This window comes from Streptomyces indicus (assembly GCF_900100315.1).
GTDB lineage: Bacteria > Actinomycetota > Actinomycetes > Streptomycetales > Streptomycetaceae > Streptomyces > Streptomyces indicus.
In genome coordinates, this window is the sequence record NZ_FNFF01000013.1 from 1 (window position 1) to 113469 (window position 113469).

A 113469-nucleotide genomic window follows, 5' to 3' on the forward strand; every position below is an offset into this window, starting at 1 on the left:
CGGGCAACCGCAGCACCATCCGGCGGGTCACGAAGAGCGACGGCCCCCGGACGTCATCTCACCCACGGGGTGCAGGGGCGGAGCCCCGCCGGGGTGCAGGGGCGGAGCCCCGGAGAGGAGGCTGGGGCGGAGCCCCGGAGAGGAGGCGGGGGCGTCAGCCCCCGCACCACCCCACCGTAGCGGAGCGGCGGAGCACCTCGCCCGTGCGGGCCGCGGCGCCCACAGCCACGTACCGGCGAAGGGCGCCCACAGTCACGTACAAGCGAACGGCGCCCACCACCCCGTACAAAGAACTACGCGCCGATCGCGTGCAGTCCCCCGTCCACGTGGACGATCTCGCCCGTCGTCTTCGGGAACCAGTCCGAGAGCAGGGCCACGACGCCGCGGCCGGCCGGCTCCGGGTCGTCCAGCTTCCACTCGAGCGGGGAGCGCGAGTCCCAGACCGCGGCCAGTTCGCCGAAGCCCGGGATGGACTTCGCGGCCATCGAGCCGAGCGGGCCGGCCGAGACCAGGTTGCAGCGGATGTCGTGCTTGCCCAGGTCACGCGCCATGTAGCGGCTCGTGGCCTCCAGGGCGGCCTTGGCCGGGCCCATCCAGTCGTACTGCGGCCAGGCGAACTTCGCGTCGAAGGTGAGGCCGACGACGGACCCGCCCTCGGTCATCAGCGGCATCAGCGCCATCGTCAGCGACTTCAGCGAGAAGGCCGAGACGTGCATGGCGGTCGAGACGGACTCGAACGGCGTGTTCAGGAAGTTGCCGCCGAGGGCGTCCTGCGGCGCGAAGCCGATGGAGTGCACGACACCGTCGAGACGGTCGCCGAGCACCTCACGGACCTGGCCCTCCAGACGCGCGAGGTGCTCGTCGTTGGACACGTCCAGCTCGAGGACCTTGACGTCCGGGTTGGGCAGCTTCTTCGCGATGCGCTCGGTCAGCGTCGGCCGCGGCCATGCGGTGAGGATGATCTCCGCGCCCTGCTCCTGGGCCAGCTTGGCCGTGTGGAAGGCGATGGAGGACTCCATCAGCACACCGGTGATGAGGATCTTCTTGCCCTCGAGGATTCCAGCCATGGTGATCAGTGACCCATTCCCAGTCCGCCGTCAACCGGGATGACGGCACCAGTGATGTACGAAGCGTTGTCGGACGCCAGGAACTGGACCGCCGCGGCGATCTCCTCCGGCTGCGCGTACCGGCCGAGCGGCACCTGCGAGACGATGCCCGCGCGCTGCTCGTCGGTGAGGACCTTGGTCATGTCGGTGTCGACGAAACCGGGCGCCACGACGTTGAAAGTGATGTTGCGCGAGCCGAGCTCACGGGCGAGGGAGCGCGCGAAGCCGACGAGGGCGGCCTTGGAGGCGGCGTAGTTGGCCTGGCCCGCGGAGCCGAGCAGGCCCACGACCGACGAGATCAGGACGACGCGGCCCTTCTTCGCGCGCAGCATGCCGCGGTTGGCGCGCTTGACCACGCGGAACGTGCCGGTGAGGTTGGTGTCGAGGACGGACGTGAAGTCCTCCTCGGACATCCGCATGAGGAGCTGGTCCTTGGTGACGCCGGCGTTGGCGACGAGCACCTCGACGGGACCGTGCTTCTCCTCGATCTCCTTGTAGGCCTGGTCCACCTGCTCGCTGTCGGTGATGTCGCACTTGACGGCGAGGAGACCCAGCTTCTCGAGCTCCGCGGGGTCGCCCGAGCGGTATGTGATCGCGACCTTGTCGCCTGCCTCCACGAAGGCCTGGGCGATGGCGAGGCCGATGCCCCGGTTTCCTCCGGTGACGAGAACCGAGCGGCTCAACGGATCACCCTTTCGATAGTGGTCGGATACCCGGAAACTTATCTGGCCCGCCTCGGTTACGGAGAATCGGTCACCCACAGTGGCTCGGAGCAGTCCCTGTCGGGTCCCTACAGAAAGCTGGTGCCGTAGTGCCGCAAGCACCTCACGCCCTCGACGCGACCTTTACCGCACTTCCGCTGCGCGCGCTCGCCGACGCCGCGCTGGCCCGGGCCCGTGCGCTCGGCGCGGAGCACGCCGACTTCCGCATGGAGCGGGTGCGCAGCGCGGCCTGGCGGCTGCGGGACGCGAAGCCGTCCGGTTCGTCGGACACCACAGATCTCGGCTATGCCGTACGAGTGGTGCACGGCGGGGCCTGGGGCTTCGCCTCCGGGGTCGATCTGACGATGGACGCCGCCGCGAAGGTGGCCTCGCAGGCCGTCGCCATGGCGAAGCTGTCGGCGCAGGTCATCGCGGCGGCGGGGTCGGATGAACGCGTGGAGCTGGCTGCGGAGCCCGTGCATGCCGACAAGGAGTGGGTCTCCTCGTACGAGATCAATCCCTTCGACGTGCCGGACACCGAGAAGACGGCGCTGCTCGCCGACTGGAGCGCGCGGCTGCTCCGCGCCGAGGGGGTCGCGCATGTGGACGCCTCGCTCCTGACGGTGCAGGAGAACAAGTTCTACGCGGACACGGCCGGCACCGTCACCACGCAGCAACGGGTGCGGCTGCACCCGGAGTTGACGGCCACGGCGGTGGACGAGCGGACCGGCGAGTTCGACTCGATGCGCACCATCGCGCCGCCGGTGGGCCGCGGCTGGGAGTACCTCGTCGGCGGAGCGGTGTGGGACTGGGACGCCGAGCTGGCGCAGATCCCGGAGTTCCTGGCCGAGAAGATGCGGGCGCCGAGTGTGGAGGCGGGGCGCTACGACCTCGTCGTGGATCCCTCGAATCTCTGGCTGACCATCCACGAGTCGATCGGGCACGCGACCGAGCTGGACCGTGCGCTCGGTTACGAGGCGGCGTACGCGGGCACGTCGTTCGCCACCTTCGACCAGCTCGGCAAGTTGAAGTACGGCTCCGAGATCATGAACGTGACCGGTGACCGCACCGCCGAGCACGGCCTCGCGACCGTCGGGTACGACGACGAGGGCGTCGAGGGCCAGTCCTGGGATCTGGTGAAGGACGGGACGCTGGTGGGCTACCAGCTGGACCGCCGGATCGCGAAGCTCACCGGCTTCGAGCGGTCCAACGGCTGTGCGTACGCGGACTCCCCCGGCCATGTCCCCGTGCAGCGGATGGCCAACGTGTCGTTGCAGCCCGCGCCCGCGGGGCCCACGACCGACGAGCTGATCGCGGGCGTCGAGCGCGGGATCTATGTGGTCGGCGACCGGTCCTGGTCCATCGACATGCAGCGCTACAACTTCCAGTTCACCGGTCAGCGCTTCTTCCGGATCGAGAACGGCCGGCTCGCGGGCCAGCTGCGCGATGTGGCGTACCAGGCGACGACCACCGACTTCTGGGGTTCGATGGCGGCGGTCGGCGGCCCGGACACGTATGTGCTCGGCGGCGCCTTCAACTGCGGCAAGGCGCAGCCCGGCCAGGTGGCGGCGGTGTCGCACGGCTGCCCCTCGGCCCTCTTCCAGAACGTGAACATCCTCAACACCACGCAGGAGGCGGGTCGATGAGCGTCAGCCACGGAATCGGCTGGGGGTCCGGGGGCCCGCGGCGGAGCCGCTGGTGTCACGCCCCGGGAAAGCACAGTCTCAACACGACGCAGGAGGCCGGTCGATGAGCGCGCGCAGGAACGGTGTGAGCAAGCCGCACGAGATCGTGGAGCGTGCCCTCGAACTCTCCACCGCGGACGGGTGCGTGGTCATCGCCGACGAGGAGTCCAGCGCGAATCTGCGCTGGGCGGGCAACGCGCTGACCACCAACGGTGTGACGCGCGGCCGCACCCTCACCGTCATCGCCACCGTCGACGGCAAGGAGGGCACCGCCTCCGGGGTCGTCTCACGCTCGGCCGTCACGGCGGCGGACCTGGAGGATCTCGTACGGTCCGCCGAGAAGGCCGCGCGGGACGGCGAACCGGCCGAGGACGCCCAGGAGTTGGTGTCCGGCACGCCCGCGTCGCCGCGGTTCACGGAGGCGCCGGCCGAGACCTCGTCGGCCGTCTTCGCGGAGTTCGCTCCCGCGCTCGGCGAGGCCTTCGCGCGTGCCCGCGCCGGCGACCGCGAGCTGTACGGCTTCGCGCACCACGAGATGACTTCGAGCTATGTCGGTACGTCGACAGGGCTGCGTCTGCGGCACGACCAGCCCAACGGCACCCTTGAGCTCAACGCCAAGTCCCCGGACCGTACGCGCTCGGCGTGGGGCGGGCGCGCGACGCGGGACTTCAAGGATGTGGACCCGGGCGCGCTCGACGCCGAGCTCGCGCAGCGCCTCGCCTGGGCCGAGCGGCGGATCGAGCTGCCGGCGGGCCGCTACGAGACGCTGCTCCCGCCGACGGCCGTGGCGGACCTGCTGATCTACCAGTACTGGTCCTCGGCGGGACGGGACGCGGCCGAGGGGCGCACGGTCTTCTCGAAGCCGGGCGGCGGCACGAAAATCGGCGAGCGGCTCAGCGCACTGCCCCTGACCTTGCGCAGCGACCCGGACGAGCCCGGCCTGGAGTCGGCGCCCTTCGTCATCGCCCACGCCTCGGGGGACACCTCGTCCGTGTTCGACAACGGGCTGCCCCTCGGGCCCACCGAGTGGATCCGCGAGGGCGAGCTCGCGCAGCTGCTCACCACCCGGCACAGCGCGGGGCTCACCGGGCTGCCGCTCGCCCCCGACATCGACAACCTGATCCTGGAGGGCGGCGAGGACCGCTCGCTGGAGGAGATGGTCGCGGGGACGGAGCGCGGGCTGCTGCTCACCTGCCTCTGGTACATCCGCGAGGTCGACCCCGCGTCGCTGCTCCTGACCGGTCTGACGCGGGACGGCGTGTACCTCGTCGAGCACGGCGAGGTGGTCGGCGAGGTGAACAACTTCCGCTTCAACGAGTCGCCGGTCGACCTGCTCGGGCGGGCCACGCAGGCGGGCCGCACGGAGAAGACGCTGCCGCGCGAGTGGGGCGACTACTTCACGCGCGCCGCGAGCCGCCGCTGCGGGTGCCGGACTTCAACATGAGTTCGGTGAGCCAGGGGGTGTGAGTCACGGGGGTGTGGGTCCGGGGCCGGCCGGGCGGTCTTGCCGATCGGAATGCGTTCGGCCGTCGTACCCCCGCCCCCATAGACTGGTGCAGCGCCCCGGCTAACCGCGGGCGCTTCACCACTCCCGAGGAGAACCAGGACCGTGACGGACATCGTCGACGAGCTGAAGTGGCGCGGCCTTTTCGCCCAGTCCACTGACGAAGACGCCCTGCGCAAGGCGCTCGCGGACGGCCCCGTCACGTATTACTGCGGCTTCGACCCGACCGCGGCGAGCCTGCACGTGGGCCACCTCGTCCAGGTCCTCACGCTGCGCCGGCTGCAGCAGGCCGGGCACAAGCCGCTCGCCCTGGTGGGCGGCGCGACCGGCCAGATCGGCGACCCGCGCCCGACGGCCGAGCGCACGCTGAACGACCCGGCGGTCATCGCCGAGTGGGTGCAGCGGCTGCGCGCGCAGATCGAGCCGTTCCTCGACTTCGAGGGCGAGAACGCGGCACAGATGGTGAACAACCTGGACTGGACCGCGGGCATGTCCGCGATCGAGTTCCTGCGCGACATCGGCAAGCACTTCCGCGTCAACAAGATGCTCACCAAGGACTCGGTGGCCCGCCGCCTGGAGTCCCAGGAGGGCATCAGCTACACGGAGTTCAGCTACCAGCTCCTTCAGGGCATGGACTTCCTGGAGCTGTACCGGCGCTACGGCTGTGTCATCCAGCAGGGCGGCTCGGACCAGTGGGGCAACCTGACGGCCGGCATCGACCTGATCCACCGGCTGCACCCCGAGGCGCAGGTGCACTGCTACTCGACGCCGCTGATGGTGAAGTCGGACGGCACCAAGTTCGGCAAGACCGAGGGCGGGGCCATCTGGCTCGACCCGGAGATGACCACGCCGTACGCGTTCTACCAGTTCTGGCTGAACACGGACGACCGGGACATCTCCACGTACATGCGCATCCTGTCCTTCAAGTCCCGCGAGGAGCTCGAAGAGCTGGAGAAGCAGACCGAGGAGCGCCCCCAGGCCCGCGCCGCGCAGCGCGCGCTGGCCGAGGAGCTCACCACGCTCGTGCACGGCGCCGACCAGTGCGCGGCCGTCATCAACGCCTCCAAGGCGCTGTTCGGCCAGGGCGAGCTCGCCGACCTGGACGAGGCCACGCTGGCCGCCGCCCTGTCCGAGCTGCCGCACGCCGAGGTCACCGAGCTCGGCCTGGTCACGGACCTGTTCGCCGAGGTCGGCCTGGTCGCGTCGAAGTCGGCCGCGCGCCGCACCGTGAAGGAGGGCGGCGCGTACGTGAACAACGTCAAGGTCGCCGCCGAGGACGCGGTCGCCACCCGGGACCAGCTGCTGCACGGCCGCTGGCTGGTGCTGCGGCGCGGCAAGAGGAACCTGGCGGCGATCGAGGTCGCCGCCGGCTGACCCGCCGTACGCCGGCGTACGCAGCGTCGTACGCACGGGGCCCGCGAGAAACCATCCGATCGTACGGGGCCCACGAGAAACCATCCGATCGTACGGGGCCCACGAGAAGCCGTCCGCACGAAGCGACAAGAAGAGGGGCCGGTCCACACGGACCGGCCCCTCTTCACGTGCGGGATGTCAGGTGACCTGTCTGCTGCTGCCGCCCTTGACCGCCTTGTAGATCATGTCGCCCAGGAAGACGAGCACGACCGCCGCCGCGATCTGCAGCGCGTGCCGGCCCCAGTCGATGCCCCGGGTCTCGTCGATGCCGAAACCGGCCGCGAGCGAGTTGCCGACCACACCGCCGATGATGCCGAGGATCGTCGTCATCCAGAGCGGCATGTGCTGCTTGCCGGGCAGGATCGCCTTCGCGAGCAGGCCCAGCACGAATCCCACAATGATCGCCCACAACCAGCCCATGACCGCCTCCTCATATGCGCACGGGTGAGCAGTACGGCCAGTCTCCGCCCCTGCGCCATACGGCGCATGTCGGGCAGACCCATACGCGGTACGGCGCAGGCCGTCCGCCCGGGCCGGAGCCAACCCGGTCTCGAATGCTGCGCAGGCCGGGCGTACCGTGGAGCCGTGTCCGGTCCGGGGAGAGTCCGGCGGTGTGAGCGGGTGGTGGAACGTGATGCGGAAGCAGCGCACGACGGGCGGAGCAGAGGTTTTCCGGATCACCGGGGCGCGCCAGTCGCTCGCGGACGACGTACGGGGACGGCAGCGGCGCTACGTCATCTCCATGTCGATCCGCACTCTTTCGGTGATTCTCGCGGCGGTCCTGTGGAACGTGGAGCGGCATGTCGCGATCGTGGCGCTCGCCGCGGGCATGCTGCTGCCCTACATCGCGGTCGTGATCGCCAACGCCGGGCGGGAGAACGCCCCTTCGCTGCCCTCGACCTTCGTCCCGGCCCCCGTGCGGCCGGTGCTGCCGCCACCCTCCGTGGCCGACCGTGCGGAATCCGTGCCGGAATCCGCGGCGCGGGAGGGACAGGAGGGTTCCGGCACCCGGAGCTGACCTGCACCGGTCCGCAAAGCTCAAGAAAAGCTCAGATCAATCATGTAGTTCCGGTGCACCGCACGGGGTCCCCCGTGACATACTTCGTACGCGCTCCGCATCCCCCGTCGGAGCGACGGACCGACGCCGGGCAGCTCCCCCCGTGGCTGCTCGGCGTCGCCTTTTCCGGAGCGTTTAGGGTTGAGGCGTGATCCTCCCCGAACCCTCCCTCGACACCCCTCAGTGCTCCGCCAAGGGCTGCCGGACCGACGCGGTCTGGGTGCTCGCCTGGAACAACCCGAAGGTGCACACGCCGGAGCGGCGCAAGACCTGGCTCGCCTGCGAGGAGCACCGCGAGCACCTGTCCCAGTTCCTGGGTGTGCGCGGGTTCTTGAAGGACGTGGTGCGGCTCGCCGACTGGGAGGCCGCACAGGAGTCGTGAGCCTGTACACCGCAGGGGCCGTACGGCACCTGGGTCAGACGCAGAGGGCCTCGCCGCACGATCGCGGCGAGGCCCTCTGCGTCTGACCGGGGCGGCTCAGCCGCCGATCGCCGACATGGGGCGGGAGGGCTGCAGGAACGTCGGGTCGTCAAGGCCGGAACCGGCCTTCTTGCCCCACATCGCCAGCTTCCACAGGCGGGCCACCTCTTCGTCCGAGGAGTCCTCGGCGCGCAGGGCCGCGCGCAGGTCGGTCTCCTCGGTGGCGAACAGGCAGGTGCGGACCTGGCCGTCGGCCGTCAGGCGCGTACGGTCGCAGGCGCGGCAGAACGGGCGGGTGACCGAGGCGATCACCCCGACCGTGTGCGGGCCGCCGTCGACGATCCAGCGCTCGGCCGGGGCGGAGCCGCGCTCCTCCTGGCCCTCCTCGGTGAGCGTGAAGCGGGTGCGCAGCGACTGGAGGATGTCGCCGGCGGTGATCATGCCTTCGCGCTTCCAGCCGTGCTGGGCGTCCAGGGGCATCTGCTCGATGAAGCGGAGCTCGTACTCGTTCTCCATCGCCCAGGCGAGGAGGTCCGGGGCCTCGTCGTCGTTGAGCCCCGGCATCAGGACCGCGTTGACCTTGACCGGGGTCAGGCCGGCCTCGCGGGCGGCGGCCATGCCGTCGAGCACGTCCTGGTGGCGGTCGCGGCGGGTGAGGGTCTTGAAGACGTCGGGGCGCAGGGTGTCCAGCGAGACGTTGACCCGGTCGAGGCCGGCGGCCTTCAGGGCCGTGGCGGTGCGCTTGAGGCCGATGCCGTTGGTCGTCAGGGACATCTTGGGGCGCGGCTCGAGGGCCGCGACGCGCTCGACGATGCCGACGATCCCGGGGCGCAGCAGCGGCTCGCCGCCGGTGAAGCGGACCTCTTCGATGCCGAGGTGGGTGACGGCGATACGGATCAGGCGGACGATCTCGTCATCGGTGAGCAGATCGGGCTTGGCCAGCCACTGCAGGCCCTCCTCGGGCATGCAGTACGTGCACCGCAGATTGCACCGGTCGGTCAGTGAGACCCGGAGATCGGTGGCCACGCGGCCGAACGTGTCGATGAGCACGTGGCCCCTCCCTCGCACATTCCGGTGAACGTCCTTCTGTGGAAAGCGTACGCGAGGGGGCTGACACGCATCAGGGTGCTGATCGCACAGCTACGGCCACGGCCGCGTCGTAGAGTCCTACGACGCGGCCGTGAGCAGGGCGTATGCCATATACAAAGCGCCTTGCGCCGTACAGCGACGGTCAGTGGGCGCCCGTGCCGGTGAGCGAGCGGACCTCGAGCTCCGCGTACTTGCCGGTGTCGGGCTCCTCCTTGGACAGGACCGTGCCGAGCCAGCCCATGAGGAAGCCGAACGGGATGGAGATGAGGCCGGGGTTCTTCAGCGGGAACCAGGCGAAGTCCACGTCCGGGAACATCGCCTTCGGGTCGCCGGAGACGACGGGCGAGAACAGCACCAGGCCGACGGCGACGATCAGACCGCCGTAGATCGACCACAGCGCGCCCTGGGTGGTGAACCGCTTCCAGAACAGGCTGTAGAGGATCGTCGGCAGGTTGGCCGAGGCGGCGACCGCGAACGCGAGGGCGACCAGACCGGCGACGTTGAGGTCGCGGGCCATGGCGCCGAGCAGGATGGAGACCGCGCCGATGCCGATGGTGGCGAGGCGGGCCGCGCGGATCTCCTCCTTCTCGGTGGCCTGCCCCTTCTTGATGACGTTGGCGTAGATGTCGTGCGCGAAGGAGGACGAGGAGGCCAGCGTCAGACCGGCGACCACGGCAAGGATCGTCGCGAACGCCACCGCGGAGATGGTGGCCAGCAGGATCGCGCCCCAGGCCGAGTCCACGCCGCCCAGGTGCAGGGCGAGCAGCGGGGCCGCGGTGTTGCCGGCCGGGTTGGAGGCGATGATCTCGTCCGGCTTGATCAGGGCCGCCGCGCCGAAGCCGAGCGCGATGGTCATCAGGTAGAAGCCGCCGATGATGCCGATCGCCCAGTTCACCGACTTACGGGCGGCCTTGGCGTTGGGCACCGTGTAGAAGCGGATCAGGATGTGCGGCAGTCCCGCGGTGCCGAGCACCAGGGCGATGCCGAGCGAGATGAAGTCCAGCTTCGAGGTGGCGTTCAGGCCGTACTGGAGGCCGGGCTCCAGGAAGGCCGCGCCCTTGCCGCTGTTCTCGGCGGCGGTGCCGAGCAGGTCGGAGATGTTGAAGTTGAACTTGAGCAGCACCAGGAAGGTGATGAGCAGGGTGCCGCCGATGAGCAGCACCGCCTTGACCATCTGGACCCAGGTGGTGCCCTTCATGCCGCCGATGGACACGTACACGATCATCAGGACGCCGACGAGGGCGACGATGCCGATCTTGCCCGCGTCCGAGGTGATGCCGAGCAGCAGCGAGACCAGGACACCCGCGCCCGCCATCTGCGCGAGCAGATAGAAGATCGAGACGACGATGGTCGAGGTGCCGGCGGCCGTACGGACGGGGCGCTGGCGCATGCGGTACGCGAGCACGTCGCCCATCGTGTAGCGGCCGGAGTTGCGCAGCGGCTCGGCGACGAGCAGGAGCGCCACCAGCCAGGCGACGAGGAAGCCGATCGAGTAGAGGAAGCCGTCGTACCCGAACAGGGCGATGGCGCCCGCGATGCCGAGGAACGAGGCGGCCGACATGTAGTCGCCGGAGACCGCGAGGCCGTTCTGGAAGGCGCTGAAGGAGCGGCCGCCCGCGTAGAAGTCGGCGGCGTCCTTCGTCTGGCGGCCGGCCCAGATGGTGATGAAGAGCGTGGCGACGACGAAGGCCGCGAACAGCGAGATGATCAGCGGCCGGTGTTCGCTGGCCTCGTTGGCCGCGAGCACGGTGTCGCCCGCGAGCAAGGTCATGGGGCTCATGCGCCGCCCTCCATACGGGACTTGATGGCCTCGGCCTTGGGGTCGAGCTTCGCGGCGGCGTGCCGCGAGTACCACCAGGCGATGAGGAACGTGGTGACGAACTGGAGGATGCCGAAGACGAAGGCGACGTTGATGTTGCCGAAGAGCTTGGCGCCCATGAAGCCGCCCGCGTAGTTCGAGAGCAGCACGTACAGCAGGTACCAGGTGATGAAGGCGACCGTGAGCGGGAACGCGAAGGAGCGGTAGGACCGGCGCAGTTCGCCGAACTCCGCGCTCTCCTGAACCTCGCGGAAGGCCTCGGTCGACGGTGTTTCGGGACCTGTTCCACCCTTCGAGGGTGGTGGTGCGTCGGTGGCCACGGAGACTCCTTGCGCAGAAGCGGTGGTTGGGGACATACGACCTCGCAGTGACGGGGATCACTCCGGGCCGGAGGGCGACTCTAGGCCTCCGCGGCGTGATCCAACAGGGGGCTGATGCTGGCTTCTCCCCCTGCCAACCGCACGGCGACGCGCGCGTTCCGGTTCAACGCCCCACCCGTTCTGTCGGAAACTTTTTCGCCCGCTCCCGTCGCCCCATTGCTGGGCCCTCGTCACGGGCTATAGCTTCGCGTTCGTTACGCGCGTCAACTGGCCGGACATCACCACCAGTTCGGGTGATTGCGCGTATCGGACAACCGTTCCCTCAACGGATGAAGTGGAGATCCCATGACTCATCTGCGTTCCAGACGGCGCCGCATCGCTGCGCCGCTGGGCCTGGTGCTCACCCTGGCCACGCTCGGCGTCGCCCCGGCCGCAGCCCAGGCCGCGACGTCGGCGGAGGTGCCGACGGCCACCACGCAGACCGGTCCGAAGCTTCCGTATGTGGTCAACACGCGGACGGACCACCGCACGATCTCCGCCGTGGAGAAGGCGATAGCCAAGGCCGGCGGTGAAGTCGTCATCACCTACCGGCAGATCGGCGTGATCGTCGTCCACTCGACGAACCCCTCGTTCGGCGAGCAGATACGCAAGGTGCGCGGCGTGCAGAGCGCGGGCGCGACTCGCACGGCGCCGCTCGCACCGGCCGGCATCACGCAGGAGGGCGGCACCGACCGGCTCTCCGCGGCCGAGGCCGCGAAGGTCAGCGGCGAGGCCGGCCCGGGCCAGGAGCCCCTCGAAGCGGACCAGTGGGATCTGCGGGCGATCGGCGCGGACAAGGCCGCGAAGATCAACCCCGGCAGCGGCAAGGTCACCGTCGGCGTGATCGACACCGGTGTGGACGACACCCACCCGGACCTCGCGCCCAACTTCTCGGCCTCGCAGTCCGCGAGTTGTGTGGGCGGCAAGCCCGACACCTCCCCCGGCGCCTGGCGGCCGACCGACCCCACGCACGACCACGGCACGCACGTGGCCGGCGAGATCGCCGCCGCGCGCAACGGTGTCGGTGTCGCGGGTGTCGCCCCCGGCGTCAAGGTCGCGGGCATCAAGGTGTCCGAGCCCGACACCCAGCTCTTCTTCCCGGAGAGCGTGGTCTGCGCCTTCGTCTTCGCCGCGGACAAGGGCATCGAGATCACCAACAACAGCTACTACGTGGACCCGTGGCTGTACAACTGCATGGACGACCCCGACCAGCGGGCGATCGTCGACGCGGTCAACCGCTCGCAGCTGTACGCCCAGCGCAAGGGCACGCTCAACGTGGCGGCCGCGGGCAACTCCAACCACGACCTCGACTCCGACGCGATCGTGGACGACTCGAGCCCGGACGACTCCACTCCGGTCGAGCGCACCATCGACCCGCACGAGTGCTTCGACATCCCGACGCAGCTGCCCGGTGTGGTCACGGTCAGCTCCACGGGCGTCAAGGGCGCCAAGTCGTACTTCTCCACGTACGGCAAGGGCGTCGTCGACGTCGCGGCGCCGGGCGGCGACAAGTACCAGATCCCCGACACCCCGTCGAAGAACGGCCGCATCCTGTCGACGCTCCCGGGCGGCGGCTGGGGCTTCAAGCAGGGCACCTCGATGGCGTCTCCGCACGCCGCCGGTGTGGCCGCGCTCCTCAAGAGCAAGTACCCGTGGGCGGGCCCGACGGCGCTCCAGTCCATGCTGAAGGCCCAGGCCGACAACCCGGGCTGCCCCACGGAGCCGTACGACGGCGACGGCGACGGCGTGGTGGACGCGTGGTGCAAGGAGGGCAAGCGCACCAACGGGTTCTACGGGGCCGGCATCGTCGACGCGCTGGACGCGGTGAACTGACCGCACGGTTGATGCACCGAGTTCGAGAACACTGAAGTACCGCACGGGCGCGCCCCTTTCGAGGGGCGGGCCCGTGCGCATGTGCGCAGCCCACCGCCCCGCCACTCCCCCGCCTCCGGAGGCCGCAGGTGAACGCGTCGCCGACCGCACTCCCCATCGACCCCCTGGTCCAGGATCTGGACAGCGAGACCGCCCGGCTGCGCGCGGCCGGACCGATCGTCCGTATCGATCTGCTCGGCGCCCCCGCCTGGACGGTCACCTCGCTCGGCGTGGCCCGCCGGCTGCTCACCGATCCGCGGCTGGTGAAGGACATCGGCGCGTGGGACCTGTTCGCCTCGGGCGCGGTGACGCGCGACTGGCCGCTGATCGGCATGGTCGACGTACCGCCGTCGATGTTCACCACGGACGGCGCGGAGCACCGGCGGCTGCGCACGAAGATCGCGCAGGCGCTGACCCCGCGCCGGGTGACGGAGCTGCGGCCGGTGATCGGTACGTATACCGAGCGGCTCCTGGACGCGATGGCGGAGCGGGCGCGCACGGCGCCGGGCGAAGCGGTCGACCTCAAGCCGGCGTTCGCCGGGCCGCTGCCGATGGCCGTGGTCTGTCACCTGATGGGGGTGGCGGAGTCCGAGATACCGCGGCAGATGCGCCTGTGGAAGGCGTTCTTCTCGATGCTCACACCCCAGGACGAGCGCCTCGCGGTGATGGCGGAGATCTACGGGATCTTCCTGGCCATGGTCGACGAGAAGCGGACCGCGCCCGGTGACGACCTGACGAGCGCGCTGATCCTCGCCGACCAGGGCGGTGCGCCGATGAGCCGCGAGGAGATCGCGGGCAACCTGCAGTCGATGATCGCCGCCGGGCACGAGACCACGATCGCGCTGCTGCTCAGTGCGGTACGCGGCCTGCTCACCCATCCCGACCAGCTGGCCCTGGTGCTGGCCGGCGAGGTGCCGTGGGAGGCGGTGATCGAGGAGGCGCTGCGCTGGGATCCGCCGGTGACGCATCTGCTCATGCGGTTCGCGACCGAGGACATCGTGGTGGCCGATGGGGGCGCCCCCGGCCCGAGCGGAGCCGGGAGCCCGGGGGACGACGGGTTCGTGATCGGCAAGGGCGAGGGCGTCGTGATGTCGTACCGCGCCATCGGCCGTGACACCGGAGCGTTCGGCGCGGACGCCGACTCCTTCGACATCACGCGGGCCGACGCCGGCCGTCATCTCGCGTTCGGGCACGGGCCGCACATCTGCCCGGGGGCCGCGCTCTCCCGTCTGGAGGCGGCCATCGCGCTGCCCGCCCTGTTCGCCCGCTTCCCGGGGCTGCGGCTCGCGGTGCCCGCCGAGGAACTGCGCAGGTCGCCGGTGCTGACGCAGAACGATCTGGAGGCGCTGCCGGTGGTGCTCGGCGACTGAGGTTGCGGGCCGATCGGCCCCGTCAACCATTGCGACAATCACATTGTTTCGGTCAAAATCGATCAATGACCGTGTCCCGCCCCTCCGTTGCGGCCGCCCCGGCCGAAGAAGCCGACGGCAGCAGGGGAGCTGACGCCCCGTCGGCCGCCGAGCGAAGATCCGCGCTGCGCCGCGGCGGCGCCGTGCTCGTCCTGCTGCTGCTCGCCGCGCTCGTCCCGCTGCTCGGACCCGACCTCGCGCTGTACGAGACGGGCGAGGCGGACGCGCCCGGCATCGGCCTGGTCACGCTCCTGCGGACGGTCATGTTCGGCGCCTTGTGCGTCCTCGCCGGACACGCAGCCGACGGCTGGCTGACCCGGCGTGTGCCGGGCGCCCCCGCGCCACGGCCCGCGAACTGGTCCCTGGCCGCCGCCGGCCTCGGCGCCGTGGCCGCCGTATGGCTCGCCCTGATCGTGGCCAACGGCAACATCCCGCCGGACTCCCTCGCCGAACTGCGTCCCGGCCGGCTGTGGCAGACCACGGACGGCCGGCTCGCGCTCCTGGAGGTCAACGCGTTCATCGCGGCCGGGTACTGCGCCCAGTCACGACGCCCCGGCAGCGCGTTCCTGCCGCTCGCGGTGATGGCCGCGGCGGAGGCACTGCGCGCCCACCCCGCCATCGGCCCCGAGGAGGACCCACTGGTCGGCAGCGCGCTGACCCTGGTCCACCTCACCTCCGCCGCGCTCTGGGCCGGCGGGCTCCTGTGGGTGCTGCGCACCCTGCGCCTGTGGCGCCCGTGGCCCGCGCAGTCGGCCGCGCTGCTCGGGCTCTACGCGCGGGTCGCGGCGGTGCTGTTCGCCGCGATCACGGCCTCGGGCATCTGCTCGACCCTGCGGAAGCTGCCGCTCGACTCGCTGTTCACCAGCGCGTACGGGCGGGTGCTCGTCGCCAAGCTGCTGCTCGTCCTCGTGATCGCGGGGCTCGCCGTGGCGGCCAGGGCACGGCTGCGGCGCGGGGCCTGGGCGGCGATCGCCCCGGCCCGCGCCGAAGTGGTCGTGCTCGGTCTTGCGGTCGCCGTCTCGGCGCTGCTCACCGCGGTGCCGGCGCCGATCTGGTGGGACACCCCGCTGTGGGGCTAGCCCGCGACGGCGCTGCGTCGCGGCCAGGGACTACGACGTGCCCGGCGCCCTCGGCACCTACGGCTTGACCAGCACCTTGAGCGCCGTCCGCGCGTCCATCGCCTTGTAGCCCTCCGGCACTTCCTCGAGGCCGACCGTCAGGTCGAAGACCGGGGACGGGTCGATGGTGCCGTCGAGCACGTCGGGCAGCAGCTCCGGGATGTACGTCCGTACCGGTGCGACACCGCCGCGCAGCGCGATGTTGCGGTCGAACATGACGCCCAGGTCGAGGCCCGTGCCGCTGCCGTGCGGGACGCCGACGAAGCCGATGGCGCCGCCGTCGCGGGTGATGTTCACGGCCGTGCTCATCGACTGCTCGGTGCCCACGGCCTCGACCACGCACATGGCGCCCTGGCCGCGGGTCAGGTTCCGTACCGCCTCGACGGCCTCCTCGCCACGCTCGGCGACCACGTCGGTGGCGCCGAACCGGCGGGCGATGTCCGTGCGCACCTGGTGGCGGCCGAGCGCGATGATCCGCTCGGCGCCGAGCCGCTTGGCGGCGAGCACCGCGCACAGGCCCACGGCGCCGTCGCCGACGACGGCCACGGTGGAGCCCTCGCGCACGCCCGCGCCGAGCGCCGCGTGGTGGCCGGTGCCCATGACGTCCGAGAGCGTGAGCAGCGCGGACAGCAGGTGGTCGTCGGAGGCGGCGTCGGCGGGCAGCTTCACCAGCGTGCCGTCGGCGTGCGGCACGCGGACGGCCTCGCCCTGGCCGCCGTCGTGCCCGACCGCGCCCCAGAAGCCGCCGTGCACGCAGGAGGTGGTGAGCCCCTCGGTGCAGTAGTCGCAGACGCCGTCGGACCACATGAACGGCGCGACGACGAGGTCGCCCGCCTGGAAGCCGCGCACGTCGGAGCCGGTCTCCTCGACGATGCCGAGGAACTCGTGCCCGATCCGCTGCCCCTTCTGGCGCGCGGCCTCGCCGCGGTAGGCCCACAGGTCGCTGCCGCAGATGCAGGCCCGCAGGACGCGGAGGACCGCGTCGGTGGGCTGCTCGACCTTGGGGTCCGGCACCTCCTCCACACGCATGTCGTACGGGGCGTGGATGGTGGTGGCGCGCATGGCGGGTCGTCCTTCGGCTCTACGGGGTGCTGCGGGCGCGTCCGGCCTCGGAGTCTCCGACGCCGGCGCGGCTCTCACCGTACGCCGTGGCCGGTGCGTTCTGCGCGCCGAGTCCGTCGAGCACGCCCTTGACCAGGAGCGCCTGGGCCGCCGCGTACGTGAGCATGATCCAGAAATCGGGGCGCGGCAGCTGCGGCCACTCGGCGAGGCCGGTGGCGATCAGGGTGTCCGAGAGCAGGAACAGCGCGCCGCCGACTCCGGCCACGAGGCCGATCCGTGCGGCCCTGAGCGCCATGGCGGTGAGCAGCAGGCTGTACGCGGCCACCGGCACCTGCAGGTCCCCCGGCAGGTCGCCCCACATCAGGGCGAGAGTCACGGCGAGGACAAGCCCGTAGGCCGCCGCCAGGAGGGCGGTGTACGGACGGGATGTCCCCTGCCGGGCGAAGAGCACCAGGTAGCAGACATGTCCGACCGCGAAGCCGCCCATGCCGGCGAGGAAGGCCGGGTCGGCGTCGAACATGAGCAGCACGTCGCCGGTCCAGCCGAAGAACAGGGCGGTGAGCAGCAGCCGCGGAGCGCCGCAGACGTACGCGTACGCCATGAGCAGCGGGACGAGCAGCGGCTTGCAGACCATGTGCCCGGGGTCCCAGTCCGCGAGCAGGGAGAGCAGGTCACCGGCGAGGGCGGCCCCGAACGCCCACAGCAGGACACGCTTCACGCGACACGCTCCGATGCGGCCGGTTCGGCCGGCGGCGCGGCCACCGGTGCCTGGGCGGGCTGGGGCGCCCAGCCGGGCCCGCGGAACACCCGCCCGGCCCGCTCCCGCCAACTCCGCGCCGCCTTCAGGTCCTTGGCGATCGAGACGTACTCGTGGGTGGCCACCTTGAACGGGTTGTAGGTCTCGATGTTCTTGGTGAGCCCGAAGACGCAGCGCTCGGTCTCGGGCACGAAGGAGCCGAACATCCGGTCCCAGACGATCAGGATCCCGCCGAAGTTCCGGTCCAGGTAGCCGCCTTGGGAGGCGTGGTGGACGCGGTGGTGGGAGGGGGTGTTGAAGACGAACTCGTACCAGCGCGGCAGCTTGTCGATCCGCTCGGTGTGGATCCAGAACTGGTAGACGAGGTTCGCCGAGGAGCAGAATGCGAGCGCGGCCGGGTGGACCCCGCAGGCGATCAGCGGCAGGTAGAACGGCCAGGACGTGACCGAGGTCCAGGGCTGGCGCAGCGCGGTCGAGAGGTTGAACTTCCGGCTGGAGTGGTGCACCACGTGGCAGGCCCACAGGATCCGGATGACGTGGTGGCCGCGGTGCGACCAGTAGTAGAAGAAGTCCTGCGCGAGCAGCATCAGCAGAACGGTCCACCACAGCACCGGCACGCGTGCGGGCGTGAGCTCGTACACGGCGGTGTAGATCGCGACGACCGGGATCTTCCACAGGAAGTCGAAGCCCAGACTGCCGAGCCCCATGGTGATGCTGGTGGCGGCGTCCTTCGTCTCGTAACCGGCGGCGTCCTCGTCGGGATGCAGCCGCACGCTCACGATCTCGATGACCGTGAGCAGGATGAACGCGGGGATGGACCACAGCACCACATCGGGCAGGTTCGGCATGGATGCACGGTAAGGGTGCTGGTCGGGCTGGGGCTAGAGGTTGTTACCGACAAGTATTACCTGCGGTACGCACCCGTTCTTGGCGATCTCCGCCAATGGCGCTCATCGGTGATACGTGCGCATGACCTCGCTGAGCGCCTCGTCGACGTCGACCGGATCGACGATCCCGGCGAGCACCTGGGTGGGGACGGCTGCGGGGTCGCGCAGGACCGCCAGGAAGATGTGCTCGACTCCCACGTAGTCGTGGCCGAGTCCGGCGGCGATCCGTTCGGCCTCGGCGAGCACCTGCTCGTAGCGCGGGGTGCGGATGAGGGGGCGGTCGGGAGTGCGGCGCGTGCGGTCGGCAGCCATACGAAGCAGGGTCCCCTCTTCCTCGCGACGGGGGAACACCCGTGCACGGCCTGCCCGCGCTCACACCCCCACCGCCCCCAACAACGACCCGGCCCCATACGTCACCGCCATCGCCAGCGCGCCGCCCAGGACGTTGCGCAGCACCGCGGGGCCCGTGGGGGCCGCGCCCAGGCGGGCGCTCCACCAGCCTGTGAGGCACAGCGCCGCCAGGACGGCGCCGACCGTGACGTAGAGCCGTACGGACGAAGGCGGCAGGACGATCGCGAGGAGCGGGAGCAGGGCGCCGACCGTGAAGGCAAGGAACGAAGCCCACGCCGCGTGCCAGGGGTTCATGAGCTCGTCCGGGTCGATGCCCAGTTCCACGCGGGCGTGGGCGCGCAGCGCGTCCTTCTGCGTGAGCTGTTCCGCCGCCTCGCGGGCCACGTCCGCGCTGAGGCCGCGCGCCTCCAACAGCTCGGTCAGCTCGTCGAGTTCGGCCGCCGGCTGCTCGCGCAGCTCGCGCTTCTCCTGGGCGAGCGCCGCCTTCTCGGAGGCGCGCTGGGTCGATACGGAGACGTACTCGCCGGCCGCCATGGACATGGAGCCGGCGAGCAGTCCCGCGAGGCCCGCCGTGAGCAGGGTGGAGCGCTCGCCCGTGGCGCCCGCGACGCCGACCACGAGGCCGGCGGTGGAGACGATGCCGTCGTTGGCGCCGAGTACGGCGGCCCGCAGCCAGTTGAGGCGGGTGGACATGCCCTGGTCGTGCGGCTCGTGAGGGGTGTCGACGTCGGTCATGCCGGGAGGTTCTCAGAACCTCCCGGCATGACGGGTCACCACACGCGGACCTTGCCCCCCGGGGCGAACACCGGCGAGGTCGCGTCCGCCGGCGGTTCCTTCAGGGGCTCGGCGATCTCCCCGACCGTCGGCCCGACCTTCGCGGCGATCGGGTCGAGGAAGTCCAGGTCGAAGCCGTAGACCCGGGCCGCGTTGCCGCCGACCATCGCCGCGACCTCCTCGCGCGGCAGCCCCGCGTACGCGATCCGCAGACCTTCCCTCGTATACGGGTAGGTGCCTTCGTCGTGCGGGTAGTCGCTGCCCCACATGATCTTGTCGAGGCCGATGCGCTCGCGCAGCGGGACCTCATGGGGGCGCATGAAGCTGGCCCCGACGAAGCAGTTCTCCGCCCAGACCTCGGAGGGGCCCTTGCCCATGGAGGCCGCGAGACCTTGGCCGAACTTGGACTCGGCCGTGTTGGCCTTCGGGCCTGCCGCCTTCGTCGCCGCCTTCACCAGGCGTGCGTGGTAGTAGTCCAGCATGTCCAGGACGCCGGGGATCCAGCCCGAGCCCTGTTCGGTGAGGACCAGCTTCAGGTCCGGGTGGCGGCGGAAGGCACCGCCGAAGATCAAGTGCCACAGAGCCCGGTGCGAGAACCAGGTGGTCTCCACCATGAACACGGCCCGGGCGGCAGGTTCGTCGCCGAGCGGCGGGGACGCCGAGCCCGCGTGGTGGTTCACCGGGATGCCGAGTTCGGCGCAGGTGGCCCAAATGGCGTCGTACTCCTGGGAGTAGAGCTCGGGCAGGCCCGAGCCCGGCGGCGTGCCGGGAAGGAGCAGACCGCCCGTGAGGCCGGCCCCGTGCGCCCAGCGGATCTCCTTGACCGCCTCGTCCACGTCGTTGAGCAGGATCTGGAAGACCCCCGCGCGGCGGCCGGGCGCGAGCGAACAGAAGTCCGCCAGCCACCGGTTGTGCGCGCGCAGCCCCGCCCAGCGCTGCTCGAACTCCTCGCGCGTGGGCGCCGGCGCCATGAGGGCGGCGGAGGGGAAGAACGGCGGGATGGTGTTGGGGAACACCACCTCGGCGACGATCCCGTCCTCCTCCAGCTCGGCCACGCGCCGGTCGGAGTTCCAGTTCTTGTCCGCGGTGTCGGCGAGCAGGTCCTCGTACGGATTGACGTACGTGGCCGCCCAGGCGTCGAAGGCCTCGTGGTGCTTGGACGCCAAGTAGGGCTTGTAGTCGAGGAGATCGGCGCCGGCGTGGCAGTCGGCGGAGATGACGGTGTAGCGGTCCTCGCTGCCGTTGGTCATGGCGCGGTCACCCCCATCGTCGGGAAGTCGTTGCCGGTGAGCCAGTGCCGGCCCACCTCGCGCGAGCGGGCCCAGGAGGCCTCGACGGCGGCCTGGTCCTCGGGCTGGCCCAGGTCGGCGGGGGTCGGGCCGATGCGGCGGGCGATCGACGCGAGCTTGTCGGTGTCGAAGCCGAAGACCTCGGCGGCGGCGAGGCCCAGCATCCGGCGGGTCTCGGCCACCGGGATGTCGTGGAAGGTGTTCTTGAGCCAGGTACGGGTGTTGGGCCAGGTGCCTTCCGGGTGCGGGAAGTCCGAGCCCCACAGGATGTTGTCCACGCCGATCTCGTACCGCTGGGCGAGCTCGCGCCGCTTGGTGTTGGTGGCGCAGATGAACACCTGGCGGTCGAGATACTCGCTCGGCGGCCGCTTCAGCGCCGAGAACGGCGAGAGCTTCTTGCCCCCGTGCGCACCGAGGTAGAGCCGGTCCATGAACCACAGAAGGTTCGGCAGCCACCAGCAACCCGACTCCGCCACACCGAACTTGAGGCCCGGGTGCCGCTCGAACACCCCCGACCAGATCAGGAAGTGCAGCGGCCGCGCCGGCCACCAGGTCACCTCGCTGACGTAGATCCCGAGGTGGTCGCCGTACTCGTGGCGCGGCGCCGCACCCGAGTGCGTGACCAGCGGCATCTGCGTCTCCGCGGCCGCCGCCCAGATCGGCTCGTAGCGCGGGTCGTGGTACGGCGGATGGTCCACCCACATCGAGGGGATCATCAGCGCGCCGAGCCCGGACTCCTTGGCCCGGTGGATCTCGGCGACGACCTTGTCCGGCTCCGCGGTGATGGGCAACAGGGCCACACCGCAGTGCCGTTCGGGGTTCTGGCTCACGAACTCCGCGAGCCAGCGGTTGTGCGCCTGCGCCCCCGCCATGCCCAGCTCGGGGTCCTGGTCTCCGGAGAGCCCGAGGCCCACGCCGAAGGGCGCGGCGGTCTGGGAGTCCACGGCGTCGGCGTCCGGGAAGACCACCTCGGCGGCCACCCCGTCGCTGTCCAGCTCCTTCAGGCGCTGGGCGACGTCCCAACCACCCCTCAGACCCTCCTCGTTGTCGCTGAACCACTTGTCGGCGAAGGCCTCGTTGCGGATGCCGAGGCGGGTCGCTTCCTCGCGGCGCCGGTCGCGGCCCGCGAGGAACTCGTCGAACTCCCGGTGAAAACGGGAGTCCAGATACGGCCGGTACTCCTCGGTCGGCAGCCCTGCGTGGCAGTCCGAGGAGATGATCAGGTACGGGTCCTGCGGATCGGTCACGACATGCACCTCTCAGTCCAGTCAGTCGAGGATGAAGCTCTCGAGATACGCGGGGTTCGCACGGTCGAGCATCGACTGGGACCGCGCCTTGATCTGGCGGTCGCTGTGCTCGCTGTCGGGCAGCATCCAGAACTGCCCGGCCTCGATGCACTCGGCGACGAAGTCGGCCACGTCCTCGACCGGCGTGAACTGCACTTCCTTGCCGGCCGCCTTCATCGCCGCCTCGTACTGGTCGAGGCTGCGGTACGGCGTCTTGCGCGGCCGCTCCTTGGCGTAGCGCTCGGGCCGGTTGCGGTGCGACTCCCACAGGCCGGTGCGGAGCATGTGGGGGCCCGGGAAGAGGACGGACGCGGCGATCCGGGCGCCCTCCGCCTTCAGGTGCGCGTACAGGGACTCGGTCATCGTCACGACCGCCGCCTTGGTCACGGCGTACACCGAGGCCGTCGGCAGCGGCGCGATACCGCCGTCGCCGGAGGAGGTATTGACGATGTGGCCCGGCTGCCCGCCCTCGATCATCCGGGGCACGAAGGCCTGGATGCCGTGGAAGACCCCCCAGACGTTCACGGAGAACGCCCATTTCCAGTCGTTGGGTTCGTGCTGCCACATGCGGCCCTCGGCGCCCGAGCCGACGCCCGCGTTGTTGCAGAGCACGTGCACGGCGCCGTACGTCTCGTACGCGGCGTCGGCCAGCGCGATCACGGAGTCGCGGTCGGAGACGTCGACCACCTGGGCGAGCACGTCCGCGCCGTCCTCGCGCAGGGCGGCGGCGGCCTTCTCCAGGGCGCCCTCCTCCACATCGGCGAGAACCACCTTGAGCCCGTCGGCCGCGAACCGCCGCGCCATCGCGAGTCCGATGCCGCTCGCCGCGCCCGTGACGACGGCGACCTGTCCGGCTTCCAGCTTCACGCGCCGGCCCCCTTCCCGTCGGCCTTCCCCACGGCCTTCTCGCTGCCCTCGGGAGGACCGTCGAGGATCTGCTGCGGGTCGTCGTAGCGCTGGTGGATGTAGGGCAACAGGGCCTGGGCGCTGACCCGTTCGACCACCTTGCCCTTCTGGTCGGTGGTCTTCTCGCCGATGGTGATCTCCACGACCGTACGTACGGGGAGATCCGCGACCGGGTCGAACATCGACTCCCGCAGCACCACGTCCCCGGTGATCCGCTCCAGCTTGCGCACCTTCTCGTTACGGGTGCAGTGCACGAGCACCGGATCGGCGTCGAAGCCCGAACCGTCCACGGCTGGCAGGAACTTGAAGTAGAAGTCGGTCTTCTGCGTGGGCTCGGGCACCGGCAGGTCACCGCTGACCGCTCCCCGTACCTCCACGAACGCGATGCCGTGCCGCGCCAGCTTGGCGTTGACCACCAGGCCGTCCCGGTCGACCGTCACCTCGCCGAGCTTCTTCGGCTCGCCGAACACCTCGCGCCCGCCGATCAGGGCCCGTTCGTGGGTCATCGGCATCACAAGCGGATACCAGCCCTCGACCCCGTTGTGCTCCGCGGCCACCGCCACCGAGCCGGCGCCGAGCGGGTAGCCCGGCAGGTCGACCTTGCTGATGTTCGCCCGGACCAGAGGCTTCTCGGTGGGCTTGAGCGGCGGCGGAAGCACCGCGGCCACCGCGTCCGGATCGCTCTCCCAGACGGCCACCACGCCGGTCGACCAGATGTCGGGGAGCTTGGAGCTCTTCTCACGCGCCGCCTGGATCTCGGCCTCGGTGCGCGCGCCGTACCGTACTCGTGCCATGGCGTACCGCCCTTCGATGGGGGTGTTCCAGCGAGTCTGTAACACTGTTACACCGCCCGCGATGAAGGGTAAAGAGCCGTGCGGGAAACGGAATTGGGGGCCCTATGAGCAGCCAGGCCAGCTCACCGGAGCGTGGGGCGGGCGGTTCGGCGCGACGCGAGGCGGACGGTTCGGCGCGGCGTGCGGCGGACGGTTCGGCCAAGCGCGCGCTGACCCGTGGCGACGTGCTCGACGCCGCCGCGGCGATCGTGAAGGAGCAGGGTCCGCGCGCCCTGACGATGCGCAAGCTGGCCGCCGAGCTCGGCACCGCGGTCACATCGATCTACTGGCATGTGGGCAATCGCGAGGAGCTCCTCGACGCCCTCGTGGAGCGCACGGTGGCCGACCTCGGCGAGATCCGCGCCCAGGGCCGCTCCCCCGCCACCCGCATCGTCTCGGTCACGCGCGCCCTGCGCGCCCAGCTGCGCGGGCATCCGCACCTGGTGGCGATGGTGCACGAACGCGGCCTGACGGAGCGGATGTTCCAGCCCGCGACGCAGGCGCTCGTGCACGAGGTGCACGCGGCGGGACTGCGCGGCACGCAGGCCGCCGAGGTCGTACGGTCGCTGCTCTTCCAGGTCGTCGGCTTCGTCCTCGTCGAGAGGAACCGCGAACGGGCGCCGGTGCAGTACCCCGGCGACGAGTCCCTGTGGGACGAGGCCACCGCCGAGCACGACCCGGCGCTGGCCAAGGGCCTTGCCGCGCCGCCCGATCCGGAACGGCTCTTCCTTCTCTCCGTACGGGCCATGGTGGAAGGGCTGTTGGGAACCCGGCCGCGCGCGTGACACCGTCTGTGCCCCGCTGTCCGGGTTGTCAGTGTCGGGCCTTATCCTCGGGGACCATGCTCGAAGACCGCACCAGCGCCGCACCGTGGCCGGCCGCCTACCCGTCGGGGTACGCGGTCGTCGACGTGGAGACCACCGGTCTCGCCCGGGACGACCGGATCATCTCCGCCGCCGTCTACCGGCTGGACGCACGCGGCGAGGTCGAGGACCACTGGTACACGGTGGTGAATCCCGAGCGCGATCCGGGACCGGTGTGGATCCACGGCCTGACGAGCGACGTGCTCGAAGGGGCGCCCCTTTTCCCGGAGATCGCCGAGGAGTTCTCGGCCCGCCTGGAAGGCCGCGTGCTCGTCGCGCACAACGCGGTCTTCGACTGGCAGATGATCGCCCGCGAGTATGCGCGGGCTTCGCTCACCCCTCCCGTACGGCAGCGGCTGTGCACCATCGCCCTGTCCAAGGAGCTGGCGCTCCCGCTGCCCAACCACAAACTGGAGTCGCTCGCCGCGCACTTCGGCGTCGTGCAGCAGCGCGCCCACCATGCGCTGGACGACGCGCGCGTACTCGCCGAGGCGTTCCGGCCGAGTCTGCTCGCGGCGGCGCAGGGCGCGGTCCGGCTGCCGCTGCACGAGTGCCGGCCGCTGACCGAGTGGAGCGCCGCGCCCTCGACGCCCGCGCGGGGCATCGGCCCGCAGTACCGGCCGCAGTCGAACTGGCGGCAGGCCCGCAAGCTGCCGCCGAGCCCGTATCCGAATCCCGGGCGGTACGAGGCGGGGCGGCCGCTGCGGCAGGGCATGCGCGTGGCGTTCTCGGGCGACACCTCCACCGAGCGCGAGCTGCTCGAGGACCGGGCGGTCGAGGCGGGTCTGCATGTGGCGACCAGCCTGTCCCGTCTGACGAGCCTGCTCGTCACGAATGATCCGGACTCGGGCACGTCGAAGGTCGTCAAGGCGAAGTCCTTCGGCACCCCGATCGTGGACGAGGCGGCGTTCGGCCAGCTGCTGCGGGATGTGGCACCGGCGGCGGAGAAGCGCTGACGCACCGGGTCGGCTGACGCACTTGGTCTCTGCCCCATCCGGGCTTCGGCTCCCCGGAGGCATCAGCGCCCCGGCTTCCCGGACCCGCCGGGAAGCTGTCCGGGTGATTATCAGCCCGCGTCCCGCATGCCTCGGCGGCACCCGGGACGCCGGGTCCCACTCTGTGGCGCATGGCACGTTGCGAAGTCTGCGGAAACGACTACTCCATGAGCTTCGAGGTCCACGCCCAGGGCGCGGTCCACGTCTTCGACTGCTTCTCCTGCGCCATCCACCGTATGGCGCCCATCTGCGAGCACTGCCGGTGCCGCATCATCGGCCAGGGCGTCGAGGTCGAGGGCCACTGGTACTGCGGGGCGCACTGCTCCCGCGCCGAGGGGAAGGCGGGCATCGTCGATCGCGTCTGACCCCGTCCCGCCCGGCTCCTTCCCGTCCCGTCACCCCATCCCCTCTGACCGTTTCGGCCCCCTACGGGACCCCTCCCGCAGGGGGCCTTCGCCTGCCGGGTAACGTCGTACGACGTGTACCGCTTCCTGTTGACCCGGCAGTGGGTGTTCGTCACCCTCCTCGCCCTCGTGCTCATCCCCGTGATGATCGAGCTGGGCTTCTGGCAGCTGCACCGGCACCAGGCGCGCGTCGCGCAGAACGCGCTGATCGCGAAGAGCCTCGACGCGAAGCCCGTACCGGTCGAGGAGCTGACCGCGCCGGGCGAGACCCTGCCGCGCTCCGACTACTGGCGCACGGTCACCGCGACCGGCCGTTTCGACACCGAGCACGAGGTCGTCGTCCGCCGCCGCACCAATGCCGACGACCGGGTCGGCTTCCACGTCCTGACCCCGTTCGTCCTCCGGGACGGCAAGGTCCTCCTGGTGAACCGCGGCTGGGTGCCCGCGGCCGCCGACCAGAAGGCGTTCCCGAAGGTGCCGCCGCCGCCCTCGGGCGAGCGCACGGTCAAGGGCCGCCTGATGGCCTCGCAGACCACCGACGCCAGCGGCATCAAGGACCTCAAGGGCCTGCCTGACCGCCAGGTCATGCTGATCAGCAGCGAGCAGCAGGCCCAGCTCCTGAACAAGGAAGTCCTCGGCGGCTACATCGAGCTGACCGATCCGGCGACCGAGTCCCCGGAGCAGATCGCCGCCCCCGACCACGACTCGATCGGCAACCATTTCGCGTACGCCGTCCAGTGGTGGCTGTTCACCGCGGCCGTGCCGGTCGGCTGGGTCTTCCTCGTACGCCGGGAAGTGCGCGAGCGGCGCGAGGCGCAGCAGGCGTCGGACGCGGACGAGGCGGCCGAACCGGTTCCGGCCTGACCCCAGGGTCCCCTCGCCGGGCCGCACGCGGCAGGATGGGACCATGGATCTTGGACTGAAGGACCGTGTGTACGTCGTCACCGGAGCCACCCGCGGGCTCGGGTACGCGAGTGCCGCCGCGCTCGTCGCGGACGGCGCGAAGGTCGTGATCACCGGACGTGAGGAGAAGGCCGCGGCCGAGGCCGCCGCCTCGCTCGGGGCCGACCACGCCGTGGGCGTCGGTGCCGACAACGCCGACCCGGCCGCCGCCCAGCGTCTGGTCGACACCGCCCGCGAGCGCTTCGGCCGCTTCGACGGCATCCTCGTCAGCGTCGGCGGGCCGGCCCCGGGTTCGGCGGCCTCCAACACCGATGAGCAGTGGCAGGCCGCGTTCGACTCGGTCTTCCTGGGTGCGGTCCGGCTCGCGCGCACCGCCGCCGCGGAGCTCGGCGAGGGCGGCGCGATCGCCTTCGTCCTGTCCGGTTCGGTGTACGAGCCGATCGGCGGCCTCACCATCTCCAACGGACTGCGCCCCGGCCTCGCGGGCTTCGCCAAGTCACTCGCGGACGAGGTGGGCCCGCGCGGGATCCGCGTCCTCGGCCTGCTGCCCGGCCGCATCGCCACGGACCGGATGCGCCAGCTCGACGGCCTCGCGCCCGACCCGGAGGCGGCCCGTAGCGCGAACGAGTCCCGCATTCCGCTGCGCCGCTACGGCACGCCGGAGGAGTTCGGCCGGGTGGCGGCCTTCGCGCTGTCCCCCGCGGCCTCGTATCTGACGGGCGTGATGCTGCCGGTGGACGGCGGGGCGCTGCGCGGGTTCTGAGCCTGCCGCTTGACGGGCCGGGGCGCCCTGCCCCGGCCCTCGCTCCTCAACTCACCCGGCGCGCCCGCCTCCTGGCCGCTCCCATCTCCACCTCCGCCGGAAGCCGGTCGAGGCCCGCGGAGTCCCGTGCCGTGGCCAGGGCCTCGTACGTCATCCGCTGGAGCGTCTCGCGCGGAGCCGCGTGCCCTTCCAGGACGAGGTGGACGCGTGCCTCGGGTGCGTTGCGCCGGCCGACCAGCAGCACGTCGGCGCGCTCGACGCCGTCCAACTCCTCGGCCGCACCGGCGAGTACGCCCGCCAGCGCCCGGGCGCGCAGCAGCGCACCCTGGCCGTCGCCGCTGTCGACGAGCACCTCGCTCAGCCGGTTGCGCCGCACCTGGGCGACGAGGGACCACACCATCAGCGCGAACAGCAGCCCAAGCGCCCCGAACACGGCCGGCCACCACCAGGTGTCCTCGCGGAACCGGTTGCGCGCGGTCTCGGTGAGCACCGCGTCGCTCGGCGCGCCGTAGCACCACCAGGAGGGCAGCGGTCCGCCGAGGCCGGCGATCAACGCGCTGCCGCCGAAGACGAGCAGCGCGAGTCCGGTCAGTCCGAGCAGGACGCGGTTGGCGATCCTCAGCATCGCTCACGCCCCCTTCCCGGACGGGCCAGGGCGGGCCACGGTCACCGACAGGGCCGGTCCCGCCACGAGGCCGAGGGAGCGGATGCCGTCGCCGAGCGCGGCGTCCAAGTCGGCCCGTACGTCGTCGAGTTCACGGAAGTGCGCAACCGCCCGCACGTCCACCTTCGAGCGGTACACCCGGACGCGGACCGACTGCACGCCCGCGACCTCCATCGCGCGGTCGCGCAGGACGAGGGCGGCCGCGGCGGAGTCCAGCCAGGCGCGGACCTCGGGACTGCCGCTGCGCAGCGGCAGGGCGGAACGGTGGCCCGGCGTGGCCGCCAGGACCAGGAGGCCGATCCCGGTCAGGGCGGCGAGCGCGGCACCTGCGAGCACCCAGCGGTCGTCCAGGGTGCGGCCGGCGAGCTGTCGGGCCAGTTCCTTGCGCCAGGCCATCGCGGACTGTTCGGCCCGTACGGCCGCGAGGTCGTAGATCAGGAGTGCGGCACCGACCGCCAGGAGCAGGGCGAGCGCCCCGGCCCAGATCCGGCGCACGGACCACAGCCGGCCGCCGTCCCCGTCCTCCTCGGGGGTGACCACGGGCGCGTAGCGCGCGGCGGACGACGCCTGGTCGAGCTCGCCCGCCGCCGCCCCGGCCGTCGCGGGTACGGGCGGGCCGCCTTCCGCCTTCTCCAGCACGGGCAGGCTCCGGGTCGTGGCCTCGCCGTCGGGGCCGGGCGGCTGCGCCCGGCCGTCGGGTCCTTCGCTCATCGTGTCCTCCCCACCGCCCGCACCGGATGCAGCCGCTCCACCTGGACGGCCACCTCGGGCACGGTCATCCCCGCCAACGCCTTTACCCGTTCGGCCACTTGACGACGCACGGCCGCGCACTGCGCGCCGATGTCGCACGGGTAGCCGAGTTCGAGCGTGATTCGCACCCGTACCGTGGCCTCCCGTACGCGCACCGCAGCCCCGGGCGGACCTCCGTCCGGCGGCACGCCCGGATGCAGCGCCTCCAGGGCCGCCCGTGCGGCGATCTTCTCCACGACCCGGTCGGCGATGACGGTCGCGCCCCGCTCGGCCGGCGCGATCGCGCGGACGCCCGGCCGGTCCGTACGAGCGGAGACCTCGGCCATCAGCGCCGCCGGTCGCCGCGCGACTCGCCGCGGCCGCGGAAGAGGTCCCCGAGGTCCAGGTCCCCGTCCGCGTACCGGCCGACGAGGAACCCGAGCGCGCCGAGGGCCGCCACGAGCAGGAACGCGCCGAACCCGCCGAAGTACGCGGCGAATCCGAGCGCCATTCCCGCCAGCAGCCCGATCGAAGCCCTGCTCATCGCCCGCCCTCCTCATGCCCGTTGCACACCGGGGCCGCCGGGGCCGCCTGGGTCACCAGGGTCACCAGGGTCACCAGGGTCACCAGGGTCACCAGGGTCACCAGGGACGGTCTCATTGGAGCCGCGTCTCGTCGTCGTCCTCCTCGTCGGGCAGCTTCACGTCGCCGACCGCGATGTTGACCTCGACGACCTCGAGTCCGGTCATCCGCTCCACGGCGGCGATCACGTTCTCGCGCACCGCGCGCGCCACGTCCGCGATCGAGACGCCGTAGTCCACGACGATCTCCAGGTCGAGCGCGGTCTGCACCTCACCGACCTCCGCCTTGACGCCCCGGGTCACGGACTTGGCGCCGGGCACACGGTCGCGCACCGCGCCGAAGCGCGACCCCGACCCCATCGCGTGCACGCCGAGCACATCGCGTGCGGCGAGGCCCGCGATCTTCTCCACCACGCCGTCGGAGATGGTGGTGCGCCCGCGCGTGGCGGGATCCCCGCCGCCGCGCTTCTTCACCGCGGCGGTCTGCTCGACGCCCTGCACCGTGACGTCCTTGCCGGTTCCGCCGCCCGGCGCCCCGCCGTACTCGCCGCCCGGTGCGGTGCTCTGCGGATTGCCCTGTCGTGCCGTCTCGGTCATCGCTTGTCCCCATCGCTGCCGACGCTGCCGATTGGACTTCCTCGCCCACGGTAAGTGCGGGTGCCCCGTCGGTCACCGGGCAAGCTGCAACCATGGACGGATTGGCAGGGGCAGTGCGTCAACAGCTGCGGCTGGGGCGCCTGTTGGCGCTCGGCGGGCCCGCGGACGGGGCGTGGATCGCGGAGTCGGCGGCGCGCGCGGTGCTCGGGCGCGCCGCCACGGCGGTACCGGGGATACGCGTCGATGCGCTCAGGATCGCGCTCGCCGCCCCGGCCGCGGCCGCCGAACCCGTGGTGCCCGGACCGCCCAGCGCGCTGCCCCCGGGGCCGCTCCGGGTGACGGCGCGGTGCGCGGCCACGGCGGACGAGCCGCTGCCGGCCGTGGCGCAGCGGCTGCGTTCGGTGCTCGCGCTCGCGGCGCACGGGCTCGGTCTGGTGGTGGAGGCGGTGGATGTACGGATCACCGAGATCGTCGAGGCCCTCGAGGTCGTCGAGGCCTCGGACCTCGCAACCGCCGGGCGGGACAAGGCGGTTCGCCCCCGCCAGGCCTCCGTGGAAGCCGTGGACGCTGTAGCCGCTGAGAAAGCCGCGGACGCCACGGAAGCCGTGGACGATCCCGCCGCCCGGGCCGCCCTCGGCGTACCGGGAGTGACCCGGCTGACGGGGGCGGCGGGCGGCGGCGTGCAGGTGTGGGAACGGCCGTCACCGGGCGCGCTGGCCGCGCGCCACCTCCGTATCGACGTGGCGACCGCCGCGCACGTCAACGCGCTGGAAGTCGCCCTCGCCGTCCGCCGGGCCGCATCGGGGGCACACCCCGACCGGCCGACGGTGGCGGTCCTGGTGACGGACGTCGACGGGCTGGGGTAGCGCCGGAAGCCGGTGCGCGCCGCGCAGACCGCAACCCGCGGCCGGGCTCAGCGCGCCGTCGGCTCGGGTTCAGTCCCCGAGCCCGGCCAGGTCCCGCAGCCGCCGCCCCTGCGCCGCGCGCTCGGCCACGCGCTGCTCCTCGTAGGAGCGCTCGACCGCGCCCTGGAGCAGCGCCTTGGTCTCGACGACGGCGTCGCGCGGCGCGGCGAGCAGGGCGCCCGCCAAGTCGCGTACGGCGGCGTCGAGTTCGGCACCGGGCACCACGAGGTTGGCGAGGCCGATGCGCTCGGCCTCGTCCGCGTGCACGTAGCGCCCGGTGACACAGATCTCGAGGGCGCGCGCGTAGCCGACCAGCGACACCAGCGGGTGGGTGCCGGTCAGATCGGGGACGAGGCCGAGGCTGGTCTCGCGCATGGCGAACTGGGCGTCCTCGGCCGCGACCCGCAGGTCGCAGGCGAGCGCCAGCTGGAACCCGGCACCGATCGCGTGCCCCTGGACAGCCGCGATGGTGAGCACATCACTGCGCCGCCACCACGTGAACGCCTCCTGGTACTCGGCGATGACGGCGTCGAGCGCCGCGTCATCACCGCGCGCCATGTCCAGGAACGAGGGCTCGCCCTCGAATCCTTCGGGCGTGAAGGCCTGCCGGTCGAGACCGGCGGAGAACGACTTGCCCTCCCCGCGCAGCACCACCACGCGCACGCTGCCCGGCAGGGCCCGGCCGGCCTCCGTCAACGCCCGCCAGAGTGCGGGACTTTGGGCGTTGCGCTTGGCCGCGTTGGCCAGGGTCACCGTGGCGAGCGTGCCGTCGATGGTGAGCCGCACGCCGTCCTTGTCGAGGACGACGGTGGACGTGCTGTCGTTCGAGGTCATGGGGCGTCTCCGAAGGGATGCAGTCAGGAACCGCTACTCAAGTGACTGCACAGTAACCACCCGGCCGGTCACCGGACCGACCGGGTGGCCACCGTCGAAGACCGAGGGAAGATCAGGAAACTGCCTTCTTGCCCCGCGTCGCCCCGCCGCGTCCCCGCAGCGTGACCCCGGACTCGCTGAGCATCCGGTGGACGAATCCGTAGGAGCGGCCGGTCTCCTCGGCCAGCGCCCGGATGCTCGCACCGGAGTCGTACTTCTTCTTCAGGTCTGCCGCGAGCTTGTCGCGCGCGGCGCCGGTCACCCGGCTGCCCTTCTTCAGAGTCTCGGCCACCCGTGCCTCCTCATGGGAAGTGCGCTCTGGACTTCTCATGATCACCCCTCCTGAGCGTCCTGGCCACCCATTCGGCAAGGTCCGTCCGGCCGGAATTGGCGCCTCGCAGCGGGTCCTCACTAACGGAGGGAATGATTCCGGTGACCTTGGTTCACGCGGTCGAACACGTCCATGAACGAACCGGCAGGTCAACGCGTACAAGGTCACGGTCAACCGCGCGCGGCCAGGCAAGCCCTTGATCCGGTGTACGACACACCGCGGTACTAGGCGATCTCACACAGACGAAGGATCACGCATCAGCAGAATGATCCAGATGAAGTGGATCAGGCTCGTCCGATCGTGTTCCGGACGAGCCCTCCCAAGGGTTCCGCGGCCCTGCGCCGGCGTCTCGACGGCCTTGCGCAAGCGCCTCGACGGCTTACGCGAGCGCCACCAGGTCCGCGTAGTCCGCGCCCCACAGGTCCTCGACGCCGTCGGGCAGCAGGATGATCCGCTCCGGCTGGAGCGCCTCGACCGCGCCCTCGTCGTGCGTGACGAGCACGACCGCGCCCTTGTACGTGCGCAGCGCGCCGAGGATCTCCTCGCGGCTGGCGGGGTCGAGGTTGTTGGTGGGCTCGTCGAGCAGCAGCACGTTGGCCGAGGAGACGACCAGGGTCGCGAGCGCGAGCCGGGTCTTCTCACCGCCGGACAGGACGCCGGCCGGCTTGTCCACGTCGTCGCCCGAGAACAGGAACGAGCCGAGCGTCTTGCGCACGTCGACGAGGTCGAGGTCCGGGGCCGCCGAGCGCATGTTCTCCAGAACGGTGCGGTCCGGGTCCAGGGTCTCGTGCTCCTGCGCGTAGTAGCCGAGCTTGAGCCCGTGGCCGGGCGTGACCGCGCCGGTGTCGGGCTGCTCGACGCCTGCCAGGAGCCTCAACAGGGTGGTCTTTCCCGCACCGTTGAGCCCGAGGATGACGACCCGGCTGCCCTTGTCGATCGCGAGGTCGACGTCGGTGAAGATCTCCAGCGAGCCGTACGACTTCGACAGGCCCTCCGCGGTGAGCGGGGTCTTGCCGCAGGGCGCGGGCTCGGGGAAGCGCAGCTTGGCGACCTTGTCGGACTGGCGCACCTCCTCCAGACCGGAGAGCAGCTTCTCGGCGCGGCGGGCCATGTTCTGCGCGGCGACCGTCTTGGTGGCCTTGGCGCGCATCTTGTCCGCCTGCGCGTTGAGCGCGGCGGCCTTCTTCTCGGCGTTCTGCCGCTCGCGCTTGCGGCGCTTCTCGTCGGCCTCGCGCTGCTGCTGGTACAGCTTCCAGCCCATGTTGTAGACGTCGATGTGCGAGCGGTTGGCGTCCAGGTAGAAGACCTTGTTGACCACCGTCTCGACCAGGTCGACGTCGTGGGAGATCACGATGAAGCCGCCGCGGTACGTCTTGAGGTACTCGCGCAGCCAGACGATCGAGTCGGCGTCGAGGTGGTTCGTGGGCTCGTCGAGCAGCAGCGTGTCGGCGTCCGAGAACAGGATGCGCGCGAGCTCGACGCGGCGGCGCTGACCACCGGAGAGCGTGTGCAGCGGCTGGCCGAGCACGCGGTCGGGCAGGCCGAGCGCGGCCGCGATGGTGGCGGCCTCGGCCTCGGCGGCGTAACCGCCCTTGGTGAGGAACTCGGTCTCCTGGCGCTCGTACTGCCGCAGCGCCTTCTCGCGCGTGGCGCCCTGGCCGTTCGCGATGCGCTCCTCGTTCTGGCGCATCTTCTTGATCAGGACGTCCAGGCCGCGCGCGGACAGGATGCGGTCGCGGGCGAGGATGTCGAGGTCGCCGGTGCGCGGGTCCTGCGGGAGATAGCCGACCTCGCCGGAGCGCGTGATGGTGCCGGCGGCCGGCTGGCCTTCGCCGGCAAGGCACTTGGTGAGGGTGGTCTTGCCGGCGCCATTGCGCCCGACCAGGCCGATGCGGTCGCCCTTGGCGACGCGGAAGGTGGCGTTCTCGATGAGGATGCGGGCGCCGGCGCGCAGCTCGATGCCGGTGGCGGTGATCACGGGACAGACTCCTGGGCAGGGTGAGGGACGGCGAGGACAGGGCTGAGGGACGTGTCGACGCCGCCTAATGCACGAGGAGAATGGCCATACGGCAATTCTAGCGGTGGGGGGCAACTGCTTTTGGGGCGCCGTTTCCGGGCCGCCGGAGGGGCGGGGCCGGGAGGTCTGACCGGCGCCTGACCTGCGTGGGGCCGTGTGCCCCGCCTCCGGGGCCGGTAGCGCTGCTCGACAAGCCGGCGGTGCGGGCGGTCAGCGCGCGGCGGCGCTCTCCGCGTCCTCGGTCGGCAGCGCGTTGCCCATGGGGCGGCGGTCCGGTGCGATGCGTCCGAGGTCGTCCACCGCGACGACCTGCTGCGTCCAGGCGGGCTCGGCCGCACCGTCCGCTCCCCGCGCGCAGGGCTGCGCGAGCACCCACACCCCTTGGTGCCGTACGCCGCGGGCCGGTGCGAAGGCGCAGCCGCGGCGGGCCGGCAGCACCCAGCGCAGATCGCCGTCCACGCTGCGGTACGCGGTGATCCGCTGCGGCGTGACCACGGCGACCATCCGCGCCTGCGGGTCGAGCGCCCGCAGCACCCCCTTGCCACCGGCCGCGCGCAGCCACCGCGCGCCGCCGGGGATGGCACGGTGCCAGCGCACCGCGCTGCCGTCCCGCAGGGTGTCGCTGACCAGGCCGTCGTCCCAGACCGTGACCGCGTGCCCGGGCGCGGGCAGCAGCGCGAGCGGCCGGCGCCCGTCGCGCGTGTGGGTCCATCGCGTGCGACCGGTCGCGGGGTCGTACGCGTGCACCGCGGCCCCTTCGATACGGAGCCGGGGCTCGCCCTTCCCCGAAGCGGTGTGCCGCACGAGCCGGTCGCCGAAGGGCGTGGGCCGTGCGTCGTGGGCGGCGGTGATCAGCGGGACGGCGGCGGCGAGCGCGAGGGCCAGCGGGAGCATCAGGCGCGAGGTGCGCCGCGGGGGGCGCCGGGGCCCGGTCGGCCGGGGCGGTGCGTAGGGCCCGCCGGCCGGGCGGCCGTCGGCGGCCTGTTCCCCTGCCAGGAGGGTCTCGGCCGGGGCCCCCGTCCGCATCGGTGCACCGCTCACGTATGCCCCCTTCGTCGCCGCCTCGGAACGGCGCAGAGCGTAGCGGCGGGGTCGGCGGAAGGCGGGCCGCGGGCCGTGCGACACGACGCCCCGGCCGCCGGGCGTCGCCCGTTCGGTCCTCTGCTGACGCCCCGGGCGAGCGGGCGTAACAGGATGAAGGGGCCGATGACTGACATTCGGCCTGAGGAGGGTGCGCCCGTGCAGTTCGACGACAACGCCAATCTGGACACCTCGGAAGTCAGGGACGTCCGCGGCAGCCGGATGAAGAGCAAGGCGGCCATCGGCGGCGGGTTCGCCGGCATCATCGCGCTGATCATGGGGCTCTTCTTCGGTGTCGGCCCGGACAACCTGGGCCTGACCTCGGGCAACGAGGACCCCTCGGACGCCGCGTCGAGCGCCGCCCAGGTGCAGCAGACCTGCCGTACCGGGCAGGACGCGAACACGAAGGACGACTGCCGGATGGTCGCAGTGGTCAACAGCCTCCAGGACTACTGGCGCCAGGAGTTCCCGCGCCGCAGCGCCCGCTACTCGGACGCGCAGACCGTGTTCTTCACGGGACGCGTCAACACCGCGTGCGGCGCGGCGACTTCGGCGGTCGGGCCCTTCTACTGCCCCGGTGACCGCAAGGTCTACCTGGACCTGGGCTTCTTCAACGAGCTGCGCACCAAGTTCGGCTCCAGCGGCGGTCCGTTCGCGCAGGCCTACGTGGTGGCGCACGAGTACGGACACCACGTGCAGAACCTGGCCGGCACGCTGCAGCGCGCCCAGGACGGCCGGACCGGCGCGAACAGCAACGCCGTACGGGTCGAGCTGCAGGCCGACTGCTACGCGGGGGTCTGGGCCAAGCACGCGACGAGCACCCCGGACGAGGCCACGGGCCGCCCGCTGATCACCTCGCTCACCGACGCCGACATCCGGGACGGTCTGAGCGCGGCCGCGGCGGTCGGCGACGACCGGATCCAGGAGCGGTTCCAGGGCCGCGTGACGCCGGAGAACTGGACGCACGGCTCGGCCGAGCAGCGCCAGCAGTGGTTCTACCAGGGCTTCCGCACCGGCGACATGGCGCAGTGCAACACCTTCCGGTGAGGTCTGCCGCGCCCGGGCCGCACCTGTTGCAGTGGCTGCGCGGGCCTGCTCGCGGCGGCCGTTGTCAGTGCCGGCTGCAAGACTGAGTCGCAGCTCGTATCCACGCGAGATCCGTGAGATCCGTCGAGGAGTGGATCCCCATGGCACAGTCACCCACGATCACCCCCACGTTGCAGTACGCGGACGCGAAGGCCGCGATCCGCCAGCTCACCGAGGCCTTCGGCTTCACCGAGACCGCGCTGTACGAGAGCGAGGGCGGCGTGGTCGAGCACGCCGAACTCGCCTTCGGCAACGGTGTGGTGATGGTGAGCTCCAAAGGCCGGGGCGGGGCCTTCGACCAGGCGATGAAGAATGCGGGACCGTTCGGCCTGTTCATCCACGTCGACGACGTGGACGGACACCACGGGCGGGCCGTGGAGCACGGCGTCGAGATCCTGATGCCGCCCACCGACCAGGACTACGGGGCACGCGACTACATGGCCCGTGACCTGGAGGGCAATGTCTGGAGCTTCGGCAGCTACAGCCCCCAGGCCGCCTCCTGAGACCCCGCCGGCGAGGGCCTCACACCCCGCCGGTGTGCACCTGGAAGGCCGCCCGCCGCACGGCCTTGGCGAGGGCCGGGTCGGGGTGGGCGGCCGCGAGCGCGACCAGGACCTGGACGGTCCGCGGGTGGCCGACCGCGCGCACCTCGTTCAGGAGGTGCGGGATGGTGGGCTGCACCGCGGCCTCCAAGTGCCGTACGAGCAGGGTCGCTTCACCGTGGTCGGCGACCGCGGCGGCCGTGTCCACCCAGAGCCAGGTCGACTCCTCGCGGGTGAGCACGGTGTGCACGTCCTCGGGGTCGTAGCCCTCCTGCTCGGCGAGCCAGATCAGCGCGTACGGGCGCAGCAGCAGCTCGTCCGAGGCGGCCCTGACCTCGGGCTCGGCGGGCGCGCCGACCACCCGCAGGGCCTCGAAGGCGAGGCCGCGGATCAGGGAGTCCTCGCCGCGGGCCGCGTCGAGGAGCTCGGTGACGGCGCTGCCCACGGGGCGGGCGGCGAGCCAGGCGCGGTATTCGGCCCGCGCGGCGTTCGGACGCAGGCGGGCGCAGCCGCGGAGCATGCCCTCGGCGGACTGCTCGATGTTCCCCGCGGGGCTCTGGGCGGCCACGATGATCTGCTCGAGCTTGACCCACACCGCCCAGCTGCCGAGCGGGGTCAGGGTGGCCTGGCCGGTGTCGAGGGTGAGCGCGCCGACGGCGGCGAGTCCGTCGAGGGCCCAGTCGAGCAGCGGGGCCAGGTCGGTCCCGGCGGGGACGGGCTCGGGCTGGGGGCCGTACGGGATCTCGCAGCGCTCGTCGCGCAGTTCGGTGACGCGCTGGTCGAGCAGGTCGAGCAGCTGGGGCAGGGGCATGGGCCCCTGGGAGAGCTGGAGGACGGAGAGCAACTGCGGTACGGCTTCGATGACTTCGGCCACGGCGGCGGGCGCGAGCTCCGCGGGTGCCGGATGCACCAGGGACCAGGCGTCGAAGAGCGCGACCCAGCCGCGCAGGACCGCCGAGTCGTCCCGGTCCCAGGCGCGCAGCCGCCAGCCGGCGCGGGCGCTCTCGCCGTGCACCTCGATCAGACCGGCCAGGCGTGCGGCGTCCCAGTCGGCCTGCACCTGCCGGGGCGTCAGCTCCAGCGCGGCGGCGGCCTGTTCGGCGACGTCCGGGGTGAGGGCGCCGCCGGGTGCGGTGCGCAGCACGTTCGTGTGCCCCCCGCTGCCGGTGTCACCGGCCCAGCGGGCGATCCGCGCGGCGGCGGCGAGCCACTGCCGGGCCATGCCGGCGAGCTCGGCCGGGGCGGGCGTGCCCTCCGGCGGGCGGGGCGCGGGCCGGCGCCTGGCCCGGGGCGGCGCTGCTGCGGAGACGGGCGCGAGGGGGCGCGGGCGGACGAGTCGGAGCCTGGAGTCGCGCGGGTTACGGGACGTCACGGGGAGCAGTCTTCCCGCTCGGCCCGCGAAAACCCAATCGGGGGTGCGGTGTGGGGTCTTCGCCGGGATCGGACCCCATCGGGGGACGGCGGCGCTGAGGACGCGCGGGGGCGGGGGCGCAGGTGCTACGAGGCGTGGTGCGGGTGCCGCGGTGCGAGGCGTGGGTGCCGTCGCCGGCGTCCGTACTGGCTCGGCCGCAGACGCACCAGCCGTGCGGAAACCGCTCCGACGCCCCGCCGACCGCAGCCGCCCCACCGAGACCGCACCCGCGCGGCAGGGGCCCCACCCGCGCTCTACAGCAACGGCGTCAGGAACCGCCGCATCGTCTCCTCGTAGCCGCGCGGGTCCGCGTTCCACATCGCGCCGTGCGGGGCGTCCCGCACGGTGTGGAGCGTGATCAGGTCCGGGCGCTGCGCGGCGAATGCGCGCGTCGCCTCCCAGGGCGCCACGGTGTCGTCGGGGCCGTGGAAGACGAGGACCGGCACGTCGATCGGGCCCGGCCGCGCCGCACCCGCGGTCCGGTCGCCGCTCAGGCCGGTCCGTCCCTGTGCGGCACGGACCGCGAGCGGCAGCAGCGGGCCCGGAGTGCGGCGGGCGGCGGCGAGGGCGCGGACCGTGCTCTCCCAGTCGAGGACGGGCGAGTCGAGGATCAGTCCGCTGATGCGGTCGCGCAGCGCGGAGTGGGTGAGGGCGAGCAGCGCCATCGTGGCGCCGGTGGACCAGCCGTGCACGACGATGTTGCGGGCGCCGTAGCGCACCGCGTAGCGCAGGGCGGCGTCCAGGTCGCGCCACTCGGTCTCGCCGAGGTGGGCGAGACCGTCGGGCGAGCGGGGTGCGCCGAGGTCGCCGCGGTAGGCGAGGTCGAGCACCGGGATGCGCAGTCCGTGCAGGAACTCCATGACGACCATGGGGTGTTCGCGGGTGGCGCCCAGGCCGTGCACGGTGATCACCCACGTGTCGCGTTCGGCGGGCACGAACCAGGCGGGCAGCCCGCCGAGTTCGCCGGGGATGTCGACATCGGCGTGGTCGAGGCCGAGTGCGGTGCGCGGGTTGCCGAGGTGCACCTGGGGGGTGAGCCACACCTTGGTGCCCACGTCGAGGGTGCCGTGGGTGATGCGGTCGAGGCGGCGTACGACGGTGTCGGCCGGGTGCGGGGCGTCCTCGACGACCGGCCCGACCACGGCGTGGCAGCCGCGTCCGGTCAGCCCGTAGACGCCGGGGCGCTGCGAGGCCAGGGCGCGGGTCAGGGCGACCTGGTGGGTGGCCGTCGCATGCACGGTGAGCGCCGTCTCGCTGGGCAGGGGTCTGCCGGGTGAGACCTTGAGGGCGGCATCGCTGGCGTGTCGGCCGGCCGCGACCACGGCCGCGCCGGCACCTATCAGGGCAGTGACGGCAGCAGCCGTCGCGGTGGCGGGGCGCACGGGTCCAGTGTCGGTGCGCGAGCGGGGCTCGGCCAGTGGGCGGGGGCCGGTGGGGTGCGCGCATCGTTCCCCGAGTGCGCGCACCCCACCGGCCCGGCGGACCGGACCGGCGCCTAACGCGCCCGGGCAAGCCCGCCCCGCAGGCGGCCGGGTGCGGGAGCCGGCCGGGTCGAGCGGCGCGCGGCGGCCACGTACAGCAGCGTGCACACCAGCGCGACCACCGTGAGCCGGAACAGCGCGAGAAGGGGGAATCCTTCGGGGAAGTACACGGAGGTGACCATGCCGTCCATGGCGGCGCCCTGCGGCAGCCAGTCGCCGAGGGTGCGCAGCGGGGCGGGCAGCAGCGCGGTGGGGACGGATCCGCCGCTGGACGGTGTGCCGACCAGCACCGTCAGGACGTATCCCGGCAGCATGGCCCACTTGCCGAAGAGGCCGTGCAGGGCGGTGAACATCATCGCGCTGGCGAACATCGCGAGGGACAACACCGCCCAGGGCAGCACCAGCGGCATGTGCAGCACCCCGAGGAGCCGCTCGGCCACGGTGTGGATGCACAGGCCGCCGAGCAGAGAACTGGTCGCGAGGAAACCGATGCGCTGCGTGGCGGTGAGTCCCTCGATGTGCGAGGCGAACTGGCCGGCACCGAGGAAGCCGATGCCGGTGGCCGCGAAGGTCAGGTAGAACAGCGCGGTGCCCTGTGGGTCGGAGGTCTGCATCGGGTGCCGGTCGGCCAGGTGGACGGGCACACCGGTGGCGTCCACCGTGTTCTGCGCGGCGGTGCGCAGCAGGGTCGCGACGGACGGGCTGGAGGCGTCGGAGAGTTCGAGGCGGACCTGGCCCGGTCCGTCGGACTGCAGCACGGCGTAACCGCCGCCGTGTTCGACATGTGCGAGGGCCTGCCGGTATGTGCCGTGGGTCATCGGCTCGACCGCCGAATCCAGTTGCCGGTCGAGCGCCCGCACGACCCGCTGCGTGGTGTCGGCGCGGCCCACGACCATGACCGGGATGGACCGCGGATGGGGGTTCGCCATGAGACCGGCGTAGATGCCCGCCAGGGCTCCGGCGAACACGGTGACCAGGAGGGTCAGGACGAGGGCCGCCTTGAGGTGGACGCGGGAACGGGGTGCCGGTTCCTCACCCGCCGGCTCCCCGGCCGGGTCGGGGCGGACCGCCTTGCCTGTCGGCTCGACCATGCGCTGCTCTGTTTCCGGGCCCGTCTGGTACCGCACGTGGAGTCCTCTCCTGGCTGTCCCTCTCGGTATGACCCGCGTACCGGTGTCGGCCCGGTACGGCTGCCGCCCCCGGCCACTCCTTCCATGAAGCCAGTGACGCCGCTCACAGGGCATGAGGCCTCGGTCGGGGGATCCGGGACTTAGGGCCCGCGCACGAAGGGACCAAGGAAGCGCGTCAAGGCCGACAGGCCTTGCGCGGCGGGGACTGTCGGCCGCGTCACCCCAGAGGAATCACCGGCCGCCTTCCGGAGGTTCGGGGGCTGCGGTCGAGGGCTGTGATCAGGGGCGGCTCAGTCCTCGCGTACGGCGGCGGACCCGGCCTCCCCCGGGGGAAGCGGGCGCACGCAGCGCAGGACCAGGAGGGTGGCGTCGTCCGTCTGCCAAGGTCCGCTCAACGACTGCACGACGTCCTCCGCGTACTGCTGCAGACCGTCATGGCCCGGGCCGATCCCGTGGGCCGCCGCCTCCTGTGCCGCCTCGAGGAGCCGGGCCACGTCGGCGTCGGGGTCTCCGTCGCGTCGTTCGGTCAGGCCGTCCGAATACATCAGCACCACGTCGCCCTCGGACAGGTACGCCTCGGTCGCACGGTACGAGGCATCGGGCAGCACCCCCAGCGGCAGACCGGGACCGCCGGGCGGATCCGGCAGCTGCCCCGCCTTCCCCGCCCGCAGCAGCACCGGCCGCGGGTGGCCCGCGCACACCCAGCGCAGCAGGGACCGCTCCCGGTGGTAACGGGCGATGACCGCGGTCGTGGTGGACTCCTCGCCGTCGTCGTACGCGATGGTGTTGAGCCACGCGGCCAGCTGCTCGACCGGCTCCCCGGTGAAGGCGAGTCCGGCCAGGGCGTAGCGGAGCTTGGCCATCAGCGTCACGGCTTCCAGTCCGTGACCGCGGGCGTCGCCGACGGCGATCAGGATGCGGCCGTTGGGCAGATGGCGTGCCTTGAACCAGTCGCCGCCGATCCCGGCCCCCGCGTCCGGCCGGTACACGGCCGCGGTCTCCAGGCCGTACTGCGCCAGCTCGGCCGGGAAGCGCGGCAGCACCGCGTCGCGCAGGGTCGCGGCCACATCCGCGAGTGCCTGGGCCCGTTCGCGCTGGCGCTGTGCCTCCTGCTGCGCGGCCTGGGCCCGTTCGCGGTTGAGGTGTTCCCGTGTGATGTCCATCATCGACGCGCGTACGCCCCACACCGGCCCGTCCTGCAGCTGTACGGGCTCGGCCCGGAAATGGATGATCCGGTCCCCGGTCGAGGTGAGCGGCAGCCGGCACTCGGCGACGCGCCGCCGGAACGCCACGTCGTACAGGACCCGGTAGAGCCCCGCCTGCCCTTCCGCATCTGTCATCCGTGCGAGCTCCACCAGGTGCGGCACGGGCTCGTCGGGAGGGAGACCGAGCACGTGACGGGCGCCGAGTGACGCGAGCACCGTGTCGTCGCCGAGGTTCCACTCGGCCCAGCAGGCCCGGGCCAGCCGTTGGGCCGCGCGTGCCAGTTCGGTGCGGTGGCCGCGCTCCCAACTGAGCAGCAAGTACGTGCCGCAGCGGTCCGCGCGCACGGCGTTGCTCAGCCGCACTACGGTGCCGTCACCGCCGCGCAGAAACCACTCGACGGGCGCGGGTCCCTGTGGTCGTCCGGTGCGGTGGGCCTCGATGAGGAGGTCGGGCACCGCCGTGCGGACCATGTTGGGGAAGCGGTCGAACAGCGGCACCGGGCGGCCCGGCCAGGGTGGCAGGGTCGTGTCCGGGACCACTTCGTCGGCGTAGCGCCAGGCCTCGGCGTTCTGCCCGACGTACAGGAAGTCCTCGATCTCCCCCTGCTCGTCGAGGACGGGAGCGACCAGCAGCGCCGCTACCGGCAGGGCGTCGAAGAGCTCGCGCACGGATGGTCCCGGCAGGGGCGGGTGGTCCGTGTGCCGCCGCGGAGGCCCAGGTTCCGGCGTCCCGGCCGCCGCACGGGCGGTGAACTCCCCGATCCGGCGCTGCTGCTCCGCCACCAGATCCTCGATGGCATGCAGGGCCAGTTGCTGCCGCTTGTCCGTGCCGGGTGCGTCGGCCGCCCGGGCGCCGGGCTGTGACTGGTCCGCCATAGGGCCGCCGACCTCCGTGTCCATGCCGGTTCAGGGCTCCTTCATGATCACTGAAAGTGCTCCGGGCCGCCTTGTGGAGCTCGGCCTCACCCCTGCGGCCGCTGCCCGTACCCCCGCAGCTTCTCCGCCACCTCCTGCAATTCGCCCTCGGAAAGCAGCCGCGGCATACGGCCCGGCAGGGAGCTCGCCGTCAGCCACAAGCGGCACATCCATTCGAGCTGGGCGGTGCGGTCGTAGGCCTGGGCGAGGGTGGCTCCGTATGTGACCGTGCCGTGGTTCTGAAGTAGACAACCGGTGCGATCGCGAAGGGCGCCCAGCATGTTCTCGGCCAATTCCTCGGAGCCGTAGAGCGCGTACGGGGCCACGCGGACCACCCCGCCGAGGGCCGCCGTCATGTAGTGCACCGGCGGGAGCTCGTCCACCAGCGTGGAGACGGCGGTGGCGTGGACGGCGTGGGTGTGCACGACGGCGCGTGCGTCGGTCGCGCGGTACAGCGCCAAGTGGAGCGGGAGTTCGCTGGTGGGGGTGAGGTCGCCGAGCACCTGCCGGCCGTCGGGCCGGACGGCGATCGCGTCCTGCGGGCGGAGCTGTCCGTAGGGGACGCCGCTCGGCGTGACGAGGACGAGGTCGGCCACGCGCACCGAGACATTGCCCGAGGTCCCGACCACCAGCCCCTCGTCGGCCGTCCTGCGGGCGGTCGCGACCAGCTCCGCCCAGGCCTGCGCGATGTCCTCGTCCTGCCATTGCCGCTGTGTCATACGCAGATCCTCGTACGGAGATCCCCGTACAGGCCACCGCCCGAGTCTCCGGACTGGCCGAAGATCGACGGGCAAAGAGGGCGCCCCCGCTACCCTCTGGGGGATTTGTCATGCACGTCGCCATCCGGGGGGAAATATGGCTCGTGGCATTTCGTCACGCCGCAGCAGTCGCAGCCGCCGCATCCGCATGCTGGCCGCATCCGCCGCGACGCTCGCGCTGGGGGGAACGGCACTCCTGGAGGCGCCGGCCTCGGCGGCCTCGAAGCCGAGGGGGCACGACGTCTCCTCGCACCAGAAGAGCGTGGACTGGAAGAAGGCCAAGGCCAAAGGCGCGAAGTTCGTCTACGTGAAGGCGACCGAGTCGCACACGTACAAGAACCCGTACTACAACCAGCAGTACAACGGCTCGCGGAACGCCGGGATCATCCGCGGCGCCTACCACTTCGCCCTGCCGAACAAGTCATCCGGAACCACCCAGGCCCGCTACTTCGCGCGCAACGGCGGCGGCTGGCGGGGCGACGGGTGGACGCTGCCGCCCGCGCTGGACATCGAGTACAACCCGTACGGCAAGAAGAAGTGCTACGGCCTGAGCAAGACCAAGATGGTCGCCTGGATCCGCGCCTACAGCGACGAGACGCTCCGGCAGACCGGCCGCAGGCCCGTCATCTACACCAATACGAACTGGTGGAAGAAGTGCACGGGCGACTACGCGGGCTTCGGCGGCAATCACGCGCTGTGGCTCGCCCGCTACAGCTCCTCACCGGGACCGCTGCCCGCGGGCTGGTCGTACCCGACCTTCTGGCAGTACGACAACGGGGGGCGGCTGCCGGGTGATCAGAATCTCTTCAACGGCTCGACGGGGCAGCTGAAGCGGTTCGCGCGTGGCCGTTGAGCCCGACTCTGCGGGGGTTGGCGCCTTTCGCCCGGCTCGCGAGGTGGCGCCACCTCCACATCGGGACACCCTGACGCCCGACCCAGTTCACCTTCCGTTCACTCAGGTTGCCTACGTTCGTCCAGCCACTGACATCGAACGATTGCCTGGGTAAATGGAACACTTCACGCTGCTTCTTGCGCTTGTCGTCGCAGTAGCTCTCGTGTTCGATTTCACGAACGGTTTCCACGACACCGCCAACGCGATGGCGACGACCATCTCGACCGGCGCCATGAAGCCCAAGGCGGCGGTCGCCATGTCCGCCGTCCTGAATCTCGTCGGAGCCTTCCTCTCGGTCGAGGTCGCCAAGACGATCTCCAGCGGCCTGGTGAGAGAGGACGGGATCCAACCCGAGGTGATCCTCGCCGCGCTCGTCGGCGCCATCCTGTGGAACCTGCTGACCTGGCTGGTCGGCCTCCCCTCCAGCTCCTCGCACGCCCTCATGGGCGGTCTGATCGGCGCCACCGTCGCCTCGATCGGCTTCAGCGGGGTCAACGGCGACGTCGTCGTCACCAAGGTGCTGATCCCCGCGATCGCCGCGCCCCTCGTGGCCGGTGTGGCCGCGATGCTGGCCACGCGCCTGACGTACAAGCTCGGCAAGAACGTCGGTGAGCAGTCCTCGGCGAAGGGCTACCGCGCCGGGCAGATCGCCTCGGCCGGCCTGGTCTCCCTCGCCCACGGCACCAACGACGCCCAGAAGACGATGGGCATCATCACCCTGGCCCTGGTCGCCGGCGGCGCGCTCGCGCCCGGCTCCAACCCGCCGGTCTGGGTGATCGTCTCCGCCGGTCTGGCCATCGCGCTCGGCACCTACCTGGGCGGCTGGCGCATCATCCGCACCATGGGCAAGGGCCTGACCGACCTGCAGCCGCAGCAGGGCTTCGCCGCCCAGACCTCGGCCGCCGCGGTCATCCTCGCCTCCTCCAACCTGGGCTTCTCGCTCTCCACCACGCACTCCTGCTCGGGTGCCGTGATGGGTGCGGGCCTCGGCCGCAAGGGCGGCGTCGTGCGCTGGTCGACCGCGACCCGCATGTTCGTCGCGTGGGGCCTGACGCTGCCGGCCGCCGGTCTGGTCGCCGCAGGCGCCGAGTTCGTGGCCCGGCAGGGCGACTGGGGTGTCGCGGTCGTCGCGGCCTTCCTCGTGGTCTCCTGCGCCGCGATCTGGCTGTACTCGCGCCGCCAGGTCGTCGACCACACCAACGTCAACGAGGTCGAGCCGGTCTCCTCCGACGAGCCCGGCGTCGTGACCACCGCGATCGCCGCCGTGACCCCGCCGCCGACCCTGGCCTCGGAAGTCGCCGACGGCACCGCCGCCTCCGGCGTCAAGACCACCATCTCGGCCCCGCCCGCTGCCGACTCCACGCAGCCGGCCGGTGCGCCCGCCTGACCGCGGCCGCCCGACAGTTAAGGAATCAGCAGCATGAACATCGACTGGGCAGCTCTGGGCTCCGTCTTCGGCGTCAGCCTTCTGGCCACGGTGCTTCTCGTGGGCCTGTTCACCCTCGGCATCATGGGCCTCTCCAAGCAGGAGGCGGCCGCCGCACGGGGCGGCTCGGCCGCCCTGGCCCGCACGGGCGCGTACGCCTGCTTCGCGCTGTGCGCGGCGGCGGTGGCGTACGGGATCTTCCTGATCGTCACCTGAGTCGCGACGCGTCGCTTCGCACTGCCCTGGGGCCGCTCCTTCCGGATCGGCCCCAGGGCAGTTCTGCTCCGCCCCCGACCCCGCGCACTTCACCGCTGTGTCCCTGCGCACACTCTTCCGCCGCAGGTCAACGCCGAGTTGACGGGTGTTCGCGGTGCGTGGTGGACTTCCGGAGCCAATACGGCAGCAGGAGAGGAAGCCGGTGCGAATCCGGCGCGGTCCCGCCACTGTGACCGGGAGTTGATCCCGGGAGCCAGGAACTCTCGTTGCCGTTTCCGTCGAACCAGGGCGCGGACACCCTGAGTGAGGACATGACGCGATGCGCGGCTGCTCTGCTCTGCCACTGACCATTCCGGGAAGCACGGCGCGTACTTCCTGTACGAAGGTTCTTCGAGGCGTATCGGCGGGCTGACCCGTGGGTGCCGATCGCACGTTCGCGTACGGCGCCGCAGCCGGCCTTCTCGGTGATCTGCTCCTCGGCGATCCGCGCCGTGGGCATCCGGTCGCCGTGTTCGGACGTGCCGCGAGCGCTGTCGAGCGGGTCCTGTGGCGTGACCACAAGGCCGCCGGTGCCGCGCACACCGCCGTGTGCGCCGGTGGCGCCGTGGCCCTGGGCGCGCTGGCCTCCGCCGCCGTACGCCGCTCCCCCGCCGCCTCCGTCGCGCTGACCGCCGCCGCCACCTGGACGGTGGTGGGCGGCACTTCGCTCGCACGGGAAGCCCGCGCCATCGCCGCCGCCCTGGACGCGGGCGATGTCGAGGCGGCACGCGAGCGCCTTCCGCACCTGTGCGGCCGTGACCCGCAGGCGCTCGACGAGGCGGGCATCGCGCGGGCCGTGGTCGAGTCGGTGGCCGAGAACACCTCGGACGCGGTGGTCGGCGCCCTCGTGTGGGGTGCGGTGGCGGGGGTGCCCGGGTTGCTCGGGTTCCGCGCCGTGAACACCCTCGACGCGATGGTCGGCCACAAGTCCCCCAAGTACCGCCGCTACGGCTGGGCTTCGGCCCGCCTCGACGACGTGGCCGGCTGGCCCGGCGCCCGGCTCACGGCCGCGCTCGCCGCCCTCGCGGGGAACGATCCGCGGGGCGCGGTGCGGGCGTGGCGGGCGGACGCCGGGGCGCACCCGAGCCCCAACGCAGGGCCGGTGGAGGCCTCTTTCGCGGGCGCGCTCGGCGTACGGCTGGGGGGTGTTCTCTCGTACGGGGGTCGAGTGGAGCACCGCCCGGTCCTCAACCACGCCGGGCGCGCCGTCCAGGTGGCGGACATCGAGCGGGCCGTGCGGCTCGCGCGCCGGGTGAACTGGCTGGCGCTGGCGGTGTGTGCGGCGGGGAGTGGGGCTGTGGGCCGCGGTCGGCTCGGTGCACTCTCGGCGCGCGGTCCGCGGAGTCCACGTAGTCCACGTAGGACACGTAGTCCACGTAAGAAAAGAGGCACGTCATGAGCGGTGGGCTGCTGGTCGCCGGGACCACGTCCGACGCCGGCAAGAGTGTGGTCACGGCCGGGATCTGCCGCTGGCTGGCGCGGCAGGGGGTGTCGGTCGCGCCGTTCAAGGCGCAGAACATGTCCCTCAACTCCTTTGTCACGCGCGAAGGTGCGGAGATCGGGCGGGCGCAGGCGATGCAGGCCCAGGCCGCACGCGTGGAGCCGACCGCGCTGATGAACCCGGTGCTGCTCAAGCCCGGCAGCGACCGCTCCAGCCAGGTGGTCCTGATGGGCAAGCCGGTGGGCGAGATGAGTGCGCGCGGCTACCACGGGGGGCGGCAGGAGTCGCTGCTCGGGACGGTCGTGGACTGCCTCGAACAGCTGCGGAGTTCGTACGACGCGGTGATCTGCGAGGGCGCGGGCAGCCCGGCCGAGATCAATCTGCGGCGCACCGACATCGTGAACATGGGGATCGCGCGGGCCGCCCGCTTCCCGGTGGTCGTGGTCGGCGACATCGACCGTGGCGGGGTGTTCGCCTCCTTCTTCGGTACGACGGCGCTGCTCGCGAAGGAGGACCAGGAGCTGGTCGCCGGGTATCTGGTGAACAAGTTCCGCGGGGACGTCTCGCTGCTCGAGCCGGGCCTCGACATGCTCAAGAGCCTGACCGGACGCGAGACTTACGGCGTCCTGCCGTACGCGCACGGGCTCGGCATCGACGAGGAGGACGGCCTGCGGGTGTCGCTGCGCGGCGCCGTGCGCGAGTCGGAAGTGGCGCCGCCGGTCGGCGAGGAACTGCTGCGGGTCGCGGTCTGCGCCGTCCCGCTGATGTCCAACTTCACCGATGTGGACGCCCTCGCGGCCGAGCCCGGTGTGGTGGTCAGATTCGTGGACCGGCCGGAGGAATTGGTCGACGCCGATCTCGTCGTGATCCCGGGAACTCGCGGCACCGTCGCGGCGTTGGAGTGGTTGAGACGGCGGGGATTCGAGTCGGCGCTGAGGCGCAGGGCAGCCGAGGGACGCCCGATTCTGGGGATCTGTGGCGGGTTCCAGATCCTGGGCGAGCACATCGAGGACGAGATCGAGTCCCGCGCGGGAGCGGTGGACGGACTGGGCCTGTTGCCCGTCCGGGTCCGCTTCCGGCGCGAGAAGACGCTGACGCGTCCGGTGGGCAGGGCACTGGGCGAAAACGTCGAGGGTTACGAGATTCATCACGGGGTCGCCGAAGTGCTCGGCGGAGCGCCGTTCTTGGACGGCTGCCGGGTCGGTGCCGTGTGGGGGACGCATTGGCACGGGTCGCTGGAGAGCGACGCGTTCCGGCGTGCGTTTCTGCGCGCGGTCGCGGCGGACGCGGGCCGGCGTTTCGTGCCGGCCGCCGACACGAGCTTCGGTGCGCTGCGCGAGGAGCAGCTGGACCGGCTCGGCGACCTCATCGAGGAGCACGCGGACACCTCCGCGCTGCTCAGGCTGATCGAGACCGGTGCACCCACCGGTCTCCCCTTCATCGCTCCGGGGGCTCCTTCATGACGGTTCTTCTTCTGTCCACCGCCGATACGGATCTGCTGGCGGCCCGCGCGTCCGGCGCGCCGTACCGCATAGGCAATCCGACGCGGGTGGACGTGGCCGAGGAGCTGCCCGGGCTGCTCGACGGCGCGGACCTCGCGGTCGTACGGCTGCTCGGCGGCAAGCGCGCCTGGGAGGACGGGCTCGCCGCGCTCAAGGCGACGGGGATACCGACGGTGCTCCTCGGCGGGGAGTCGGTGCCGGACGCCGAGTTGATGGCCGAGTCCTCGGTGCCCGCGGGGGTGGTCGCGGAGTCGCTGCGGTATCTGGTCGAAGGCGGGCCGGGGAATCTGGCGGAACTGGCGCGCTTCCTCTCGGACACCGTGCTCCTGACCGGCGAGGGCTTCGCCGAGCCCCAGAAGATGCCCGAGTTCGGGGTGCGCGGTGAGCGCGCCTTCGTCGAGGGGCGGCCCACGGTCGGGGTGCTGTTCTACCGGGCGCACGAACTGTCGGGGAACACCGCGTTCGTGGACACGCTGTGCGAGGCGATCGAGGAGGCGGGGGCCAACGCCCTGCCGGTGTACTGCGGTTCGCTGCGCGGCGCCGACCCGGCGCTGTACGAGCTGATCGGCCGGGCCGACGCGCTGGTCGCGACCGTGCTCGCCGCGGGCGGCACGCATGCCTCGGAGGCGTCGGCGGGCGGTGACGAGGAGGCCTGGGACATCGGCGCGCTCGCCGAGCTGAACATCCCTGTCCTGCAAGGACTCTGCCTCACCTCCTCGCGTGCGGCCTGGGAGGAGTCCGACGCGGCGCTCTCCCCCATGGACGCGGCGATGCAGGTGGCGATCCCCGAGTTCGACGGGCGGCTCATCACCGTGCCGTTCTCGTTCAAGGAGCAGGGCCCGGACGACGTTCCCGTGTACGTGGCGGACGCCGGGCGGGCCGCGCGCGTGGCCGGGATCGCGGTGCGGCATGCGCGGCTGCGGCACAAGGACAACGCGGAGAAGAAGCTCGGCCTGGTCTTCACCGCGTATCCGACGAAGCACTCACGGGTCGGCAATGCGGTCGGCCTGGACACGCCCGCCTCGGCGGTGCGGCTGCTCGACGCGCTGCGCGACGCGGGGTACGGGGTCGAGGGGCATCCGGCCGAGGGCGACGAGCTGATCCACCGGCTGATCGAGGCCGGCGGACATGACGTGGAGTGGCTGACCGAGGAGCAGTTGGCGGCCGCTCCGGCGCGGGTGCCGCTGGCGGACTACCAGGCGTGGTTCGACCGCCTCGACCCCGAGCTGCGCGACGCCATGGTCGAGGCGTGGGGCGAGCCGCCGGGCTCGCTGTACGTGGACGGCGAGGACATCGTGCTCGCGTCCCTCCAGTTCGGGAACGTCGTGGTGATGATCCAGCCGCCGCGCGGCTTCGGCGAAAACCCGATCGCGATCTACCACGACCCGGACATGCCGCCCTCGCACCACTACATGGCGGCGTACCGATGGCTGGAGAACAGCTTCGGTGCCGACGCGATCGTGCACATGGGCAAGCACGGCACGATGGAGTGGCTGCCGGGCAAGGGCCTTGGTCTGAGCGGGAGTTGCGCGCCGGACGCGGTGCTCGGCGACCTGCCGCTGATCTACCCGTTCATCGTCAACGACCCGGGTGAGGGCACCCAGGCCAAGCGGCGCGGACACGCCACGGTGGTGGACCATCTGGTGCCGCCGATGGCCCGCGCCGACACGTACGGCGATCTCGCCAAGCTGGAGCAGCTGCTCGACGAGTACGCCCTGGTGAGCGATCTCGACCCGGCGAAGGCGCCGGCGGTGCGGGCCCAGATCTGGACGCTCGTGAAGGCCGCCGAGCTCCACCACGACCTGCATGTGGACGATCAGCCGGACGACGACGATTTCGACGAGTTCGTCATGCACATCGACGGCTATCTGTGCGAGATCAAGGACGTGCAGATCCGCGACGGGCTGCACATCCTCGGCGGCGGCCCGGTGGGCGAGCCGCGGGTCAACCTGGTGCTCGCGGTGCTGCGGGCCTCGCAGGTGTGGGGCGGCACCGCGCATGCGCTGCCGGGTCTGCGGGCCTGTCTGGCCGAGCACTTCGGGCTGGTCGAGAAGGAGTTGCTGGCCGAGCCCGGGGCCGCGGTGAAGGTGGCGGACGGGCTGACCGCGCTGGTCGACGGCCCGGCGCGGACCGGTTCGGACGCGCTCGACCTCCTGGAGCAGCTGTGCCGGCGGCTCGCGGAGGGCATGGAGGAGCGCGCCTGGGCGGCCGACGCGGTGGCGCCTCTCGTGCGGGAGGTCGTGGGCGTCGAACTGCCGGACGCCGTCGCGGTGTTGAGGTTCGCCTGCGAGGAGGTCGTGCCGCGGCTCGCCCGGACCACGGACGAGATCGGGCACATCCTGCGCGCGCTCGACGGCGGCTTCGTGCCCGCAGGCCCTTCGGGGTCGCCGACGCGCGGCCTGGTGAACGTGCTGCCGACCGGCCGCAACTTCTACTCGGTGGACCCCAAGGCCATTCCGTCCCGGCTGAGTTGGGACGTGGGCCAGGCGCTCGCCGACTCACTGGTGGCCCGCTATCTCGCGGACACGGGTGCGTACCCGAAGTCGGTCGGGCTCACGGTGTGGGGCACCTCGGCGATGCGGACGCAGGGCGACGACATCGCCGAGATCCTCGCGCTGCTCGGCTGCCGCCCGGTGTGGGACGACGCCTCGCGGCGCGTCACCGGCTTCGAGGTCGTGCCCCTGGAGGAGCTCGGCCGTCCGCGGATCGATGTGACGGTGCGGATCTCCGGCTTCTTCCGGGACGCCTTCCCGCACGTGGTGGGTCTGATCGACGACGCGGTACGGGCGGTGGCGGAGCTCGACGAGCCCGCGGACCGCAACTACGTACGGGCGCACGCCGACGAGGACACCGCCGAGCACGGCGACCGGCGGCGGGCCACCGCGCGCATCTTCGGGTCCAAGCCCGGGGCGTACGGGGCGGGGCTGCTGCCGCTGATCGACGCGCGCAACTGGCGCTCGGACGCGGACCTCGCCGAGGTGTACGCGGTGTGGGGCGGCTATGCGTACGGGCGCGGGCTCGACGGGCGGGCCGCGCGCGGCGACATGGAGACGGCCTTCCGGCGGATCGCGGTCGCGGCGAAGAACGTGGACACGCGCGAGCACGACCTCGTCGACGCCGACGACTACTTCCAGTACCACGGCGGGATGGTGGCCATGGTGCGCCACCTCACGGGTGCGTCCCCCGAGGCGTACGTGGGTGACTCGGCCGTGCCGGATCAGGTGAAGACGCGCACGCTCGGCGAGGAGACACATCGCGTGTTCCGCGCCAGGGTGGTCAACCCGCGCTGGATGGCGGCGATGCGCAGGCACGGCTACAAGGGGGCGTTCGAGATGGCCGCCACCGTGGACTACCTCTTCGGGTACGACGCCACGGCCGGGGTCGTGGACGACTGGATGTACGAGAAGTTGGCCACGGAGTACGTGTTCGCGCCGGAGAACCAGGAGTTCATGCGCAAGTCCAACCCGTGGGCCCTGCGCGGCATCACCGAGCGGCTGCTCGAAGCGGCCGAGCGGGGGCTGTGGGCGGAGCCGGACGCCGCCACGCTGGAGCAGCTGCGGGCCACGTACCTGGAGCTCGAAGGGGATCTGGAGGGGGACGCATGAGGCGCGTCACGACCACCGGCCCCGACGGCGCACCCACCGGACCCCACCCGTTCTGCGGGACTCAACTGCGCGAGGAGACGGCGTGAGCAACACCCCTTACCCCTTCACGGCCCTCGTGGGCCAGGACGACCTGCGGCTCGCCCTGCTGCTCAACGCGGTGTCCCCCGCCGTGGGCGGTGTCCTGGTGCGTGGGGAGAAGGGCACCGCCAAGTCCACGGCGGTGCGGGCGCTTTCGGCGCTCCTGCCCGCGGTGGACGTGGTGCCCGGGTGCCGGTTCTCCTGCGATCCGCTCGCGCCGGACGCCCAGTGCCCGGACGGCCCGCATGACGCGGCCGGTTCGGACCGGCGGGACGCGCGCATGGTGGAGCTGCCCGTCGGCGCCTCCGAGGACCGGCTCGTCGGGGCGCTCGACATCGAGCGCGCCCTCGCCGAAGGCGTCAAGGCCTTCGAGCCCGGCCTGCTCGCCGAGGCCCACCGCGGCATCCTCTACGTGGACGAGGTCAACCTGCTCCACGACCACCTCGTCGACCTGCTCCTGGACGCGGCGGCGATGGGCGCCTCGTACGTGGAGCGCGAGGGGGTGTCCGTACGGCACGCGGCGCGGTTCCTGCTCGTCGGGACGATGAACCCCGAAGAGGGCGAGCTGCGCCCGCAGTTGCTCGACCGCTTCGGCCTGACGGTCGAGGTCTCGGCCTCCCGCGAGCCCGACCACCGCGTCGAGGTGGTCAGGCGGCGGCTCGCGTACGACGCCGACCCGGCCGGTTTCGCCGCGCGCTGGGCCGAGGAGGAGCAGGCGGTGCGGGCGCGGATCGCGGCCGCCCGCGCGCTGCTGCCCTCCGTGCGGCTCGGCGACGGGGTGCTGCGGCAGATCGCGGCCACCTGCGCGGCGTTCGAGGTGGACGGGATGCGCGCCGACATCGTCATGGCGCGCACCGCCACGGCGCTGGCCGCCTGGGCCGGGCGCGAGGACGTGACGGCGGAGGACGTGCGGCAGGCCGCGCTGCTCGCGCTGCCGCACCGGCGTCGGCGCAACCCGTTCGACGCACCCGGTCTCGACGAGGACAAACTGGACCAGACGCTCGAGGAGTTCGGCCCCGGGGACGCACAGCCCTCGGACAGCCCCGACGGCGAGGGGAACGGTGACGACGATCCGGACGGGCCCGACGGCGGTGGCGGCCCCGGCGGGGGCGGGCAGTCACCCGAAGACGGCGGCCAGTCCCCCGACGCCTCCGGTCCCGACCTGCCCTCCCCCGCCGGCCCGGCACCGGAGGAGTCCCCGCAGGACCGCGAGGAGCGCAGCGCGCCCGGGACCGGCGAACAGCGGCCCGCCGCGGCCGCTGAGCCGTTCCGCGCCAAGCTCCTGAGCGTGCCCGGCACCGGGGCGGGCGCGGCCGGCCGCCGGTCCCGCGCGCGCACCGAACAGGGCCGCACCACGGGGGCGCGCCGGCCCCAAGGGGCGCTCACCAAGCTGCACTTGGCGGCGACCGTGCAGGCGGCGGCGCCCCACCAGCGGGCGCGCGGACGCAGCGGGCGGGGGCTCGTGGTGCGCCGGGACGACCTGCGCCAGGCCGTGCGTGAGGGACGCGAGGGCAATCTCGTGCTCTTCGTCGTGGACGCCTCGGGGTCGATGGCGGCGCGGCAGCGGATGAGCGCCGTGAAGGGCGCGGTCCTCTCGCTGCTGCTCGACGCGTACCAGCGGCGGGACAAGGTGGGGCTCGTGACCTTCCGGGGTGCGGACGCGGAGGTCGCGCTGCCGCCCACGTCCTCCGTGGAAGCCGCCGCCGTACGCCTGGAGGCGCTGCCCACCGGCGGGCGCACCCCGCTCGCGGCCGGGCTGCTCAAGGCGCACGAGGTGCTGCGTGTGGAGCGGCTGCGTGATCCCGTACGGCGGCCGCTGGTCGTGGTCGTCACCGACGGGCGGGCGACCGGCGGCAGTGAGCCGGTGGCCCGGGCGGCGCGCGCGGCCGGTCTGTTCGCGGCCGAGTCCATCGCCACGGTGACCGTGGACTGCGAGTCTGGGCCGGTGCGGCTCGGGCTCGCCGGGCAGCTCGCGCAGAACCTCGGCGGCAGCGTCGTCACGCTCGACGAGCTGCGGGCCGACGCCATCGCCGGCCTGGTGAAGGACGTGCAGAACATGAACCGTGGCGAGCGGAGGGCCGCCTGATGCCGCAGGGACAGCCGGCCGTGGTGCCGGACGACGGACTCACCACGCGCCAGCGGCGCAACCGCCCGCTGGTCGTGGTCCACACGGGCATCGGCAAGGGCAAGTCGACGGCCGCGTTCGGGCTCGCGCTGCGGGCCTGGAACCAGGGCTGGCCGATCGGGGTGTTCCAGTTCGTCAAGTCGGCGAAGTGGAAGGTCGGCGAGGAGAACGCGCTGAAGGTGCTCGGCGCCTCCGGCCAGGGCGGCGCGGTGGACTGGCACAAGATGGGCGAGGGCTGGTCGTGGATCCAGCGCGCCCCCGCCGAAAGCGAGATGAGCAACGAGGACAAGGCCCGCGAGGGCTGGGAGCAGGTCAAGCGCGACCTCGCCGCCGAGACGTACAGGCTCTATGTGCTCGACGAGTTCGCGTACCCGATGCACTGGGGCTGGATCGACACCGAGGAGGTGGTCTCGGTGCTGCGGGACCGGCCCGGGACGCAGCACGTGGTCATCACGGGGCGCAACGCGCCGCAGGCGCTGGTGGAGTTCGCGGACCTCGTGACGGACATGTCCAAGGTCAAGCACCCCATGGACGCCGGGCAGAAGGGCCAGAGGGGGATCGAATGGTGAGCCCCCGCTCCGGAGCGGGGCCGGGGGCCGTCCCCCGCCTGGTGATCGCGGCGCCCTCCTCCGGCAGCGGCAAGACGACCGTGGCGACGGGGCTGATGGCCGCGTTCACCGCGGCCGGGCTCGCGGTGTCCCCGCACAAGGTGGGGCCCGACTACATCGACCCCGGCTACCACGCGCTGGCCACGGGCCGCGTCGGCCGGAACCTCGACGCCTACCTGTGCGGTACGGATCTGGTGGCGCCGCTGTTCGCGCACGGTGCGCAGGGCTGCGATCTGGCCCTGGTGGAGGGCGTGATGGGCCTCTACGACGGGGCGTCGGGGCAGGGCGAGCTGGCCTCGACCGCGCAGATCGCCAAGGTGCTCGGGGCCCCGGTGGTGCTCGTCGTGGACGCCTCGTCGCAGTCGCGGTCGGTGGCGGCCCTGGTGCACGGCTTCGCGTCCTGGGATCCGCAGGTGCGGGTGGCCGGGGTGATCCTGAACAAGGTCGGGTCCGACCGGCACGAGGAGCTGCTGCGGCAGGCTCTGGACGAGGCCGGGGTGCCGGTGCTCGGCGCGTTGCGCCGGGTCCCCCAAGTGAGCCAGCCGTCACGGCACTTGGGGCTCGTCCCGGTGGCCGAGCGGTCCGCGGAGGCGCTGGCGTCGGTGGCCGCTCTGGCCGAGCAGGTGCGGCAGGGCTGCGATCTGGAGGCGCTGCTCGCGCTGGCGCGCAGTGCGCCGGTGCTGGACGTCGAGCCGTGGTCGCCGGAGGCCGCGCTGGCGGCAGACCTCTCCGGAGCTGCCGCGCCGGGTGCGCCGGCGGGCACCTCAGGCGCCTCGGCCACCTCGGGCCCCTCGGGCGACTCCGTGGGCGCCGGAGCAGTCGCCACCACCATGCCCGCGGGTGCCGGAGTCGTGCCGGGCCGGCCCGTCGTGGCCCTCGCGTCCGGACCGGCCTTCACGTTCTCGTACGCGGAACAGGCCGAGCTGCTGACCGCCGCGGGTGCCGAGGTCGTGCCCTTCGACCCGCTGCGGGACGAGCAACTGCCGGACGGAACGGCGGGGTTGGTGATCGGCGGCGGCTTCCCCGAGATGCACGCGCCGGAGCTGGCCGCGAACGAGCGGCTGCGCAAGTCCGTGGCGGAGCTCGCGCGCGGCGGCGCGCCCGTGGCGGCCGAGTGCGCGGGCCTGCTGTACCTGGCGCGCTCGCTGGACGGCGCCCCCATGTGCGGGGTGCTCGACGCCGAGGCGCGGATGACGGAGCGGCTGACGCTCGGCTACCGGGACGCGGTCGCCGTGTCGGACAGCGTGCTCGCACCGGCCGGGACGCGGGTGCGGGGACACGAGTTCCACCGCACGGCGGTCGAGCCCGGCGCCGGGCCGCTGCCCGCGTGGGGTCTGCACGCCCCGGAGCGCAGGGTCGAAGGGTTCGTACAGGAGGGCGTGCACGCGAGTTATCTGCACACCCATGCCGCCGCGCTGCCGTCGGCGGCGCGCAGGTTCGTGGAGAGGTGTGCGCAGTGGACAGCGCGGTGAGCCGGAAGCTGATCGGGGTCGGAGTGGGCCCGGGCGACCCGGAGTTGGTGACCGTCAAGGGCGTGCGCGCGCTGCGCGAGGCCGATGTCGTGGTGGTGCCCGTGATGGCCGCCGCCGACGGTTCGGACGGCGGGGAGCCGGGGCGCGCCGAGGCCACGGTCCTCGAGTACGTGGGCCGCGAGAAGGTGGTCCGGGTGGTGTTCGCGCTCAACGAGCGGTCCGACCGGGGCCGGCGCGAGGCCGCCTGGGACGCGGCGGGCGCACGGGTGGCCGAGCTGCTCGCCGCGCACGCGGTGGTGGCCTTCGCGACGATCGGGGACCCCAACGTCTACTCGACGTTCACGTATCTCGCGCAGACCATCGCCGAACTGGCGCCGGACGTGGCCGTGGAGACCGTGCCCGGGATCACGGCGATGCAGGACCTGGCGGCGCGCAGCGGTGCCGTACTGACCGAGGGCACCGAGCCGTTGACGCTGGTGCCGGTGACGGCTGGGTCGGCGGCCCTGAAGGACGCCCTCGACGGTCCCGGCACCGTGGTGGCGTACAAGTTCGGGCGGCTGGCCGGGGAAGTGGCCACCGCACTGCGCGAGTCGGGCCGCACGGAGGGCGCGGTGTGGGGTTCGGCCCTCGGGCTCCCCCAGGAGTCGATCCGTCCGGCGAGTGAGCTGGCCGAGGCCCCGCTGCCCTATCTGTCGACGCTGATCGCCCCCGCGCGGCGCTCAGGCGGACGCGGAGGCAAGCTGTGACGCCCGGCCTCTCACTCCGCCGCCCCCACCACCAGCCAGATGAAGCCCACACCCGCGACGGTGCACAGGACCGTCGAGGTGCCGGGGTGGTCGTGGTGGGCCTCGGGCAGGATCTCGGCCGCCGCCAGGTAGAGCAGCGCGCCGCCGAAGAAGCCGAGATAGGAGCCGAGCAGTTCCTCGGGCAGCGTGAACAGCAGCGTGGAGGCCGCGCCCACCACAGGGGCCGCAGCGTCTGCGAAGAGCATGGCGACGGCCCGGCGGCGGGCGTTCCCGTACAGACGCGTGATCGTGTACGTGTTGAAGCCGTCCGCGAAGTCATGGGTGACCACGGCGAGCGCGACGGTCAGGCCCATGGCGCTGCCCGCCTGGAAGGCGGCGCCGATCGCGATGCCGTCCATGAGGCTGTGGCCGACCATCGCGGAGGCCGCGCCGAGGCCGACCTGCGGGACACGTCCGCCGTCCGCGCCGTGCGCGGCCTGCCGTGCGGCGAGCAGCCGTTCGAGCAGGTGGGCGGCGAGGAAGCCGCCCACGAACAGCAGCAGCGCCTGCGGTACGCCCCAGATCTCGCGGCCCGCCGCGTGCATCGCCTCGGGCAGCAGGTCGAGGCCCACGACCCCGAGCATCAGGCCGCCGGCCAGTCCGAGGACGAGGTGCCTGCGGTCGGTGACGCGCTGCGCCGTCCACCCTCCGACCAGCGTCATCACAAACGCGCCGAGCGCTACGAACACCGCCATGCGCCCTTGCTAGCCGATGCCGCGCGCGCTCGCCCGCACGGCTCGCCGCGAAAGGCCGAGGCCGCCCCGGACGAGTTGCGCCACGCCCCCGTCGCATCCGTGCTCCGCTGTAGCTGAGCGGTCCGCGACTCCCCCGCCGAACCACCCTGAACACCCTGGAAGGACCCACCCCATGGCAACCGAGGACGCTCCCGTGACCGGCAAGGTCACCTTCGTCGGCGCGGGGCCCGGCGCCGCCGATCTGCTGACGTTCCGGGCGGCGCGGGCCATCGCCGACGCGGACATCGTGATCTGGGCGGCCAGCCTCGTGCAGGCCGAAGTCCTGGAGCACGCACGCCCCGAGGCCGAGATACTCGACTCGGCGACGATGTCCCTCGAGGACGTCGTCGCGGTCTACGAGCGGGCGCTGCGCGACGGACTGCGGGTGGCCAGGATCCACTCGGGCGACCCCGCGCTGTGGGGCGGCACGCAGGAGCAGCTGGACCGCTGCACCGCGATCGGTCTGGAGACCGAAGTGGTGCCGGGTGTCTCGGCGTTCTCCGCGGTGGCCGCGCTCGCGCAGCGCGAGCTGACGATTCCGGAGGTCGCGCAGTCGGTGGTCCTGACCCGGCTCGGCGGCGGCAAGACGCCGATGCCGCCGGGCGAGGAGGTACGGGAGTTCGCGCGGCACGGCACGACCATGGCGGTCTTCCTGTCGGCCGCGCGCTCGGGCCAGTTGGTGCGCGAGCTGCTCGAAGGCGGCTACCCGACCTCGACGCCGGTGGTCGTGGCGTACCAGGCGACCTGGCCCGAGGAGCTCGTCGTGCGCTGCACGGTCGGCACCCTGGAGGAGACGGTCAAGGAGCACAAGCTCTGGAAGCACACGCTGTTCCTGGTGGGCCCGGCCCTGTCCGCCACGGGCACGCGCTCGCACCTGTACCACCCCGGTCACTTCCACGGCTACCGCAAGGCCGACCCGGAAGCCCGCAAGTCCCTTCGTGCGCAAGGTGCGTCCGGGTCATGACGGCCGGGACGCCCGGGACGGCCGGGACGCCCGGTCGGGCGGGGAGCATCGCGGTCGTCGGCATGGGTGCGGACGGCGCGGCGCCGGACGCACGCGCCCGCGCGCTGCTGGCCGGTGCCACGGTCGCGGTGGGCGGGAAGCGGCATCTGGACGCGGCCGTCATCGGCGGCCTGCTGGACGCCGGGGTGGAGCAGATCGTGCTCGGCCCGCTCGCGCCCGCACTCGACCTGATCGAGGAGCGGCGCGAAGAGGCGGAGGTCCGGGTGGCCGTGCTCGCCTCCGGCGATCCCGGATTCTTCGGGATCGTACGGGCGTTGGCGGAGCGGTTCGGGCCGGATGCGCTGGAGATACGGCCCGGGGTGTCCTCGGTCGCGGCCGCGTTCGCGAAGGCGGGGCTGCCCTGGGACGACGCGGTGGTGGTGAGCGCGCACGGGCGCGATCTGCGCACGGCGGTCAACGTGTGCCGTGCGCACCCGAAGACGGCGGTGCTCACCGGTCCGGGGGCCGGGCCGAAGGAGCTCGGCATGGAGCTGGTGCACCGGGCCGAGTCCCGGGTGCTCCTGGTCGCGAGCGCGCTCGGCGACCCGGAGCGCGAGCGGCTGGAGCGGGTCACGCCCGCGGAGGCGGCCGAGCGGGAGTGGGACGCGGTGAGCGTGGTGCTCTGCCTGGACGAGGCACGCGTGCTCTCCCCCGTCCGTACGGTGGCGGGCCCTCGGCGCACTCCGGCCCGCTGGGCGCTGGCGGAGGACGAGTTCACGCATCGCGACTCGATGATCACCAAGTTCGAGGTGCGGGCCCTCGCGCTCGCCCGGCTCGGGCCGCGCACCGGTGACTTCATCTGGGACGTGGGCGCGGGCAGCGGCTCGGTGGCGATCGAGTGCGCCCGGTTCGGTGCGGCGGCGGTCGCGGTGGAGAAGACCGCGGACGGTGTCGAGCGGATCCGGGCGAACGCGGCGGCGCACGGTGTGGACGTGCGTGCCGTGCACGGCGCGGCACCGACCGTGCTGTCCCATCTGGCCGACCCGGACGCCGTGTTCATCGGGGGCGGCGGCAGCGAGCTGGCGTCGATCGTACGGGTCTGCGCCCGGCGGGCCCGGCGCACCGTGGTGGTGGCGCTCGCCGCCCTCGACCGGGTGCCGCAGGTGCGCAAGGCGCTGTCCGGGTTCGCGGTCGACGGCGTGCTGCTCCAATCCTCGCGCCTGGCTCCGCTGCCGGGCGACGTGACGCGGCTCGCGGCCGCCAATCCGGTGTTCCTGCTGTGGGGCGACCGGATCGACCCCACCACGCGACAGCCTGCGCACCCGCAGGCGCAGCCGGCTCAAGGGAGTCCGGTGCAACGGTACGAAGGAGACCTCACGTGATCGGCCTCATCTCCGCGACGGCCGCGGGAGCGGCGGCGAGCGCCCGACTCGCCGCCGCCTGGCCCGGGCGGGTCCGGGTGTACGAGGGCCCGGTGGGCCCGGCCGTGCAGCGGGCGTTCGGCGAGTGCGCCCAGGTGGTGTGCTTCCTCGCCGTCGGCGCGACCGTACGGCTGCTCGCGCCGCTGCTGTCCGACAAGGCCACCGACCCGGGTGTGGTGTGCGTGGACGAGGCGGGCCGGTTCGCCGTGTCCCTGGTCGGCGGCCACGGCGGCGGGGCGAACGCGTTGGCGCACGAGGTGGCCGAGGTGCTCGGCGCCGAGCCGGTGGTGACGACGGCGACGGACGCCGTGGGCATGGCCGGCCTCGACACGCTCGGCCTGCCCGTCGAGGGCGATGTGGCGGGGGTGAGCCGGGCGATCCTGGACGGCGAACCCGTCGAACTGAGCGCGGACTTCGGCTGGCCGCTGCCTGCGTTGCCGCCCAACGTACGGGCGGTCGAGGTGGGTTCGGCCAGCACGGATCTCCGCGCCCGCCTCCACCTCACCGACCGCACCGTCGAACTAGGCGCGCACGAGGTCGTGTTGCGTCCGCCCTCCCTCGTCGTCGGGGTCGGTGCCTCCAAGAGCGCCCCCGTGGACGAGGTGCTCGGGCTCATCACCGAGACGCTCGCGGACGCCGGTCTGAGCGTCCGCTCCGTCGCCCGTCTCGCCACGGTCGACGCCAAGGCGGACGAGCCCGGGATCGTCGAGGCGGCCGCGCGGCTCGGGGTGCCGGTCGTGACCTACGGCGCCGAGGAACTGGCCGCGGTGGCCGTACCCAACCCCTCCGACGCTCCCCTGGCGGCCGTCGGCACCCCCTCCGTCGCGGAGGCGGCGGCGCTGGCCGGGGGCGGACAACTCCTCGTGCCCAAGCGGAAGTCGACGCCCGAGGGGCGTGCCGCGATGGCCACCTGCGCGGTGGTCAGGACGGCGGCGCGCGGGCGGCTCGCGGTCGTCGGGCTCGGCCCCGGCGCGCGCGATCTGCTCACCCCCCGCGCCAAGGACGAACTGCGCCGCGCCGCCGTCCTGGTGGGCCTCGACCAGTACGTGGACCAGATCCGCGACCTGCTCAGGCCCGGCACGGTGGTCCTGGAGTCCGGGCTCGGCGCCGAGGAGGAGCGGGCCCGTACCGCCGTGGCCGAGGCGCGCAAGGGGCAGGCCGTCGCCCTGATCGGCTCCGGGGACGCGGGGGTGTACGCGATGGCCTCGCCCGCGCTCGCGGAGGCCGGGGACGACATCGACATCGTCGGGGTGCCGGGCGTCACCGCCGCCCTCGCGGCCGGAGCCCTGCTCGGTGCTCCGCTCGGGCACGACCATGTGTCGATCAGCCTCTCCGATCTGCACACGCCGTGGGAGGTGATCGAGCGCCGGGTGCGGGCGGCGGCCGAGGCGGATCTCGTCGTCACCTTCTACAACCCGCGCAGCCGGGGCCGCGACTGGCAGCTCCCGAAAGCCCTCGGGATCCTCGCCGAGCACCGCGCACCGCGCACACCGGTGGGCGTCGTGCGCAACGCCTCGCGTGCAGACGAGTCCGTACGCCTGTCGACGCTGGCCGCGCTCGACCCGGCGACCGTCGACATGATGACGGTGGTCACGGTCGGGAACACGGCCACGCGCGAGATAGCCGGCCGCATGGTCACCCCGCGCGGCTACCGCTGGCAGCAGGAGCCCACCGCGGCCCGTACCGAGGCGACGGAGGCCGGCCGATGAGCACCCTGGATCCGCGCCTCGGTGACGGTACGGCGCAGGCGCACCCGCCCGCGTACGAACGGGTCGTGCACCCCATCGAGCAGGAGTCCTTCCGCAGACTGCGCGCGCGGCTCGACACCTCGCACTTCCCTCCGCTGACCCGGGCGGTCGTCGAGCGGGTCATCCACTCGGCCGCCGACCTCGACTACGCCACGGATCTCGTCACCGACGAGGCCGCGCTCGTGCCCGCGCACGCCGCGCTGCACGCGGGCGCGCCCGTGGTGGTGGACGTGGAGATGGTCGCGGCGGGCATCACGCGGCGGGACACGGTCTGCCGGCTCAAGGAGGCCAGGTCCGGGCCGGGCCTGACCCGCTCGGCGCACGCCGTCCGGCTCGCCTACGAGCAGGTCGGACCGGGCGCCTTGTGGGTGATCGGCTGTGCGCCCACCGCGCTCGAGGAGCTCCTGACGCTGGACGCCCGGCCCGCTCTGGTGATCGGTCTGCCCGTCGGGTTCGTCGGGGCGACCGAGTCCAAGGCGGCGCTGCGCGAGAGCGGGCTGCCCGCCGTCAGCAACATCTCCGAGAAGGGCGGCTCCGCGGTGGCCGCCGCCGCGCTCAACGCCCTGCTCTACCACCCGCCGGGCCCTCAACCCCGAGGCCCCGGCACCCACCGCACCACACGCACACCCGCACCACCCCCGTACGAAGGAGACCCAGTGAGTACCACCGCTCCCGCCCTGCTCGTCGCAGGGCACGGCACCCGCGACGATGCCGGAGCCGAGGCATTCCGGTCGTTCGTCGAGGAGTTGGGCCGCCGCCACCCCGAGCTGACCGTCGCCGGCGGCTTCATCGAGCTCTCGCCGCCGCCGCTCGGCGAGGCGGTGACGGGCCTGGTGGAGCAGGGTGTACGCCGGTTCGCCGCCGTCCCGCTGATGCTCGTGTCCGCCGGGCACGCCAAGGGCGACATACCCGCGGCGCTGGCCCGTGAGAAGGAACGGCACCCCGGCATCTCGTACACCTACGGCCGCCCGCTGGGCCCGCACCCCGCGCTGCTCTCGGTCCTGGAGCGGCGGGTCGACGAGGTGCGCGGGGACTGGGCGCGCGAGGAGGTCACCGTGCTGCTGGTCGGGCGCGGTTCGACCGACCCGGACGCGAACGCCGAGGTGCACAAGGCGGCGCGGCTGTTCTGGGAGGGGCGGGGTTACGCCGGGGTCGAGACGGCGTTCGTGTCGCTCGCGGCCCCCGATGTGCCGAGCGGTCTCGACCGGTGCGTGCGCCTCGGTGCGGGCAAGGTGGTCGTGCTGCCGTACTTCCTGTTCACCGGGATCCTGCCGGAGCGCGTGCGGCAGCAGGCCGCGGGCTGGGCGCAGGCGCATCCGGAGGCCGAGGTGCGGTGTGCCGAAGTGATCGGCCCCGAGGAGGAGTTGCTCGACCTGGTGATGGAGCGCTACCGGGAGGCCCTGAAGGGCGACCTGCGGATGAACTGCGACTCCTGCGTGTACCGGGTGGCCCTGCCGGGCTTCGAGGACAAGGTGGGCATGCCGCAGCAGCCGCACTTCCACCCCGACGACGACGGCCACCACCATCACCACGGCGCCGGACACCACCATGGCCATGCGCACGCGCACTGACCGGACCGCGGCGGACACTGCACCCGAGTCCACACCGCATGTGGGGGCGGACAGCGTGCCCGCGGCCACGTCGAACGTGGGGAAGGGCATCGCACCCGAGTCCACGCCGCACGTGGGGATGGACACCGCGCCCGCGCCCGTGGGCACGGGATCCGCCGCCGGTCCGGGCGGCCACGACCCGTACGACCTGCGGCACCACGGTGACGCCGAGGTGCGCGACGGCGCGCTCGTCGATCTGGCCGTCAACGTCCGTGCGGACACGCCCCCGCAGTGGCTGCGGGACGAGATCGCGGGTGCGCTCGGCGGCCTCGCCGCCTACCCGGACGGACGCGCCGCCCGCGCGGCGGTGGCGGCCCGGCACGGGGTGGCGCCGGAGCGTGTGCTGCTCACCGCGGGGGCGGCGGAGGCGTTCGTGCTGCTGGCGCGGGCCCTCGACGTACGGCATCCGGTCGTCGTGCACCCGCAGTTCACGGAGCCGGAGGCGGCGCTGCGGGACGCGGGCCACGAGGTGGGGCGGGTGCTGCTCTCGGCCGATGACGGCTTCCGTCTCGGCCCCTCCGCCGTTCCGGAGGAGGCCGATCTCGTCGTCCTCGGCAATCCGACCAACCCGACGTCGGTGCTGCACCCGGCCCGCGCCGTGGCCGAACTGGCCCGGCCCGGGCGGGTGTTGGTGGTGGACGAGGCGTTCATGGACGCGGTGCCCGGGGAGCGGGAGTCCCTCGCGGGACGCACGGACATACCCGGGCTCGTGGTGCTGCGCAGCCTCACCAAGACGTGGGGGCTCGCGGGGCTGCGGATCGGGTACGTGCTGGCCGGCCCGGAGGTGATCGCCCGGCTCGAGCGGGCCCAGCCGCTGTGGCCGGTGTCGACGCCCGCGCTGGCCGCGGCGTCGGCGTGCATGCGGCCCGAGGCGCTCGCGGAGGCCGGCCTCGCGGCCCGGGTGTACGCGGAGGACCGGGCGTATCTCCTCGCCGGGCTGCGGAAGTTCAGGGAGGTCTCGGTGTCCGGTGAGCCCGCCGGTCCGTTCGTCCTGCTGCGCGTGGAGCGAGCCGCACAGGTACGCGCGCTGCTCCGCGAGGCCGGGTTCGCGGTGCGCCGCGGGGACACCTTCCCGGGGCTCGGCCCGCAGTGGCTGCGGGTGGCGGTGCGGGACCGCCGGACCACGGACCGGTTCCTCACGGCACTCGGCGAAGTGGGGGTGCGCTGAGGTGCGGGCGCGAGCTGACGCATGGGTGCTGAGCTGAAGGCGCGCTGACGGGCCGCCCCTTCTCGGCCCACCCACGGATCAGGCCGGTGAACCCGCCCGGTGCGGCCGCCCCGCAGGGAAGCGGCCGCCGGAAGGGTTCACCGGCCTGTGCGGCGAGGGAAGGGGGCACAGGGAGTTCCGCCCTTGCCCTCGCCGAAGCCCCGTACAGCCCAAGGGAGTTCACTGCAGGGGACGTCGTCCGCGCGGAGCTCCGCACGGGGCGGCCGGCGTGCGGCCGGCCGGTTCAGCCGCGGCTGCGCGAGCGGGCCAGGACCAGGGCGCCGCCGCCCAGGCCGAGCAGGAGCACCGCGCCACCCGCGATGAACGGCGTGGTGGAACTGCCGCCGGTCTCCGCCAGGTTCTGCTGCTCCGGCTCACCGGCGGACTGCGCCTGCACCTCGTTGGCCGCGGGCTTGTCGGCGGGCTGCTCGGCGGCCGGCTTGTCCTCGGCGGGCTTCGGCGCACCGGCCGGCGCGGTGCAGGAGGCCTCGGCCAGCGCGACCACACCGTCGACCTCGGCCACGTTGAGCTCCAACGGGTTGACCGAGACCTTGAGTTCGAGTGCGGCCGCCGCGGCCGTCTTCGACGTGGTGTGCGTCTTCGAGAGCGTGAGGCTGACCTCGCCGACGCCCGGCACGTCGACCTTCGTGACGCCGCCCGCGGTGAGCGTGACCTTCTTGCCGAGCACGGTCACGGCGCCGAGCACGTTGGACTCGGCGACCGGCTGCTTGCCCGCCTCGCAGACCGCCTTGGAGGTGACCTGCTCCACCTCGATGAGGGAGAGCAGCGGCAGGCCCGGCACGTGGATCTTCGCGTGTGCGAGATTGCTGCGCGCCTCGGCCTTGTGCTGGTCCGTGGTGGCCTTCGCGGTGGCGACGTCGGCTTGCAGGATGCTGATCGGCTTGCCCTGCTCGACACCGTCGAGCCGTACCGAAAGCGCGGTCTTCTCGGCCGACTTGGGGGCCTGGACCTCGTTGAGCGTGGCCTTCAGCGGGACGTGGACGGTCTTGTTGAGCAGTCCGACGTCGAGCTGGGTGCGCAGCACGGCAGCGCTCGCCTTGCCCTCGTCACCCGTGGCGTGGGCGGGCACGGCGCCGGCGAGGACCGCGGGACCTGCGGCCAGGAGCGTCGCAGCGGCCGTCGCAGCGATTCTGCGTGCGGGCATGCGGACGGTGTTGCTGTTCAAGGTGGTGTACCCCCACAGGGAAATGTGCAGCAGACATGGAGCCGCCGACGCACGCGGGAACTTCGGGACATGCGCCGCGCCGACGACCTCGACGCCCAGAGTCTTTACGCACGGAGAGTGAACTGACAGCTGCGCGGCGTGAGTTCACCCGTACGTGGGGTTTCCGGCTCTTTATTCGATTTCGGACGCATATACAGACGCGCCCGTCACCCGTGTCACCTACGCGACCCGAACACGAGCGAATGCGCCGGTTGACGCCCCGGCGCACGCCGAAAGAGAAGAAACGAGCAGGCCGAGTTCTTGGTTACGGTGCGTCAACTTGAGGCACGGTCGGCGACATGAGCGCGACAAGCGACGGCGACTGGTCCGGCACGGCGCGTACGGAGTGATGGGAGGTCGCGCCCGATCCGCGGCTCAGACCACCACATTCCCATCGACCACCACACGCCGCGGCCCCGCCAACACCCGTACGTCCGCGCGCGGGTCGGACTCGTACACCACGAGGTCCGCGGGTGCGCCCTCCTCCAGGCCCGGCCTGCCGAGCCACTCCCGCGCGCCCCACGTTGCCGCCGACAGCGCGGCCACCGCCGGGATGCCCGCGGTCACGAACTCCTCGACCTCCGCGCCCGCCAGGCCGTGGGCGAGGGCTCCGCCCGCGTCGGTGCCGACGAAGACCGGGACGCCGGCGTCGTAGGCGGCGCGCACGGTGTCGTAGCGCCGCTCGTACAGGCGCCTCATGTGGTCGGCCCAGATGGGGAACTTGGCGTCGCCCTGCTCGGCGAGCTTCGGGAAGGTCGCGATGTTCACGAGCGTGGGGACGATCGCCACCCCGCGGGCGGCGAAGAGCGGGATCGTCTCCTCGGTGAGGCCCGTGGCGTGCTCGATGCAGTCGATGCCCGCCTCCACCAGGTCCACCAGGGAGTCCTCGGCGAAGCAGTGGGCCGTGACGCGGGCGCCGAGCCGGTGCGCCTCGGCGATGGCCGCCGTGACGGCCTCGCGCGGCCAGCAGGCGCCCAGGTCTCCGGAGGAGCGGTCGAGCCAGTCGCCGACGAGCTTGACCCAGCCGTCGCCGCGCCGCGCCTCCTGCGCGACGTACTCCACCAGCTGCTCGGGCTCGATCTCGTGCGCGAAGTTGCGGATGTAGCGGCGGGTGCGGGCGATGTGCCGGCCGGCCCGGATGATCTTCGGCAGGTCCGCGCGGTCGTCGATCCAGCGGGTGTCGGAGGGTGAGCCCGCGTCGCGGATGAGCAGGGTGCCGGCATCGCGGTCGGTCAGCGCCTGCTTCTCGGCGACCTCGTCGGGCACGGGCCCGTGGGTGTCGAGCCCGACGTGGCAGTGCGCGTCGACCAGGCCGGGCAGCACCCAGCCCTCGACGGTCCGCACGTCGCGGGCCCCGGCAGGACGCGTGAACGAGATCCGTCCGCCGACCACCCACAGCTCGTCCCGTACGTCCTCGGGCCCGACGAGCACCCGCCCCTTCACCCGCAGCACCGCGCCGTGATCGCTCATGGACCGCAGCCTAGAGCCCGCGCCACCGCCGGGTGCAGGGTGCCTGCCCGGCTCGGTGCGGAGTGCCGGCCCGGCCGTGCGCCGGGCGCCCGCCCCGCCCTGTGCGCGCCGCCTGGGCACGCCCGCCGGAAGGGCGCTCGGTACGCTCGAAGGCGTATGCCGTATGCAGGCACCCGCCCGACAGGCCCCGCGCCGCACCCACGGGTGCCGCCGCCGACGAAGAGAGCGACCCGTGACACACCCCTTCCTCGACCTGGCCCCGATGGGCGCCGCCGAGTTCGCCGCGATCGAGGACAAAGTGGCGCGGCTGCTTCGCACCGAACAGGACGTGGTGATCACGCAGGGCGAGGCGCTGCTGCCGCTTGAGGGCTGCATCCGCTCGGCCGCGCAGCCCGGCACCGTGGCCCTGAACGTGATCACCGGCCCGTACGGGCAGACCTTCGGCAACTGGCTGCGCGACTGCGGCGCGGAGGTCGTCGACCTCGCGGTGCCGTTCCACACCGCCGTGACGGCCGAGCAGATCCGCGCGGCGCTCACCGAGCGCCCGGACATCGACTTCGTCTCGCTCGTGCACGCCGAGGCCGCGACCGGCAACACCAACCCGGTCGCCGAGATCGGCGAGGCCGTACGCGAGCACGGCGCGCTGTTCTACCTGGACGCCGTCGCCTCGGTGGGCGCGGAGCCGCTGCTGCCCGACGCGTGGGGCGTGGACCTGTGCGTGATCGGTGCGCAGAAGGCCATGGGCGGTCCCGCCGGCGTCTCGGCGGTGTCCGTGAGCGAGCGGGCGTGGAAGCGGTTCGCGGACAACCCGCGTGCCCCGCGCCGCTCGTACCTGTCGCTGCTCGACTGGAAGGAGCGCTGGGTGGACGGCGGCCGCAAGGCGCTCCTGCACGCTCCCGCACAGCTGGAGATGCTGGCGCTCGGCGCGTGCGTGGACCGGATCGAGGAGGAGGGCCTGGACGCACTGATGGCCCGGCACGCCGAGGCCGCGCGCGCCGCGCGTGCGGGTGCGGCGGCCGCGGGTCTCGCCCCGTACGTGCACGACGCGCGGGACGCCGCCCCGGTGGCCACCACGCTGCGCACCCCGGACGGGGTCGACGCCTCCGCCGTGGTCGCGGCGGCGCTCGCCGCCGATCCGGCGCTGCCGGTCGCGGCGGGCGGCGGTGCGCTCGCGCACGAGATGATCCGCGTCAACCACTACGGTCCCGACGCACGCGTCGAGGTCGTGGAGCGCTGCCTCGCGGCGCTCGGTGCGGCGGTGCGCAAAGTGCGTTCGGCGTGAAATGCCAGAGCTGCGAAATCACTGACAATCCCTAATTGAATTAAGAATTCGTGAAAACGGGAAGCGTGCCGGCGTGCAGCTTCCCGTTTCGCTTCTGCCCGCTTTCCTGAAGACTAAACGCGGAGATTTTGTAGACGTCTCAACCTTGTGACCGACACCACAGGGTGGTCGATTTGCCCGGTAATTACCACTCAAATCATCCCAATCCGCCTCGCCTCGCCCGCGCGAATAACAGATCAGAGCCTTCTGCGTAACCCCTGAGCCCCATGCGATTTCGATTTCCTCTCGGTAAATTCAATCCGCATGACCACAGCACAGGAATTCCGGCTCGACAGCCCTGGAGTGAAGGACGGGGCAGCACTGTGGCGTATCGCCCGTGACTCGAAGACGCTCGATCTGAACTCGTCGTACAGCTATCTGCTCTGGTGCCGTGACTTCTCCGGCACGTCGGTGGTGGCGCGGGACGAGCAGGGGGAACCGGTCGGCTTCATCACCGCGTACGTACGGCCCGAGCGACCGCACACGCTCCTCGTGTGGCAGGTGGCCGTCGATGCGGCCCACCGCGGTCGCGGGCTCGCGGCCACGCTGCTCGACGGGCTCGCCCGCCGGGTCGTCGGCACCCACGCGGTGACCTCACTCGAAACCACGATCACGCCCGGGAACACCGCCTCCGAGCGGCTGTTCACCTCCTTCGCGAAGCGCCACGGCGCCCACGTGGAGCGTGAAGTGCTCTTCAGCGCCGAGGAGTTCCCCGACGGCAGCGCCCATGACCCCGAAGTGCTCTACCGAATCAGCCCCCTGACGACGCTGACGACCAAGGAGTCCCTGTGACCATCACTCAGCCCGACCTCAGCGTGTTCGAGACCCTCGAGTCCGAGGTGCGCAGCTACTGCCGTGGCTGGCCCACCGTGTTCGACCGCGCGCAGGGCAGCAAGATGTACGACGAGGACGGCCATGAGTACCTCGACTTCTTCGCCGGAGCCGGGTCACTCAACTACGGGCACAACAACCCGGTCCTCAAACGCGCCCTGATCGACTACCTGGAGCGCGACGGCGTCGTCCACGGTCTCGACATGTCGACCACCGCCAAGCGCGCCTTCCTGGAGACCTTCCAGGAGACGATCCTGCGGCCGCGCGACCTGCCGTACAAGGTCATGTTCCCGGGCCCGACCGGCACCAACGCCGTGGAGTCCGCGCTGAAGCTGGCCCGCAAGGTCAAGGGCCGCGAGTCGATCGTGTCGTTCACGAACGCCTTCCACGGCATGTCCCTCGGCTCGCTCGCGGTGACCGGCAACGCGTTCAAGCGGGCGGGCGCCGGCATCCCGCTGGTGCACGGCACCCCGATGCCCTTCGACAACTACCTCGACGGCCAGACCCCGGACTTCATCTGGTTCGAGCGGCTGCTCGCCGACTCCGGCTCGGGCCTCAATCAGCCGGCCGCGGTGATCGTCGAGACCGTGCAGGGCGAGGGCGGCATCAACGTGGCGCGCGCCGAGTGGCTGCGGCAGCTGGCCGACGTCTGCAAGCGCTGGGACATGCTCCTGATCGTCGACGACATCCAGATGGGCTGCGGGCGCACCGGCGGCTTCTTCTCCTTCGAGGAGGCCGGGATCGTCCCGGACATCGTCACCGTCTCGAAGTCGATCTCCGGTTACGGACTCCCCATGTCGCTCTGCCTGTTCAAGCCGGAGCTGGACATCTGGGAGCCCGGCGAGCACAACGGCACCTTCCGCGGCAACAACCCCGCCTTCGTCACCGCGGCCGCCGCGCTCAGCGCGTACTGGGCCGACGGCGAGATGGAGAAGCAGACCCTCGCGCGCGGCGAGCAGGTCGAGCAGGCGCTGCGCGCCATCCGCGCCGAACACCCCGAGGCCACGCGGGAGTACCGCGGCCGCGGCCTGGTGTGGGGCCTGGAGATGACCACGCCCGACCACGCGTCGAAGATCGCCCGCCGCGCCTTCGACCTGGGGCTCCTGGTGGAGACCTCCGGTCCGGAGAGCGAGGTCGTCAAACTCCTGCCGGCGCTCACCATCTCCCCGGACGAGCTGGACGAGGGCCTGCGGATCCTGGCCCGCGCCATCCGCGAGACCGTCTGACCCCCCGGTCACCCACACCCCGTATCCGTACGACCGAAGGAAGCAACGCACCGTGATCGTCCGCTCGTTCAAGGAGATCGAAGGCACCGACCGGCACGTGAAGTCCGCGTCCGGCACCTGGGAGTCCAAGCGCATCGTGCTCGCCAAGGAGCGCGTGGGCTTCTCGCTGCACGAGACCACGCTCTACGCCGGCACCACCACGTCCATGTGGTACGCGAACCACATCGAGGCCGTCGTCTGCATCGAGGGCGAGGCCGAGCTGACCAACGACGAGACCGGCGAGAAGCACACCATCACGCCCGGTGTGATGTACCTGCTCGACGGGCACGAGAAGCACACGATGCGGATCAAGCAGGACTTCCGCTGCCTGTGCGTCTTCAACCCGCCGGTCACCGGCCGCGAGGACCACGACGAGAACGGGGTCTACCCGCTCCTCACGGAGCCCGACCCCGCCTAGAGCCGCCGTCGGCCCCCGTCCGAGCCGCATGGCAACCACAGGACCGTACGAGAGGAATGGAAGGCACCACCATGACCACCGCACCCGAACGCACCGACCTGTACCCGACCCGCGGAAAGACCGAGGTGCTCACCGAGCGCAAGGACCCCGTCGTGTGGTCCGCGCCGGGGGCTCCGGGTCCGATGGCGCCGTCGGAGCTGCAGGGGTTCGAGCGGGACGGGTTCCACGCGATCGAGCAGCTGATCACACCCGATGAAGTGGGCGTGTACCGGGGCGAGTTGGAGCGTCTGATCACCGATCCGGCGATCCGTGCCGACGAGCGCTCGATCGTCGAGCCGAAGTCGCAGGAGATCCGCTCGGTCTTCGAGGTGCACAAGATCAGCGAGGTGTTCGCGCGGCTCGTGCGCGACGAGCGGGTCGTGGGCCGTGCGCGGCAGATCCTCGGCTCGGACGTGTACGTGCACCAGTCGCGGATCAACGTGAAGCCGGGGTTCGGGGCCAGCGGGTTCTACTGGCACTCGGACTTCGAGACCTGGCACGCCGAGGACGGGCTGCCGAACATGCGGACCGTGTCGGTCTCGATCGCGCTCACCGAGAACTACGACACCAACGGCGGGCTCATGATCATGCCCGGCTCGCACAAGACGTTCCTGGGCTGCGCCGGCGAGACGCCCAAGGACAACTACAAGAAGTCGCTCCAGATGCAGGACGCGGGCACGCCCTCGGACGAGGCCCTGACGCAGCTGGCAGACCGGCACGGCATCCGGCTGTTCACGGGCAAGGCCGGCTCGGCGACCTGGTTCGACTGCAACGCGATGCACGGCTCGGGCGACAACATCACGCCGTACCCGCGCTCGAACGTGTTCATCGTGTTCAACAGCGTGGAGAACGCGGCCGAGGAGCCGTTCGCGGCGCCGATCCGGCGGCCGGAGTTCATCGGGGCGCGGGACTTCACTCCGGTGCGCTGACACGCCCCCGGCCGGGGGTCCGGGGGTTGCCCCCGGAGAATGCAGCATCGGGGCGCGGGACTTCACTCCGGTGCGGTGACCCTCTGATGACAGTCGCCTGACGGTCGTTCGCCGGCCGTTCGGCGGTCTAGAGCCACGCGGTACGTGCGGCACGTTCCAGTACGGAGCGTGCCGCACGGCCGTCTCCGGACAGGCCCCGCGGCACCTCGCCCGGGTCGTAGCGCCCGGCCAGGAGCAGGCAGAAGTCCACCGGATCCAGGACGAGTTCGGCCGCGACCGGCTCGTCCTCGGAGCCGAGCACCCACTCCCCCTCCGAGCCGTGCCCGGTCACCGTGAGCAGCACGGGCACGGCCTGCGGGCCGAGCGCGAGGCCGAGTACGCGCACGCCGAGCCGGACCAGGCGCCACAGGTGCGCGTCGGGCGGCGTGGGCACCGGGCGGCCGAGCGCACGGCCGATGTCGTCCGTGTGGATCCAGGTCTCGAAGCCGCGCACCACGTAGTGGTCGGCGATCGGCAGCCGCACGCCGAGCAACGTCGTCGCCTGGGCGGCCAGTTCGGCCGAGTGCGCCTCGGGTGCGGCGAGCAGCGCGGCCGCCTGTTCCCGCCAGGACGCGACGGTCCGTGCGGGGGTGCGGGTCCGTTCGTGCGCGATCACCTCGTCCGTACGGTGCGCCCAGGCCTCCCGCCAGGACAGGTCCCGCGGCTCACCGCGCCCCGGATCACCGGCCCGCGGCACCCGCGCGGGCAGGCCGAGCCGGAGCGCCAGGGACTCGTCCGCGGCGATCAGGTGCGCGACCGTGGCGTGCACGTCCCAGTCGTGCACGACCGGGGTGCTCCAAGGGCCCTTGTCGCCCAACTCCCGCAGCAGCGCCTCCAGTCCGGCCACGGCCGCGGCGTACGGCGCGGCATGCTCCGCCACGCGCGGCGCGGCGGGCCGCTGCCCCAGGACCGAGTCGAGCAGGCGGCCGCGTGCGGCCCGGTCCGTCCGCTCCTCCGCGGCCGCTTCGCCCGTCGCGGCCCGGTCGATGCGCTCGTAGGCGAGCAGCGGGTCACCGCCGTCGAGCAGCCGCACCGTGTCGTGCAGTCGGCCCGCCTCGTCGGCGCACCATTCGCACTCCGCGAGATGGGCGAGCAGCCGTGGTTCCTCGGCGGGCGGCACGGCGCCGAGTGCCCACGCCCCCAGCAACTCCCGTACGCCTTCGTGGTCCCAGCCCATCACGCGCCCCTCACTGCCCGAACCTGATCGTGCCTCGTGCCCGTCTCACGCACCTGCTCCACGGCGGTGTCTGATGCGCCCGGCGCTCACCTCACGCACCCCGCTCCGCGGCCGTGTCCGGTGGCTCGGCGAGGGTTTCGGCGAGCCGGCGCAGCGCGGTCCGCAGCCGGGTCTTGGCGGTGCCTTCGGGGATGCCGAGCTCGGCGGCCACCTGCCGGTAGCTGTGTCCGGCGAAGTACGCCAGGTGCACGGCCTGGCGCTGCGGCAGCGGGAGTTCGGCCAGCGCGGAGTGCAGCAGGAGCGCCCGCTCCATGTCGACCACGGCCTCGTCGGGGCCCGGTCCGGGTGCGGGGATCGCGTGCAGCGCCGCCTCGTCCGCGGAGGCCGCCTTGCGGTGCCGCTCCTCGGCGCGGACCCAGTCGACGGAGCGGCGGTGGGCGAGCATCGACAGCCAGGTGCGCAGGGTGCCGCGCTGCGGATCGTAGGTGTACGGGCGCGACCACAGGTGCGCGAACACCTCCTGCGCCACGTCGTCGGCGGCGCCCGGCACATGCGTCACCCGCAGGGCGATGCGTCTGACGAGTCCGCCGTAGATGTCGTACGCCGCGGCCAGGGCGGACTCGTCCCCGTACACCAGACGCCGGTGCACTTCGGCGTCGGTCGGCGCCCGACTGTTCTCCACCGGCACCGCCTCCTCCCGCCCTTCCTAGCGCCTGCGAAGGTCGTTAGGAAGGGTGCGTGGCCGAGTCGGGCGGGGCCGGTGGCCCGGTCGGCTACGCGAGCAGGGCGAGGAGCCGGTCGACGTCCTCGGCGGAGTTGTAGAGGTGGAAGGAGGCCCGCAAGTTCCCTGCGCGGTCGGAGAGTTCGATGCCCGCCGCGCTGAGCTCCGGCTGCCGGGCGCCGAGTCCCGGCACGGAGACGATGGCCGAGCCGGGGGCGTCGACCGGGGTGTGGCCGCGCTCGGCCAGTCCCGCGCGGTAGCGGTCGGCCAGGGCGGTGTTGTGCGCGTGCACGGCGGCCACGCCGAGGTCCTCGATCACCTGGAGGCCGTGCCGTGCGGCCACGTACGCGTAGAGGCTCGGGCTGATGTCGAAGCGGCGTGCGGAGCGGGCGTACTCCGTGACCGGGCCGTAGCAGCTGTCCCAGGGGTGCTCGCCCGCCACCCAGCCGGCCAGCAGCGGGTGGAGGGAGGCGAACAGCTCCTGGTCCTCGGGGGCGATGAAGAAGGTGATGCCGCGCGGGCAGAGCAGCCACTTGTAACCGACGGCCACGGTGTAGTCGGCCTCGGCGACCGGCAGCCAGCCCGCCGACTGCGAGGCGTCCACGAGCGTACGGGCCCCGTGGGCGCGGGCCGCCGCCGTGAGCGCGGTCAGGTCGGCGAGCCGGCCGTCCGCGGACTGGACCGCGCTCGTCGCCACGAGGGCGGTGCCGTCGCGCACCTCGTCGGCGAGCGCTTCCAGCGGCACCGTACGGATCTTGAGGTCGCGCCGCAGGTGGAAGGGGTTGACGAGGGAGGCGAAGTCGGCCTCGGGCAGCAGGACTTCGGCGCCCTCCGGCAGCGACGCGGCGATGATCGCCGCGTACTCCGTGACCGATGAGCCGAGGGCCACGCGGTGCATGGGAACGCCCGCGATCCGGGCGAACGCCGCCCGCGTGGCCTCCAGGTCGCCCCACATGTCGGTGGGGCGGCCGCCGGCCGCGGCGGCCAGGGCATCCTGCAGCGCGCGCACCGCGGGCTGCGGGAGCAGCCCGAAGCTGGCGGTGTTGAGGTGGGTGGTGGCCGGAGCGAAGAGGCTGGGCGCGAGAGGATTCATGGTTCCACTCTGCGCGGGCATCAACTCCCCGTCCATTGCGGAGATTTGCACGATGCCTCTAAGCACCTCTTATGCATGGGCGCCCACCAGCGTGGATACGGCCGGTGGGCGCCCTCGCGGTTTGTGCGCCGGGCGCCGGGGTCAGGCCTGCGGCACCGCGCACCCGTCCGGACCGCAGGCGTCCGCGCCGCCCTGGTCGATCACCTTGAGCGGGGAACGCTCGCCCCAGGCCTGCTGGAGCGCCTGCGTGAACACCTCGGCGGGCTGGCCGCCGGAGACGCCGTACTTGCGGTCGAGGACGAAGAACGGGACGCCGGTGGCGCCGAGTTCGGCGGCCTCGCGCTCGTCGGCGCGTACGTCTTCGGCGTACGCGTTCTCGTCGGCGAGGGTGGCGCGCGCCTCGGTCTCGTCCAGGCCGGCCTCGACGGCGAGGGTGATCAGGACCTCGGAGTCGAAGACGGAGCGCTCCTCGGCGAAGTTCGCGCGGTAGGCGAGGGAGAGCAGCTCGTCCTGCCTGCCGCGGGCCTTGGCGAGGTGGAGCAGGCGGTGGATGTCGAAGGTGTTGCCGTGGTCGCGGCCCTCGGTGCAGTAGCCGAGGCCCTCGGCGTGCGCGTTGGACGCGACGTGCTCCTCCATGGCGCGGGCCTCGTCGAGGGTGCGGCCGTACTTCTTCGCGAGCATGTCGATCACCGGGGCGGTGTCGCCCTTGGCCCGGTTCGGGTCCAGCTCGAAGGAGCGGTGCACGATCTCGACTTCGTCGCGGTGGGTGAAGGCGGCGAGCCCGTCTTCGAAGCGCTTCTTGCCGATGTAGCACCAGGGACAAGCAATATCCGACCAAATCTCGACGCGCATTGTTTCTCCAGGTCAGGGGCGGGGGTCGCTGAATACGTGAACGTTGAACCGGTCCGGTTCATTCCGCGGCAGCGGCCGCCTCCGGCGGCACGGTGCTCCGCCGCACCGCGGCGGTTGAGAGTTCCGGGGGCTGACGCCCCCGGGCCCCCGGCGGGGTGGGCAGGCGGCGCCAGGCGCGGTGGGCAGGGGCCTGGCAGGCCGGATGCGTCAGGCCACCCCGGCGCCCAGCCGGCTGAACTGCGCCCGGTACGCGCTCGGCGTCAGGCCCGTCCGCCGCACCACGTGCTGCCGCAGGGAGTCCGCCGTGCCCAGGCCGCACGCCCTGGCCACCTGGTCCATGGGGAGGGTGGTGGTCTCCAGGAGTTCCTTGGCGCGTTCGATGCGCTGGTGCAGGAGCCACTGCAGCGGGCTCACGCCCGACTCCGCGTGGAAGCGGCGGGTGAGCGTGCGCACGCTGACGCCCGCGTGCCGGGCCAGGTCGGTCAGGGTGAGCGGCTGGTCGAGGCGGCGCATCGCCCAGCCGCGGGTGTCGGCGCAGGCGGTGCCCCGCTCGGGCGGCAGCGGGGTCTGCGTGAACTGGGTCTGCCCGCCCGGGCGGACCGGGGCCACCAGCGCGAGCCGCGCGACGGTGTTGGCCGCGGCCGCCCCGTAGTCGCTGCGGATCATGTGCAGGCACAGGTCGATCCCCGCCGCGTACCCGGACGAGGTCATCACCTGCCCGTCCTGCACGTAGAGCACATCGCCCTGCACATCGAGCGCCGGGTACCGCTCGCGCAGTTCCTGGGTGAGCTGCCAGTACGTGGTCGCCGAGCGGCCTTCGAGCAGTCCGGCCTCGGCGAGCACGAAGGCGCCGCTGCAGATGGAGGCGATGCGCAGGCCCCGCGTCGCGCAGTGGCGTACCGCATCGACCGTGCGCGGGTCGGGCAGGTAGCGGTGGCCGGTGCCGGCGATCAGGACGGTGTCGGCCTCGTCGAGCGCGTCGAGGCCGCGCGGCACCTCCAGGGTGAGGCCGCCGGTCGTGGTGATCGGGCCCGGTTCCGGGGTGCAGACCACCACCTCGTATCCGGGAAGGCCGTCGATCTCGACCTTCTCGAAGAGCATCTCGGGGATCGCCAGGTTGAACATCGACACGGGTGAGGGCGCGACCACGACGATGCGGTGCGGGCGCGGGACCGCCGGGGACGGCTGCCGGGACGTCATGGCCAGAACCTCCGGATGCATGGCAATCAGGCCACTACTGTACGCCCGCGGTGCTCGCCAGGCTGGGGGTATGCCTCTTGAGACCGCACTCCGGACAAGGGCCGGGCGGCCCGGCGCGGACCGTCCCGCGCGCCCCCACTCCCCCGCGCTCACCCTGCTCGCCGCCCTGCTCGGCTTCTTCCTCATCACGCTCGACGTGTCCGTGGTGAACGTGGCCCTGCCCTCGATGGCGGACTCGCTCGGCGCCGGGATGACCGGACTGCAATGGGTCGTGGACGCGTACACCCTGGCGCTCGCCGCCCTGATGCTGTCGACCGGCGCCTTCGCGGACCGCATCGGGGCGACGAAGGCGTACGGGATCGGCGTCGCGCTGTTCACGGCGGCGTCCGTGGCCTGCGGTCTGGCTCCGGATCTGGCCACCCTGGCGGGCGCCCGGGTCGTGCAGGGCGTCGGCGCCGCGATCGTGCTCCCGGCCTCGCTGGCGCTGGTGCGCCGGGCCTTTCCGGACGCGGCCCGGCGGGCCCGCGCGGTCGCGGCCTGGGCGGCGGGCGGTTCGGCGGCCACGGCGTTCGGTCCGGTCGCGGGCGGTGCGCTGACCACGGCCTGGGACTGGCGCGGGATCTTCTTCATCAACGTGCCGTTCGGCCTGCTCGCGCTCGCCCTGCTGGTGCGGGCGCCGGTCTTCGAGCGCCGCCGTACACCGCTGGACCTGCCGGGTCAGGTGAGTGCGGCGGTGGCGCTGACCGCGCTCACGTTCGCGGTGATCGAGCGCGGTACGGCGGGTGCGGTCGCCGCGGGGGTCGCCGTGGCCGCGGCGGCGGTGTTCGTCCGGGTCGAGCGGCGGCAGGAGCATCCGCTCGTACCGTTCGGGCTGTTCCGGAACCGGACGGTCGCCGTGATGGTGGCGACGGGGGCCGCGGTGAGTGTGGCGTTCTACGGGATCGTGTTCGTGTTCAGCCTCTTCTTCCAGCAGGTGCAGGGGCGTTCGGCGCTGGCGGCCGGGCTCCTGTTCCTGCCGATGACGGGGCTGATCGCGGTGTCCAACATCGTCGCGGGCAAGCTCTCCGGGCGGTACGGGCCGCACCTTCCGATGCTGATCGGCCAACCCCTCGCCGTGGCGGGCCTGTTGCTGCTCCTGCTCGTCGACGCGCAGGACTCGGCGCTCACGCTCGCCCTGATCCTGATGCCGCTGGCCGTCGGCTCCGCCCTCACGGTGCCGCCGCTGACCGCCGCGATCCTGGACGCCGTACCGGCCGAGCGGGCCGGTCTCGCAGCGGGCGTGCTCAACTCCGCGCGCCAGGTGGCGGGTGCGCTGAGCGTCGCCGGGTTCGGCGTGCTGATCTCGGGTGCGCTCGGCACGGATGCGTTCGTGACCGGTCTGCACGCGAGCGTGCTGATCGCCGCGGTGTTCATGACGGCGACGGCCACGGCTACGGCACTGCTGCCGCGCCGCGGCCGGTGAACTGCCGTGCGGACGGGGCCAATTGACGCCCGCTCGCACCCTGACCGACGAACAGCCGGGCGGGCGGGCGCAGTCGGCCCCCGCCCTCCGCGTGCCGTCGGCTCAGCTGCCCTCCGCCCGCTCCCCTTCCTCGCGCCGCCCGTCCACCACGCGCGGCAGCCCCAGCGGGTTGTCGTCGCGCAGTTCCGGCGGGAGCAGGGCCTCGGGGGTGGTCTGGTACGCGACCGGGCGCAGCCAGCGCTCGATCGCCGAGCCGCCCACGGAGGTGGAGGTCGAGGTGGTGGCCGGGTAGGGGCCGCCGTGCTGCTGGGCCGGTGCGACCGCCACGCCGGTGGGCCAGCCGCCGACGAGCACCCGGCCCGCGAGCGCGGTGAGTTCGGCGAGCAGGGCGCCGCCGCGGCCCTCGGGGTCCTGCCCCTCCGTCTCGGACAGGTGCAAGGTCGCGGTCAGGTTGCCCGGCAGGCGCGACAGTACGGCGCTGATCTCGGCCTCGTCGTCGTAGCGGGCCACGACGGTGACGGGGCCGAAGCACTCCTCCAGGAGCAGGTCGTGCGCCCCCTCCTCGGCCAGCCGGGAGGCGTCCACGGTGAGGAAGCCCGCGCCGACCGAGTGCTCGCCGCCGGCGCCCGGCGTGACCGGCGCCTCGACTCCGTCGAGCGCGGCGCGCGCGGCGACCCCGGAGACGAAGGCGTCGCGCATCCGGTGGTCGAGCAGCACCCCGGCGTCGACCTCGCTGACCGCGTGCGTCAGTTCCTTGAGGAGCGTGTCGCCGTTCGGGCCCGCCGGTACGAGGACGAAGCCCGGCTTCGTGCAGAACTGGCCGACGCCCAGGGTCATCGAGGCCGCGAGGCCCGCGCCGATCTGCTCGGCGCGCTCGATGGCCGCGGCCTCGGTGACCACCACGGGGTTGAGCGAGCCGAGCTCGCCGTGGAACGGGATCGGGTGCGGGCGGGCGGCCGCCGCGTCGAACAGGGCGCGCCCGCCGCGTACGGACCCGGTGAAGCCGGCCGCGGACACCAGCGGGTGCTTGATCAGCTCGACGCCCGCCTCGAAGCCGTGCACCAACTGCACGACGTCCTCCGGGAGTCCGCACTGCGCGGCGGCGCGGCGCAGCACCGAGGCGCACAGCTCGGAGGTGGCCGGGTGGTCCGGGTGGGCCTTGACCACGACCGGGCAGCCGGCTGCAAGGGCGCTCGCGGTGTCGCCGCCGGGGACGGAGAACGCCAGCGGGAAGTTGGAGGCGGCGTAGACGGCGACGACGCCGAGCGGCACCTTGTAGCGGCGCAGGTCCGGCCACGGCGGGGTGCGGGAGTCGTCGGCATGGTTGATCACGATGTCGAGGAACGCGCCCTCGTCGACGATGTCGGCGAAGGAGCGCAGCTGGAAACTGGTGCGCGCCAGCTCGCCGTTGAGCCGGCCCGGGCCGAGCGCGGTCTCCGCGTCGGCGGCCTCGACGACATGGGCGGCGGACGCGTCGAGCAGGTCGGCGGCGGTGCGCAGCAGCGCGGCGCGCACGGTGCGGTCGGCCAGTGACTCGCGTACGGCATGGGCCGCGCGCACCACGCGGTCGATCTCCTGCGCTGTGGCCTCGACCGCAACCTGCTCACGCGGCTTCCCCGTACGGGGGTCGACGCTCCAGACTTGTGCTGCTGCCACGACCGGTCCTTCCAGATGTCGGGGGCGGCCGGGATTCTTGGCGCAGAACCCTGCCGCCCACCAGGGCTGTTCGATATGCTGAACGCCGTCTCCGAATGTGAATCGCTTCGGAGGCTATGCGCAGGCGAACGAAGGGGTCAAGGGCGATGTCGGCAGCCGACACCGGTGGGGCACAGGTCAAGTCCGCTGTGCGGACCGTGGAATTGCTCGAGTACTTCGCGGGCCGGCCCGGGATGCATTCGCTCGCCGCGGTCCAAGAGGCCGTCGGATACCCCAAGTCCAGCCTCTACATGCTGCTGCGCACGCTGGTGGATCTGGGGTGGGTGGAGACGGACGCGACGGGCACGCGGTACGGCATCGGCGTGCGCGCCCTGCTCGTCGGCACCTCGTACATCGACGGCGACGAGGTGGTGGCCGCGGCCCGGCCGACCCTCGACCGCCTCTCCGACGACACCACCGAGACCATCCACCTCGCGCGCCTGGACGGGGTCAATGTGGTGTATCTGGCGACCCGTCAGTCCCAGCACTACCTGCGCCCGTTCACGCGCGTGGGCCGCCGGCTGCCCGCGCACTCCACCTCGCTCGGCAAGGCCCTGCTCGCCACGCACACCGACGAGCAGGTCCGCAAGATGCTGCCCGAGACGCTCGCGCCGCTCACCGAGCACACGATCACCGACCGCGAGCAGCTGATCGAGGAGCTGCACCAGATCCGCGAGACGGGCATCGCCGTGGACCGCGAGGAGAACACGCTCGGCCTGCGCTGCTTCGGCGTCGCGATCCCGTACCGCACGCCCGCGCGGGATGCGATCAGCTGCTCCGTGCCGGTCGCCCGCCTCACCCCGGGCCACGAACAGATGATCAAGGACGCGCTCTTCGACGCCCGTGACCGTCTGACGCTCGCCACCCGGAGGCTCTGACCATGGATCTCGTGCTCCGTCCCGTCCACCCGAGCGACATCCCGGTCTTCTTCCGCCAGCAGAACGACCCGGAGTCGATGCGCACCGCCGCGTTCGTCTCGCCGAAGGCGGGCGACTGGGAGGAGTTCGGCGCCCACTGGTACCGCATCAGCGCCAAATTCCATGTGCGTACGGTGCTGCTCGACGGTGATGTGGTGGGCAGTGCCGCCGTGTACTGGGAGCCGGAGGGCGACCCGGAGGTGACGTACTGGATCGACCGCGCGTACTGGGGCCGCGGCATCGCCACGGCGGCGCTGCGCGCCCTGCTCGCCGAGTTCACCGAGCGTCCGCTGCGGGCCCGCGCCGCCGCGGACAATGCGGGGTCGATCCGCGTCCTGGAGAAGTGCGGCTTCACGGTGACCGGGCACGACCGGGGCTTCGCGCAGGCGCGGGGCGAGGAGGTCGACGAAGTGGTGCTGCGCCTGGACGCGTGAGCACGCGGGCGGGCTGCGCGCCGCGTGCCGACGCCGCGTACCGACGCCGCGTGCCCGCGCATCCACCCGCCGGGCCCCCTCGTCTCCCCCGCGCGGCGGAGGCGGATCGTCGCCGCGCAGGACGGCACGGCGGTCTCCGGGCGGGAGCTTGGTGTCATGACGACGACACCGCTCACCTCTGCCGCACCCGGCACCCCCGCGACCGGCCGCGCGCTCAAGGCGTTGCGCGCCCTGGCCATCGCCGCGTGCGTTCCGTATCTCTCGCTCAAGCTGGTGTGGATCTCCGGGGGCCGGACCGGCATCCCCGACGGCAGCGCGCTGCTCGAACACCGCACCACGATGCTGGTGGCCAACACGGTCACGGTCCTGATGGACGCCTGCGTGATCGTCCTCGCGCTGCTGCTGACCCGGCCGTGGGGTCTGCGGGTGCGCTCCTGGCTGCTCACCGTGCCGATGTGGGCGGCGACCGGACTGCTCCTGCCGATCATGACCGGGTTCCCGCTCCAGCTCCTGATCCGGGTGTCCGGCGGGAGCGTGCGGACGCAGACGGCGAAGGAGCCGTTCCTCGACGGCTGGGTGTTCTCGGTGGTGTACGGCGGGTTCATCGTGCAGGGCCTGGCCCTCGGCGCGCTCTTCGCGGCGTACGCGCGTCGGCGCTGGGGGTACGTGTGGCGAGGGCGGATCGCGGATCTCGCGTCGGACGCGGGGCTCTCGCCGGACACGGGCGGGCGGCTGCTCGCGTGCGCCGCCACCGTGTGCGCCGTCCTGCCCGTGACCGTGCACCTGATGTGGGCGTTGGGTGCGGACACCGGACTGAACACGGCGACGGCGGACAACCGCGCCGGTGACTACTACGCACTCGAGGCGATGAACGCCCTGTACCCGCTCGCGGCCGTGACCGGCGCCCTGCTGCTCACCTTCGGGTGGGGACGCCGGCTGCGACTGCGGCTGCCGCTCGGACTGGTGTGGGCCGGCTCGGCCGCCACCGCGTGCTGGGGCGGCTGGCTGCTGCTCGGTTCGGCCGGTGCCGGTGATGTCGCCGAGCAGCCGACGGGGCTGATGGTGCTGACCTACGCTGGGGCTGTGATCACCGGCCTGCTCGCGCTCTCGACCGGCGTACGCCATGCGCACCGGCGCGCGGCACAGCACCGGGCCGGCGGCGGTCTCCGCTCCTCCGCACCGGCCTCGCTCGCCGGGCCGTCCGAGCCGACCGCATGACCGCGCGCACGCTCGCCAGGGCGCTGCTCGGCCGCCGGGCGCGGCTGCGCTGGGTCCATCTCGTCCTGGGCGGCGCCCTGTTGATGCCCTTCTGGCTCGTGGCCGCGCTCGTGGTGCTGCCGGTCGCGGGCGGCGGGAACGCCTTCCTCGGCAGCTCGGTCGCGGCCCAGTTCGGGGCGTACGCGGTGGCGCTTCCCCTGGCCTGGGTGGCCGGGCTCTTCCCGCTGGTGCGCCCGCTGTCCGTGGGCATGGCGCGGGCGCTGTGCGGCGTGGACGGTGCGCGGTTCGCGGACGGTCCGGCCCGGGGCGGCGCCGCACGCCGGCGTACGGCGGGCTGGTTCACGCTGCATGTCGGGGTGGGCGGGATCCTCAGCGGCATGCTGCTCGCGCTGCCGCCCTTCGCGGTGAGCGTCATGCTGCTGCCGTTCGCGCCGGGCCTGCGCGACTGGCTGCGGCTGCCCGCCTCGCTCGACACCGCGTGGGCGCTGGCGCTCGCCCCGTTCGCCGGGCTCGCGATGCTGCTCCTGCTGGCGCTCTGCGCCACGGCCGCCGGTGCGCTGCTCGCCCGGTGCGCGCCGGTCCTGCTCGGGCCCACCCCGGCCGACCGGCTCGCCGCCGCCGAGCAGCGCGCGGCGGAACTGGCCGTGCGCAACCGGCTCGCCCGCGAACTGCACGACTCCGTGGGCCACGCCCTCAGTGCCGTCTCGCTGCAGGCGAGCGCCGCCCGCCGGGTGCTCGACAGCGACCCCGCGTTCGTACGGGAGGCACTGGCCGCCATCGAGGACACGACACGGCGCACCGTCGGTGAACTCGACGCGGTCCTGGGCCTGTTGCGCGAGGGCGACACCGCCGCGAAGGCACCGGCGCCCACGCTCGCCGATGACCTGCCCGGGCTCCTCGACCGCACCCGCGCCACCGGCACCGCCGTCACCGCGCAGACCGGCGTGGACGCGGCGGCCCTGCCCGTGCTGGTGTCCCGGGAGGCGTACCGGATCGTCCAGGAAGGCCTGGGCAACGCGCTGCGGCATGCGCCGGGCTCGCCCGTGGACCTGAGGATCGCCGTGTCCGGCGACGAGGTGGAGATCGTGCTGGAGAACCCGCTGTCCCCCGGCTCACCGGCCGCGTCGGAGGGCTCCGGGCCGGGCGCCCGTCCCGGCTCCCTGACCGGCTCACCTGCCGGCTCCCGGTCCGGCGGCGGTCACGGCCTCGCGGGCATCGCCGACCGGGCCCGGCTGCTCGGCGGCAGCGCGAGTGCCGGGCCGTGCGGCGGGCCCGGGGAGGCGGGTTGGCGGCTCGCGGTGCGGCTGCCGCTCACCCCGAGCGGCGGCGGCACCCGGTGACCGGGCCGGCCGCGCCGCTGCGCATCGCGCTCGCGGACGACGAGCGCATGGTGCGCACCGCGCTGCGCGTGATCCTCGACGCCGAGCCGGACATGGAGGTGGTCGGCGAGGCGGAGAACGGGGCCGAGGCCGTGTCCCTGGTGCGCGCGCTCCGTCCCGACGTGGTCCTGATGGACGTCCGGATGCCGCAGATCGACGGCATCCGCGCCACCGAGCAGATCCTCGCCTCGGCGTCCGCGCGCCCGGCCGAGCCGCACGGACCGTCCGGGCCCCCGTCCTCCTGCAGACCCACCGCACCCCGCATCATCGTCGTGACCACCTTCGAGAACGACTCGTACGTCTACGACGCCCTGCGCGCCGGAGCCGCCGGCTTCCTGCTCAAGCGGCTCGACGCCGACCAACTGGTGCAGGCGGTGCGCACGGTGGCGGGCGGCGACTCGCTCCTGTTCCCGGCGGCCGTCCGCAGCCTCGCGGCCGCGCACGCGACGCGGAACCGGCCCCGGCCGCCATGGGTGGCGCGGCTCACCGAGCGCGAGGCGGAGGTGCTGCGCCTGATGGCCACCGGCCTGACCAACGCGGAGATCGCCGGCCGCCTCGGCGTGGGGCCCGCCACCGTCAAGACCCACGTGGCCGCCGTCCTGGCGAAGACCGGGGCGCGGGACCGGACGCAGGCGGTGATCGCGGCGTACGAGGCGGGGTTCGTGGGGACGTAGACGCTCCGTGCTCGCGTGGTACCGGACCGCAGCCGGACCGCGGCGGAAGATGAAGGGTTCCTGTGAATCCCGCCACGGGCGGAACGTTCCGCTCCGGCCCGTTCGTCCTTCTTGACGATGAACAAGACGATCAGACGCATCTCGGTCTTCACGCTGCTCCTCGTGCTGTCCCTCCTGGTCAGAGCGACCTGGGTGCAGTTCTACGACGGGCGTGCCCTCGCCGACAACAAGCACAACCGGCGCGGCACCATCGACAAGTACGCCTACCCGCTGGGCGGCATCATCGTGGGCGGCGAGGACATCACCGGCTCCGTACGCACCAAGGGCGGCGACCTCAAGTACAAGCGCACGTACAAGGACGGCTCGCTGTACTCGGCAGTCACCGGCTACAGCTCGCAGGTGTACGGAGCCACCCAGCTCGAGGGCATCTACCAGGACGTCCTCGACGGGACCGACACGCGTCTGAAGAACCCGCTCGACACGGTCACGAACAAGCGGGCCGACCCGGGCGACGTGGTCACCACCATCGACCCGGCCGTGCAGAAGGCCGCGTACGAGGCGCTCGGCGACAAGAAGGGCGCCGCGGTCGCCATCGACCCGAAGACCGGCAAGATCCTCGGCATGGTCTCGACGCCCTCGTACGACCCGTCGAAGATCGCCGGTTCCACGGACGGCGACGCCTGGAAGCAGCTCTCCGAGGACAAGGACAAGCCGCTGGTGAACCGGGCGATCCGGCAGCCGCTGCCGCCCGGCTCCACCTTCAAGCTGGTGGTCGCGGCGGCGGCCCTGGAGGACGGGCTGTACGAGTCGGTGGACGTGCCGACGAACAGCCCTTCGCCGTACACGCTGCCCGGCACGCGCACCACGCTGCCCAACGACATCCCCTCGGCGCCCTGTGAGAACGCCACGATCCGCACCGGCCTGCGCTACTCGTGCAACAACGTCTTCGCGCAGATGGCCGCGGACCTCGGCCAGGACAAGGTGAAGGCGATGGCCGAGAAGTTCGGCTTCAACGACAAGGAGCAGGACGTCCCGGTCCGCGCCTCGCAGAGCCTGTACCCGTCGGGCATGGACAAGGCGCAGACCGCGCTGTCCGGCATCGGGCAGTTCGACGTGACGGCCACCCCGCTCCAGATGGCCATGGTCTCGGCCGCGATCGCCAACGGGGGCACGCTGGTCGACCCGCACATGGTGGCGCAGGTGCAGGACTCGGACGGCTCGGTCCTGGAGAGCTTCGAGGACGCCGGCAGCTCGCGCATCCTCAGCGAGTCGGTGGCCGGGCAGCTCCAGTCGGCCATGCAGACGGTCGCCGACCAGGTCGGCGCCAACGCGAAGGTCCCCGGCGCGACGGTGGGCGGCAAGACGGGCACCGCCCAGCACGGCGTCAACAACGAGGGGACGCCCTACGCCTGGTTCACCTCGTACGCGAAGGGCGGCGACGGCAAGGAGGTCGCGGTGGCCGTGATCATCGAGGACTCCGGCAAGGCACGCGACCAGATCAGCGGCACGGGCCTGGCGGCCCCGGTCGCGAAGGCGATGATGCAGGCGGCGCTGAAGAGCTGACCGCGGGCGGGGCGCGGTCGCCGGCACGGGCTCGGGCCCGGGCACCGGTGACCGCACCCCGCCTGCCGCTACTTCACGCCGAGCAGCTGCTCGATCGGGTCGATCGCGAAGTAGACCAGGAAGAGCGCGGCCGCTCCCCACAGCAGCCAGTGGACCTCGCGCGCCTTGCCGAGGACCGTCTTGATCACCACGTACGCGAGGAAGCCCGCGCCGATGCCGTTGGTGATCGAGTAGGTGAAGGGCATCACCACGATGGTGAGGAACGCGGGGATCGCCAGGTCCCAGCGCTCCCAGTCGATGTGCCGCACCTGCGCCATCAGCAGGAACCCGACCGCGACCAGGGCCGGGGCGGCGGCCTGTGCGGGCACGATCAGGGCGAGCGGGGCGAAGAACAGGGCCAGGGCGAACAGACCGCCGGTGACGAGGTTCGCGAAGCCGGTGCGGGCGCCCTCGCCGACGCCGGCCGCGGATTCGATGTACGAGGTGTTGGAGGACGCGGAGGCCGCACCGCCGGCCACGGCGGCCGCGCCGTCGATGAGCAGCACGCGGCCCAGGTTCGGCACCTTGCCGTCCTCGTCGAGGAGCCCGGCCTCGCTGGAGATGCCGACGACGGTGCCCATGGTGTCGAAGAAGTCGCTCAGGAGCAGCGTGAAGATCAGCAGCACCAGGGTGACCGCGCCGACCTCGGAGAAGGCGCCGAAGGGACTGAAGGCGCCGATCAGGCCGAAGTCAGGGGTGTCCACGATCTCGTCCGGGATGCCGGGCACCGTCAGTCCCCAGGCGGCGGGCGCGACATCGGCGATCTCGTTGATGACCACCGCGACGACGGTGGTGGCGACGATGCTGATCAGGATCGCCCCGCGCACCTTGCGTGCGAGCAGGGCCACGGTGAGCAGCACACCGAGGCAGAACACGAGGATCGGCCAGCCCGCGAGCCGCCCCGCGGCGCCGAGCTGCACGGGGACCGAGCCGGTGTCGCCGGGGATGCGGGTGGCGAAACCGGCGTCGATGAAGCCGATGAACGCGATGAACAGGCCGATGCCGACACTGATCGCGTATTTGAGCGCGGGCGGAATGGCGTGCATGACCGCCTCGCGCAGCCCGGTGACCACGAGCACGCAGATCAGCACGCCCTCGACGAACACCAGGCCCATCGCGTCGGGCCAGCTCATCTGCGGTGCGAGCTGGAAGGCGACGACCGCGTTCAGACCGAGTCCGGCGGCGAGCGCGAGCGGCAGATTGCCGCCGACGCCCATGATGACCGTCATGACGGCGGCCACCAGGGCGGTGGCGGTGACGAGTTCGGCGCCTTCGAGCCGGTTGCCGAACTTGTCCTCGGTGGTGCCGAGGATGATCGGGTTCAGGACGAGGATGTAGGCCATCGTGAAGAACGTGGCGAAGCCGCCGCGTATCTCACGCCCGAAGGTGGAGCCGCGGTCGGTGATCCGGAAGAAGCGGTCCACCGGGTTCACCGGCGGCGGCTGCGGCGGTGTCGCGTCGGCCTTCGCGCCTGGCTCTCCTGTGTGTGACACGGCGTTGCTCCTGAGGGGTCAGGGTGCGGGTGTTGGCTGGATTGTTCCCCTGAGTCGGCCGGTTCAGGTTTTCGCCGTGTTACGGATTGGGGGTCAACTCGGCTGCTGCGCCTGCCGGTTGCCCACGTCGTACGTCACGCCCTCGCGCGCGAAGCCGGTGGGGCCGCCGAAGACCGCGGCGGCGCGGGAGGCCGCTGCCGCCGGGGTGAGCCCGGGCCCGACATGGCTGACGAGCAGCTCCCGTGGCCCTGCCGCACGCGCCAGCCCGCCCGCGTCCTCCGGGGTGAGGTGCAGCCGCAGGCCCGGTCCGTGCCGGTCCAGGTACGCCTCGGCGAGCAACAGGTCCGCGCCTTGGGCGAGTTGGGTCAGCTCCGGGCCCGGCCCGCTGTCGCCCGTATACGCGAGGACGGCGCCCTCGTACGTGATCCGGGCGCCGTATGCCTCGATGCCGTGCGGCACGGCGTGGCTGACCAGGACGGCGCCCCCGAGGGTGAGCGTCGCGCCGTCCGCGAGCGCGTGGAAGGCGAACACGTCGGCAAGGGGCCCGAGTTCCGGCTTCCCGTAGAACCCGGCGAGGCGCCCGGGCGCGGCGGCAGGGGCGTACACCGGGATCGGGCGTCCTGTGCGCAGCCCGCCGTCGGAGATCCCCGCCTCGGCGGCGATCAGGTCGGCCCAGTGGTCGGAGTGCAGATGACTGATCCAGATCGCGCTCAACTCGCCCGGGTGGACATGCCGTTGCAGCTCGGCGAAGGTGCCCGGCCCCGCGTCCATCCACACCGTGGCCCCGCCCGCCCGCACCAGGTAGCCGGAGCAGGGGCGGCCGGGCAGCGGGTGCGGGGCCGCGGTGCCGAGCGGGGTCACGGAGAACGTCATCGGGCGAGGCTAGCCCGGGACGGGACCGCGGGCCGGGCGGGCCCCGCGCTCAGTGCGCGACCCAGCCCGGGTCGCGCCCGCCGAGACCGAGGGTCCGGTCCAGGAGCGAGGCGGTGGCCGGGACCGGGACGATCGGGCCGAAGAGGCCTTCCCGCTCGGGGCCGTCGGGGGTGGCGGCGACCATGTCGTACGAGACCTTCAAGCAGGCCGGGTCGGGGTCGTAGGCCTGGCCCGTGGCGCGGGCCAGATCCCAGCCGTGCAGCACGAGTTCGTTCATGGCGACCTGGCCCGCGACGGCCGCCGGCAGGTCGACACCACCGGCCTTCGTGAACCCCTCCCAGGCGGCGGGGTCCTGCCAGGACTCGGCGAGCTCCGCGAGGTTCTTCGCCAGCTCCGCCCGCCAGCCCGGGCCGATGTCCGAGCCCTCCACGTCGGGTGCGCTGTCGGCGGCGGGCCCGAACTCCTTGCGCGCCGCGTCACGGAACGCCGCGGCCAGCCCCACGATGTGCCCGAGCAGATTCCGTACCGCGAGCGCGGGACAGGGCGTGGGCAGGTCCAGCTGCGCGTCGGTGACGCGGTCGGCCAGCTCGGTGACGAGCCGGGTCTGGGCACGGAAGTCGATGGGGCTCATGCGCACTCCTCAGTTCGCCGGGACGGTCACCCGGGCGTACAGGGGTGACTGCCGGCGGGCGCGAAACTCATCGGCGGACGCACCTGGGCCGCCCCCGGGCCGGGGGGCCGCGCGCCACGGCCGCGAGCGGACGGCGGAGAGGACGGGCGGATGGCGAGGGAGGACGGGGAAAGGGCGGATGGGGAGAACGGGGCAGACGGTCGGGAGGGCCAGGCATGACGGGGCGGTTGAGGCCTGACGCCGGGAGAACCGCCACAGGCGGTGGAACGGACGGGCGCAGGACGCGGGACGGACAGGCGCCGACGACAGGCCGAACGGACGCACCAGGCGGGACGGACGACCGCGGGCGACAGGGCGAAGGGGCGCGGGCGGCAGGCGGGCACGCCCCGCCCGTGCTCCCGCGCGCCCACCCTGAGCCACCTCCCCTCCTCATCTGAGGTCCTGAATAGGGCACCTGCCTTACGCGCGCCACCGCGCCCCGGACCAGCCTTGCCTCATGTCATGGACCACAGCCCGCGTCCTGCGCGACCGCAACGCAAGTCTCTATCTGGGCGCCGTCGTCGTCTCCGGCTTCGGCTCCGCCGCCCTGTGGCTGGCCGGCGGCGTGTGGGTCAAGGACCTCACGGGGTCGAACGCGCTCGCCGCCCTCGCCACCTTCGCCCTGTGGCTGCCGGCCCTCGCGGGCCCGCTCCTGGGCACGCTCGCGGACCGCGTGCCCCGCCGCCCGCTCCTGATCGGGACGAACCTCGGTATCGCGGTCCTGCTCACCTCCCTGTTCACGGTGGACTCCGCCGGTCACCTCTGGATCCTGCTCGCCGTGCTGCTCCTGTACGGGGCGGGCGGCGTCGTCCATGACGCGGCGGAGGCCGCGCTCGTCGCCGCCGCCGTCGACAAGGAGCTGCTCGGCGACTTCAACGGGCTGCGCATGACCGCGAACGAGGGCATGAAGCTGCTCGCCCCGCTCGCGGGCGCGGGCCTGTTCGCCGCGTACGGCGGAGCGGCGGTGGCCCTGCTCGACGCCGTCACGTTCGCGGCGGCGGCCGGCCTGTACAGCCTGCTGCGCGTGCGCGAGGAGCCCCCGGCCCCGCCCGCGGACGGCTGGTGGCAGCGCACCGCCGAGGGCGCACGCCATCTGTGGGCCCATCCCGTTCTGCGCCCGCTGGCCTTCACGGGCGGCTTCACCATGCTGCTCTCTGGGGTCAACGGCGCCCTGATCTTCGCGGTGGTCGACGAGGGACTCGGCCACTCCCCCGCCTACACGGGCGCGCTGTACGCGGTGCAGGGCGCCGGTTCCGTGGCGGTCGGCCTCGTCTCCGGCCCGCTCCTGCGCCGCCTCGGCGAGCGCACCTTCGCCGCCGCGGGCCTCGCCCTGTTCTCGGTGGCCGTGGCGGGCCGCGCCCTGCCCTTCGACGCGGTGGCCCTCGTGTGCAGCGCGGCCATCGGCGCCGGTCTGCCGTGCGTGCTCATCGCCGTGCTCACAGCGGTGCAGAAGCAGACGCCGGACGCCCTCCTGGGCCGGGTCGCGGCGACGGCCAACACCTTGGTGTACGCACCGACCGCCGTGGCGCTCGGCCTGGGCGCGGGCCTGGTCGCCGTGGCCGACCACCGTCTGCTCCTGGTCGCGCTCGGCTGCGCGGGTCTCATCGGCGTCCCCGCCCTGATGCGCAGCGGGCGCGCGGTCGAGGTGACGGCGTAGCAGACCGTTGAACCGTTGAACCGCTGAACCACTGAACCGCTGAACCACTGAACGAGCAGATCACGGCGGTGCGGGGCAGGGGCGCGCGAGGCGGTTCGGGGTGTGGGGAGCGGGGAGACTTTCCCCACGCGGTGTACCGGGCTCACAGCAGGCTCTAAGATCCCCGAAAACTTCAATCTCGTACATGAGTCCAGGAACACACCGCACGGATCCCGCCGTCTGGAGTCTCGATGACCGCTCAGTCCGAAGTTTCCGAGGTACTGCCCCGCCCCCGCAGCCTCTCCGAAGTGAACGGCTGGTTCCGGGCCGTGGACCAGACCCTCTTCGACTGGTTCCTGACCTACCAGAAGGAGCGCGGTCAGCAGGGCGATCTCCTCGAGCTCGGGGCCTACCTCGGCAAGAGCGCCATCCTGCTGGCCCACCACCTCGGTGAGTCCGAGCGGTTCACGGTCTGCGACCTCTTCGACTCGCCCGCCCCGGACGACCACAACTCGCGCGAGAACGACAAGTCGTACGCGACCCTGACCCGCCGCGGGTTCGAGGCCAACTACCTCTCCTTCCACCCGGAACTGCCCACGATCATCCAGGCGCCCACCTCCGTCGTCACCGACGAAGTGGCCGCGCACAGCTGCCGTTTCGTGCATGTCGACGCCTCTCACCTGTACGAGCACGTGCGCGGCGATGTGATCGCCACCCGTGAACTCGCCACGCCGGACGCCGTCGTGTCCTTCGACGACTACCGCTCGCCGCACTGCCCCGGCGTCGCCGCGGCCGTCTGGGAGGCCGTGGCCAACGAGAAGTTCAACCCGGTCTGCGTCACGGAGAAGAAGCTGTACGGCACCTGGGGCGACCCGGAGCCGCTGCGCGCCGCGCTGCTCGCCTGGCTCGGGACGCGGTCCGACCTGCCGTACGAGGTGCAGCAGGTGATGGGCCACAGCCTGGTGAGAGTCGACGGCGGCAAGGCCAAGGCGCCCAAGCTGCCGGTGTCGAAGTGGAAGGCCCTGCCCGCCCCCGCGAAGGGTGCCGCGCAGCCGGCCGGGGCCAAGCCGGCCGCCAAGTCCGCCGCGCCGCGCACCACTTGGCGCAAGCTGGCGAAGGATCTGCTGCCGCCGCTGGTCACGCGGGCGATCGTCGCCCAGCGCGCGCGTCGCCGGGCGGCACGCTGATCCCTCGTCCCCAGCGGCCGGCGCCCGCAACCTCTGACGGCCCCCCACTGCAATCCCGTTCCCCCCAGCCGCGCAGCGTCACCCACGAGACGTCTGCACGAAAGTGATCAGCTCCATGCCCCAGTTCAGTGTCATCGTCCCCGCCTACGACGTCAGCGGGCACCTTGCTCTCGCTCTTGAGTCCGTGCTCGCCCAGCCCGTCAGAGACATAGAGGTCCTCGTCGTGTGCGACGTTCCCGGCTCGTCGAGCGCCCACGTCGCCGACCGGTTCCGGCACCGGGACGACAGAGTCCGCATCCTGTGGTCACCACCGGAAGCAGGCCTGGGCGGAGCCCGCAACACCGGCATACGGGCCGCCACGGGCCGGTATCTCCTCTTCCTCGACGGCGATGACACGTACGTACCGCACGCTTTCACCGCACTGGAGCGGCGGCTCGCGGCAACGGAGCATGTGGACGTCCTGGTCTTCGGGCACGAGCGGACCCACTGGTGGGACGGCGAGCAGGGCAATCCGCTGGAGGACCTGCTGCGCCGGCTGCCCGCCGGGGTCTTCACCCCGGACGAGGCCCCCGCCCTGACCGGGGTGCGACTGCCCGCGTGGAGCGCGGCTTGGCGGCGGGCGTACGTCGAGGAACATCGACTGGCGTTCAGCGAGAAGCACTTCACGGACATTCCGTGGGGCGTGGCGGCAGTCGGCGAGGCCGGGCGGATAGCCGCCCTGCGGGGGGTGTTCCTGCACCATCTGCTGCGCCGCCAGGGCAGCAGGCTGCAAGGCCCCGGTCCGCACCACCTCGAACTCCTTGACCAGGCCGAGGCGGTGTTCGCATACGCGGCCGAGCGGGGGCTGCCCGCACGCCGGGCCCACCGCGTCTTCGAGGAGCTGACCGGGGAGATGTTCCGCCCGGCCGCCCGGACCCGGCTGCTGCCCGCGCGGGACCGCAGGGCGTACTTCCGGCGGGCCTCGGCCCTTTACCGGCGCCACAGGCCCGAGGGATTCACGCCGCCGGGCGGCAGCCTCGGGGTGCAGCACCGGCTCCTCGCGGCCGGCTCGTATCTGGCGTTCGCCTCGCTCAGGGACGCCAACAGGGCGGCGGGCAAGGCGAGTTCGCTGCCGCAGGCGGCCCGGGCGCGGCTGCCGAAGCGCAGCATCCCGCGGGTGTACGCACGCCATCTGAAGCGTCCGGTCGACCCGAATCTGGCGGTCTACTGCTCGTACTGGGGCCGCGGCTACCTCTGCAACCCGGCGGCCATCCACGCCGCGGCAGCGCGGCTCGCGCCCCACATCCGCTCGGTGTTCCTGGTCACCGAGGAGGCCGTGGACTCGCTGCCCGCGGGCGTCGAGCACGCGGTGATCGGTACGGAGCGCTACTGGGAGGTGGTGGCCCGCGCCAAGTACCTCATCAACAACGCCAATTTCCCTGGCGCCGTTGTCAAGCGACCGGGCACCGTGCACCTGTCCACGCAGCACGGCACCCCGGTCAAGAAGATGGGCGCCGAGCAGGCGCAGCACCCGGTGACGGTGGCCGGTAGCGGGGACACCGCCGCTCTCCTGCGGCGCACCGACCGCTTCGACTACATGCTCAGCTCCAACCGGCACTCCACCGAGGTGTGGCAACGGGAGTACCCCTGCGCCTACGAGACCCTGGAGTACGGCTACCCCCGCAACGACGTCTATTACTCGGCCACGGCCGACGATGTCCGGCGTATCCGCAAAGAGCTGGGAATCCCTCAGGGCAAGACGGCGCTGCTGTACGCGCCCACCCACCGCGACTACGCGACCGGGTACGACGCCCGGCTCGACCTCGCCGCGTTCTGCGAGGCCGTCGGCGAGGACTTCGTGGTACTGCTGCGGGCCCACTACTTCTATGACGAGGGGCAGAGCAAGACGCTGCGTGGCCAGGTCATCGACGTCACGCACCACCTGTCGTCGGAGGAGGTCTGCCTGGCCGCCGACGCCTTGATCACCGACTATTCGTCGATTTCGTTCGACTACGCGCATCTGGACCGGCCCATCGTCATCTATGCCGACGACTGGGACGTCTACCGCGACCTGCGCGGTGTCACCTTCGACCTCCTGGCGGACGCGCCGGGGCCGGTCGCCCGCACCGAGGAGGAGCTGACGGAGATCTTCCGCTCGGGGGCGTATGCCGACGCCCGGTCCGCGGAGCGGCGTGCCGCCTTCCGGGAGCGGTTCTGTGCCTTCGACGACGGTCTCGCGGCCGAGCGCGTGGTGCGCCGGGTGCTGCTCGGGGAGGGCCCCGAGTCGCTCCCGCCATCCGTGCCGCTCACGGAGCGCACCCCGGCGCCGGCCGCCATCCCCCTCGCAAGGAGCTGACCCATGCCCCGCTTCAGTGTCATCGTCCCGGTCTTCAATGTGCAGGGGTTCCTCCGCGAGTGCCTCGACTCGGTGCTCGGCCAGTCGTTCACGGATCTCGAACTGATCGCGGTCGACGACTGCTCCCCCGACCACAGCGGCACCATCCTCGACGAGTACGCGGCCCGCGACTCCCGCGTCCGTGTGGTGCATCTGACGGAGAACGTCGGCCTCGGCCGCGCCCGCAATGTCGGCGTCGAGCACGCTTCCGGGGACTACCTTCTGTTCCTCGACAGCGACGACTCCTACACGCCCGGTCATCTGCGCGCCGTGGACGAGCGCCTGCGTCACTGCGATGATCCCGACCTGCTGGTCTTCGACCATGTCCGCACGCAGTGGTGGGGCAGGAGCGGGCGCAGCGACGCGGGCCATCTCCTGGAGAAGATGGGCGACAGGACGTTCCGCGTGCAGGACCGGCCCGAGTACCTGCGGTTGTTCCTGGTCGCCTGGAACAAGGCGTTCCGGCGGGACTTCTTCCTCGAGCAGGGCTTCGCCTTCCGCCCCGGCCTCTACGAGGACGCCCCCGTCACCTACCTGGCGATGGTCACCGCGGAGCGGGTGGCCTGTCTCGACCGCGTCGGGGTCGAGTACCGGCAGCGCCGGCAGGGCGCCATCACCAAGACGCCCGGCCGCAAGCACTTCGACATGTTCCCGCAGTACGAGGGACTGTTCGCGACCCTGGACGCCCGGCCCGAGCTGGCGTGGGCGCGTCCGCTGCTGTTCGCGCGCGCCCTGGACCACATGCTGTTCGCGCTGGTCCGCCCCGAGCGGGTGATGCCCAGGGACCGCCGGGCGTTCTACCGGGAGATCGCGTCGTTCTACCGGCGGCACCTGCCGCCCGACTTCACCGTGCCCGGGGGCCGACGGGGTGTGGAGTGCCGGCTTCTGGCCCGTGCGCCGTACGCCGCGTTCGAGCCGTTCTTCCCCGCCCGAAGGGTGCTGCGCAAGGCCCGGTCGCTGCTGCGGCCGCTGCGCCGGCGCGCCACGTCGAGGGTCAAGAAGGCGTACTACCGGCTGCACACCCTGCGTCCGCTGGACCGCAACCTCGCGGTGTTCTCCTCGGGGCACGCGGGCCAGGCCGCGGGCGACCCGGCCGCCCTCGCGGAGAAGGCGCGCGAACTCGCGCCGCACATCCGGCGGGTCTGGGTGATCAAGAAGAACCGGGCGCATCTGGTGCCCGAGGGCGACTCCTGGGTGGCTCCGGGCAGCCTCGCGCAGCACGCGCTGATGGCGCGGGCGGCGTACTGGTTCAACGACACCCCGTGGACCGGCAGCTGGCGCAAGCGGCGTGGCTCGGTCCATGTGCACACCCACCAGGGCGCGCCCGTCAAGCGGATGGGGCTCGACCTGTTGGACAAGCCCGGCGCGCGGCACGGGGTGAACGTGCGCGCCCATCTGTGGCACGCCGACCGCTGGGACCTGAGCCTGGTGGCGAGCGCGCACGCGGAGGAGATCTGGAACCGGGCCTACCCGTGCCACTACGAGGCGCTGCGCAGCGGCAGTCCGCGCAATGACGTGCTCGTGCAGGGCGATCCCGGCCGGGCCGCCGCGACGCGGGAGCGCCTCGGCATCCCCGCGGAGGACACGGTGGTGCTGTACGCGCCGACCACCCGCGAGTACCGCAAGGGCGGTTACGTGCCGCGGCTCGATCTGGAGCGGCTCGCGGCGAGCCTGGGCGCGGGCCGCACCTTGGTCGTGCGGCTCCACCCGTCGCTGGCCGAGCATCCCGAACGGCGCCTGGAACTGCGTGACTTGCACCGCCGCGGCGTCCTCGTGGACGCGACGGACGAACCGCGGGTGCAGGACCTGCTGCTCGCGGCGGACTGCCTCGTCACGGACTACTCCTCCCTGATGGCCGACTTCGCGCTGCTCGACCGTCCGATCGTGCTGCATCTGGACGACTGGGCGAGCTACCAGGCCACGCGCGGCACGTATCTGGATCTGCGGACCGACGCGCCCGGCCCGGTCACCGCCTCGCAGGAGGAGCTGGCGCGGGTGCTCGGCTCGGAGGCCTGGCGGGACGAGGAGTCGGCGGCGCGCCGGGCCGCGTTCCGGGCCCGCCTGTGCACCTACGAGGACGGGCGCGCGGCGGAGCGGGTGGTCCGGCATGTGCTGCTCGGGGAGCCCTTCGAGGCGCCCGCCCCGGCCGAACTGCCGCCGGTGCGCGAGGAGTCGGCGACGGCGGCGGCCTCGTAGCGACGGACGGATTGCAGCAAGGAGGCGGCGCCACCCTTCGCGGGTGGCGCCGCCTCCTTCTCATACGGGCTGCGGTCAGCGCAGCGCGTCGCGCACCAGCTCCAGATCGCCGTCCGAGGCCAACCCCGCGTGGTAGAGCCGCAGTTCAGTGGCGCCGAGCTCGGCGGCCCGTGCCGCGTCCTCGCGCAGCCGGGCGGGGGCGCCGCCCATCCCGCTCACCACGGTGAAGTTGGCGGCGAGCACCGCGTCCGGTGCGCCCACGGCGGCGAAGGGGGCGAGCAGCTCCGCGCCGCCCGTGCACGGCACGACCACGCCGTCCGCCACGCCCAGGATGTGGGCCGGGTCGACCCCGGCGTTGGCGCCGCAGTGGTACCGCACCGGGTCCGCGTGGAGCAGGACCTGGAAGCCGGCGGGGGCCGCGGCCCGTACGGCGGCGACCGCCTCCTCCTGGAGGGAGCGGGCCACCGAGGTCCTGAACTGCAAGGTGGCGTCGAGCAGTTCGGCGGACAGGAGCTTGTCCAGGGGTGTGTCCGGCGGGGTCTCGCCGCGCCACAGCGGTTCGAGGGCGCCCCGTACCGCGGTCGCGAGCGCGTCGGGGTCGAGCCCCGACTCCGTATAACCCTCGCGGCAGGAGCCGCAGAAGCAGAGGGACATCAGGTACTGGCCGCCGTCGCCGAGCCCGACTCCGGCGGTCTTGTCGTGGGCGTGCAGATGCGCGAGTCCGTACCAGCCGCAGGACTCCAGCTCGGTGCCGCGCGCGCCCGGCCGCACCGCCGCCTCGGCGGCGAGCTCGACGAGGTAGGAGCGGGTCGCGGGCTGTGCGATGCAGGGGGCCCAGGGGTAGCGGTCGCCGTACGCGTTGACCACCGAGGTGTCCGGATGCTCGGCGCCCATCCGGGAGTTGTGGGCGAGCACGACCCAGGTGTGCACCTCCAGGCCCGCGTCGGCGAGCGCACCGGCCGCCGTGCCGAAGGCGTCGCCGGGGGCCCAGGCCCCGGCGGCGTACGGCCGCAGCTCGCGTCCCTGCCAGCGCTCGCCCGGCGGGTACAGGACGGCCGCGTGCTCGGCCGTGACGATCCGGTGGGCGGGGTGGCGCGGGGTGAGGGCGCGGGTGGAGTGGTAGGCGGAGGCGAGGGTGACCTGCTGGGCGCCGAGTGCGGCGATGCGGCCGGCGGCTTCGGGGTCGCCGTTCACGTCCCAGGGGTAGACGAAGGCCGAGGTCTTCACGCGCCCGCCTCCGCACCCTGCGCACCGTCGAGGTCCGCGTCACGGGAGCCGCCCGTCTCCTCCAGCAGGGCGCGCCCGCGCTCGATCAGCGCGGCCAGCTCCTTGACCTGCTGCTCGCTCGGCTCGTGCAGCGGGGTGCGGACCGCGCCGACCTCCTGACCGCCCAGCCGTACGCCCGCCTTGACGAGGGCGACCGCGAAACCCCGGCCCTGGTTGCGCAGTTCGACGAACGGCCGGTAGAAGCCGTCGACCAGGAGGTTCGCGGTCTTGTCGTCGCCCGTGTTCAGGGCGCGGTGGAAGGCCTGGGCGATGTCCGGTGCGAAGCAGAACACCGCGGAGGAGTAGAGGGAGACGCCGATGCCGCGGTAGGCGAGGCCGGTGAGCTCGGCGGTCGGCAGCCCGTTGAAGTAGAGGAAGTCCTCGTGTCCGGCCGTGCGGACGGTGCTCACGATGCGCTGCATCAGGTCCAGGTCGCCGAGCCCGTCCTTGAACCCGACGATCTTCGGGTGCGCGGCGAGTTCGACCACGGCCTCCGGTGTGAACACCGCGTTGTCCCGCTGGTAGACGATCACGTCGAGGGAGGTCGCCTCGGCGAGCGCGCGGTAGTGCGCGACGAGCCCTTCCTGTCCGGCCTTGACGAGATACGGGGGCATGGCGAGCAGCCCGTCCGCGCCGGCCTCCGCGGCCAGCCGCGCGTACCGCACCGCGAGCGCCGTGCCGTAGCCGGCGCCGGCGATCACCGGCACGCGCCCGTCCGCCGCCTCGACCGCCGCGGCCACGCAGGCCTGGAACTCCTCGGGCGTGACCGCGTGGAACTCGCCCGTGCCGCACACCGCGAACACGGCCGCGCCACCGGCCTCGACGCCCGCGCGCACGTGCGCGCGGTAGACGTCGAGCGCGAGCGAGCCGTCCGGGCCGAAGGCGGTCACGGGAAAGAACAGCGGTCCGCTGGGGATGCTGAGTCGAGCGGCGAGCGGGGCTGACGTCACGGGCTCTCTCCCTGGGCAGCGGCGGACCGTGTGCTCTGCCGCCAGGCCGTGCACGTTTCTGATCCGCGTCTATATTTCTGAACGCGACCACGCTAAGCCGCCGGATCATCGCGGGTCAAGCGCCCGTGCGCGGCTGATCGACGCCGAATTCGCCCGGTTCCGGGGCGCGTTGACGCCGGGGCGCCGACCCCTTGACGCGCCTGCGCAGAGATCCTTAGCGTGTCCACGGATGTGAATGGCGTGCAGGAATACGTCCATCGAAGACGTGACGGTGCCCCGGCCGCCTCCGCACGTATACGTTCATGTGGTCGCGACCCAGGCACCCACCACGGCACCCGACCACGGCACCCGAGGAGACCACCCCATGCCCGCTCCCCGCACCGTCCTGCTCACCGGCGCCGCCGGCGGCCTCGGCACCCTGATGCGGGGCCTTCTGCCCGCGTACGGCTACGAGTTGCGGCTGCTCGACATGGTGGCCGTCGAGACCGCCGAGGGCGAACCGGCCGCGATCAAGGCGGACCTCGCGGACCGGGCGGCGCTGCGCGAGGCGGTGCGGGGCGTGGACGCGATCGTCCATCTCGCGGGCATCTCCCTGGAGTCCACCTTCGAGAAGATCCTCAAGGCGAACATCGAGGGGACCTACCACCTCTACGAGGCGGCCCGCGAGGAAGGCGTCCGGCGGATCGTGTTCGCCTCCTCGAACCACGCGATCGGCTTCACCCCGCGCCCGCAGGGCGAGGACCCGCTGATTCCGATCGACGCACCGCGCCGGCCGGACACCTTCTACGGCCTGTCGAAGTCGTTCGGCGAGGATCTCGCCCAGTTCTACTGGGACAAGCACGGCATCGAGACGGTGTCGGTGCGCATCGGTTCGTGCTTCATGGAGCCCACCTCGGTGCGGATGCTGTCGGTGTGGATGTCCCCCGGCGACGGGGCGCGCCTGTTCCACGCCGCGCTCACGGCACCCGACGTGGGCCACACCGTCGTCTACGGCTCCTCCGCCAACACCCGCCTGTGGTGGGACCTTTCGAGCGCCCGCGCCCTCGGGTACGAGCCGCAGGACGACTCGGAGCAGTACGCGGAGAAGCTGATCGCCGAGCAGGGTGAACTGTCGGAGGACAACCCGGATCACGCGTACCTCGGCGGCCACTTCTGCACGAACCCGCCGATGTGGCCGCACTGAGACCGGCGCGGCCGCACTGAGACCGGCGCGGCCGCACTGAGACCGGCGCGGCCGCACCGAGGCTGACCCGGCCGGCGCGGGCCCGCCCGAAATCCGTTGTACGCGGCCCGGGCCCGCACCCTAGATTCGGCGCATGCCACGACCTCACGGGTTCCGATACGCGCAGCAGGGCGATGCGTCCGTCACGATCACGCACCACGGACGCCCCGCCACGACCCTGCGCGGAGCACGCGCTCAGAAGTTCCTGGCCGAAGTGACCGCCGGGGACGAGCAGTTGGTCATGGCCCGCTGGACCGGCGCGTACAAGTTCGGCAACGAACGCGCCGCCCGCAACCACCCGCGCAACCGCGGCTGAGGGTCCGGGCGGGCAACCGGGACGCCGGCGGCAACCGGCCGCTGACTAGGCTCCCGTGCCCATGAAGATACTCATCTCGGTCGACATGGAGGGCGTCTCGGGGATCGTGCACCCCTCCGAGACCAACCCGGACGGCTACGACTACCAGCGCAGCCGGCAGTCGATGACCGCCGACGCCAACAGCGTCATCGCCGGCGTGTTCGACGCCGTGCCCGATGCGGCGGTGCGGGTCGCCGACGCGCACGGGCCGTTCCGCAACCTCCTGCCGGAGCAACTCGACCGCCGCGCACGCCTGGTGCGCGGCAAGCCGCGTCCGCTCGGCATGCTGGGCGGCCTCGACGCGGACACCGACGCGGTGCTGCTGGTCGGCTACCACGCGCGGGCGGGCGAGGGCCCGGCCGTGCTGGCCCACACGATGAACGACGGGCTGCTCGATGTGCGGGTGGCGGGCCGCCCGATGGGCGAGATCGGGCTCAACGCGGCGATGGCCGGCCATCTCGGTGTGCCCGTCGTCCTCCTGAGCGGCGACGACGCGGCGTGCGCCGAGCTGCACGCCCTGGTCCCCGCGGCCGTCACGGCCGAGGTCAAGCAGGCCCTCGGGCAAGGGGCCGCGGTGACCCTGCACCCGGAGGAGGCGCGCGAACTCCTGCGCCGCAGCGCCGCCGAGGCGATACGCCGCCGCTCCGGGATCACCCCGCTGTCCCTCACCGGCCCGCTGGAGGTGGAGGTCGACCTGGCCGCCGCCTTCATGGTCGACCTGGCCACCCTGGTGCCGGGGGTCACGCGCCGCGCGGGCGGGCGGACGGTGGCGTTCACGGCCACGGACTTCGGCGAGGCGTACCGACTGCTGCTTCTGCTGGCCCAGTTGGCGACGATCAGGCCGGCTTAGTCGGGGTCGGCCGCCGGTCACCGGTCACCGCGGCGTGCCTCGCCTGCGGCGAAGGCGGTGGCACCGACGGCGGCCCTCGGGCAGGCTGACGCCATGATCTCAGTGGTACAGAACGTGGCGATCGACTGCGCGGACGCCTATGCGTCGGCCCGGTTCTGGAGCGAGGTGACGGGTCAGCCGCTCGACGCCGACGCGCGACCGGGCGACGAGGCGGTCCAGATCCCCATGCCCGAGGGCCCGTTCCTCTACTTCAACCAGGTCCCGGAACCCAAGACGGTCAAGAACCGCATCCACCTGTGCCTGCGCCCGAGCAGCTCACGCGAACCGGAGGTCGATCGCCTGCTGGCCCTGGGCGCCACCTGGGTCGCCGACCGCCGCGAGCCCGACGGCTCGGGCTGGGCCGTCCTGGCGGACCCGGAGGGCAACGAGTTCTGCGTGCTGCGCAGCACCTCGGACCGGGCCGCACAGGGCAGTTGAGGACGCATAGGCCGAGCACCCACTGACGTCACGACTTGGTCACTGCGTCTCCATATTTCCCTCACACTCGGTGGCCCCGGTTCTATCGTCGTTCCCTCCAGCACGTCATCCGGGGGGACGACATGAGCAGTCCGTACACACCGCCGCCGATGCCGCGGCCCGGCCGGTCCGCCCCGAGGTGGGCGCGCAAGCGGTTCGTCCTGCCCGCGCTCGGCCTCGCGTTCTTCCTCGGTGTCGGGGCAGGGGCGAGTGGCGGCGAGTCCGGTGACAAGGCCGCCGCGGGCAGCGCGAGGCCCACGGTCACCGCGACGGTCACGGCCACCGCGACACTGACGGCGAGCGCCGAACCCGAGCCCGCGCCCACGGTCACCGAGACCAAGACGGTGAAGGTCACCGCGACGGTGACGGCCGACACCGCCGCGGGAGGCTCCGGCGGCGGAAGCGGCGGTGACGACGGGGACAACGGCGGGGGCAGTGTGTACTACGCGAATTGCAGCGCGGCCCGCGCCGCGGGAGCCGCCCCGGTGCACAGCGGCGAGCCCGGTTACGGACGCCATCTCGACCGCGACGGCGACGGCGTGGGCTGCGACAGCTGATCGCCGGGCGCGCAGGACGAAGGGGCGGTCCCGCCGGTGCGGGGCCGCCCCTGTGGGTGTCGGAGCGCTACAGCGCCTGGCCGGCCGGCTTCACCATCCCGCGTACCGTGCGGGACTTCACGAAGTCGCCCATCGCCGTCATCTCCCACTCGCCGGAGAACTGGCGGATGAGCTTGGCCATCATCACGCCCGTCTGCGGCTCGGCACCGGTCAGGTCGAAGCGGACCAGCTCCTCGTTGGTCGTGGCGTCGACCAGGCGGCAGTACGCCTTGGCGACCTCGGTGAACTTCTGGCCCGAGAACGAGTTGACCGTGAAGACCAGGCCCGAGACCTCCTGCGGGAGGCGGCCGAGGTCGACCACGATGACCTCGTCGTCGCCGCCGCCCTCACCCGTGAGGTTGTCGCCGGAGTGCTTGATCGCCCCGTTCAGGATCGCGAGCTTGCCGAAGTAGCAGCTGTCGATGTGGTTGCGGTTCGGTCCGTACGCGATCACCGAGGCGTCGAGGTCGATGTCCTTGCCGCGGAACGCGGGCTCCCAGCCGAGGCCCATCTTGACCTGGGAGAGCAGCGGGCGGCCGCCCTTGACCAGGGAGACCGTCTGGTTCTTCTGGAGGCTGACGCGGCCCTTGTCCAGGTTGATCTTGCCGGTGCCGGGCGCGGGGGCGGCGGGCGCGGGTGCCGGCGCGGCGGGAGCCGGCGCGGCCGCGGCGGGCGGCGGCGTCTGGGCCCAGGCCCGCGGGTCCGGGGCCGAGGGGGCGGCGGGGGCCGGGGGCGCGGCGGGCGCCGGGGCGGGGGCCGGAGTCGGGGCCGCGGCCGGCTCCTCCTCGACCGAGACGCCGAAGTCCGTGGCGATCCCGGCCAGACCGTTGGCATAGCCCTGGCCGACCGCGCGGGCCTTCCATGCACCGTTGCGCAGGTAGATCTCCACGACCACCAGGGCCGTCTCGGTGCCGAGCTGCGGCGGGGTGAAGGTGGCGATCACGCTGTTGTCGTCCGCATTGCGGATCGTCGCGGTGGGCTCGATGCCCTGGAAGGTCTGGCCCGCGGCGTCCGGGCTTGCGGTCACCACGATCTTCTCGATGCCCGGCGGGACCGCCGAGGTGTCGACCGTGACCTTGTCGGGGGCCGTGCCGCCGCCCGACTGGTAGGTGACACCGGGGCCCGAGGGCTGGTTGAAGAAGATGAAGTCGTCGTCGGAGCGCACCTTGCCGTCGGCGGTGAGCAGCAGGCCCGATACGTCGAGCCGCACCGGGGCGGCGACGTCCACCGACACGCGGACGGTGGGCAGGGGAAGGTTCGAGCCGGGGGTCATAGCTGTCATGCCTGGGGTAACGAGCGAGATCTCTTTGCCGTTCCCTTACCTGCGCCCAGTTTTCGATGCCCGCCGTCCGGTTTCCACCGGACGGCGGGCATCCCCTGTGACGGCGGGCATCCCCTGCGCAGGGCGGCTACGCGGCCGTCTCCCACGGCCAGTCCGCGTCACGCCCCCGCTCCAGGAGCGGGACCATGCGAAAGGCCGCGTCCGTCAGGCCGCCGAAGGTGTGACGGTTGCGGGTGCCGGACGGGCCGTGGCCCGCGCGGTAGCCCGCGAGGTTCCAGGTGTAGACCGGCACGTCGGCCGGCACCTGCGAGGTCGGGTCCCCGTGGGCGCTGTACGTGTACTGCTCGTCGGTGACGATCAGTACCCGGTCGTGCCCGCGGTAGAACCGCCGTACCGCCTCGGTCGTGTCCGTGCCGCCCAGGTCGCCGAAGCGCTCCAGGACCTTGAGCACCGACTCGCCCTTGCGGCAGGTGATCGAGGAGCTGGTGGACCCGAACTGCACCAGGTCCGCCTTCTCGGCCCGCATCGCGACCGCCGCACCGAACACCGCGGCACCGTCGGCCCGGCTGAGCTCGGAGCGGTCCGACATCTTCGAGTAGAACATCGAGCCCGAGCGGTCCACGAGGACCAGGGTGCGGCCGGGCAGCTCCGGCACGTTGGCCAGCGAGTGCGCGAGCGCCTGCTCCAGCGGGTACGCCCAGCGCAGCGACGGCGCGTGCCGGTACGCGGCGAGGTACCGGAACGGGAACTGCCGCGAGCGGCGCACCTGCTCCGGGTCGGAGATCTTCGCCGCGACGGCGGCGGCGACATCGTCCGAGACCCCTGCCTCGTCGAAGTTCCGCAGATTCCGTACGAGCGCCATGGCGCCCATCGACGGGATCATCGCCTCCCACGCGGCCCTGTCCATCGGCCCCTGGAGCCAGCCGGCCAGGGCCTCCCAGGTCATGCCCGCCTCGGCGAGGCGCGCGGGGCCGTCGGGGGCGGTGACCACGGCGCGGCGGTCCTCGACCGGCAGCTCCATCAGCTCGCGGTGCGCGACCAGGACACGGCTGGACGCGGGCGGCACCGCGGTCTCCGGGTTGTGCCGGCGGTCGAGGGCGTACCGGAACAGCTCGCCCTGCCACGGCTTGTCCGGGTCGGGCGCGGCGTGCACCAGGTTGAGGATGTCGCCGAAGCGGTAGCCCTTGCTCGACGTGTCGTACTTCAGCAGGGACTTGCCGTGGTAGAGGCGCCGGACGGCGTCCGCGACCCCGCGCTTCACGGGCTTGGGGACGGCACGTCCGTACGTCGAGGTCCAGTAGCCGAGCAGCTCGCCGGGCTCGTCCGGGCGCTGGAGCACGGAGGCGACGACGGAGCGGTTCGAGGGACCGGCCACGGCGCCCGCGTCCAGGCGCGCCTTCACGTACTCGGCGGCGCCCACGAGCGACGCGGTCCGCAGGTTGCCCTCGCCGCGCAGCCAGCCGAGCAGGCCGGCGGTCCACTCCGGGTCCTCCACGGCCAGCTTGCGCACGAGGCGGGCGAAGCGGTCGTCGCGGTCCGCGCCGGACTCGTAGAAGGTGCGCTGCCCGACCATGTTCGCCACCGACAGCAGGAAGAGCTCGGAGCGCTCCTCACGCTCGTAACCGCGGCCGCCCTCGAAGGTGCGGAGGGTGCGGCCGGTGGAGGTCACGTACGAAGTGACGCGTGCGCGAACGGACTTGGCGTTGAAACGTGCCATGAGAATTCCCCCGAATTCATCTGCCGCGAAACTGTCGCGGAACTTTCGCGAAACGAGGGAGGCAATTCGGCAAGGGGGTGCCCGAGGTCGGAAGTCGACGGCGGTGACAGTCAGATGCTCTATCCGGTTGAGCTACACCGGCCCTGAGCCGATGACGGGATTCGAACCCGCGACCTTCTGATCCAGAAAGTAACCGCTGCCTGCGCACCGGGCACTCCCCCTGCGGAAAGGCCTCCCGAGATCAATGTGGCGTGCGGCCTGATTTCTCTCGAAGAAGGAGCCGCGGCCTTCGCACCGGGAGGTACGTGAAGTTGTGGTGTCCAGAGATCAGTTCGGCGGAACTACGTTTGGTGCTCTAGCCACTGAGCTACTCCGGCACGAAATGCCGGAGGCAGGAATCGAACCTGCGACCTCCCCATTAAGAGTGGAAGTAAGTCCTGCCTGCGCACCTGGACGTAAAAGACTGTAGAGAGCGAACCCGCGCACGCGCCAAGGGTTTTCCCGGTACGCCCCGCGAGACCCGCGCGGCCCCTGGGTACCATCACCCCCGAGCCGTACGGGGGAAGGTGGCGGGCAGGTCATGCAGATGCTCAAGGAGCAGGATCCGCGGCAGATCGGTCCGTACCGGCTGCTCGGCCGGCTCGGCAGCGGCGGGATGGGCGAGGTGTTCCTCGCGCGCTCCGCGGGCGGGCGGACGGTCGCGGTCAAGGTCGTACGCGAGGAACTGGCCGCCAAGGACGCCTTCCGTCGGCGCTTCCGGCGGGAGGTCGAGGCCGCCCGCAAGGTCGGCGGGGACTGGACGGCACGGGTGCTCGACGCGGACACGGAGGCCGAATCCCCGTGGATCGCGACGGCGTTCGTGCCCGGGCCGGGTCTGGACGCCATCGTGGAGCAGGAGCACGGCCCGCTGCCCGAGCGCACCGTCCTGGTGCTAGCGGGCCGGCTCGCACGGGCGCTCACCGCGATCCACGCGGCCGGTCTGGTGCACCGCGACCTCAAGCCCTCCAACGTGCTCCTGACCCTCGACGGCCCGCGCGTCATCGACTTCGGCATCGCGCGTGATGTCGCGCTCGGCAACGAGCTGACGCGCACCGGCTACGCGGTGGGCTCGCCGGGCTTCATGTCCCCGGAGCAGGTGCGGGGCGAGACCGTGGGCCCGGCCAGCGACGTGTTCGGGCTCGGGGTGCTGCTCGCGTACGCGGCCACGGGGCGGCGGCCGTTCGGCAGCTCGGAGATCGGGCCGCACGCGCAGATGTTCCGCATCGTGTCCGAGGAGCCCGATCTGGCGGGCGTCGAGGGCGAGTTGCTCGCTCTCGTCACGGGCTGTCTGCACAAGGAGCCCGAGGAGCGGCTCCCGCTGCCGGAGATCGTGCAGCGCACGGCGGCGGCCGCCGAGGCGGCGGGCGAGTGGCTGCCCGCGTCCCTGGTCGGTCATCTGGGGCGGGCTGCGGTGCGGCTCCTGGACACGGATCTGCCGGAGACGGCGGGGAGCGTGGCCGCGACGGAGGACGTGGCGGAGAGCGCGACGGAGGGCGCGGAGAGCGCGACGGAGGGCGCGACGGGCAGCGTGCCCACGGCGGGGAGCACCGCCGCCCCGGCCCCGTCCACCGTCTCCCACCGGGCCGACCAAGGGACCGTCGCGCTGCGGCCGGAGACGCGCGCGACGCCGCCCGCAGCACCTCCCGTACCGGCCGAGGCAACCCCCGTACCGGCCGAGCAGACCCCCGTCCCGGCCGGGGCGACTCCCGCCCCGGCCGGGACACCCCCGAAGCGCCGGCGCCGCCTCGCCCTCCCGCTGCTCGTGGCCGCCGTGCTCGCCCTGACGGCCGGCGGTTTCGTCCTCGTGCCCGACCTGCTCGACGGGCAGGACGGCAAGGGGAGTTCGGGTGACCGGCGCAGCGCCTCCTCCGGCACCGTGCCGCGCGGCGGCGGCGCGGACCCGACCGCGGACGCCTCCAAGTCCCCCGAGCCTTCGCAGAGTTCGCAAGGCCAAGACGGCAAGGACAGCCCCGCCAAGAAAGGCAAAGAGGGTACGTCCTCCGCGGGCCCCTCCCCCAGCACGGGCAAGAACGGGGACGGCACCGCGGACGAGCCGGGACAGGACGGCACCGACGAGCCGGACAGGGGAGCGGACAAGGGGTTCCCGGCGGGCTACCCCGGTACCTGGGAGAACCGGAGCACCGACTACGAGTGGACGTTCACCATCCCCTACCAGCCCGCGGACAAGTCGGTGACCTGGGGCGTCAGCGCGACGGCGGACGGCAGTTACTGCACCTTCGAAGCCGAGGTCGAAGAGGTGAGCAGCACCCGCCTCACGCTCGGCAAGGCGCGGCTCACGGACCGGATGGACAACGGAGCGGAGCTGCCCTGCACGGCGGGCGACCGGCCCTACTTCTACGTGGTGAGTGAGGACCAGCTGGTCTTCTACGGGACGGGGCAGAACGGGATGTTCACCGAACGGGCGGCGTAACCGCGGCCAAGGTGAACGTTCCGCGGCCTCACACAGCCCGAGCCGCCTCGACCCGAGCCGCCTCGATCCGCGCCGCCATCTCCTCCGCGCACGGCAGCACCCGGGCACGCAGCTCCGGGCTCCACCGCTCCTCCTCGTACCGCGCACCGAGGTACAGCTCCCGCGCATGCGCCAACACGTCCCGGTGCTCCTCGGGCAGCCGCTCCAGCGCCCACCGGGCCGCCTCGTCCTTCGAGCGGATCCGCCCGGTGGCGACCGTGGTCCATACGCGCGCGAGCGTGAGCAGGACGTTGCGGGTGTCCGTGTCGAGATCGGCGAGCAGGCCGGGCACACCCGCCGTGCTCGCCGCGACCACGTCGGCCCACGGCACCGGGTCGAGCACGGAGGCGAGCGGCGGTCCGCTCAGCGTCCGGTCCCCGGCGAGCGCCATGGTGAGCAGCACCGCGAGGTCCGGCAGCTCCGCCGGCTGGGGCACCTCCCCCTGCTCGTACGCGGTGCGCAGCCACTCGCCGTACAGGAAGTCGCAGACCGGCGGGTAGGTCCACGGCCGGACCGCCGACTGGACGACCACCACCAGTTCGACGGGTCTGAGCGGTGCGTCGAGGCCGGAGATCTTCAGGAGTCCGTCCAGGAGTGCCCGGCGCCGGTCAGGGGTCAGCGAGCGCCGGGACACCACCAGAAGGTCCACATCACTGGCCGGCCGCAGCCCGCCGAGCACGGCGGAGCCGTGGAGATAGCTGCCGATGAGCTCGGGTCCAAGGACGTCGGCAACCAGCTCCACGGCCGGTGTGAGGTGATCCATTCCGCCAGATTAAGGCCGGATGGCCCGGAACGGACCGCCTAGGGGCGGGAGTTCCGCTTCCAGGGGCCGGTGATGGCCACCATGATCCCGGGGTCCTGGATGTTGGCGTAGAGCGTGCGCCCGTCGGGCGAGAAGACCACGCCGGTGAACTCGCTGTATTCCGGCTCCTCTTCGGTGCCGATGTTGAGGTCGTTGCGCGCGATCGGGTACGTGCGGCCGCTCTCGGTGGCGCCGAACAGGTGCTGCACGCCCTCGCCGTCCTCGGCGATGATCAGGCCGCCGTACGGCGAGACCGTGATGTTGTCGGGGCCGTCGAAGGCGCCGTCCTTGCCCGGGTCGGGGTTCACGCCGAGCAGGACCTTCAGGGTGAGGGTGCGGCGGCGCGGGCTGTAGAACCAGACCTGGCCGTCGTGCGGCTCGCCCGGGCTCTCGTCACGGGCGTACGAGGAGACGATGTAGGCGCCGCCGTCGGCCCACCACATGCCTTCGAGCTTGCGGGCGCGGGTGACCTCGCCGGCGCCGAACTGCTTGCGGATCGGGGTCTCCCTGGCGTCCCGGTCGGGGACGTCCACCCAGTCCACGCCGTACACCGTGCCGATCTTCGTGGCGCGCGAGAGGTCGTCGACGAAGCGGCCGCCGGAGTCGTAGCACTTGGGCGCCTGGAGCCGGCCCGCGTCGTCGGCGAGCTTCCGGAACCGGCCGCGTCCGTGCTTGAAGCCGTGCGGCGGCACCCAGCGGAAGAACAGGCCGTTGGGCTTGGAGTCGTCCTCGGTGAGGTAGGCGTGGCCGGTCCTCGGGTCGACGACCACGGCCTCGTGGTCGAAGCGACCGAAGAACTTCAGGGGCTTGGGGTTCCGGTTGGCCCTGCGGTCGTACGGGTCGACCTCGAAGACGTAGCCGTGGTCCTTGGTCATGCCGTTCTCGCCGGCCTTGTCGGAGTTCTCCTCGCAGGTCAGCCAGGTGCCCCAGGAGGTGCGTCCGCCCGCGCAGTTGGTGGAGGTGCCCGCGATGCCCACCCACTCGGCGACCTCGCCGCCGCGCCGCACCTCGACGACGGTGCAGCCGCCGGCCGCCGCCGGGTCGTAGACGAGGCCCTCGGTCAGCGGGACCGGGTGGTCGTAGTCGGTGCGCGGTCCGTCGAGCTCGTGGTTGTTCACGAGCAGCGTGGTGCCGCGGGGGCCCTCGAAGGTCGCGGTGCCGTCGTGGTTGGACGGCGTGAACTCGCCGCTCTCCAGCTTCGTCTTCCCGCAGTACGTGATGATCTTGTACGTGAACCCGGCGGGCAGCGCGAGGATCCCCTCGGGGTCGGGGACGAGCGGGCCGTAGCCGGGGCCGGTGGGCCGTCCTGCGGGGTGCTCGGGGGCGGCGTCCTCCTGGGTGGCCAGCGCGCCGTCGGTGGTGGCGAGCACCCCGGCGGTGCCGACGAGCGCCACACCGGCGCCGGTGAGCGCGGTGCGGCGGGTGAAGTCTCTGCGCGTGAGCGGCATCGTCTCTCCTGAGCGAGGGTCCGGACCGGACGGAGGTGCGGGGGTGGCCCGCGGCAGAGAGTTCCGCCCGCGTATAAACGGGGGTTGAACACCGTCCGACGTCTGGAGACCCGCTTCCATGAACCCCTCCACCCGGCCGTCCCCGCCCGCGCACCCCTTTCCCGCGGCCGGGCGCCGTGTCCTCGTCTCCGGAGCCTCGCGCGGACTCGGCCGCGCGGTCGCGCGGGTGTTCGCCGCGCAGGGCGACCGAGTGGCCGTGCACTACAACTCCCGGCGCGCGGAGGCCGAGCGGACCCTCGCCCTGCTCGACGGGACGGGACACGTCCTGGTCGGCGGCGACGTCTCGGATCCGGACGGGGCGGCAGGCGTGGCCGAGGAGGCCTTCGCAGGGCTCGGCGGGATCGACGTGCTCGTGAACAATGCCGCCGTCAACGTACGGCATCCGCTGCCGGAAACGCCGTACGCGGAATGGGCCGCGCAGTGGCAGGCGCACCTCGCGGTCAATGTGCTCGCCACGGCGAATCTCAGCCATCTTGCCGCGCGCCGGATGATCGACCAGGGGACGGGCGGACGCATCGTCAACATCGGTTCGCGGGGCGCCTTCCGCGGCGAACCCGACCACCCGGCGTACGGCGCGACGAAGGCGGCGGTGCACGCGCTCGGCCAGTCCCTGGCCGTATCGCTCGCTCCGTACGGGATCGGTGTCGCCTCCGTGGCCCCGGGTTTCTTCGACACCGAGCGCGTGGCGCACCGGCTGGCCGGCGCGGAGGGCGCGGCGATCCGCGAGCAGAGTCCGTTCGGGCGGGTGGCCTCCGCAGAGGAGATCGCCGAGGCCGTACGGTGGCTCGCCTCGCCGGGCGCGGAGTGGGCCTCGGGCACCGTGCTCGATCTCAACGGGGCTTCGCACCTGCGTACATGAGTCCCTCCGCAGGCCCGTACCCCGAATGGGACCGTCCGTTTCGCAACGCACCGCAAGCGCTCCCAATCTTCGTAAACAAGGTCGAGAGGGGTGAGAGGGAGCGAGTCCCAAGATTTCACGCGGCGGCCCTTGACCGCCTTCTGCGGCGGCAATAGACAGTCCTCATCCTGCAGGAGCGCAGTGGGCGGAGAGGCGAGCCCGGTGGACGCACACGAGGCACGCAGACTCCATGAGGGCCGGCTCATGCGGCTGGCCCATGTGACCGGGGTGGGGATCGGACGGGATGAGGACTCGGGCGAGGACGTGATCGTCGTCTTCGTGGACCGGGCGGTGCCCCGTGCACTCCTCCCCGCACAAGACGTGGTTCCCGACGAGCTCGAGGGCGTGCCGGTACGCGTGCTCGCGATCGGCTCTGTCGACGCCCAGGACCCGGAGTCCTGAGCCGCCGGGCAACCCCGCGCATCATCACGGGAAGAGGTGGTCAGGCGTGACGAGCCGGCCAGAACTGATGCGAGGACCGACCGGCGGACAGCTGAGCGACAGCTCCCGCCGCCAGGCGATGGGTGACTTCCTGCGGCGTGAGCAGCCGCTGGCGAACGTGGTCGGGTTCGGCCACGGTGTGAAGTGGGCCGAGGGGCAGCCGACCGGCGAGCAGGCCGTGCTCGTCTTCGTGACCCAGAAAGTGCCCGAGTCGATGCTCCCCGAGCGCGATGTCATCCCGCGCCAGATGGACGACGGCACCCCGACCGACGTGATCGCGGTCGGTCATGTGGCGGCGCAGCGCACCACGGGCCGCGGCCGCTCCGTGCCCTCGGCGCGCGGGGACGAACAGCAGTCCCCGGAGGCGGCGGGGCAGTTCGCGCA

The 113469-nt window shown here is 72.4% G+C and carries 102 protein-coding genes, 2 pseudogenes and 1 riboswitch (1 of these 105 only partly in view); of the genes and pseudogenes, 57 read left to right on the plus strand and 47 right to left on the minus strand.

What is annotated here, in order from left to right:
- Window positions 1-293: 293 nt before the first annotated feature.
- The gene (fabI, locus tag BLT97_RS26550) at window positions 294-1067 is read right to left on the minus strand and encodes an enoyl-ACP reductase FabI (RefSeq protein WP_093614493.1); all 774 of its coding nucleotides are present in this window, start codon (window positions 1065-1067) and stop codon (window positions 294-296) included.
- Window positions 1068-1072: 5 nt separating this feature from the next.
- The gene (gene fabG, locus BLT97_RS26555) at window positions 1073-1789 is read right to left on the minus strand and encodes a 3-oxoacyl-[acyl-carrier-protein] reductase (protein ID WP_093614495.1); all 717 of its coding nucleotides are present in this window, start codon (window positions 1787-1789) and stop codon (window positions 1073-1075) included.
- A gap of 128 nt (window positions 1790-1917) precedes the next feature.
- On the opposite strand from fabG, the gene BLT97_RS26560 reads away from it, so the two are divergent.
- The 3 genes and pseudogenes from BLT97_RS26560 (at window position 1918) to tyrS (ending at window position 6370) form a co-directional block, all read left to right on the plus strand.
- Window positions 1918-3453: a TldD/PmbA family protein gene (locus BLT97_RS26560; RefSeq protein WP_093614497.1), complete on the plus strand. Its 1536-nt coding sequence runs from the start codon at window positions 1918-1920 to the stop codon at window positions 3451-3453.
- A 103-nt stretch (window positions 3454-3556) separates the two neighbouring features.
- A pseudogene (locus BLT97_RS26565) lies at window positions 3557-4959 on the plus strand (metallopeptidase TldD-related protein).
- Window positions 4960-5101: 142 nt separating this feature from the next.
- Window positions 5102-6370, plus strand: coding sequence for a tyrosine--tRNA ligase (gene tyrS / locus BLT97_RS26570; protein WP_093614499.1), 1269 nt, complete (start codon window positions 5102-5104; stop codon window positions 6368-6370).
- A 177-nt stretch (window positions 6371-6547) separates the two neighbouring features.
- On the opposite strand, the gene BLT97_RS26575 is transcribed toward tyrS, so the two are convergent.
- Window positions 6548-6829: a GlsB/YeaQ/YmgE family stress response membrane protein gene (locus tag BLT97_RS26575; protein ID WP_093614501.1), complete on the minus strand. Its 282-nt coding sequence runs from the start codon at window positions 6827-6829 to the stop codon at window positions 6548-6550.
- 214 nt (window positions 6830-7043) lie between these two features.
- Here BLT97_RS26575 and BLT97_RS26580 point away from each other — a divergent pair, with 214 nt between their 5' ends.
- Both BLT97_RS26580 and BLT97_RS26585 read left to right on the plus strand, forming a co-directional pair.
- Window positions 7044-7427 (plus strand): DUF3099 domain-containing protein, encoded by a 384-nt coding sequence (locus BLT97_RS26580; protein ID WP_093614503.1) that lies wholly within the window; start codon window positions 7044-7046, stop codon window positions 7425-7427.
- 187 nt (window positions 7428-7614) lie between these two features.
- The gene (locus BLT97_RS26585; RefSeq protein ID WP_093614505.1) at window positions 7615-7848 is read left to right on the plus strand and encodes a hypothetical protein; all 234 of its coding nucleotides are present in this window, start codon (window positions 7615-7617) and stop codon (window positions 7846-7848) included.
- 96 nt (window positions 7849-7944) lie between these two features.
- Here the strand turns inward: BLT97_RS26585 and moaA are convergent, their stop codons facing one another.
- The 3 genes from moaA to BLT97_RS26600 form a co-directional block, all read right to left on the minus strand.
- On the minus strand, window positions 7945-8937 hold the full coding sequence (gene moaA, locus BLT97_RS26590) for a GTP 3',8-cyclase MoaA (protein ID WP_218137326.1): 993 nt from the start codon (window positions 8935-8937) through the stop codon (window positions 7945-7947).
- Between the two features lie 181 nt (window positions 8938-9118).
- Window positions 9119-10756 carry a solute symporter family protein gene (locus BLT97_RS26595; protein WP_093614509.1) on the minus strand — a complete coding sequence of 546 codons (1638 nt, stop codon included), beginning with the start codon at window positions 10754-10756 and terminating at the stop codon, window positions 9119-9121.
- A complete protein-coding gene (locus BLT97_RS26600; RefSeq protein WP_093614511.1) occupies window positions 10753-11115 on the minus strand; it encodes a DUF485 domain-containing protein in 363 nt (120 codons plus the stop codon). The genes BLT97_RS26595 and BLT97_RS26600 overlap by 4 nt, the downstream gene beginning before the upstream one ends.
- Window positions 11116-11460: 345 nt before the next feature.
- Between BLT97_RS26600 and BLT97_RS26605 the strand changes: the two genes are divergently transcribed.
- The 3 genes from BLT97_RS26605 to BLT97_RS26615 all read left to right on the plus strand — a co-directional run bounded on the left by BLT97_RS26605 (window position 11461) and on the right by BLT97_RS26615 (window position 15514).
- Window positions 11461-12987 (plus strand): S8 family peptidase, encoded by a 1527-nt coding sequence (locus tag BLT97_RS26605; RefSeq protein ID WP_093614513.1) that lies wholly within the window; start codon window positions 11461-11463, stop codon window positions 12985-12987.
- 128 nt (window positions 12988-13115) lie between these two features.
- Window positions 13116-14396 (plus strand): cytochrome P450 family protein, encoded by a 1281-nt coding sequence (locus BLT97_RS26610; protein WP_093614515.1) that lies wholly within the window; start codon window positions 13116-13118, stop codon window positions 14394-14396.
- 65 nt (window positions 14397-14461) lie between these two features.
- Window positions 14462-15514: a CopD family protein gene (locus BLT97_RS26615; RefSeq protein WP_093614517.1), complete on the plus strand. Its 1053-nt coding sequence runs from the start codon at window positions 14462-14464 to the stop codon at window positions 15512-15514.
- A 57-nt stretch (window positions 15515-15571) separates the two neighbouring features.
- On the opposite strand, the gene BLT97_RS26620 is transcribed toward BLT97_RS26615, so the two are convergent.
- The 9 genes from BLT97_RS26620 to BLT97_RS26660 all read right to left on the minus strand — a co-directional run bounded on the left by BLT97_RS26620 (window position 15572) and on the right by BLT97_RS26660 (window position 23659).
- The gene (locus tag BLT97_RS26620; protein ID WP_093614519.1) at window positions 15572-16615 is read right to left on the minus strand and encodes a zinc-dependent alcohol dehydrogenase family protein; all 1044 of its coding nucleotides are present in this window, start codon (window positions 16613-16615) and stop codon (window positions 15572-15574) included.
- Window positions 16616-16634: 19 nt separating this feature from the next.
- The gene (locus tag BLT97_RS26625; protein WP_093614521.1) at window positions 16635-17333 is read right to left on the minus strand and encodes a lysoplasmalogenase; all 699 of its coding nucleotides are present in this window, start codon (window positions 17331-17333) and stop codon (window positions 16635-16637) included.
- Window positions 17330-18220 (minus strand): sterol desaturase family protein, encoded by an 891-nt coding sequence (locus BLT97_RS26630; RefSeq protein ID WP_093614523.1) that lies wholly within the window; start codon window positions 18218-18220, stop codon window positions 17330-17332. Before BLT97_RS26630 ends, BLT97_RS26625 begins: the two co-directional genes overlap by 4 nt.
- Before the next feature lie 102 nt (window positions 18221-18322).
- On the minus strand, window positions 18323-18571 hold the full coding sequence (locus BLT97_RS26635; RefSeq protein ID WP_093614525.1) for a Clp protease N-terminal domain-containing protein: 249 nt from the start codon (window positions 18569-18571) through the stop codon (window positions 18323-18325).
- 60 nt (window positions 18572-18631) lie between these two features.
- Window positions 18632-19345, minus strand: a complete 714-nt coding sequence (locus BLT97_RS26640) for a VIT1/CCC1 transporter family protein (protein WP_093614527.1) — start codon at window positions 19343-19345, stop codon at window positions 18632-18634.
- Window positions 19346-19380: 35 nt separating this feature from the next.
- On the minus strand, window positions 19381-20634 hold the full coding sequence (locus tag BLT97_RS26645; RefSeq protein ID WP_093614529.1) for an amidohydrolase family protein: 1254 nt from the start codon (window positions 20632-20634) through the stop codon (window positions 19381-19383).
- Window positions 20631-21920 carry an amidohydrolase family protein gene (locus BLT97_RS26650; protein WP_093614531.1) on the minus strand — a complete coding sequence of 430 codons (1290 nt, stop codon included), beginning with the start codon at window positions 21918-21920 and terminating at the stop codon, window positions 20631-20633. Before BLT97_RS26650 ends, BLT97_RS26645 begins: the two co-directional genes overlap by 4 nt.
- 21 nt (window positions 21921-21941) lie before the next feature.
- A complete protein-coding gene (locus BLT97_RS26655) occupies window positions 21942-22826 on the minus strand; it encodes an SDR family NAD(P)-dependent oxidoreductase (RefSeq protein WP_093614533.1) in 885 nt (294 codons plus the stop codon).
- Window positions 22823-23659 (minus strand): acetoacetate decarboxylase family protein, encoded by an 837-nt coding sequence (locus tag BLT97_RS26660; protein WP_093614535.1) that lies wholly within the window; start codon window positions 23657-23659, stop codon window positions 22823-22825. The genes BLT97_RS26655 and BLT97_RS26660 overlap by 4 nt, the downstream gene beginning before the upstream one ends.
- Window positions 23660-23763: 104 nt before the next feature.
- Between BLT97_RS26660 and BLT97_RS26665 the strand changes: the two genes are divergently transcribed.
- The 5 genes from BLT97_RS26665 to BLT97_RS26685 all read left to right on the plus strand — a co-directional run bounded on the left by BLT97_RS26665 (window position 23764) and on the right by BLT97_RS26685 (window position 27626).
- Window positions 23764-24483: a TetR/AcrR family transcriptional regulator gene (locus BLT97_RS26665; RefSeq protein ID WP_093614537.1), complete on the plus strand. Its 720-nt coding sequence runs from the start codon at window positions 23764-23766 to the stop codon at window positions 24481-24483.
- A 56-nt stretch (window positions 24484-24539) separates the two neighbouring features.
- Window positions 24540-25517 carry a DEDDh family exonuclease gene (locus tag BLT97_RS26670; RefSeq protein ID WP_093614539.1) on the plus strand — a complete coding sequence of 326 codons (978 nt, stop codon included), beginning with the start codon at window positions 24540-24542 and terminating at the stop codon, window positions 25515-25517.
- A gap of 170 nt (window positions 25518-25687) precedes the next feature.
- The gene (locus tag BLT97_RS26675) at window positions 25688-25921 is read left to right on the plus strand and encodes a hypothetical protein (RefSeq protein ID WP_093614541.1); all 234 of its coding nucleotides are present in this window, start codon (window positions 25688-25690) and stop codon (window positions 25919-25921) included.
- A 114-nt stretch (window positions 25922-26035) separates the two neighbouring features.
- Window positions 26036-26824, plus strand: coding sequence for an SURF1 family cytochrome oxidase biogenesis protein (locus BLT97_RS26680; RefSeq protein ID WP_093614543.1), 789 nt, complete (start codon window positions 26036-26038; stop codon window positions 26822-26824).
- 43 nt (window positions 26825-26867) lie between these two features.
- Window positions 26868-27626, plus strand: a complete 759-nt coding sequence (locus BLT97_RS26685; RefSeq protein WP_093614545.1) for an SDR family oxidoreductase — start codon at window positions 26868-26870, stop codon at window positions 27624-27626.
- A 46-nt stretch (window positions 27627-27672) separates the two neighbouring features.
- Here the strand turns inward: BLT97_RS26685 and amaP are convergent, their stop codons facing one another.
- The 5 genes from amaP to BLT97_RS26710 all read right to left on the minus strand — a co-directional run bounded on the left by amaP (window position 27673) and on the right by BLT97_RS26710 (window position 30197).
- On the minus strand, window positions 27673-28251 hold the full coding sequence (gene amaP / locus BLT97_RS26690; RefSeq protein WP_093614547.1) for an alkaline shock response membrane anchor protein AmaP: 579 nt from the start codon (window positions 28249-28251) through the stop codon (window positions 27673-27675).
- A gap of 3 nt (window positions 28252-28254) precedes the next feature.
- Entirely contained in the window at window positions 28255-29001 is a 747-nt protein-coding gene (locus BLT97_RS26695) for a DUF6286 domain-containing protein (protein ID WP_093614549.1), read from the minus strand.
- The gene (locus tag BLT97_RS26700; RefSeq protein ID WP_093614551.1) at window positions 28998-29366 is read right to left on the minus strand and encodes an Asp23/Gls24 family envelope stress response protein; all 369 of its coding nucleotides are present in this window, start codon (window positions 29364-29366) and stop codon (window positions 28998-29000) included. Before BLT97_RS26700 ends, BLT97_RS26695 begins: the two co-directional genes overlap by 4 nt.
- Entirely contained in the window at window positions 29366-29563 is a 198-nt protein-coding gene (locus BLT97_RS26705) for a hypothetical protein (RefSeq protein WP_093614553.1), read from the minus strand. The genes BLT97_RS26700 and BLT97_RS26705 overlap by 1 nt, the downstream gene beginning before the upstream one ends.
- Window positions 29564-29675: 112 nt before the next feature.
- Complete coding sequence (locus tag BLT97_RS26710) at window positions 29676-30197, minus strand: Asp23/Gls24 family envelope stress response protein (protein ID WP_245769559.1); 522 nt, start codon at window positions 30195-30197, stop codon at window positions 29676-29678.
- Window positions 30198-30289: 92 nt separating this feature from the next.
- Between BLT97_RS26710 and BLT97_RS26715 the strand changes: the two genes are divergently transcribed.
- Entirely contained in the window at window positions 30290-31063 is a 774-nt protein-coding gene (locus tag BLT97_RS26715; RefSeq protein ID WP_093614555.1) for a hypothetical protein, read from the plus strand.
- Between the two features lie 69 nt (window positions 31064-31132).
- Here the strand turns inward: BLT97_RS26715 and BLT97_RS26720 are convergent, their stop codons facing one another.
- The 4 genes from BLT97_RS26720 to BLT97_RS26735 all read right to left on the minus strand — a co-directional run bounded on the left by BLT97_RS26720 (window position 31133) and on the right by BLT97_RS26735 (window position 35364).
- A complete protein-coding gene (locus BLT97_RS26720; protein WP_093614557.1) occupies window positions 31133-31936 on the minus strand; it encodes an enoyl-CoA hydratase/isomerase family protein in 804 nt (267 codons plus the stop codon).
- Window positions 31937-32048: 112 nt separating this feature from the next.
- Window positions 32049-32267, minus strand: a complete 219-nt coding sequence (locus BLT97_RS26725; protein WP_176953902.1) for a helix-turn-helix domain-containing protein — start codon at window positions 32265-32267, stop codon at window positions 32049-32051.
- A 418-nt stretch (window positions 32268-32685) separates the two neighbouring features.
- Window positions 32686-34284 carry an ABC-F family ATP-binding cassette domain-containing protein gene (locus BLT97_RS26730; protein WP_093614561.1) on the minus strand — a complete coding sequence of 533 codons (1599 nt, stop codon included), beginning with the start codon at window positions 34282-34284 and terminating at the stop codon, window positions 32686-32688.
- A 249-nt stretch (window positions 34285-34533) separates the two neighbouring features.
- Window positions 34534-35364 carry a PQQ-binding-like beta-propeller repeat protein gene (locus tag BLT97_RS26735; RefSeq protein ID WP_245769560.1) on the minus strand — a complete coding sequence of 277 codons (831 nt, stop codon included), beginning with the start codon at window positions 35362-35364 and terminating at the stop codon, window positions 34534-34536.
- Between the two features lie 198 nt (window positions 35365-35562).
- On the opposite strand from BLT97_RS26735, the gene ypfJ reads away from it, so the two are divergent.
- Entirely contained in the window at window positions 35563-36450 is an 888-nt protein-coding gene (gene ypfJ / locus BLT97_RS26740; protein ID WP_093614563.1) for a KPN_02809 family neutral zinc metallopeptidase, read from the plus strand.
- A 140-nt stretch (window positions 36451-36590) separates the two neighbouring features.
- Window positions 36591-36992 carry a VOC family protein gene (locus BLT97_RS26745; protein ID WP_093614565.1) on the plus strand — a complete coding sequence of 134 codons (402 nt, stop codon included), beginning with the start codon at window positions 36591-36593 and terminating at the stop codon, window positions 36990-36992.
- Between the two features lie 19 nt (window positions 36993-37011).
- Here BLT97_RS26745 and BLT97_RS26750 read toward each other — a convergent pair whose 3' ends face one another.
- The 5 genes from BLT97_RS26750 to BLT97_RS26770 all read right to left on the minus strand — a co-directional run bounded on the left by BLT97_RS26750 (window position 37012) and on the right by BLT97_RS26770 (window position 43892).
- The gene (locus BLT97_RS26750) at window positions 37012-38403 is read right to left on the minus strand and encodes a hypothetical protein (protein ID WP_093614567.1); all 1392 of its coding nucleotides are present in this window, start codon (window positions 38401-38403) and stop codon (window positions 37012-37014) included.
- A 293-nt stretch (window positions 38404-38696) separates the two neighbouring features.
- Window positions 38697-39824 carry an alpha/beta hydrolase gene (locus tag BLT97_RS26755; RefSeq protein ID WP_093614568.1) on the minus strand — a complete coding sequence of 376 codons (1128 nt, stop codon included), beginning with the start codon at window positions 39822-39824 and terminating at the stop codon, window positions 38697-38699.
- Window positions 39825-39937: 113 nt separating this feature from the next.
- Complete coding sequence (locus tag BLT97_RS26760) at window positions 39938-41014, minus strand: ABC-2 transporter permease (protein ID WP_093614570.1); 1077 nt, start codon at window positions 41012-41014, stop codon at window positions 39938-39940.
- Between the two features lie 329 nt (window positions 41015-41343).
- Window positions 41344-43158, minus strand: a complete 1815-nt coding sequence (locus tag BLT97_RS26765) for a PP2C family protein-serine/threonine phosphatase (protein ID WP_245769561.1) — start codon at window positions 43156-43158, stop codon at window positions 41344-41346.
- A gap of 62 nt (window positions 43159-43220) precedes the next feature.
- Window positions 43221-43892: a class II aldolase/adducin family protein gene (locus BLT97_RS26770; protein WP_093614572.1), complete on the minus strand. Its 672-nt coding sequence runs from the start codon at window positions 43890-43892 to the stop codon at window positions 43221-43223.
- Between the two features lie 187 nt (window positions 43893-44079).
- Here BLT97_RS26770 and BLT97_RS26775 point away from each other — a divergent pair, with 187 nt between their 5' ends.
- The 10 genes from BLT97_RS26775 to cobI all read left to right on the plus strand — a co-directional run bounded on the left by BLT97_RS26775 (window position 44080) and on the right by cobI (window position 58081).
- Complete coding sequence (locus tag BLT97_RS26775) at window positions 44080-44784, plus strand: lysozyme (protein WP_245769562.1); 705 nt, start codon at window positions 44080-44082, stop codon at window positions 44782-44784.
- Window positions 44785-44938: 154 nt separating this feature from the next.
- Complete coding sequence (locus BLT97_RS26780) at window positions 44939-46210, plus strand: inorganic phosphate transporter (protein ID WP_093614576.1); 1272 nt, start codon at window positions 44939-44941, stop codon at window positions 46208-46210.
- Between the two features lie 33 nt (window positions 46211-46243).
- The gene (locus tag BLT97_RS26785) at window positions 46244-46465 is read left to right on the plus strand and encodes a hypothetical protein (RefSeq protein ID WP_093614578.1); all 222 of its coding nucleotides are present in this window, start codon (window positions 46244-46246) and stop codon (window positions 46463-46465) included.
- A gap of 167 nt (window positions 46466-46632) precedes the next feature.
- Window positions 46633-46774, plus strand: a riboswitch (adenosylcobalamin (AdoCbl) riboswitch).
- A gap of 106 nt (window positions 46775-46880) precedes the next feature.
- On the plus strand, window positions 46881-47903 hold the full coding sequence (locus BLT97_RS26790) for a cobalamin biosynthesis protein (protein WP_093614580.1): 1023 nt from the start codon (window positions 46881-46883) through the stop codon (window positions 47901-47903).
- Window positions 47900-49408: a cobyric acid synthase gene (locus BLT97_RS26795; RefSeq protein ID WP_093614582.1), complete on the plus strand. Its 1509-nt coding sequence runs from the start codon at window positions 47900-47902 to the stop codon at window positions 49406-49408. The genes BLT97_RS26790 and BLT97_RS26795 overlap by 4 nt, the downstream gene beginning before the upstream one ends.
- A complete protein-coding gene (cobN, locus tag BLT97_RS26800) occupies window positions 49405-53052 on the plus strand; it encodes a cobaltochelatase subunit CobN (RefSeq protein WP_093614584.1) in 3648 nt (1215 codons plus the stop codon). Before BLT97_RS26795 ends, cobN begins: the two co-directional genes overlap by 4 nt.
- A gap of 82 nt (window positions 53053-53134) precedes the next feature.
- Window positions 53135-55216 carry a putative cobaltochelatase gene (locus BLT97_RS26805; protein WP_093614586.1) on the plus strand — a complete coding sequence of 694 codons (2082 nt, stop codon included), beginning with the start codon at window positions 53135-53137 and terminating at the stop codon, window positions 55214-55216.
- Window positions 55216-55824: a cob(I)yrinic acid a,c-diamide adenosyltransferase gene (gene cobO, locus BLT97_RS26810; RefSeq protein ID WP_093614588.1), complete on the plus strand. Its 609-nt coding sequence runs from the start codon at window positions 55216-55218 to the stop codon at window positions 55822-55824. Before BLT97_RS26805 ends, cobO begins: the two co-directional genes overlap by 1 nt.
- Window positions 55818-57335: a cobyrinic acid a,c-diamide synthase CobB gene (locus BLT97_RS26815; protein WP_093614590.1), complete on the plus strand. Its 1518-nt coding sequence runs from the start codon at window positions 55818-55820 to the stop codon at window positions 57333-57335. The genes cobO and BLT97_RS26815 overlap by 7 nt, the downstream gene beginning before the upstream one ends.
- Window positions 57332-58081, plus strand: coding sequence for a precorrin-2 C(20)-methyltransferase (gene cobI / locus BLT97_RS26820; RefSeq protein WP_093614855.1), 750 nt, complete (start codon window positions 57332-57334; stop codon window positions 58079-58081). The genes BLT97_RS26815 and cobI overlap by 4 nt, the downstream gene beginning before the upstream one ends.
- Before the next feature lie 11 nt (window positions 58082-58092).
- Here cobI and BLT97_RS26825 read toward each other — a convergent pair whose 3' ends face one another.
- On the minus strand, window positions 58093-58815 hold the full coding sequence (locus BLT97_RS26825; protein WP_093614592.1) for a ZIP family metal transporter: 723 nt from the start codon (window positions 58813-58815) through the stop codon (window positions 58093-58095).
- Between the two features lie 172 nt (window positions 58816-58987).
- Here BLT97_RS26825 and cobM point away from each other — a divergent pair, with 172 nt between their 5' ends.
- The 6 genes and pseudogenes from cobM (at window position 58988) to cobC (ending at window position 65744) form a co-directional block, all read left to right on the plus strand.
- A complete protein-coding gene (gene cobM, locus BLT97_RS26830) occupies window positions 58988-59818 on the plus strand; it encodes a precorrin-4 C(11)-methyltransferase (RefSeq protein WP_093614594.1) in 831 nt (276 codons plus the stop codon).
- Window positions 59815-61179 carry a precorrin-6y C5,15-methyltransferase (decarboxylating) subunit CbiE gene (gene cbiE / locus BLT97_RS26835; RefSeq protein WP_425442769.1) on the plus strand — a complete coding sequence of 455 codons (1365 nt, stop codon included), beginning with the start codon at window positions 59815-59817 and terminating at the stop codon, window positions 61177-61179. Before cobM ends, cbiE begins: the two co-directional genes overlap by 4 nt.
- Window positions 61176-62927: a precorrin-3B C(17)-methyltransferase gene (gene cobJ, locus BLT97_RS26840; protein WP_093614596.1), complete on the plus strand. Its 1752-nt coding sequence runs from the start codon at window positions 61176-61178 to the stop codon at window positions 62925-62927. Before cbiE ends, cobJ begins: the two co-directional genes overlap by 4 nt.
- Window positions 62924-63553: pseudogene (locus BLT97_RS26845) on the plus strand (precorrin-8X methylmutase); the annotation flags it as partial. The gene cobJ and the pseudogene BLT97_RS26845, both read left to right, overlap by 4 nt.
- A 69-nt stretch (window positions 63554-63622) precedes the next feature.
- On the plus strand, window positions 63623-64537 hold the full coding sequence (locus BLT97_RS26850; protein WP_093614859.1) for a sirohydrochlorin chelatase: 915 nt from the start codon (window positions 63623-63625) through the stop codon (window positions 64535-64537).
- Window positions 64538-64655: 118 nt separating this feature from the next.
- Complete coding sequence (gene cobC, locus BLT97_RS26855) at window positions 64656-65744, plus strand: Rv2231c family histidinol phosphate aminotransferase CobC (protein ID WP_093614861.1); 1089 nt, start codon at window positions 64656-64658, stop codon at window positions 65742-65744.
- Window positions 65745-66027: 283 nt separating this feature from the next.
- On the opposite strand, the gene BLT97_RS26860 is transcribed toward cobC, so the two are convergent.
- Window positions 66028-66969, minus strand: a complete 942-nt coding sequence (locus BLT97_RS26860; RefSeq protein WP_093614598.1) for an SCO1860 family LAETG-anchored protein — start codon at window positions 66967-66969, stop codon at window positions 66028-66030.
- A 414-nt stretch (window positions 66970-67383) separates the two neighbouring features.
- Entirely contained in the window at window positions 67384-68478 is a 1095-nt protein-coding gene (locus tag BLT97_RS26865; protein ID WP_093614600.1) for an amidohydrolase family protein, read from the minus strand.
- A gap of 232 nt (window positions 68479-68710) precedes the next feature.
- On the opposite strand from BLT97_RS26865, the gene BLT97_RS26870 reads away from it, so the two are divergent.
- The 5 genes from BLT97_RS26870 (at window position 68711) to thpD (ending at window position 73281) form a co-directional block, all read left to right on the plus strand.
- Window positions 68711-69760, plus strand: a complete 1050-nt coding sequence (locus BLT97_RS26870) for a pyridoxal-phosphate-dependent aminotransferase family protein (protein ID WP_093614602.1) — start codon at window positions 68711-68713, stop codon at window positions 69758-69760.
- Window positions 69761-70063: 303 nt separating this feature from the next.
- The gene (gene ectA / locus BLT97_RS26875) at window positions 70064-70591 is read left to right on the plus strand and encodes a diaminobutyrate acetyltransferase (protein ID WP_093614604.1); all 528 of its coding nucleotides are present in this window, start codon (window positions 70064-70066) and stop codon (window positions 70589-70591) included.
- Window positions 70588-71856 (plus strand): diaminobutyrate--2-oxoglutarate transaminase, encoded by a 1269-nt coding sequence (gene ectB, locus BLT97_RS26880; protein ID WP_093614606.1) that lies wholly within the window; start codon window positions 70588-70590, stop codon window positions 71854-71856. Before ectA ends, ectB begins: the two co-directional genes overlap by 4 nt.
- Window positions 71857-71908: 52 nt before the next feature.
- A complete protein-coding gene (locus tag BLT97_RS26885) occupies window positions 71909-72313 on the plus strand; it encodes an ectoine synthase (protein WP_093614608.1) in 405 nt (134 codons plus the stop codon).
- Window positions 72314-72384: 71 nt separating this feature from the next.
- Window positions 72385-73281 (plus strand): ectoine hydroxylase, encoded by an 897-nt coding sequence (gene thpD, locus BLT97_RS26890; RefSeq protein ID WP_093614863.1) that lies wholly within the window; start codon window positions 72385-72387, stop codon window positions 73279-73281.
- Window positions 73282-73408: 127 nt separating this feature from the next.
- Here thpD and BLT97_RS26895 read toward each other — a convergent pair whose 3' ends face one another.
- The 5 genes from BLT97_RS26895 to BLT97_RS26915 form a co-directional block, all read right to left on the minus strand.
- Window positions 73409-74497, minus strand: a complete 1089-nt coding sequence (locus tag BLT97_RS26895) for a maleylpyruvate isomerase family mycothiol-dependent enzyme (protein ID WP_093614610.1) — start codon at window positions 74495-74497, stop codon at window positions 73409-73411.
- Window positions 74498-74588: 91 nt separating this feature from the next.
- The gene (locus BLT97_RS26900; protein ID WP_093614612.1) at window positions 74589-75185 is read right to left on the minus strand and encodes a sigma-70 family RNA polymerase sigma factor; all 597 of its coding nucleotides are present in this window, start codon (window positions 75183-75185) and stop codon (window positions 74589-74591) included.
- Window positions 75186-75270: 85 nt separating this feature from the next.
- Complete coding sequence (locus tag BLT97_RS26905; RefSeq protein ID WP_093614614.1) at window positions 75271-76347, minus strand: aminotransferase class V-fold PLP-dependent enzyme; 1077 nt, start codon at window positions 76345-76347, stop codon at window positions 75271-75273.
- A 105-nt stretch (window positions 76348-76452) separates the two neighbouring features.
- Window positions 76453-77163 (minus strand): DsbA family oxidoreductase, encoded by a 711-nt coding sequence (locus BLT97_RS26910; protein ID WP_093614616.1) that lies wholly within the window; start codon window positions 77161-77163, stop codon window positions 76453-76455.
- A 207-nt stretch (window positions 77164-77370) separates the two neighbouring features.
- Complete coding sequence (locus BLT97_RS26915; RefSeq protein ID WP_245769563.1) at window positions 77371-78363, minus strand: GlxA family transcriptional regulator; 993 nt, start codon at window positions 78361-78363, stop codon at window positions 77371-77373.
- A gap of 70 nt (window positions 78364-78433) precedes the next feature.
- On the opposite strand from BLT97_RS26915, the gene BLT97_RS26920 reads away from it, so the two are divergent.
- Window positions 78434-79825 (plus strand): MFS transporter, encoded by a 1392-nt coding sequence (locus BLT97_RS26920; RefSeq protein ID WP_245769564.1) that lies wholly within the window; start codon window positions 78434-78436, stop codon window positions 79823-79825.
- 102 nt (window positions 79826-79927) lie between these two features.
- Here the strand turns inward: BLT97_RS26920 and BLT97_RS26925 are convergent, their stop codons facing one another.
- Complete coding sequence (locus BLT97_RS26925) at window positions 79928-81481, minus strand: aldehyde dehydrogenase (NADP(+)) (protein ID WP_093614620.1); 1554 nt, start codon at window positions 81479-81481, stop codon at window positions 79928-79930.
- Window positions 81482-81627: 146 nt separating this feature from the next.
- On the opposite strand from BLT97_RS26925, the gene BLT97_RS26930 reads away from it, so the two are divergent.
- From BLT97_RS26930 to BLT97_RS26955, 6 genes are all read left to right on the plus strand, one after another.
- Entirely contained in the window at window positions 81628-82398 is a 771-nt protein-coding gene (locus BLT97_RS26930) for an IclR family transcriptional regulator (protein WP_093614622.1), read from the plus strand.
- A gap of 2 nt (window positions 82399-82400) precedes the next feature.
- Complete coding sequence (locus BLT97_RS26935; RefSeq protein ID WP_093614624.1) at window positions 82401-82871, plus strand: GNAT family N-acetyltransferase; 471 nt, start codon at window positions 82401-82403, stop codon at window positions 82869-82871.
- Between the two features lie 156 nt (window positions 82872-83027).
- Entirely contained in the window at window positions 83028-84089 is a 1062-nt protein-coding gene (locus tag BLT97_RS26940) for a hypothetical protein (RefSeq protein WP_176953903.1), read from the plus strand.
- Entirely contained in the window at window positions 84086-85429 is a 1344-nt protein-coding gene (locus tag BLT97_RS26945; RefSeq protein WP_093614626.1) for a sensor histidine kinase, read from the plus strand. The genes BLT97_RS26940 and BLT97_RS26945 overlap by 4 nt, the downstream gene beginning before the upstream one ends.
- 47 nt (window positions 85430-85476) lie before the next feature.
- Complete coding sequence (locus BLT97_RS26950; RefSeq protein WP_245769570.1) at window positions 85477-86142, plus strand: response regulator; 666 nt, start codon at window positions 85477-85479, stop codon at window positions 86140-86142.
- 117 nt (window positions 86143-86259) lie between these two features.
- On the plus strand, window positions 86260-87705 hold the full coding sequence (locus BLT97_RS26955) for a peptidoglycan D,D-transpeptidase FtsI family protein (RefSeq protein WP_093614630.1): 1446 nt from the start codon (window positions 86260-86262) through the stop codon (window positions 87703-87705).
- Window positions 87706-87773: 68 nt separating this feature from the next.
- On the opposite strand, the gene BLT97_RS26960 is transcribed toward BLT97_RS26955, so the two are convergent.
- The 3 genes from BLT97_RS26960 to BLT97_RS26970 all read right to left on the minus strand — a co-directional run bounded on the left by BLT97_RS26960 (window position 87774) and on the right by BLT97_RS26970 (window position 90741).
- Window positions 87774-89237: an NCS2 family permease gene (locus tag BLT97_RS26960; RefSeq protein ID WP_093614632.1), complete on the minus strand. Its 1464-nt coding sequence runs from the start codon at window positions 89235-89237 to the stop codon at window positions 87774-87776.
- 93 nt (window positions 89238-89330) lie between these two features.
- Window positions 89331-90110, minus strand: coding sequence for an MBL fold metallo-hydrolase (locus tag BLT97_RS26965; RefSeq protein WP_093614634.1), 780 nt, complete (start codon window positions 90108-90110; stop codon window positions 89331-89333).
- Between the two features lie 49 nt (window positions 90111-90159).
- Entirely contained in the window at window positions 90160-90741 is a 582-nt protein-coding gene (locus BLT97_RS26970; RefSeq protein ID WP_093614636.1) for a TIGR03086 family metal-binding protein, read from the minus strand.
- 496 nt (window positions 90742-91237) lie between these two features.
- Between BLT97_RS26970 and BLT97_RS26975 the strand changes: the two genes are divergently transcribed.
- The 4 genes from BLT97_RS26975 to BLT97_RS26990 all read left to right on the plus strand — a co-directional run bounded on the left by BLT97_RS26975 (window position 91238) and on the right by BLT97_RS26990 (window position 98173).
- A complete protein-coding gene (locus tag BLT97_RS26975; protein ID WP_093614638.1) occupies window positions 91238-92437 on the plus strand; it encodes an MFS transporter in 1200 nt (399 codons plus the stop codon).
- Between the two features lie 230 nt (window positions 92438-92667).
- On the plus strand, window positions 92668-93603 hold the full coding sequence (locus BLT97_RS26980; protein ID WP_093614640.1) for a class I SAM-dependent methyltransferase: 936 nt from the start codon (window positions 92668-92670) through the stop codon (window positions 93601-93603).
- Window positions 93604-93718: 115 nt separating this feature from the next.
- Window positions 93719-95938 carry a bifunctional glycosyltransferase/CDP-glycerol:glycerophosphate glycerophosphotransferase gene (locus BLT97_RS26985; RefSeq protein ID WP_093614867.1) on the plus strand — a complete coding sequence of 740 codons (2220 nt, stop codon included), beginning with the start codon at window positions 93719-93721 and terminating at the stop codon, window positions 95936-95938.
- 3 nt (window positions 95939-95941) lie between these two features.
- Window positions 95942-98173: a bifunctional glycosyltransferase/CDP-glycerol:glycerophosphate glycerophosphotransferase gene (locus BLT97_RS26990; RefSeq protein WP_093614642.1), complete on the plus strand. Its 2232-nt coding sequence runs from the start codon at window positions 95942-95944 to the stop codon at window positions 98171-98173.
- Between the two features lie 75 nt (window positions 98174-98248).
- Here the strand turns inward: BLT97_RS26990 and BLT97_RS26995 are convergent, their stop codons facing one another.
- A complete protein-coding gene (locus tag BLT97_RS26995; RefSeq protein WP_093614644.1) occupies window positions 98249-99400 on the minus strand; it encodes a hypothetical protein in 1152 nt (383 codons plus the stop codon).
- Window positions 99397-100389: a 5-dehydro-4-deoxyglucarate dehydratase gene (locus tag BLT97_RS27000; RefSeq protein ID WP_093614646.1), complete on the minus strand. Its 993-nt coding sequence runs from the start codon at window positions 100387-100389 to the stop codon at window positions 99397-99399. The genes BLT97_RS26995 and BLT97_RS27000 overlap by 4 nt, the downstream gene beginning before the upstream one ends.
- Window positions 100390-100753: 364 nt before the next feature.
- Between BLT97_RS27000 and BLT97_RS27005 the strand changes: the two genes are divergently transcribed.
- The 5 genes from BLT97_RS27005 (at window position 100754) to BLT97_RS27025 (ending at window position 103889) form a co-directional block, all read left to right on the plus strand.
- On the plus strand, window positions 100754-101572 hold the full coding sequence (locus BLT97_RS27005; protein ID WP_093614648.1) for an NAD-dependent epimerase/dehydratase family protein: 819 nt from the start codon (window positions 100754-100756) through the stop codon (window positions 101570-101572).
- Window positions 101573-101705: 133 nt separating this feature from the next.
- Complete coding sequence (locus BLT97_RS27010) at window positions 101706-101927, plus strand: hypothetical protein (protein ID WP_093614650.1); 222 nt, start codon at window positions 101706-101708, stop codon at window positions 101925-101927.
- 61 nt (window positions 101928-101988) lie between these two features.
- Window positions 101989-102816 carry a M55 family metallopeptidase gene (locus BLT97_RS27015; protein WP_093614652.1) on the plus strand — a complete coding sequence of 276 codons (828 nt, stop codon included), beginning with the start codon at window positions 101989-101991 and terminating at the stop codon, window positions 102814-102816.
- Between the two features lie 93 nt (window positions 102817-102909).
- A complete protein-coding gene (locus BLT97_RS38035) occupies window positions 102910-103293 on the plus strand; it encodes a VOC family protein (protein WP_093614869.1) in 384 nt (127 codons plus the stop codon).
- A gap of 122 nt (window positions 103294-103415) precedes the next feature.
- A complete protein-coding gene (locus BLT97_RS27025; protein ID WP_093614654.1) occupies window positions 103416-103889 on the plus strand; it encodes an excalibur calcium-binding domain-containing protein in 474 nt (157 codons plus the stop codon).
- A gap of 67 nt (window positions 103890-103956) precedes the next feature.
- Here BLT97_RS27025 and BLT97_RS27030 read toward each other — a convergent pair whose 3' ends face one another.
- On the minus strand, window positions 103957-105201 hold the full coding sequence (locus tag BLT97_RS27030) for a TerD family protein (protein ID WP_093614656.1): 1245 nt from the start codon (window positions 105199-105201) through the stop codon (window positions 103957-103959).
- Between the two features lie 136 nt (window positions 105202-105337).
- Window positions 105338-106927, minus strand: coding sequence for a TROVE domain-containing protein (locus BLT97_RS27035; RefSeq protein ID WP_093614658.1), 1590 nt, complete (start codon window positions 106925-106927; stop codon window positions 105338-105340).
- A 580-nt stretch (window positions 106928-107507) separates the two neighbouring features.
- On the opposite strand from BLT97_RS27035, the gene BLT97_RS38310 reads away from it, so the two are divergent.
- Window positions 107508-109397 carry a serine/threonine-protein kinase gene (locus BLT97_RS38310; RefSeq protein ID WP_093614660.1) on the plus strand — a complete coding sequence of 630 codons (1890 nt, stop codon included), beginning with the start codon at window positions 107508-107510 and terminating at the stop codon, window positions 109395-109397.
- A 28-nt stretch (window positions 109398-109425) separates the two neighbouring features.
- On the opposite strand, the gene BLT97_RS27045 is transcribed toward BLT97_RS38310, so the two are convergent.
- On the minus strand, window positions 109426-110199 hold the full coding sequence (locus tag BLT97_RS27045) for an aminoglycoside adenylyltransferase family protein (RefSeq protein ID WP_093614662.1): 774 nt from the start codon (window positions 110197-110199) through the stop codon (window positions 109426-109428).
- 38 nt (window positions 110200-110237) lie between these two features.
- Entirely contained in the window at window positions 110238-111686 is a 1449-nt protein-coding gene (locus BLT97_RS27050; RefSeq protein WP_093614664.1) for an alkaline phosphatase PhoX, read from the minus strand.
- A 118-nt stretch (window positions 111687-111804) separates the two neighbouring features.
- Between BLT97_RS27050 and BLT97_RS27055 the strand changes: the two genes are divergently transcribed.
- The 3 genes from BLT97_RS27055 to BLT97_RS27065 form a co-directional block, all read left to right on the plus strand.
- A complete protein-coding gene (locus BLT97_RS27055; RefSeq protein ID WP_093614666.1) occupies window positions 111805-112605 on the plus strand; it encodes an SDR family NAD(P)-dependent oxidoreductase in 801 nt (266 codons plus the stop codon).
- Window positions 112606-112806: 201 nt separating this feature from the next.
- A complete protein-coding gene (locus BLT97_RS27060) occupies window positions 112807-113046 on the plus strand; it encodes a hypothetical protein (protein ID WP_245769565.1) in 240 nt (79 codons plus the stop codon).
- Window positions 113047-113113: 67 nt separating this feature from the next.
- On the plus strand, window positions 113114-113469 hold the 5' end (the start) of the coding sequence (locus tag BLT97_RS27065) for a chymotrypsin family serine protease (protein WP_093614670.1). It continues 781 nt past the right edge of the window; only the first 356 of its 1137 coding nucleotides appear in the window; it begins with the start codon at window positions 113114-113116; its stop codon lies off the right edge, out of view.

Coding starts and splice junctions, on each gene's coding strand:
- BLT97_RS27005 (WP_093614648.1), top strand. CDS start 100,754: ATGCCCGCTCCCCGCACCGTCCTGCTCACCGGCGCCGCCGGCGGCCTC.
- BLT97_RS26700 (WP_093614551.1), bottom strand. CDS start 29,366: ATGGCCGAGGTCTCCGCTCGTACGGACCGGCCGGGCGTCCGCGCGATC.
- cobO (WP_093614588.1), top strand. CDS start 55,216: ATGCCGCAGGGACAGCCGGCCGTGGTGCCGGACGACGGACTCACCACG.
- BLT97_RS26705 (WP_093614553.1), bottom strand. CDS start 29,563: ATGAGCAGGGCTTCGATCGGGCTGCTGGCGGGAATGGCGCTCGGATTC.
- BLT97_RS26795 (WP_093614582.1), top strand. CDS start 47,900: ATGAGCGGTGGGCTGCTGGTCGCCGGGACCACGTCCGACGCCGGCAAG.
- BLT97_RS26980 (WP_093614640.1), top strand. CDS start 92,668: ATGACCGCTCAGTCCGAAGTTTCCGAGGTACTGCCCCGCCCCCGCAGC.
- BLT97_RS26985 (WP_093614867.1), top strand. CDS start 93,719: ATGCCCCAGTTCAGTGTCATCGTCCCCGCCTACGACGTCAGCGGGCAC.
- BLT97_RS26910 (WP_093614616.1), bottom strand. CDS start 77,163: ATGCGCGTCGAGATTTGGTCGGATATTGCTTGTCCCTGGTGCTACATC.
- BLT97_RS26815 (WP_093614590.1), top strand. CDS start 55,818: ATGGTGAGCCCCCGCTCCGGAGCGGGGCCGGGGGCCGTCCCCCGCCTG.
- BLT97_RS27010 (WP_093614650.1), top strand. CDS start 101,706: ATGCCACGACCTCACGGGTTCCGATACGCGCAGCAGGGCGATGCGTCC.
- fabI (WP_093614493.1), bottom strand. CDS start 1,067: ATGGCTGGAATCCTCGAGGGCAAGAAGATCCTCATCACCGGTGTGCTG.
- BLT97_RS26770 (WP_093614572.1), bottom strand. CDS start 43,892: ATGACACAGCGGCAATGGCAGGACGAGGACATCGCGCAGGCCTGGGCG.
- BLT97_RS27030 (WP_093614656.1), bottom strand. CDS start 105,201: ATGACCCCCGGCTCGAACCTTCCCCTGCCCACCGTCCGCGTGTCGGTG.
- BLT97_RS26945 (WP_093614626.1), top strand. CDS start 84,086: ATGACCGCGCGCACGCTCGCCAGGGCGCTGCTCGGCCGCCGGGCGCGG.
- BLT97_RS26670 (WP_093614539.1), top strand. CDS start 24,540: ATGCTCGAAGACCGCACCAGCGCCGCACCGTGGCCGGCCGCCTACCCG.
- amaP (WP_093614547.1), bottom strand. CDS start 28,251: ATGCTGAGGATCGCCAACCGCGTCCTGCTCGGACTGACCGGACTCGCG.
- BLT97_RS26955 (WP_093614630.1), top strand. CDS start 86,260: ATGAACAAGACGATCAGACGCATCTCGGTCTTCACGCTGCTCCTCGTG.
- BLT97_RS26745 (WP_093614565.1), top strand. CDS start 36,591: ATGGCACAGTCACCCACGATCACCCCCACGTTGCAGTACGCGGACGCG.
- BLT97_RS26635 (WP_093614525.1), bottom strand. CDS start 18,571: ATGGCTGCCGACCGCACGCGCCGCACTCCCGACCGCCCCCTCATCCGC.
- thpD (WP_093614863.1), top strand. CDS start 72,385: ATGACCACCGCACCCGAACGCACCGACCTGTACCCGACCCGCGGAAAG.
- BLT97_RS26785 (WP_093614578.1), top strand. CDS start 46,244: ATGAACATCGACTGGGCAGCTCTGGGCTCCGTCTTCGGCGTCAGCCTT.
- BLT97_RS26660 (WP_093614535.1), bottom strand. CDS start 23,659: ATGGCACGAGTACGGTACGGCGCGCGCACCGAGGCCGAGATCCAGGCG.
- BLT97_RS27050 (WP_093614664.1), bottom strand. CDS start 111,686: ATGCCGCTCACGCGCAGAGACTTCACCCGCCGCACCGCGCTCACCGGC.
- cobN (WP_093614584.1), top strand. CDS start 49,405: ATGACGGTTCTTCTTCTGTCCACCGCCGATACGGATCTGCTGGCGGCC.
- BLT97_RS26645 (WP_093614529.1), bottom strand. CDS start 20,634: ATGACCAACGGCAGCGAGGACCGCTACACCGTCATCTCCGCCGACTGC.
- BLT97_RS26965 (WP_093614634.1), bottom strand. CDS start 90,110: ATGACGTTCTCCGTGACCCCGCTCGGCACCGCGGCCCCGCACCCGCTG.
- cbiE (WP_425442769.1), top strand. CDS start 59,815: ATGACGGCCGGGACGCCCGGGACGGCCGGGACGCCCGGTCGGGCGGGG.
- BLT97_RS26970 (WP_093614636.1), bottom strand. CDS start 90,741: ATGAGCCCCATCGACTTCCGTGCCCAGACCCGGCTCGTCACCGAGCTG.
- BLT97_RS26950 (WP_245769570.1), top strand. CDS start 85,477: ATGGTGCGCACCGCGCTGCGCGTGATCCTCGACGCCGAGCCGGACATG.
- BLT97_RS27045 (WP_093614662.1), bottom strand. CDS start 110,199: ATGGATCACCTCACACCGGCCGTGGAGCTGGTTGCCGACGTCCTTGGA.
- BLT97_RS27025 (WP_093614654.1), top strand. CDS start 103,416: ATGAGCAGTCCGTACACACCGCCGCCGATGCCGCGGCCCGGCCGGTCC.
- ectA (WP_093614604.1), top strand. CDS start 70,064: ATGACCACAGCACAGGAATTCCGGCTCGACAGCCCTGGAGTGAAGGAC.
- BLT97_RS26915 (WP_245769563.1), bottom strand. CDS start 78,363: ATGACGTCCCGGCAGCCGTCCCCGGCGGTCCCGCGCCCGCACCGCATC.
- BLT97_RS26720 (WP_093614557.1), bottom strand. CDS start 31,936: ATGACCTCGAACGACAGCACGTCCACCGTCGTCCTCGACAAGGACGGC.
- BLT97_RS38310 (WP_093614660.1), top strand. CDS start 107,508: ATGCAGATGCTCAAGGAGCAGGATCCGCGGCAGATCGGTCCGTACCGG.
- BLT97_RS26895 (WP_093614610.1), bottom strand. CDS start 74,497: ATGGGCTGGGACCACGAAGGCGTACGGGAGTTGCTGGGGGCGTGGGCA.
- BLT97_RS26990 (WP_093614642.1), top strand. CDS start 95,942: ATGCCCCGCTTCAGTGTCATCGTCCCGGTCTTCAATGTGCAGGGGTTC.
- BLT97_RS26780 (WP_093614576.1), top strand. CDS start 44,939: ATGGAACACTTCACGCTGCTTCTTGCGCTTGTCGTCGCAGTAGCTCTC.
- BLT97_RS26935 (WP_093614624.1), top strand. CDS start 82,401: ATGGATCTCGTGCTCCGTCCCGTCCACCCGAGCGACATCCCGGTCTTC.
- BLT97_RS26775 (WP_245769562.1), top strand. CDS start 44,080: ATGCTGGCCGCATCCGCCGCGACGCTCGCGCTGGGGGGAACGGCACTC.
- BLT97_RS26940 (WP_176953903.1), top strand. CDS start 83,028: ATGACGACGACACCGCTCACCTCTGCCGCACCCGGCACCCCCGCGACC.
- BLT97_RS27055 (WP_093614666.1), top strand. CDS start 111,805: ATGAACCCCTCCACCCGGCCGTCCCCGCCCGCGCACCCCTTTCCCGCG.
- cobC (WP_093614861.1), top strand. CDS start 64,656: ATGGACACCGCGCCCGCGCCCGTGGGCACGGGATCCGCCGCCGGTCCG.
- BLT97_RS26675 (WP_093614541.1), top strand. CDS start 25,688: ATGGCACGTTGCGAAGTCTGCGGAAACGACTACTCCATGAGCTTCGAG.
- BLT97_RS26630 (WP_093614523.1), bottom strand. CDS start 18,220: ATGCCGAACCTGCCCGATGTGGTGCTGTGGTCCATCCCCGCGTTCATC.
- BLT97_RS26605 (WP_093614513.1), top strand. CDS start 11,461: ATGACTCATCTGCGTTCCAGACGGCGCCGCATCGCTGCGCCGCTGGGC.
- BLT97_RS26930 (WP_093614622.1), top strand. CDS start 81,628: ATGTCGGCAGCCGACACCGGTGGGGCACAGGTCAAGTCCGCTGTGCGG.
- BLT97_RS26640 (WP_093614527.1), bottom strand. CDS start 19,345: ATGACCGACGTCGACACCCCTCACGAGCCGCACGACCAGGGCATGTCC.
- BLT97_RS26710 (WP_245769559.1), bottom strand. CDS start 30,197: ATGACCGAGACGGCACGACAGGGCAATCCGCAGAGCACCGCACCGGGC.
- BLT97_RS26975 (WP_093614638.1), top strand. CDS start 91,238: ATGTCATGGACCACAGCCCGCGTCCTGCGCGACCGCAACGCAAGTCTC.
- BLT97_RS26575 (WP_093614501.1), bottom strand. CDS start 6,829: ATGGGCTGGTTGTGGGCGATCATTGTGGGATTCGTGCTGGGCCTGCTC.
- BLT97_RS26825 (WP_093614592.1), bottom strand. CDS start 58,815: ATGGCGGTGTTCGTAGCGCTCGGCGCGTTTGTGATGACGCTGGTCGGA.
- BLT97_RS26595 (WP_093614509.1), bottom strand. CDS start 10,756: ATGAGCCCCATGACCTTGCTCGCGGGCGACACCGTGCTCGCGGCCAAC.
- BLT97_RS26865 (WP_093614600.1), bottom strand. CDS start 68,478: ATGAGCGATCACGGCGCGGTGCTGCGGGTGAAGGGGCGGGTGCTCGTC.
- BLT97_RS38035 (WP_093614869.1), top strand. CDS start 102,910: ATGATCTCAGTGGTACAGAACGTGGCGATCGACTGCGCGGACGCCTAT.
- BLT97_RS26760 (WP_093614570.1), bottom strand. CDS start 41,014: ATGGTCGAGCCGACAGGCAAGGCGGTCCGCCCCGACCCGGCCGGGGAG.
- BLT97_RS26715 (WP_093614555.1), top strand. CDS start 30,290: ATGGACGGATTGGCAGGGGCAGTGCGTCAACAGCTGCGGCTGGGGCGC.
- BLT97_RS26765 (WP_245769561.1), bottom strand. CDS start 43,158: ATGGACACGGAGGTCGGCGGCCCTATGGCGGACCAGTCACAGCCCGGC.
- BLT97_RS27035 (WP_093614658.1), bottom strand. CDS start 106,927: ATGGCACGTTTCAACGCCAAGTCCGTTCGCGCACGCGTCACTTCGTAC.
- BLT97_RS26905 (WP_093614614.1), bottom strand. CDS start 76,347: ATGGACGGGGAGTTGATGCCCGCGCAGAGTGGAACCATGAATCCTCTC.
- BLT97_RS26620 (WP_093614519.1), bottom strand. CDS start 16,615: ATGCGCGCCACCACCATCCACGCCCCGTACGACATGCGTGTGGAGGAG.
- BLT97_RS26685 (WP_093614545.1), top strand. CDS start 26,868: ATGGATCTTGGACTGAAGGACCGTGTGTACGTCGTCACCGGAGCCACC.
- cobM (WP_093614594.1), top strand. CDS start 58,988: ATGGCAACCGAGGACGCTCCCGTGACCGGCAAGGTCACCTTCGTCGGC.
- BLT97_RS26580 (WP_093614503.1), top strand. CDS start 7,044: ATGCGGAAGCAGCGCACGACGGGCGGAGCAGAGGTTTTCCGGATCACC.
- BLT97_RS26665 (WP_093614537.1), top strand. CDS start 23,764: ATGAGCAGCCAGGCCAGCTCACCGGAGCGTGGGGCGGGCGGTTCGGCG.
- BLT97_RS26615 (WP_093614517.1), top strand. CDS start 14,462: ATGACCGTGTCCCGCCCCTCCGTTGCGGCCGCCCCGGCCGAAGAAGCC.
- BLT97_RS26695 (WP_093614549.1), bottom strand. CDS start 29,001: ATGAGCGAAGGACCCGACGGCCGGGCGCAGCCGCCCGGCCCCGACGGC.
- BLT97_RS26920 (WP_245769564.1), top strand. CDS start 78,434: ATGCCTCTTGAGACCGCACTCCGGACAAGGGCCGGGCGGCCCGGCGCG.
- BLT97_RS27015 (WP_093614652.1), top strand. CDS start 101,989: ATGAAGATACTCATCTCGGTCGACATGGAGGGCGTCTCGGGGATCGTG.